The 103,400-nt window shown below is 44.4% G+C and carries 79 protein-coding genes (1 of these 79 cut by a window edge); 51 read left to right on the forward strand and 28 right to left on the reverse strand.

Annotation, left to right across the window (positions count from 1 at the left end; all coding sequences use genetic code 11):
• On the reverse strand, window positions 1-46 hold the start of the coding sequence (locus CGZ90_RS13545) for a nucleotidyltransferase domain-containing protein (protein WP_094253031.1). It extends 650 nt beyond the left edge of the window; the window shows 46 of its 696 coding nt (coding positions 1-46); it begins with the start codon at window positions 44-46; its stop codon lies beyond the left edge, outside the window.
• Window positions 47-206: 160 nt separating this feature from the next.
• Here CGZ90_RS13545 and CGZ90_RS13550 point away from each other — a divergent pair, with 160 nt between their 5' ends.
• Window positions 207-626, forward strand: a complete 420-nt coding sequence (locus CGZ90_RS13550) for a DUF3805 domain-containing protein (RefSeq protein WP_133063592.1) — start codon at window positions 207-209, stop codon at window positions 624-626.
• Between the two features lie 66 nt (window positions 627-692).
• Here the strand turns inward: CGZ90_RS13550 and CGZ90_RS13555 are convergent, their stop codons facing one another.
• Complete coding sequence (locus CGZ90_RS13555; protein ID WP_094253033.1) at window positions 693-2,369, reverse strand: M14 family metallopeptidase; 1,677 nt, start codon at window positions 2,367-2,369, stop codon at window positions 693-695.
• A 292-nt stretch (window positions 2,370-2,661) separates the two neighbouring features.
• Here CGZ90_RS13555 and CGZ90_RS13560 point away from each other — a divergent pair, with 292 nt between their 5' ends.
• From CGZ90_RS13560 to CGZ90_RS13585, 6 genes are all read left to right on the forward strand, one after another.
• Complete coding sequence (locus CGZ90_RS13560; protein WP_094253034.1) at window positions 2,662-4,431, forward strand: sigma-54-dependent Fis family transcriptional regulator; 1,770 nt, start codon at window positions 2,662-2,664, stop codon at window positions 4,429-4,431.
• A gap of 254 nt (window positions 4,432-4,685) precedes the next feature.
• Window positions 4,686-5,072, forward strand: coding sequence for a Rid family detoxifying hydrolase (locus tag CGZ90_RS13565; RefSeq protein ID WP_094253035.1), 387 nt, complete (start codon window positions 4,686-4,688; stop codon window positions 5,070-5,072).
• Between the two features lie 33 nt (window positions 5,073-5,105).
• The gene (gene dpaL / locus CGZ90_RS13570; RefSeq protein ID WP_094253144.1) at window positions 5,106-6,311 is read left to right on the forward strand and encodes a diaminopropionate ammonia-lyase; all 1,206 of its coding nucleotides are present in this window, start codon (window positions 5,106-5,108) and stop codon (window positions 6,309-6,311) included.
• A 31-nt stretch (window positions 6,312-6,342) separates the two neighbouring features.
• Complete coding sequence (locus CGZ90_RS13575; RefSeq protein ID WP_094253036.1) at window positions 6,343-7,566, forward strand: YgeY family selenium metabolism-linked hydrolase; 1,224 nt, start codon at window positions 6,343-6,345, stop codon at window positions 7,564-7,566.
• Entirely contained in the window at window positions 7,559-9,175 is a 1,617-nt protein-coding gene (locus CGZ90_RS13580) for an N-acyl-D-amino-acid deacylase family protein (protein ID WP_094253037.1), read from the forward strand. Before CGZ90_RS13575 ends, CGZ90_RS13580 begins: the two co-directional genes overlap by 8 nt.
• 87 nt (window positions 9,176-9,262) lie before the next feature.
• On the forward strand, window positions 9,263-10,675 hold the full coding sequence (locus tag CGZ90_RS13585; RefSeq protein WP_094253038.1) for a sodium:solute symporter family protein: 1,413 nt from the start codon (window positions 9,263-9,265) through the stop codon (window positions 10,673-10,675).
• Between the two features lie 81 nt (window positions 10,676-10,756).
• Here CGZ90_RS13585 and CGZ90_RS13590 read toward each other — a convergent pair whose 3' ends face one another.
• The 5 genes from CGZ90_RS13590 to CGZ90_RS13610 all read right to left on the reverse strand — a co-directional run bounded on the left by CGZ90_RS13590 (window position 10,757) and on the right by CGZ90_RS13610 (window position 15,948).
• Window positions 10,757-12,850, reverse strand: a complete 2,094-nt coding sequence (locus tag CGZ90_RS13590) for an SA1320 family protein (protein WP_094253039.1) — start codon at window positions 12,848-12,850, stop codon at window positions 10,757-10,759.
• A gap of 12 nt (window positions 12,851-12,862) precedes the next feature.
• Window positions 12,863-13,750, reverse strand: a complete 888-nt coding sequence (locus CGZ90_RS13595) for a DUF1672 family protein (RefSeq protein ID WP_094253040.1) — start codon at window positions 13,748-13,750, stop codon at window positions 12,863-12,865.
• 231 nt (window positions 13,751-13,981) lie between these two features.
• Window positions 13,982-14,245, reverse strand: coding sequence for a hypothetical protein (locus CGZ90_RS13600; RefSeq protein ID WP_094253041.1), 264 nt, complete (start codon window positions 14,243-14,245; stop codon window positions 13,982-13,984).
• Window positions 14,246-14,392: 147 nt separating this feature from the next.
• Window positions 14,393-15,439, reverse strand: a complete 1,047-nt coding sequence (locus CGZ90_RS13605; RefSeq protein ID WP_094253042.1) for a DUF4030 domain-containing protein — start codon at window positions 15,437-15,439, stop codon at window positions 14,393-14,395.
• Window positions 15,436-15,948 (reverse strand): sigma-70 family RNA polymerase sigma factor, encoded by a 513-nt coding sequence (locus tag CGZ90_RS13610; protein WP_094253043.1) that lies wholly within the window; start codon window positions 15,946-15,948, stop codon window positions 15,436-15,438. Before CGZ90_RS13610 ends, CGZ90_RS13605 begins: the two co-directional genes overlap by 4 nt.
• Window positions 15,949-16,175: 227 nt before the next feature.
• Here CGZ90_RS13610 and CGZ90_RS13615 point away from each other — a divergent pair, with 227 nt between their 5' ends.
• The gene (locus tag CGZ90_RS13615; RefSeq protein ID WP_094253044.1) at window positions 16,176-17,342 is read left to right on the forward strand and encodes a lysozyme inhibitor LprI family protein; all 1,167 of its coding nucleotides are present in this window, start codon (window positions 16,176-16,178) and stop codon (window positions 17,340-17,342) included.
• Between the two features lie 47 nt (window positions 17,343-17,389).
• Here the strand turns inward: CGZ90_RS13615 and CGZ90_RS13620 are convergent, their stop codons facing one another.
• From CGZ90_RS13620 to CGZ90_RS13645, 6 genes are read right to left on the reverse strand one after another with little or no spacing between them, the layout of a single operon-like run.
• Window positions 17,390-18,169, reverse strand: a complete 780-nt coding sequence (locus CGZ90_RS13620; protein ID WP_094253045.1) for an SH3 domain-containing protein — start codon at window positions 18,167-18,169, stop codon at window positions 17,390-17,392.
• A gap of 4 nt (window positions 18,170-18,173) precedes the next feature.
• Entirely contained in the window at window positions 18,174-19,079 is a 906-nt protein-coding gene (locus CGZ90_RS13625; protein ID WP_094253046.1) for a hypothetical protein, read from the reverse strand.
• Window positions 19,080-19,081: 2 nt separating this feature from the next.
• Window positions 19,082-21,370, reverse strand: a complete 2,289-nt coding sequence (locus tag CGZ90_RS13630; protein ID WP_094253047.1) for a toll/interleukin-1 receptor domain-containing protein — start codon at window positions 21,368-21,370, stop codon at window positions 19,082-19,084.
• Window position 21,371: 1 nt separating this feature from the next.
• Window positions 21,372-21,965 (reverse strand): hypothetical protein, encoded by a 594-nt coding sequence (locus CGZ90_RS13635; RefSeq protein ID WP_133063593.1) that lies wholly within the window; start codon window positions 21,963-21,965, stop codon window positions 21,372-21,374.
• Complete coding sequence (locus CGZ90_RS13640) at window positions 21,962-23,857, reverse strand: toprim domain-containing protein (protein ID WP_094253049.1); 1,896 nt, start codon at window positions 23,855-23,857, stop codon at window positions 21,962-21,964. Before CGZ90_RS13640 ends, CGZ90_RS13635 begins: the two co-directional genes overlap by 4 nt.
• Window positions 23,850-24,602: a CBS domain-containing protein gene (locus CGZ90_RS13645; RefSeq protein WP_094253050.1), complete on the reverse strand. Its 753-nt coding sequence runs from the start codon at window positions 24,600-24,602 to the stop codon at window positions 23,850-23,852. Before CGZ90_RS13645 ends, CGZ90_RS13640 begins: the two co-directional genes overlap by 8 nt.
• Before the next feature lie 237 nt (window positions 24,603-24,839).
• Here CGZ90_RS13645 and CGZ90_RS13650 point away from each other — a divergent pair, with 237 nt between their 5' ends.
• The 10 genes from CGZ90_RS13650 (at window position 24,840) to CGZ90_RS13695 (ending at window position 34,241) form a co-directional block, all read left to right on the forward strand.
• Window positions 24,840-25,223 carry a hypothetical protein gene (locus tag CGZ90_RS13650; protein ID WP_205727400.1) on the forward strand — a complete coding sequence of 128 codons (384 nt, stop codon included), beginning with the start codon at window positions 24,840-24,842 and terminating at the stop codon, window positions 25,221-25,223.
• Window positions 25,224-25,246: 23 nt separating this feature from the next.
• On the forward strand, window positions 25,247-26,056 hold the full coding sequence (locus tag CGZ90_RS13655; RefSeq protein WP_094253052.1) for a PIN domain-containing protein: 810 nt from the start codon (window positions 25,247-25,249) through the stop codon (window positions 26,054-26,056).
• A 116-nt stretch (window positions 26,057-26,172) separates the two neighbouring features.
• Window positions 26,173-27,303, forward strand: coding sequence for a hypothetical protein (locus tag CGZ90_RS13660; protein WP_094253053.1), 1,131 nt, complete (start codon window positions 26,173-26,175; stop codon window positions 27,301-27,303).
• 272 nt (window positions 27,304-27,575) lie between these two features.
• A complete protein-coding gene (locus tag CGZ90_RS13665) occupies window positions 27,576-27,974 on the forward strand; it encodes a hypothetical protein (protein ID WP_094253054.1) in 399 nt (132 codons plus the stop codon).
• A 129-nt stretch (window positions 27,975-28,103) separates the two neighbouring features.
• The gene (locus tag CGZ90_RS13670; protein WP_094253055.1) at window positions 28,104-29,156 is read left to right on the forward strand and encodes an OmpL47-type beta-barrel domain-containing protein; all 1,053 of its coding nucleotides are present in this window, start codon (window positions 28,104-28,106) and stop codon (window positions 29,154-29,156) included.
• 197 nt (window positions 29,157-29,353) lie between these two features.
• Window positions 29,354-29,968, forward strand: coding sequence for a nicotinamide riboside transporter PnuC (pnuC, locus tag CGZ90_RS13675; RefSeq protein WP_094253056.1), 615 nt, complete (start codon window positions 29,354-29,356; stop codon window positions 29,966-29,968).
• 15 nt (window positions 29,969-29,983) lie between these two features.
• The gene (locus CGZ90_RS13680) at window positions 29,984-30,994 is read left to right on the forward strand and encodes an AAA family ATPase (protein WP_094253057.1); all 1,011 of its coding nucleotides are present in this window, start codon (window positions 29,984-29,986) and stop codon (window positions 30,992-30,994) included.
• A gap of 273 nt (window positions 30,995-31,267) precedes the next feature.
• Window positions 31,268-32,509, forward strand: a complete 1,242-nt coding sequence (locus CGZ90_RS13685; RefSeq protein ID WP_094253058.1) for an ABC transporter substrate-binding protein — start codon at window positions 31,268-31,270, stop codon at window positions 32,507-32,509.
• A 50-nt stretch (window positions 32,510-32,559) separates the two neighbouring features.
• On the forward strand, window positions 32,560-33,423 hold the full coding sequence (locus CGZ90_RS13690; protein WP_094253059.1) for a carbohydrate ABC transporter permease: 864 nt from the start codon (window positions 32,560-32,562) through the stop codon (window positions 33,421-33,423).
• Window positions 33,423-34,241, forward strand: a complete 819-nt coding sequence (locus CGZ90_RS13695) for a carbohydrate ABC transporter permease (protein WP_094253060.1) — start codon at window positions 33,423-33,425, stop codon at window positions 34,239-34,241. Before CGZ90_RS13690 ends, CGZ90_RS13695 begins: the two co-directional genes overlap by 1 nt.
• Window positions 34,242-34,294: 53 nt before the next feature.
• Here CGZ90_RS13695 and CGZ90_RS13700 read toward each other — a convergent pair whose 3' ends face one another.
• On the reverse strand, window positions 34,295-34,783 hold the full coding sequence (locus CGZ90_RS13700) for a hypothetical protein (RefSeq protein WP_094253061.1): 489 nt from the start codon (window positions 34,781-34,783) through the stop codon (window positions 34,295-34,297).
• Between the two features lie 139 nt (window positions 34,784-34,922).
• Between CGZ90_RS13700 and CGZ90_RS13705 the strand changes: the two genes are divergently transcribed.
• The 15 genes from CGZ90_RS13705 (at window position 34,923) to galE (ending at window position 50,500) form a co-directional block, all read left to right on the forward strand.
• The gene (locus CGZ90_RS13705) at window positions 34,923-35,447 is read left to right on the forward strand and encodes a type 1 glutamine amidotransferase domain-containing protein (RefSeq protein ID WP_094253062.1); all 525 of its coding nucleotides are present in this window, start codon (window positions 34,923-34,925) and stop codon (window positions 35,445-35,447) included.
• Window positions 35,448-35,620: 173 nt separating this feature from the next.
• Complete coding sequence (locus CGZ90_RS13710; protein WP_094253063.1) at window positions 35,621-35,863, forward strand: DUF2584 family protein; 243 nt, start codon at window positions 35,621-35,623, stop codon at window positions 35,861-35,863.
• A 209-nt stretch (window positions 35,864-36,072) separates the two neighbouring features.
• Window positions 36,073-37,308 carry an aminopeptidase gene (locus CGZ90_RS13715; protein ID WP_094253064.1) on the forward strand — a complete coding sequence of 412 codons (1,236 nt, stop codon included), beginning with the start codon at window positions 36,073-36,075 and terminating at the stop codon, window positions 37,306-37,308.
• A gap of 311 nt (window positions 37,309-37,619) precedes the next feature.
• A complete protein-coding gene (locus CGZ90_RS13720) occupies window positions 37,620-38,549 on the forward strand; it encodes a Tle-like phospholipase domain-containing protein (protein ID WP_094253065.1) in 930 nt (309 codons plus the stop codon).
• Window positions 38,550-38,951: 402 nt separating this feature from the next.
• The gene (locus CGZ90_RS13725) at window positions 38,952-40,139 is read left to right on the forward strand and encodes a glycosyltransferase (RefSeq protein ID WP_094253066.1); all 1,188 of its coding nucleotides are present in this window, start codon (window positions 38,952-38,954) and stop codon (window positions 40,137-40,139) included.
• The gene (locus tag CGZ90_RS13730; RefSeq protein ID WP_094253067.1) at window positions 40,136-41,521 is read left to right on the forward strand and encodes a sugar phosphate nucleotidyltransferase; all 1,386 of its coding nucleotides are present in this window, start codon (window positions 40,136-40,138) and stop codon (window positions 41,519-41,521) included. The genes CGZ90_RS13725 and CGZ90_RS13730 overlap by 4 nt, the downstream gene beginning before the upstream one ends.
• Before the next feature lie 25 nt (window positions 41,522-41,546).
• Window positions 41,547-42,269: a YveK family protein gene (locus CGZ90_RS13735; RefSeq protein WP_094253068.1), complete on the forward strand. Its 723-nt coding sequence runs from the start codon at window positions 41,547-41,549 to the stop codon at window positions 42,267-42,269.
• On the forward strand, window positions 42,262-42,876 hold the full coding sequence (locus CGZ90_RS13740) for a CpsD/CapB family tyrosine-protein kinase (protein WP_094253069.1): 615 nt from the start codon (window positions 42,262-42,264) through the stop codon (window positions 42,874-42,876). The genes CGZ90_RS13735 and CGZ90_RS13740 overlap by 8 nt, the downstream gene beginning before the upstream one ends.
• Window positions 42,877-42,885: 9 nt before the next feature.
• Window positions 42,886-44,310, forward strand: a complete 1,425-nt coding sequence (locus tag CGZ90_RS13745; RefSeq protein ID WP_094253070.1) for an oligosaccharide flippase family protein — start codon at window positions 42,886-42,888, stop codon at window positions 44,308-44,310.
• Window positions 44,300-45,541 carry an O-antigen ligase family protein gene (locus CGZ90_RS13750; RefSeq protein WP_094253071.1) on the forward strand — a complete coding sequence of 414 codons (1,242 nt, stop codon included), beginning with the start codon at window positions 44,300-44,302 and terminating at the stop codon, window positions 45,539-45,541. The genes CGZ90_RS13745 and CGZ90_RS13750 overlap by 11 nt, the downstream gene beginning before the upstream one ends.
• Window positions 45,516-46,568, forward strand: a complete 1,053-nt coding sequence (locus CGZ90_RS13755) for a glycosyltransferase family 4 protein (RefSeq protein WP_094253072.1) — start codon at window positions 45,516-45,518, stop codon at window positions 46,566-46,568. Before CGZ90_RS13750 ends, CGZ90_RS13755 begins: the two co-directional genes overlap by 26 nt.
• 61 nt (window positions 46,569-46,629) lie before the next feature.
• The gene (locus CGZ90_RS13760; RefSeq protein WP_094253073.1) at window positions 46,630-48,027 is read left to right on the forward strand and encodes a sugar transferase; all 1,398 of its coding nucleotides are present in this window, start codon (window positions 46,630-46,632) and stop codon (window positions 48,025-48,027) included.
• Window positions 48,027-49,103: an acyltransferase family protein gene (locus CGZ90_RS13765; RefSeq protein WP_094253074.1), complete on the forward strand. Its 1,077-nt coding sequence runs from the start codon at window positions 48,027-48,029 to the stop codon at window positions 49,101-49,103. Before CGZ90_RS13760 ends, CGZ90_RS13765 begins: the two co-directional genes overlap by 1 nt.
• Window positions 49,104-49,141: 38 nt before the next feature.
• Entirely contained in the window at window positions 49,142-49,468 is a 327-nt protein-coding gene (locus CGZ90_RS13770; RefSeq protein ID WP_276206768.1) for a helix-turn-helix domain-containing protein, read from the forward strand.
• Between the two features lie 18 nt (window positions 49,469-49,486).
• Window positions 49,487-50,500: a UDP-glucose 4-epimerase GalE gene (gene galE / locus CGZ90_RS13775; RefSeq protein WP_094253075.1), complete on the forward strand. Its 1,014-nt coding sequence runs from the start codon at window positions 49,487-49,489 to the stop codon at window positions 50,498-50,500.
• 90 nt (window positions 50,501-50,590) lie between these two features.
• Here galE and CGZ90_RS13780 read toward each other — a convergent pair whose 3' ends face one another.
• Window positions 50,591-54,112, reverse strand: coding sequence for a S8 family peptidase (locus CGZ90_RS13780; protein WP_165766857.1), 3,522 nt, complete (start codon window positions 54,110-54,112; stop codon window positions 50,591-50,593).
• Window positions 54,113-54,342: 230 nt separating this feature from the next.
• Here CGZ90_RS13780 and CGZ90_RS13785 point away from each other — a divergent pair, with 230 nt between their 5' ends.
• The 5 genes from CGZ90_RS13785 to CGZ90_RS13815 all read left to right on the forward strand — a co-directional run bounded on the left by CGZ90_RS13785 (window position 54,343) and on the right by CGZ90_RS13815 (window position 65,592).
• A complete protein-coding gene (locus CGZ90_RS13785) occupies window positions 54,343-55,305 on the forward strand; it encodes an NAD(P)H-dependent flavin oxidoreductase (RefSeq protein WP_094253077.1) in 963 nt (320 codons plus the stop codon).
• Between the two features lie 315 nt (window positions 55,306-55,620).
• Complete coding sequence (locus CGZ90_RS21085; RefSeq protein WP_240515437.1) at window positions 55,621-59,682, forward strand: bifunctional 2',3'-cyclic-nucleotide 2'-phosphodiesterase/3'-nucleotidase; 4,062 nt, start codon at window positions 55,621-55,623, stop codon at window positions 59,680-59,682.
• Window positions 59,683-60,043: 361 nt separating this feature from the next.
• Window positions 60,044-60,787 (forward strand): C40 family peptidase, encoded by a 744-nt coding sequence (locus CGZ90_RS13805; protein ID WP_094253078.1) that lies wholly within the window; start codon window positions 60,044-60,046, stop codon window positions 60,785-60,787.
• A gap of 201 nt (window positions 60,788-60,988) precedes the next feature.
• A complete protein-coding gene (locus CGZ90_RS13810; protein ID WP_094253079.1) occupies window positions 60,989-64,150 on the forward strand; it encodes a S8 family serine peptidase in 3,162 nt (1,053 codons plus the stop codon).
• A gap of 317 nt (window positions 64,151-64,467) precedes the next feature.
• Window positions 64,468-65,592: a polysaccharide deacetylase family protein gene (locus CGZ90_RS13815; RefSeq protein ID WP_094253080.1), complete on the forward strand. Its 1,125-nt coding sequence runs from the start codon at window positions 64,468-64,470 to the stop codon at window positions 65,590-65,592.
• A gap of 3 nt (window positions 65,593-65,595) precedes the next feature.
• On the opposite strand, the gene CGZ90_RS13820 is transcribed toward CGZ90_RS13815, so the two are convergent.
• The gene (locus CGZ90_RS13820; protein WP_094253081.1) at window positions 65,596-66,309 is read right to left on the reverse strand and encodes a L,D-transpeptidase family protein; all 714 of its coding nucleotides are present in this window, start codon (window positions 66,307-66,309) and stop codon (window positions 65,596-65,598) included.
• Window positions 66,310-66,384: 75 nt separating this feature from the next.
• Between CGZ90_RS13820 and CGZ90_RS13825 the strand changes: the two genes are divergently transcribed.
• On the forward strand, window positions 66,385-67,962 hold the full coding sequence (locus tag CGZ90_RS13825) for a M14 family zinc carboxypeptidase (protein WP_133063594.1): 1,578 nt from the start codon (window positions 66,385-66,387) through the stop codon (window positions 67,960-67,962).
• A 26-nt stretch (window positions 67,963-67,988) separates the two neighbouring features.
• Here CGZ90_RS13825 and CGZ90_RS13830 read toward each other — a convergent pair whose 3' ends face one another.
• The 4 genes from CGZ90_RS13830 to CGZ90_RS13845 form a co-directional block, all read right to left on the reverse strand.
• Window positions 67,989-68,360, reverse strand: coding sequence for a hypothetical protein (locus CGZ90_RS13830; RefSeq protein WP_094253083.1), 372 nt, complete (start codon window positions 68,358-68,360; stop codon window positions 67,989-67,991).
• A gap of 111 nt (window positions 68,361-68,471) precedes the next feature.
• Complete coding sequence (locus CGZ90_RS13835; RefSeq protein WP_094253084.1) at window positions 68,472-69,521, reverse strand: hypothetical protein; 1,050 nt, start codon at window positions 69,519-69,521, stop codon at window positions 68,472-68,474.
• Window positions 69,522-69,532: 11 nt separating this feature from the next.
• The gene (locus CGZ90_RS13840; RefSeq protein WP_094253085.1) at window positions 69,533-70,993 is read right to left on the reverse strand and encodes an MBOAT family O-acyltransferase; all 1,461 of its coding nucleotides are present in this window, start codon (window positions 70,991-70,993) and stop codon (window positions 69,533-69,535) included.
• A gap of 137 nt (window positions 70,994-71,130) precedes the next feature.
• Window positions 71,131-72,054: a C39 family peptidase gene (locus CGZ90_RS13845; RefSeq protein ID WP_240515438.1), complete on the reverse strand. Its 924-nt coding sequence runs from the start codon at window positions 72,052-72,054 to the stop codon at window positions 71,131-71,133.
• A 272-nt stretch (window positions 72,055-72,326) separates the two neighbouring features.
• Between CGZ90_RS13845 and CGZ90_RS13850 the strand changes: the two genes are divergently transcribed.
• From CGZ90_RS13850 to CGZ90_RS13865, 3 genes are all read left to right on the forward strand, one after another.
• A complete protein-coding gene (locus tag CGZ90_RS13850) occupies window positions 72,327-80,597 on the forward strand; it encodes an Ig-like domain-containing protein (RefSeq protein WP_165766858.1) in 8,271 nt (2,756 codons plus the stop codon).
• A 951-nt stretch (window positions 80,598-81,548) separates the two neighbouring features.
• A complete protein-coding gene (locus CGZ90_RS13860; RefSeq protein ID WP_094253088.1) occupies window positions 81,549-82,577 on the forward strand; it encodes a processed acidic surface protein in 1,029 nt (342 codons plus the stop codon).
• Between the two features lies 1 nt (window position 82,578).
• The gene (locus tag CGZ90_RS13865; RefSeq protein WP_094253089.1) at window positions 82,579-83,226 is read left to right on the forward strand and encodes a class D sortase; all 648 of its coding nucleotides are present in this window, start codon (window positions 82,579-82,581) and stop codon (window positions 83,224-83,226) included.
• Between the two features lie 34 nt (window positions 83,227-83,260).
• Here the strand turns inward: CGZ90_RS13865 and CGZ90_RS13870 are convergent, their stop codons facing one another.
• Window positions 83,261-83,995 carry an SGNH/GDSL hydrolase family protein gene (locus tag CGZ90_RS13870; protein ID WP_133063595.1) on the reverse strand — a complete coding sequence of 245 codons (735 nt, stop codon included), beginning with the start codon at window positions 83,993-83,995 and terminating at the stop codon, window positions 83,261-83,263.
• 78 nt (window positions 83,996-84,073) lie between these two features.
• The gene (locus CGZ90_RS13875) at window positions 84,074-84,781 is read right to left on the reverse strand and encodes a hypothetical protein (RefSeq protein WP_094253091.1); all 708 of its coding nucleotides are present in this window, start codon (window positions 84,779-84,781) and stop codon (window positions 84,074-84,076) included.
• Window positions 84,782-84,960: 179 nt separating this feature from the next.
• On the opposite strand from CGZ90_RS13875, the gene wecB reads away from it, so the two are divergent.
• The 4 genes from wecB to CGZ90_RS13895 all read left to right on the forward strand — a co-directional run bounded on the left by wecB (window position 84,961) and on the right by CGZ90_RS13895 (window position 90,291).
• Window positions 84,961-86,106, forward strand: coding sequence for a non-hydrolyzing UDP-N-acetylglucosamine 2-epimerase (gene wecB / locus CGZ90_RS13880; protein WP_094253092.1), 1,146 nt, complete (start codon window positions 84,961-84,963; stop codon window positions 86,104-86,106).
• A gap of 253 nt (window positions 86,107-86,359) precedes the next feature.
• The gene (locus CGZ90_RS13885; protein ID WP_165766859.1) at window positions 86,360-86,857 is read left to right on the forward strand and encodes a VanZ family protein; all 498 of its coding nucleotides are present in this window, start codon (window positions 86,360-86,362) and stop codon (window positions 86,855-86,857) included.
• Window positions 86,858-86,990: 133 nt separating this feature from the next.
• On the forward strand, window positions 86,991-89,153 hold the full coding sequence (locus tag CGZ90_RS13890) for an S-layer homology domain-containing protein (protein ID WP_094253094.1): 2,163 nt from the start codon (window positions 86,991-86,993) through the stop codon (window positions 89,151-89,153).
• Window positions 89,154-89,250: 97 nt separating this feature from the next.
• Window positions 89,251-90,291, forward strand: a complete 1,041-nt coding sequence (locus CGZ90_RS13895; RefSeq protein ID WP_094253095.1) for an S-layer homology domain-containing protein — start codon at window positions 89,251-89,253, stop codon at window positions 90,289-90,291.
• A 44-nt stretch (window positions 90,292-90,335) separates the two neighbouring features.
• Here the strand turns inward: CGZ90_RS13895 and CGZ90_RS13900 are convergent, their stop codons facing one another.
• From CGZ90_RS13900 to CGZ90_RS13915, 4 genes are read right to left on the reverse strand one after another with little or no spacing between them, the layout of a single operon-like run.
• Window positions 90,336-91,514, reverse strand: a complete 1,179-nt coding sequence (locus tag CGZ90_RS13900) for a glycosyltransferase family 39 protein (protein WP_094253096.1) — start codon at window positions 91,512-91,514, stop codon at window positions 90,336-90,338.
• 15 nt (window positions 91,515-91,529) lie between these two features.
• Window positions 91,530-91,892, reverse strand: coding sequence for an EamA family transporter (locus CGZ90_RS13905; RefSeq protein WP_094253097.1), 363 nt, complete (start codon window positions 91,890-91,892; stop codon window positions 91,530-91,532).
• The gene (locus CGZ90_RS13910; RefSeq protein WP_094253098.1) at window positions 91,889-92,251 is read right to left on the reverse strand and encodes a DUF2304 domain-containing protein; all 363 of its coding nucleotides are present in this window, start codon (window positions 92,249-92,251) and stop codon (window positions 91,889-91,891) included. Before CGZ90_RS13910 ends, CGZ90_RS13905 begins: the two co-directional genes overlap by 4 nt.
• Before the next feature lie 10 nt (window positions 92,252-92,261).
• Window positions 92,262-92,951 (reverse strand): glycosyltransferase family 2 protein, encoded by a 690-nt coding sequence (locus CGZ90_RS13915; protein ID WP_094253099.1) that lies wholly within the window; start codon window positions 92,949-92,951, stop codon window positions 92,262-92,264.
• A gap of 194 nt (window positions 92,952-93,145) precedes the next feature.
• Between CGZ90_RS13915 and CGZ90_RS13920 the strand changes: the two genes are divergently transcribed.
• Window positions 93,146-94,537, forward strand: coding sequence for an N-acetylmuramoyl-L-alanine amidase (locus CGZ90_RS13920; protein WP_165766860.1), 1,392 nt, complete (start codon window positions 93,146-93,148; stop codon window positions 94,535-94,537).
• 97 nt (window positions 94,538-94,634) lie between these two features.
• Complete coding sequence (locus CGZ90_RS13925) at window positions 94,635-96,557, forward strand: S8 family peptidase (RefSeq protein ID WP_094253101.1); 1,923 nt, start codon at window positions 94,635-94,637, stop codon at window positions 96,555-96,557.
• A 69-nt stretch (window positions 96,558-96,626) separates the two neighbouring features.
• Here the strand turns inward: CGZ90_RS13925 and CGZ90_RS13930 are convergent, their stop codons facing one another.
• Both CGZ90_RS13930 and CGZ90_RS13935 read right to left on the reverse strand, forming a co-directional pair.
• The gene (locus tag CGZ90_RS13930; RefSeq protein ID WP_133063596.1) at window positions 96,627-97,748 is read right to left on the reverse strand and encodes a hypothetical protein; all 1,122 of its coding nucleotides are present in this window, start codon (window positions 97,746-97,748) and stop codon (window positions 96,627-96,629) included.
• A 9-nt stretch (window positions 97,749-97,757) separates the two neighbouring features.
• Complete coding sequence (locus tag CGZ90_RS13935) at window positions 97,758-99,203, reverse strand: MBOAT family O-acyltransferase (protein WP_094253103.1); 1,446 nt, start codon at window positions 99,201-99,203, stop codon at window positions 97,758-97,760.
• A gap of 189 nt (window positions 99,204-99,392) precedes the next feature.
• Between CGZ90_RS13935 and CGZ90_RS13940 the strand changes: the two genes are divergently transcribed.
• The 3 genes from CGZ90_RS13940 (at window position 99,393) to CGZ90_RS13950 (ending at window position 103,224) form a co-directional block, all read left to right on the forward strand.
• Entirely contained in the window at window positions 99,393-101,378 is a 1,986-nt protein-coding gene (locus CGZ90_RS13940; protein ID WP_094253104.1) for an S-layer homology domain-containing protein, read from the forward strand.
• Window positions 101,379-101,547: 169 nt separating this feature from the next.
• Window positions 101,548-102,564, forward strand: coding sequence for a C40 family peptidase (locus CGZ90_RS13945; RefSeq protein WP_133063597.1), 1,017 nt, complete (start codon window positions 101,548-101,550; stop codon window positions 102,562-102,564).
• 111 nt (window positions 102,565-102,675) lie between these two features.
• Window positions 102,676-103,224 (forward strand): acyltransferase, encoded by a 549-nt coding sequence (locus tag CGZ90_RS13950; protein ID WP_094253106.1) that lies wholly within the window; start codon window positions 102,676-102,678, stop codon window positions 103,222-103,224.
• Window positions 103,225-103,400: the final 176 nt, after the last annotated feature.

Here is a 103,400-nt window from a genome sequence, read left to right on the forward strand (position 1 = left end):
ACTCTTCGATAAAACGCTTTGCTGCAAGAATAGGATTTAACTTCATACTTTTGTCCTCCGTAGTACTTAAACTGTTAAGATAGGAATTTCGACAAATTCTTGGCGTTGCCTTGTTTACAACTCGCTGTTTAAGAAAGAGGATAATCTAATAGCTTAACGGAATATTGAATAATGTAGTAACTGGACAGGATCGGGGTAATGATGAAATGAAATTTAACACCATTGTTTTTGAAGACTGGTTTGAGATAGATTTACCTGAAAAATGGGAGTTGGAAGAAGAAGAAGACCTCCTTACATTCTACGATACGGTTGATGGAAGAGGAGCGCTTCAAATTTCTTGTTTTAATATAGTAGAACAAAGAGCAGCCGATGAAATTGCAATGGAACACTTGAACGATGTTATTGAGCAATTTGAGATCAATATTAATCGTAATACGAAGAAGATTATTGAGACACCTTACAGCACTATTGCTTTAACGGCAGGAACTTCTCCTGAAAAGGATTTTGTGAAGATTTGGATTATTGTTCTTAAAAATAGAATGCTGTTATGTACTTACATTAGCGACCAAAAATCAAGGGAATTATCCACTGCTGAGGATATTATTTATAGTATCCAGCCAGCCTAATCGAATTTAGACGATAAAACTAACCGGGGTCCGGTACCATTTTGGTACCGGACCCCGGTTAGTTCTTTATTTTGTCCTCAATCTTTTTCCTTCCATATAACGATAAACCGGTATTTCATCTCCTTGTTTAACAGGAATATAATTGAACGTTACATAGCTGTCGACAGATTCTGGTTCAAGTGCCAGCGCGATGAAGTTGGCGTTCGGCTGTGCCATGTGAAATACATAGCTGCCAGCCGGGAAGGCTTGTTTCTTTTTCGTTACGTCTGTTGTGACCTTGTTAGTATAGTGCCCGCTTTCAGGCGTTTTGGAAATCGTGCTGCTTGTGACGTTATAGCTTTCCACTGGCAGAACGGCTGCGCGTGATAGTTTCTCAACACGCACACCGAGAATCTGAAGCTTACGGGCGACATCATCGTGACCTGGCGGCAAGATATATGCTGTCGGACGTTCGCGTTCCAGTGTCGGGTATGCCTCAGTTGAATCTTCCCAAACAATTGGAATGTCCACTTTCTCAGCTTTCGCGAGATCCACGACCTCAAGCTTCTGATCCGGAACACGCTTGTTTTCGCTCGTCACGACGATCTTGTCATGATCGTTGGCTTTCAGTCCTTTTAAGATCACTTCTTTGCGGGCTTTTTGAACGGCTTTGGTCACTTTATCTGCGTGTGCGGCTGTATTTTTAATAAAAGATGCCTGAGCGACAACCTGTGCATAGACTCGACGTTCAAAATCAGCTCGGCCAATGTTGATGCCGCGCGTCTCAATCAGGTAAGTGAGCGTATTCTTCAGACCGAGCGCATTGCGGCCAATGCGTGTTTCTGTGCTGCCTTCTGTCGCGACAAGTTGTCCGTCTTCCAGCGCAAGAGTGTAGTAATCGTGATGGCTGAGCTTCGCTTTATCTAGCGTTTTGTGTACATTCGGAAGCAGCAGGTTGTCCGATGTCTTGCGCAGTTGTGCCGGAATGTTCAAGTTTTTAGCCGAAGAAATGAGCAGGTCGTATGACTGCAGCGAGCCTTTTTCCCCGAACTGCTTCAGCTGAGACGAATTGACCGTGTATTCATGAGAATCGAGCACAACATCCGGCTGGTAGGCGTTGATCGCTTTATGAACGGTCTGCACCTCAACATATTCGGCCTTCATATAATCACGGTTGGCGTCCATGTCGTTCGCAACGAAACGCTTAAAATAGTAGGAACCGTCCGGATTGACCCTTGGGACGATGGCGATATCGACTTTATCGAGCACGTTGCCGAGACGGCCTTCTGCTAACAATTTAGCGAGAACAAGCGTCGATTCTCCTGATGCAGGCTCGTTGCCGTGAATCTGGCTTTGCACCCAGACGAGCGGCTTTTTCTTGTGCGCTTTGCTTTTATGATGGTGAGAATTTTTGCTGAAATACAATAACGGGATGTCGCGCCCTTCAGCCGATTTTCCGAGAATCTTCAGTTTTGCATGACGGTTTTTGTGCGCGATCTGTTTGAGCACGTCCATCATTTCTTCCTGGCTCGTAAAGGCGACCTTCCCTTCTTGAAAACCAGGGGTATCAAACTTCACATCCGGCTTAGGGAAAAGGTGAGCGATATTCTCGGGTTGTATGTAGCTTGGTCCCGTGCCGTAATAAGGAACGAATTCTTGTTCAGCAGCATGAACAGATTGAGCTAGACCTCCAGCTGGAGCGAACAATCCAGCAGTTAGAGCGAGTGACAAGGCGATAGAAGTCGAACGAAATACTTTTTTCATAAACTCCCTCCTCGGATTAATTGTTGTATTATTCACTAAATTAGCACAATGAACATTATATTGGGATTATTTGTGTGCTGTTGTCGAAGGAATGGGGCAAAGGGTTGCGATTGTAATCTAGAGGTTGTCGAATAGGTAGGCAATAGGAAACGGTACTTACATTAAAAACTGTGATGAATGAACTAATAAAAAAACTAAACGCTTTCATTTCCATTTATTGTTTCAAGGGAAATCCATACGCCTGTCAAACTATATTAAATAGGTTATTGTTTTTTTGATTGGGGGAGATACGTTGAACTTATTGGACATACAGCCAGCTGTTCAGCAGATTGCTGATGCGATTGCTGCGGTACTGAAGATTGAGGTAGAGATAGCGGACCATAATTTAATGCGTGTCGCGGGAACGGGAAAGACGAAGGCTGGAGTCCTTCACAAAATGGAGGGAGATCTTGTCTATCAGTCTGCCATTCGCACAGGACGGACGATTGTAATAGAAAACCCCGGCTTTCATGAAGTATGTACGCATTGCTCGTACTACCAAAATTGTTCAGAAACGGGGGAAATATGTGCTCCCATCCGAATGGGTGATAGAGTCATTGGTGTGATCGGCTTGTTAGCTTTTAATGAAAAACAAAGAAAGCGGCTTTTTTCAAATAAGGAAGATAACGAGCAATTTTTATATAAAATGGCAGGTTTAATCGCTAGCAAACTAAAAGAATATGAATTGATGGTAGAACTTAAAGGACATTCTGAAAAGCTTTATAAAATGATGAATATGGTGGATCAGGGAATCCTGATGCTGGATTGCAATGGGGAAATCAAACAGTTGAATGCCAAAGCTATGAAACTTCTAGGTTGTGTAAAGGGAGCGGAAGAACTTCCAGAGGAAACCTTAGAGAAGCTAAGTGGATTGGTTCATACGGCTAACGAGGACAAACACCGAATAACGCTGAAAATTAAGGAGTCATATAAAGATTTCTTAGTATACGGCCAAGACTTTGTCGTTTCCAAATCAAATCCTGAAAAAATGGTCGTCATTCAAGACATACAGGATATCCAGCAAACAGCAGCTTTTACCGATAAAGAGAGCCGGAAAGCATTCGACTCGGTCATAGGTGAAAGCGCCCAGATCAAGGAATTAAAAGAGTATGCCTATAAGGTTTCCAAATCAAGTTCTACTGTTTTCTTGCAAGGAGAGAGCGGTACGGGCAAGGAAGTTTTTGCCCGCGCAATCCATCAGGCGAGTGATCGGAATAAAGAGCCGTTTATTACGGTCAATTGCGGGGCCATTCCAGAAAATTTACTGGAGAGTGAACTGTTTGGGTATGAGTCGGGAGCATTTACCGGGGCAGTAAAGGGCGGGAAGAAGGGCAAGTTTGAACTCGCTAATAAAGGGACGATTTTTTTAGATGAAATTGGGGAAATGCCAGCACTGCTTCAGGTAAAACTTTTGCGTGTGCTGCAGCAGCGTGAGATTGAGAGAGTAGGCGGAAATCGTCTCATACCGGTGGACGTTCGGATTATTGCGGCCACCAACCGCAATGTGCACAGAATGGTGAATAAAGGAGAGTTTCGCGAAGATTTGTTTTACCGCCTGAATGTAATACCGATTCTATTGCCTCCATTAAGAAGCAGAAAAGAAGATATTATCGCGCTCACGGACTATTTTATTCAGCTTTTTAATCAACAGTTTCACTCTAATGTAAAAGGTGTTGGCGATGATTTGAGAGCCATATTGCAGGACTATCAGTGGCCCGGCAATGCGAGAGAGCTGAAGAACTTTATTGAATATATCCTTAACTTTGTGAGCGAAGGCATTATTACGATGGAAAACGCCGGAGATTATGTGAAGAAGAAGCTTTCCCTGCAAGCAATGGCCATCCCGGCAGAAGTGCCTTTAAAGCAATTTGCATCCTTTTCAATAGAACAAATGGAAAAGGAACTGATAAAAAGTGCTCTCGACCATGTAAAGAAAAAGGGTGAAAAGGTAGATGAAGCAAGTAAATTGCTTGGAATTGGAAGAGCTACTCTATTCCGGAAGATAAAATACTATGAGTTATAGGTTGAAAAGTATCACAATGAGACCTTCTATATAAAGTATCAATTTGAGACAATCCTTATTGTATGGTTAATTATCAGAAAATAAAGTTAATTCTAGTCTCGTTTTGATACTATTTTTATCTATTAATAGTAGATAAAAAGCCTGTTAAGGGCTTTTTTGCTTTTAAGAGGAGTAACTTTCCCTGTAGAACAGCGTTATTAAAAGTTGGCATGCTTCTTGCTATAAATATAGGTATCAAACGACAGGAGGAAATTATGACGAAAACATTAGTTGTATCGAAAGCTGCGCCTCAAGCAATTGGACCTTATTCGCAAGCTGTTATTCATGGTGATCTTGCCTTCTTATCGGGGATGCTGCCAATCGTTCCTGTCAATGGAGAGATGGCAGAGGAAGAGATCTCTGTTCAAACAAAACAGGTGCTTGAAAATATTAAAAGCTTATTAGCTGATATTTCATCTTCATTAGACCAAGTGCTGAAAACAACGATTTTCTTAAAAGACCTGAAAGACTTTCAGACAGTGAATGAGATTTATGGAACGTATTTCGGAGATTCGTTGCCGGCTCGCAGCTGTGTTGAGGTCGCGCGAATTCCTAAAGATGCCTTGATTGAAATTGAAGTGATTGCCAGCATGAAGGGATAAGGAGGAAGGACATTGCAGCAAACAAGCAGAGAGATGGTTCAGTGGCAGATTAATCGCTTTAAGAAATCCCCATCTAAAGACGTTTTAGCTGGATTTTTCGAACAAGACATTCAAGATGTCCATCAATTTCAAAGCACGCATTCTCTTTATGCAAAAACCCCGCTTGTCCGTTTATCAAATCTTGCGGCATCACTAGGTTTTCAGGACGTTTTTGTTAAAGATGAATCTCATCGGTTTGGATTGAACGCGTTTAAAGTGCTCGGTGGTATTTATGCGGTTGGCCGGTATTTGGCTGAAAAGCTGGGACGGGATATTGAAACTCTTTCTTTCGGCGAGTTGCGATCTCCAGAAGCAAGAGAACTGACTGGAGAAATCACGTTCATCTCAGCCACAGACGGTAATCATGGCAGAGGCGTGGCATGGGCGGCAAGGGAACTCGGGCATAAATCGGTCATTTACATGCCTAAGGGATCTTCTGTCAGAAGGCTTCAAGCCATCCGTGATGAAGGGGCAGAAGCTGATATTACAGAGTATAACTATGATGATTCTGTTCGGATTGCAGCCAGCCATGCACAGGCTAACGGCTGGATTATCATCCAAGATACGTCTTGGGAAGGATATGAAAAAGTGCCGCTATGGATTATGCAAGGCTATGCAACATTGGCTAAGGAAGCGGCGGAACAAATGCTGGAACATACAGCTGAACCGCCGACACATGTTTTTTTGCAGGCTGGTGTCGGATCGTTTGCAGCATCAGTAGCGGCGTATCTTGTTCAGCATTATAAAGAAAACACTCCAAAGGTAGTTTTGGCTGAGCCGCACCAGGCGGATTGTTTTTATCGATCTTTCACAAGTGATGGCGATGGTTTTCAGGTGGTGACCGGAGATATGAACACCATCATGGCAGGTCTCGCTTGCGGGGAGCCTAACCCGAGAGCATGGGAAATTTTGCGGCATTGCTGTGAAGCATCCTTTTCATGTGATGATCGGATTTCAGCCCTTGGAATGAGGATTCTAGGAAATCCGCTTAAGGAAGACACGCGGATTATATCTGGTGAATCAGGATCGGTAACGACTGGTTTGCTTTATCAATTGGCTAAGAACAAAAGTTTAATCGAGATTAAAACTGAACTTGAATTAAACGAAAACTCACGCATCTTGGTGATTAATACGGAAGGAGACACCGATCCAGAGCACTACCGAAATGTCGTATGGGAAGGTACATATCCTCTGCGTTAAAACCTGTTAAAGAGATGAAAGGGGAAAAATCATGCTGAATGAACAGCGAAAAGAAGAGATTACGAGTCTTTGTCAGCGTTTGGTACAAGAGAAAAGCTACTCGGGTGAGGAGCAGTTCGTCGCTTCTATTATAAAAGAGTTTGGTGAATCGAAGCCCTTTGATTCTGTTTTTACAGATAAGTTCGGCAACCTCATTCTTGAAATAAAAGGGACAGAAAAAGGATCGAGCGTTTTGTTCGACGGGCATATCGATACGGTGCCTGTAAATGAAGCAAAATGGCAGACAGGTCCGTTTTCTGGTGACATAAAAGATGGAAGGATTTATGGCAGAGGCACCTCTGATATGAAAGGGGCAGTAAGTGCCATGCTTGCAGCGGCTGTCTATTTTGCCGAAGACACCAATAAGAACTTTCCTGGCACAATTTATGTTTCATGCAGTGTTCATGAGGAATGTTTTGAAGGTGTCGCGACAAGAGAGGTAAGTGAAAAGGTCAATCCAGATTACGTTGTGATCGGTGAGGCAACGAATTTGAATTTGAACCGGGGACAAAGAGGCCGCGCAGAGATTGTTCTTGAGACTTTCGGGAAATCAGCACACTCCTCAAATCCTGACAAAGGAATTAATGCCGTATATAAAATGAATCAGCTGCTGCAGCGAATTCAGCAGCTGGAGATTGCGGAGCATCCCGTTTTAGGTAAAGGGATTTTGGAGCTGACTGATATTAAATCAGCGCCATATCCAGGGGCCTCTGTTGTCCCTTCTCATTGTAAAGTTACGTTTGACCGCCGTCTTTTAGTTGAGGAAACGAAAAATTCGGTGCTGGCTCCGATTCAAAAGATTATCCATGAAATGAAAAAGGAAGACCCGGAATTGCAGGCGTCTGTTTCTTATGCGTACGGCGAAGAGAAATGCTATACGGGTGAGAAAATCGGGGATGAGAGATACTTTCCTGCTTGGCTTTTTGATGAAAATGAAGAATTCGTGCAGGCAGGGCTGGAATCGCTGAAAGAGCAAGGGTTTAATCCGAAGGTCTCTCATTATTCTTTTTGCACAAATGGCAGCCACTTTGCCGGCGAAAAAGGGATAAAAACAGTAGGCTTTGGGCCGTCCCAGGAACATATGGCACACATTGATGATGAATACATCGAGATCGATCAGCTTCATCAGGCTGTTGTTGGCTATTATGCGCTTATGAAGGCATTCACGTCTATCACAGCAATCTCTCAAACGGAAGGGAGTCAGGAGTATGTTTGATGTGTTAATCCTTAATGCAAAGGTGGTCGATGGCACAGGATCTCCTTGGTATTACGCGGATATCGGAATAACTGACGGTGTGATTTCAAAGATCGGACACCTTAAATCAGAGAGTGCAAAAGAAGTGATTGATGCAGAACGGCAAATCATTTCGCCTGGCTTTATTGATATGCATACTCACTCCGACCTTGTCATCTTGGATCAGCCGCTGATTAAAGCGAAGGTCATGCAGGGGATTACTACTGATTTGCTTGGACAGGACGGAATTGCTGCCGCTCCTCTTCCTCCTCAATTTATTGAAGCATGGAAAAAGAATCTTGCTGGGCTTGATGGTACGCCTCCAATCAATTGGGATTGGAACGATGTTGACTCTTATTTGACGAAGATCGAAAAAAATCAGCCGTCGTATAATCTGGCGTTTCTTGTTCCTCATGGAAACATTCGCATGACCGTTATGGGGCTCGATAACCGGCCGGCAACAGATAAGGAAATCGCACAGATGAAGGAAGTTCTCCGAGAATCGCTAGAGCAAGGAGCGGTTGGGCTGTCGACGGGACTAATTTATCCTCCTTGCTGTTTTGCTGAGATGAAGGAGCTTGAAGCATTGTGCGAGGTGATTGCCGAATACGGTGTTCCGCTCGTTATACACCAGAGAAGTGAGGGTGATGAAATCCTTGAATCTATGGAAGAGCTCGTGGACATCATGAGACGGACAGGAGCACATCTGCACTTCTCTCATCTAAAAAATTGCGGCAAGGACAACTGGTACAAGACGGATGATGTTTTGCGGATTATTGATGAAGCGCGTCAAGCTGGTATTGAAGTCACGTTCGATCAATATCCGTATACGGCTGGAAGCACGATGCTTAGTGCCATTCTGCCGCCATGGATGCATGATGGCGGAACGGAAGCGATGCTGAAACGGCTGGAAGATTCCGAGGTCCGCGCACGTGTCACCCAAGAAATGAGCACGGGTTTAAAAGGGTGGGACAGCATTTCAAAGTGGGCAGGCTGGACAGGGATTTTTATTACATCAGTAGATTCAAGTGCGAATCAGCATCTTGTCGGCAAGCATCTTGAAGATATTGCAAAGCTTCGCGATACGGAAGATGTAGCATCTGTCGCACTGGATTTGATTTTAGAAGAGAAGAACGCCGTTGGGATGATTGACTTTGTAATGGATGAGGATTCTGTTAAAAAGATCATGGCACATCCCGCTGGCGCGATTGGAAGTGATGGGCTGCTTGGCGGAGAACCTCATCCGCGTGCGTATGGTTCATTTCCAAGAGTGCTAGGCAAATATGTAAGGGAAGAGGGCGTGCTGCCGCTAGAAGAAATGATTCGCCGGATGACATCGCAGCCAGCTAGAATTATCGGACTTCAGGATAGAGGGATTATTAGGGAAGGCCTTGCTGCTGATTTGGTTATTTTCAATCCGGATCGTGTCATCGATAAAGCGACATATGAATACTCGCGACAGGCTTCTGAAGGAATCCTTTATGTGCTGGTCAATGGCAGTGTGGTCATGGATCTTCAAGGAACGTATGAAAAACCTGCCGGCAAGGTTATCAGAAGACAGTACAGCAGCATGGCGGTTAAACAAAAATAATAGTTCAGTATGAGCACCTAGTATTTTCATTAAAGCTTCAACAGTTTTTGCTGTTTGGATAGAATATGAAATTCGAGGGGGATCTGCATGGGGACGATATGGGCGATTATTATTGTGTATATGGCAGTTATGATTGGAATCGGTATTTATTCTAAAACAAAAATTAAAGACAGTTCAGATTATCATCTGGCTGGCAGAAGGCTAGGACCTATCATGCTTGCCGGTACGCTTGCTGCAACAGAAATCGGGGGAGGCAGTTCGGTTGGTGTTGCTTCCAAAGCTTATGGCGAATGGGGGCTGTCTGCTGGCTGGTATGTTGTATCAGCGGGAATTGGTATTTTCCTCGTATCGTTTGTAGCACCATATATGCGAAGGGCGATGGCGACAACCGTGCCTGAAATTATCGGCAGGCGTTACGGCAAAGGAAGCCATGTTATGACAAGTGTGCTTTCCATCGTGTCACTGACCGTTCTGACTGCTGTTCAGATTACTGCAACAGCAACAATCATCAACGTTTTGACAGGTTTCAGTATGGTCGGCGCAATCCTCATTGCCGGGATCGGAGTTATTATTTACACATATCTTGGCGGCATGTGGAGTGTAACTTTAACGGACTTTGTTCAATTCTTTCTAATCGTTTTCGGGTTTGCTATCGCTATTCCATTTGCCTTATCGGCTGCAGGCGGCTGGGACCACGTTGTGTCAAATCTTCCACCTGAACAGATGGGCTTTACTAAAATTGGCTGGAAAACAATACTCGGACTTATCGTTCTCTATTTCATGACATTTTCTACTGGACAAGAAGCAGTACAACGTTATTATTCTGCTAGGAATGAAAAAATTGCGGTATGGGGATCCGTTTTGTGCGCAGCATTGATGTGTGTTTATGCGTTTATTCCAGCCATAATCGGATTAATCGCACGCGCCAGCTTCCCAGGTATTGATCCTAACAGCGCTCTGGCAACTGTTTCAACTGAATTATTGCCTCCAGTTATAGCGGGGCTGTTGTTATCAGGTGTCATCTCCGCAACCCTTTCAAGTGCATCGGGAGATATGCTCGGAGTAGCGAGTGTATACGTAAAGGACATTCACGGACAATTCTTTAATAAAAAAATTGAAGATCATCAAGAACTAAAGATCAGCAAAATGGCGGTTGTAGCTACAGGTGTGATTGCAGTAGGGATCTCATTGTTCAGCCAGCAAATCATTCCATTGCTCGTCTTTGCCTTTACCATTCGATCAACTGGTCCATTCGCAGCATTCATACTAGGACTGATGTGGAAAAAAGCCACGCCAAACGCAGGTTTCTGGTCAATCATTGTAGGAAGCATCGTAGGCTTTTACTGGCAGTTTGCTAAAGAGCCATTTGGCATCATGGCAGTCGTTGCAGGCGGATTAGCAAGTCTAATAACTTTCTTGATTGTAGTATGGATTGATCATTTACGAGGAGTGCCGAATGCTCCTTCTGTTTATAGCTCAAATGAGAACATCTCATCATAAATGGCTTCAGGAAAGAGGAACAAAAAACTAGTGGAGTCCGGTACCTTTGGTACCGGACCCCACTAGTTTTTATTTTTTATGCTATAACGTCCCGCGATCGACCTGCTCATGAAGTACGGCCATGTTTTCTTTTACTTTTGCTGATACTTGGTGAAGGGCATCGATTGCGTTTGCTTTATGTCCGGATAGCTGGTGTACGATGTCTTTAAACAGCATATCCATTTCCTCAAGTATGTTCATCGCGGCGAGGTTATACAAGTGGACGCTGTAGTAGTTTGATTTGCTGAATAGGGCAGTTTCTATATATGGCTTGAAATTGTTCAACAGAGTTGGATAAAACACAATCAGGTTGCCTAAGCCGCGGCGCAATCCTTCTACCGTATTTGCCAGCTCATCAAGCGGCTCGAGGGCGTCGTTAACAAGTGCCTGGATTTTTTCGTCAAAATCGGTGAGCATGCCTGCGAGTTTCATTGGCAGACTTCCGTTTAAGATGAAGGAAACGGCTCCTTTTATGGCAGCAGAAATTCCTTCTAAAACGCTTTCTAGCACAACTGCTGCTCCTTCAAGTACTCCGAGCAAAGGGAGGAGGCGGCTGTGGCTGAATTGGGTGAATGCTAAAAACGCGATATCCAGCTGCACTTCTAAAAACTTCATTCCTACTTTTAAATAAGGTGAGTCTTGCAATGAAAAGTCTCCGATTGGACCGACAATCGGCACACTCAAGCCTGGAGGAACGCCGGTAGAAATCCCGCCGGCAACTAGCTTATCTCGCTCTGCAAAAGCTCCTGCTGTCAAAGAAGCGCGGTTTTCATATGATTTTAAATGTTGTTTGACTGTGACGTTATTTTTGCCGACGATTTCGTAGTGTGCCATGATCTCACCGACAACGGCGTCTGAAAAATGGTTAGTCCCGCCCTCGAAAAACTCTGGAAACTTTTTTGCCACAAAGTGAGGGATCAGGTCTGTCAGCTCCTCAACACCAGATCTCACTTTAAACAAGTAGTTGCGTGCGTCACCAAACAAGGTGTCGACGTTCAAATCCTTTTGGAAAACAAACTCCACCAGCTCAGCAGGAGGGGAGTTTAGGACATAGTTCAGCGACTGCGCCTTGGACTCAGCAGTATCCAACAGGGTGATAAGGTGATAGATTTCGTTCTTTATAATATTGCCTGTTCTCGTAATGCCAGAAAACAGCGGGCTTCCCGCAGCATCCTCAAACATTTCGCGAAAGTTTTCCTGAAGAGTATGAAGGCGCTCATAATACCGGCTGCCTTCATGCTCGACGACATCACCAGAAAGGCTTAAGTAGCTTTTCACGAGAGACATGCGGTCATTCACATGGCCTCCGAGCGAGTCGGCAAGCTGCTGCATGTTTTCTGTGTTGATGTCAATGCGGTCAGTCTGGCCATAATGAAGCGACTGTCCGGTCCAGATGCTCGAGACGACACCAGCATCGGCATCGATATAGATCGCACCGTACCCTGGCTGGCCAGGTTGACCGATCATATAGATCTGTTCTCCAGTTTCATTTTTGCCGATGTAGCCGGTATGGTTGGTTGCAAGGTAAGAAAAATCAGGGATTCCGTGGTTGATTTCAATTTGTTTACCTGGAATTCGATGGCCGAGAAACAGACCGGTCTCGACTTTTGTTAAAACATCGTAGCCGCCGAAGTAGTTGGTGATGTTCGTGTACTCTTTGTCATAATCCACCACGCCTTCTGGGAGCAGGGCAGGATTGAGCGTGACGGTCTTAACGTGAGGATTAGCGACGCCTACCGCATTTGCATTGCCGCCGCCAAGGGAGTTGCCGCAAACGTAGGAAACGGGGCCGAATTTTTGTTCCATCTTGTTAAAATAATCATTAGCCGCCTGTACTTGATCAGGAACCATGTCACTCAAAAGCTGTGCATCAGTGATGATATCTTTTTTGTCTTTTGTATCGGTACCCGTATAGGCAATAAGCATTTCTTTCGTTTCCAGAGATTGAAAGGTAATGGCGTTCAGACCATTCGAAGTGTCTTCATGAATATCCTTCACCCTGTAATTGTTTCCGTTAACCTGTACAATCTGCTTTTCAGTGTAATCCATATAAGCGTGGTAGCCGGAAATCTCCACTAAGTCCTGATCGCTTACTTGATGATGTGGAGCTTCAATATTCTTTTTCACATTAATCATCTGCGACCTCCATTAGTATTTTTGGATTTCTCGTTCAAGAGAGTTATCCTTTGATTCATTAGGGCTGTCGATGTCTATGGAATTTTCGTGAAGAGACACAGTGTGCAGACCTGGAGGCAGGTTCATTTTTTCAAGATCCGCAACGATCTGGTCAAAGAGCGTTTGATCAGGCTTTTGGTTTTTATCCTTCATATATAGATTAATAATGATGTTATAAAGTTCAGGATCAGGTGTAATGGTTTTAACAGCAGCCTGATACTCAGCTTTCGTTGTTTCCGGTTTTTCCAAGTAGGTTTTGTATAGTGGATCAAAACTGTCACTTGGAACAGTTATAAAATAGTAGGGAGTCGTATAGCCGGTTGATTTCGTGTTTTGTATAGCTTCAGCCTGAACCCCTATGACTGGTTGTTCTTTTGTCAGCTTTTCGAGGTACATATCAAGTGTTTTAAGCTGTTCTTCGTAAATCATGGCATAAAGTCCGCTTTTTATAGAAAACTCAACCTGTCCTTCTTCTGTCCAGATTCCGTCTGGTCGTACGTTTTCTTTATTATCAATTGGGATGATGGCAAATGTGTTGAAGTGAGGCTCGCCTTTGGACTCTACAAACACAGTTGCACCATGTTTATTACCTACGATGTTATGTACTTCCACATTTGTTTTGTATTTGTCTAAGAAAAACTTTTCCATCGCGGGAAGGATCTTATCTCGATTTGCTTCCGCGATCTTATCGTTTTTATCGCCATTAGGCAGTTTATATCCTTGACCCGTGTATTCCTGCACACTCACTAGTGGATTTGCTTCCTTTTTCACCGTTTCTGTTTCTCCTTTCATACAGCCTCCGAGCAGCATGATGCCAAGAAGAGGTGCTGTAATCATTCCTAACTTGTTTGTGTTTAACATATGTATGAACCCTCCCTGGGTGGTGAGAAATACGATATCAATTATACGTCCTATATTATTGTAAAGTTACACATTATTGCCTGCCACCTAATATATACCCATAATAAGTAAAAAAACAACATCATATGAACGATGTCGCTGTGAGGTTTTTACTATTTTTTTATAAAAAAAGAACTAACCGGGGTCCGGTACCTGTAGTACCGGACCCCGGTTAGTCCAATAACTGCAAAATCATCCGCCCATCCCTTTGTATAGCATATAAAATATTCCAAACAATAAAAGTGCTCCTAAAATCATCCCTATGATACAGATAATAAGGATGGCCCATCCAAGTCCTTTTCTCCCTGTAGCAATAAAGAAAAAGCCGAGAGTGAAGAAGCTGAACACAAGCCCGAATATGCTCCATAGCCATTTGTTTCTTCCATACTGTGGAGCTTTTATAAACAAATAAATGGCCACGAAAATGTTAATTAAAAAACCAAATGAAAGTTCCATTCTCAATCTCCTCATTCATCTTTTATTCCATCATTATTGTAAAGTTCTATTTAATAAGCCGCCACCTGATATATACCCAAATTTAGCAAGAGAGCAAACTATCTAGTAATAGAAAAAGCTGCCCCCATCCAGAGACAGCTTCGTGTATTAATTCAATTTCTTCTTATCCTTACTTAATATCTGTATCTCATAAGAAATGCCTTTTACATAGTCTTTCATTTCAGGGGAGGAAAGGAACTCATCTATAGCATTTTGGATGTTTGCAGAGACCTTTTGTGCATTTTCATCTTTACTGTGTACGGAAGTCTTAATGATGAGCGTGAACGGATTCATTTTGTGGCTGATACTGTTCACTTTGTATTCGGACTTGCCCATGAGACCTTCGCTGAGGGCAGAGACAATGTTGCTCTTTCTGCCCTCAGTCTCCAGATCCTCAATATTCAGCGTCACGATTCGAACCTTCTCACTCCTGCTAGCGTCCGCCACGATTTGCTCCGCTGTTTTCAGCATCTCAGCCGTGCGTTTTTCGTTTCGAGGCACTTCGATCGTATATTCCATCAATTTTCCGGACTTATCTATTCCGAGTCCTACCGTTTGGAAGGAGTATCCCTGTTTTCTCAGTGTTTCATGGATGTTCATATGAATTTGATCAAGTATTTTTTCCTCGGCAGTAAATACGTATTCGCCCTTTGTTGTAAATTCGATGTATTTTTCCACTTTAACGGTATACGCGTCAATGCCTTGGCTTGCTAGAATTCCATTTGCTATTTTCTTAACATCAGCTTCTGATGATTGTATTTCCTTATCCGGTGCATCAATGTAGATGGATATTATCTTTTCGCTGCCAGCAGGCTGCGCAATAGACATCACATTGTAGCCTTTATAGCGAAGTTCATCATGAATCAAACCGATTACAGGACCAGATTTAAATAGAGAGCTGAAAAACGGGAAATTAGCTAAAGCGTTCTGAACTGTTGGCGATACAAAAGCGGAACCGATGAGCAAGCCGGCTGCAGCTGCTGCCGTACAAATCGTGTAAGCTGCTTTTTTGTGCCATGACATTTTGGATGGAAGAGGAGCGGGCACAGGGCTCACAAGCTCTGCTTTTGCCTCAGAAACTCCTAATTTCACACGCTGCGTGAGCTCTTCTGGAATCTCAATCTCGTTAAACGTTTGTTTAAATGCACTGCTCATAAATCAGCCCTCCTCACTTGTTTTCGCAGCTTGCCTAATGCCCGGTAGAGCACCGATTTGACGGTCCCGAGCGGAATTTCTACAGTGTCGGCGATTTCTTGGATCGTGCAGTCATCGTAATATTTAAGAAAAACAATGGATTTTTCTTCTTCTGTCAATGTGTTGAGCATTTCCTTCAGCGACAGTGAAAGTGCGATGTCGTGATCGGAAGTGGGAAGGCTTTCCGCATACTCCGGCTTCAGCACCGTTATTTTCTTTTTCTTTCTCAGCAGGTCAATCGCCGTGCTCATCGTAATTTTAATAAGCCATGTTTTAAAATAATGCGGGCTTTTCAGTGTGCTCAGATTCTTAAAAGATTTATATGCCGTTTCCTGCACTACATCAAGCGCGTCGTCCTTATTCTTTACGTGCAGGAATGCCATCCGGTACAGCAAGTCCTGATACTCGTTAAAAAGCTCAAGGAACGCTGCATCATCTCCGCGTTTCGCTTTCTCTATTAGCTGCTGCAAGCCCTCACCCCCTAATGTGTTTGTTGCGTCAACATCTATTAGACGAATACTTCCTGTATTTGGCTTAAAGTATTTTTCATATGGGGTACGGTACCAGTTTCAGTGAAATGGTACCGTACCCCATATCTCTTTTTATTTTACAATATTGACACTTCCTTACATGGTGGTAAGATTAATTTTGTGTCAAGAAATGACAGCTTGGAAATAACAGAACAGGACGTGAAGAAATGCATCACAGAATTGGATTTATGCTTATAATGTCACTGTTTCTTCTGACCGCATGCGGCGAGAAAGAGCAGACTGCTAAGACGAAGGAAACGGTGAAAACAGAAGAGGTAAGTGTGGAAAAGCTGGAACAAGACGAGGTAAGTGATATCCTGCGTACGAACCTTGAGTCAGTGAAGACGATTTTTACAAAAGCCGGGGAAGAGAACGGCTGGGGCACGCAGAATCCTGCTGATTTCAGCATGATGAGATCCGATCTGCTGCCTTATGCGACAGAAGGTTTCACAGATAATGATTTAAAAAAGATGGCAGAAGAATATTATTGTGAGTGTGATCAATCATTCATGCCTCATATCAGCTATACTGTCGGATTAACATTCGAGCAGAAAAAAGAGGACGTGCTGGATATTACGGCATTGGAACCGGCAACCGAGATTAACAATACAGGGTCACTCTGGAAGTTCACGCTGACGAAGGAAGATGACACTTGGAAGTTGGACCGGTGGAGTGCCAGCACGATTGAGAATCAAGACCTGAAGCTTACGAAAGAAGATGCGGTTAAGTTATTCTCTGAAGATGGAACGGAAGCGGAATTTGTCCGTGAATACGATTCTGCAGAAGCTGGGGCAAAGGCTTATGTGATCAAAGTAATGTCGTCCATGGAAGGCAATGAATATGAGTACACGATGGGTGTCAGTTCGAAGGATACGATGATCGTTCACGATTTTGAGCAAGAGGAAGAGGCTGCTGAGGCACCAGAGGCCTCGGAGGCTACTGAACCATCAACTCCAGCAGAGGAAGAAACGGTCAGTATCACCTCAAACAGCAAGAGTGAAAACCTAAATAAGTTAGATCTAATCGCTGCACAAGAGTGGCAAAGGATGTATGAATCTGATTACCAGCTGCTTGAGGATGCAGGGCATAACTATCAGTTGTGGGATAAAGCGTTGAACGAAATATACAGCATTTTGAAGGATAACATGGCAGATTCAGAGTTTCAGGTTTTAAAAACAGAGCAGATTCAGTGGATCAAGACACGTGATGAAGTCGCACAGACTGAGTTTGATCGCGAAGGCGGCGGTTCACTTTCTAGAGTCGTGCAGGTTGAATCATTGGCTGACTCTACGAAAGAACGCTGCTATGAGCTTGTTAATCTATATATGAAGTAAAACATAGTCGGGGTCCGGTACCATTGGTACCGGACCCCGACTATGTTTTACGCTCTTTTCATAATTTTCGATGACACCCATCCAATGATGCCTTCTTTAGTTCGTACTTTCAGCCATGTGCGGCCTTCGCTGTCTTCGGATTTTTCATCGAGGTAAGCGACTTCTTCTCCCCAGACAAGGTCATCTACGGCTTTTGAACTGAGAGAAGGGCCGCTGCGGACGTTGCCTCCGCTTTTATACGTTTCATTTAATGTCAGTCGGATGCCGCTCGTTGAAGCTTCTTCGGCCTCCGTTTCAAATGAAGCAGTGGTTTCAGCTGCACTGAAGCCAAGCTCTCTGTACAGTTTATCAACGGTCATATAGTAATCGAATTCTTTCCATTTCATCGAGTAGCTTTCGGTCGGACCGTTTGTAATCGCTAATGAAAATAAGATCGCTGCTAGTATCGCGATGTTGCGTGTCCACTTTTTAATACGCATAGGGTTTTTCGGTTTTTTCAATGCAAGCAGCTCAATCTTTTTGAAAATGAACATAAAAAAGGAAAAGAAACCTTCAATCCAGTCGACCCAGAACGGGTTGTAGATGTTTCCTGCAGCTCTTCTTTTTTTCTGAACATTATTGATGATCATCATAAAAGGAGACGAGATCAGTTCGACGACTTTGCTTAATATGATCGCGGCAATTTTCAATAGCTTAGGCAGCCACGAGAGGAGAAGCGGCCTAATTAAAAGAATTGAAATAAACGTCACGATGGCAATTCGTGCCCACTCAGGCAAGAAAGTGAGCGGTGCATAGAGCCAAAATAATTGATTCAGCAGATTTTCCATAGTATTAACCTTTTATCCTATTAGACTCATAAATATCATCAAGAATGTCAGAGGATGAAGCGGGTTTTCTCATTTGCGCCTGCTGTGATCCTGCTTTCAATGACGGGAACAGGATTTGAAGCTTTTCCATCTGTTCGCGCGCTTCAATCTGGTCCACGTTCGAATCTGTAGCCAAACGGTGCAGGTGAGCATTCATTTCAAGCTGCAGTGATTCTTCTTTCTGAATCTGTGCTTCTACCATTTTGACAGCTGGAGGATTTGATTCAGCTAGCATAATAGCTGTTAATAGATCGCCATGTTCAATGAAATGACGAATTCGGTTGGCATGAGCAATTAGTTGATCATAGCCGCGATCTTTACCATAATCATCTTTGTCCAAGGCCCGTTCGTGCTGGCTTTGCCTAATCATCACTCGTGGACTTCGGACAGACACCCCAACACCATCAAGAGCGGAAATGAGCGGTGAAACAGTAAAGAAATCCTCAATGAACTGGTGAAACAAGTTCGCTTCTTCGATGTGGTACCGCAGTGCGTTCGTTTCCACCCAGTGTGGCAGATAGTTTTCTACAAGCCGGCCGATCTCAAACGCTTTCTGTTCAACGAGCTGACGGGGATCATGAACATAAAGATCAACACCGAGGTCTACATTGAAATCCCGCCCTTTAGAAGCTGACTGAACTTCACGCGAATAGTGATACGTCTTGCTCTGCATGTTGATCTTGTATACAGTGCGGTACTTGCCGATACGATATTCACTCTTTGTAAGGCGTTCGCCATTTTTTATTACCATATGCTCGTTCGCCGCATTCACATAAATGAACGCTTCTGTCATAGACGAAGCAGGCGGCTTTTCTAAAAAGCTGAATTTAACTTCCTGGCCAGTATTATTAAAAAAGTTGATGTTGTTCACGTTTAATTCCTCCCAGCATATTCTTTGATTTCTTTGTAAAAAGCCATATATATTGATGCTTCTCGCTGTGACTGCATGCCACTTTTCAGCCAATTAACGGTGCGCTCCTGGATGGCTGAGTGCTGGTGGTGCCTGAGCTTATATACTAATAACGCAAATTTTTCAGGATGTTTTTCAATGTTATCTTCTATTAAATGCAGGACTAGTTTTTTTGTCATGCTCGATAATAGAGCTTCTTCAGCAAAAGAGTAGAGCATCCTGCAAACTTCCTGCGCGTTAAATGGCGTAAATGCGGAACCCCTTTGGCTCACAATCGAAAAGAAGAAGTGGACGAGTGCTTTCGTGTCAGGCGATCCCCACTTTTCTTCGTCTAGCCAGTCATTAAAGAAAGAAAAGAACGCCTCATCATATTCCCGGCTGACTGTTCCTAATTGATAGAGACTTGTAAAACTTTGCCTTACCGCATGCTCCAGTGGCTTTTGATTATTCATGTACACGTGCTTCAGCATGGAAAGACTGCGAGGATATAAATAAAATCCGAGCTCTGTTCCGAGAGCAGCAGCACCTGTCCATTGCAGACGCGTGTTATTGTTTTGCGAGGTCCAGCTGTTCAGCAGGTAGCTCACTTCTCTCAAGCGGCTGTGCTGATCGGCTAGCAGAACTAAAATTTTTACTGTGCTCAATCGAAGCGCGAAGTCTTCATGCTTAGCCCATTTCTGCAGCAGCTCCTGCCTGACGAGCAGCATGTCGCGGTTTGCGAGTTCAGCTACTGCTAATTCAGCAGATTCTTTTTCCTTGTTTTTTGTTAAAAGCATGATGTTTTCAAGCCATTGTAAAAGCTGTGGCCGGACAGACCGGAACATATCCCAGAAGGTGAGCAGGATAACTTTGCTTTCCTCAGGACGCTGCAAGCGGACCGCGTCCTCTTGGATGTAGCTTAAGTCGGTGTTTGTCATGACTGTAAATCGTTCGGCGTTTAGGAGCTGAAGCCTTTCACGATCATTCATAAGTGTCATTTTTTCAGCCGGCCAGCTTGCTTCGAGTGTCTTTTTAAGTGAGTTAACGGCTGTTATGTAAAAACGCTCTGTCGTTTCAGTCAGTACGGCTAGTGATAGATATTGAGCCACAAGGTCAAGTGAAGTTCCGTTTTCCTTAAACCAGGCAGAAACTCGTTCCTGAACCTTTGATTCAAAAACGTGCTGTACATCAGCGAACGTTTTCTCTCCGTTAAATACAGGGAGAAGGTGCTTAGTGATTTCTGCAATTTCATGCGGCAGGCGGTCTTTTATATAAGAAAGCACTTGTTCTGGAATATCTGTTGTAGAGTCTCCGTTATATTCTTGTATATGGCGTTCAAGTACAAGATATGAATCAGGAATGCTGACTTGATGTAATCCAATCCAAGGAGGTGCAGCACCGAGCGAAGTGGTGAGGACGAGATAGCTTTCAGTCTGCTCCAGCTTGCTTTTCAGTTCCTCCCAAACAGCAGGTGTCATCCGCTCGAAAAAGCCTGGATCGATGTTCTTGATAATATAGCCGGTATGATGCTTGAGCGAGTTCTTAACGAGATCAGCCAGGGTAGCAGTCGGCAAAATCTCAACCACGTGCTTGACTCCTGTTTCCTGCAGCAGGGCTAATCCTGTTGTATATTTTCCTGTACGCTGTTCGTTGTGCAGGATCAGTGCGCGTTCTTCATTCAATGCGCCTGACAGTGAGTGATATTCTGGTACAGTAATGTATGTCTTTGTAAGCTGTTCAAGCCTTTTCGGAAGCAGCTGAAAAGCAGTGAGAGAGCCGAGCAAGACCGTGTTCGTATGTGCAGTTTTCTTATGTATACGGTTCAGCCAGCCTGTGGTATGGACGCCGTCTTGACTTGCGATCCGGTAATCTTCCATCCGTTCATGAAGCTCATCAACTGCTGTCTCTAATGAAGGAAACGAGTGGAGAAAGAGCATCTGCATCGTGCTGACAATGAGTTCAAGCTGTCTGGCGAGAGGGGCATCATCGATCATCAACGGGAGGATCAGCTTGTTTTTGTTGTATGAATACTCTATTTCTTTATCGACCCATTTGGAGTCCTGTACATGCTTGGAGTGCAGCAACAGGACGATATCGACCTGATCAATGCCCTCAACGATCTCTACGTAATATTTCTCACCGATTGGGATTGCCTGGCGGTCTTGGGCATACCAGCAAAGATAGCCCTTGGATTCAAGCATTGCGGCGATCTCTCGCATTGTTTCTTCATCTTTAGTGGCATGGCTTAAAAAAATCTTTAACGGTTCTTCCACTTTATCCTTCCTTTCTGTCGGGAATGTCGCTGTATGATGTTATATGCTGAAGTTTAGGTGACTCTATGAAGCCTGTAGTACGAGCCGTACGGATCCAATACACGTCCCTGTTTTTTCTGCCTGGTGTTTCATCAGGAAAACCATTCATTCGGCACCGGACGATATGCGAGGTTCCGCCTGTGAGTTCGGGTTTCTTTTTTCCATCCCATAATGCGAGCAGGACGTGTGCATTTTGTGCCACATACGTGCCTGCTGCAAGATATGATGAGGGATCATCAGGCTGTGTTGGCAGTTCGATCGTGCAGGCTGCTTTTTCTAGCAAGCGGTAAAAGTCATTCCGTTCTTCATGGCTGAAATCCTTTTCGTAACGTTCAACCGGGAAAGGAAGAGGCACATATAGCTCTATTCCTTTTTCGAGAGCAAGCTCTGCCACGAGCTGGTCGGCGCCAGCCGCCAGTGGAGATAGAAGTTTAAGGTCAGCTCCTTTTGCATTGATCTGTTCATCGAGCCATGTGCTTACTAGCCCGCGGATTTCTTCATACACGCCCGGATGGATGTCACGGTGTCCGGTGATGCCGATCGTATAAGTCATCATTGTTCTGCTTTCTTAATAGCCGTCAGTTCAAAAACCTGTCTCACAGGATTGCGGTCGCTTTCCTGAAAATCGATGCCTCTTCGGCTGCTTACCGGCACAAGCTCATCCCATGTGACGAGGCATGCATGAAGCTTACGGCTGTTGTCTTTATGAATTTTATTCGTAACGTCTTCAAGCGGGAGCGTGTCCCAGCCGTTCATATAGTGAAAAGCGTTCCAGCGCAGATGTTCTGCACGTGCAACATTATTTAGCTTTTGCTGTGTAAGGAACTTGTCAAAATCTTCTTGAGACATTGGTTCATCGTCTTCTTGAGCACGTTCTAAGCCAAGCAGGAATAGCTTCGTATCAAGGTGATCGACCTGCGCACGGTTTGAATTCTTTTGAAAGAAGGAAAGCTTTTCCCAAGGTGTTTTTTGATAATCAAGGGTTTCTTTTGCTGCTTTATCTTCGTAAGCCTCATGAACGCTTTTCGCCAACTCATCCAAATTTTCACGTATGACAATCTCTTCAGTCAGCACGTTTTCCCATGAACCAAAGCGTTTTAGATGTGAAAATTCAGATGTGTTGTGCAGCCAGTCGGTAAAGTGGCCATCTCGCTGGATCTTTATATAAATCGGCAGATTCTTAAATTGCTGATGCAATCGGAGAGCCTGCAGGACATCTTCTTCGTCATTGTCGAGAGAGATGTAGATGTGCGTAATCTGCGGGACTGCCTCCCGGATTTGATGTATGATGTTTGCTGATTTAATATCATGCTGGATAAAATGAAGCATTGCAGCGTCATCCAATCGTGGAAATGCATCGCGCCACTCTCGCTCCAGCCGTTCTGCCTGCTGATCGATGACGGTAAGATGCAGCTTTTGCTGACGAAAAAAATGGGAACGCTGAATAGCTTCAATAGCAATTTGCTGTCCTGTGTGTCCGAATCCTATTAAAAGAAGATGAAATGGTTTTCCGTTGTAATCTCTGGCCTCAGATTCATAGTGTTCGTAGACTGGGTGTTCGTTCAACAGCTGACGCGCAACGAGACTTTGGAGTGAAACGGCATGAATCTCAAGCGCTGACACTTTAATTTTGTCATACAAATGTTGGGTAATCGTATGGTTTTGCTGGATGTATACAGGAATCTTTCTTTCCCCATGTGACTCTGTCTTTTTTACATATTCATCGATTGCTTTTACCAAGTCGAGGTTGTAGCCATCCTGATCATGGAAGGCGATGATGTATTTGCTTTTATGTATGGCAGACTTTTTAAACGCTGACTCACTCAACAGCTTCATACGGAGAATGACAGCTCCCGATTTAACGAGTTCTTCTTCATCCGGCATACGTTCGTTTTCCTCTGAAACGATGAGAACTTTTCGCTGATTTACAAGCAAGTTCTTTGCAAGTGTTGCACTCTTGTCGTTCAAACCTAAGATGACAACATGACTCCCAAACCATCTCATCTTCTGAAGCTGAAAGGAATGGCCAAATGCTTTCATGAGCAATTGCGAGATCGTGGCGGATACATAAATGACTGCACACCATCTGGCCAGTTCGATAGAAGGAGGGTAGTCAATGAACTTCGTGGCTTCCTTCGTGAACACTTGGTCTGTGTCAAAAACAAACAGCCTGACCGTAGAATACAGGGCATTCGGAAACGGATAGTCCAAATAAGGCGCTGTAAGAAATCCGTATAAGCCAGACATAATAGCGAGCGAAAACGTATAGACCTGAACCGCATGACGGTAGAGCTTAGAATGAAAAAACGCCATCACGATGGTTAAGCCTGAAATGATAAAAAATAATGGCTTATTAAAATATGAGAAATAAAAAGTAAGGACAGCAGCTGCTGCCAAAAGGATCAGGTAAATACTAGAAGCGAATCGTTCGATTTTCAATTTAGGCATGTGCGATCTGTTCTCCATGATGTAGTAGGTCAATTTCTATTAAATCCCAAGGTGTGATGATGCCGAGCGGCTTTTCAAGAGGTGAGCCGTGATTCGTAACGATAGCAGCCTCAAGCTTCTGCTTGTTTTGGAAGCATTCTTCGTATATATCCTCCAGCTCAAAAATATCCATGCTGCGGTTGACGAATACGACATTATGCTCGGACTCAAACGGCTGGATATCACGTGCTTTTTTTCCTGCGAGACTGATATTTTCATTTAAAATAGATGCCCCCATCCAGGAGGTCAGTCCGCTTTCAGTCAAAAGGAATTGAAAGGTGTTGCTCTCGTATACAGGAAACTGATTATACGAGCTTTCGTTCATAATTTGAATGACTTTTTCGATAGGCGTGTCCATCCCGATTGTAACGACAGCCGCGGTAGCGATCTGGGTTACTGACGGAGGTTTATCGAGTACGTGTGCGATGTTTTCTATCTGAAGAACAGCTTCTATGCTTGGTGTTGCGATATATGTATGTTTTCTAAGCTTCTCGTGCACGAGCGCGTTCCGCAGCTTAGCGAATTGCCTCAGATCATAATACACCCGCTGAATCGCACGGTGCTTGCGGCTCGAGTCAGAAAGCAGCTTCACAAACGCATCATTGTATTCATCAGGATTAAGGCGCTTCAATATGTGATGAATCTGGTTAAACGCCACTTCAAAACGCTCTGCTAGGTCATTAGGAGAAATATTAGTATTATTCATTAAGCCACCTCTATACAAATTATTGAGAGAAAATGGAGTTTATGAAAATATTATACTAAAAAGTATGTGGAAATTCCTGCATTGTTTAGTAGAAAAGTCATGAAGCGGAGTAATTATACTAGTTGGGGTCCGGTACCATTGGTACCGGACCCCGTTCTTTCTGTTTTTTATTTTCTATTAAACAAAATAGGTAAAATTACCGATAAAAATAGAAAATAATAGAAAGTTGGGATCTGGTTGAGTGGTACTCTTATCTTCGTCATTATTGCAGCAGGGTTCATATTAAAAAAACCGATTCAATCCTATCAAATGAAGAGAGTGTTAAAAGCGGGGAATAGCTTGCAGTCGAGAGCGGAGCAGGCTGCTGTCGCTTCTCAAATGGGATCATTAGGCAAGGGAGCACTATTGTTAGCAGGAAGCGGAGGTGCTGCATCAGCTGTTCATCATATGGATTTCACAGCTGATGATCACAGCTTTCACGATGACCAGTTTGATCAAATGAATCACATGCATGATCCGTACATCAATCCGGGAGTGGATATAGTTGTTGATGAAAGCTATCACGGCATCGACCATGGAATGGGAATTGCTAATCCAGACACGAATAATCATCATTTTTAAGAGAGAAAGAGGGGCACGAGAAAATGGGGTTTATGATAGCAGCATCTATGTTTGCTGACATAAGTAAGTTTTTGCAGGCAGCCTTAATTATTATTTTGCATTTTGGGTCCTTTTATTATTTATGGAGTGTCCATCCAAAGATATTTAAGTCACAACCCCTCGGTTGGAGAGCGGTATTGCTTTCTGCTGCTGGTTTTGGATTGGGACAAGTATATAATCGTCAGCTAGTTAAGGGAATTATTTTTGTTCTCGCACTACCTGTTATACTCTTAATCATCCGTTCTAAAGAGATGGAAACAAACTTTGTTATGGCATTGTTGCTAATCATGTTATTTGACGCAGGAATAAGCGCAAAAAGTGCACGCTTACGAGTGTTAAAATTAAACCGAAAACAAGAAGTTAAAAAGAAGATGGAAAGAATTCTGAATCACCGGTCAGAAGGTTATGGATTTGGGGTGGATACAAACCTTCTCATGCACGAACCCGACTTGATGGTAGATTTGCTTTATCATCACCAGTTTGAATTGAATGTCAGTATGCAGGTGATCTCCGAACTGGACGGGTTAAAGAAAAGTGATAACCCTGTTACCAGGAAGCAGGCTCAGCTTGCTTTTGACGTGATTGAGGAGTATCAGAAGCAGCAAAAGGTGCACTTGCTTGAGGTTCCTGATTATAAAACGTTAAAGAATTCGGGGTTGGACAGTACTCCAGATGCAAAGATTATTGGATCTTATAAAAAACGAGCAGGCGGACAGTTGAAAATGATGTTTTTGTCTAATGACAAAGGTGCGCGTATCATAGCCCGAAATGCGGGTATGTCTGTTTTTGAATAATAGATTACGAGGAGGAGACGCTCTAAGCAACTCCTCCTTTTTTTATACCGATTATTAATTTCATAGCATTTCTGACGATAATTCCTTCAGTACATATTATTAAAGGAGCGAGAAAGATGCACGATTGGATACAGGAACAGAAGGCTTCAGGACATCATAAAATGGCGCTCGTTTTGTTCCCGCTTGTTATTTTCTTAGGTTACATCCATCCGACGATTGCGGCGATTGGGCTTGGTGTGTTTTTTCTATTCACGTCATTTCGGCTATTAAAAACGATGCTGTTTTACATGATAATACTTGGGGCAATTTCATTGATTTTCCCGCCGCTGGCACCCGTTATTCTAATCGTTATGATCATTCTCTTTATCATGCGGATTGGTTATGTTATTAAAAACTGGCGTCCGTTTCTTGCAGGTTTAGCGGTGTATGGAGCCGCTGGATTTTTAATTATAAGGATGTATGAACTTTATTATGGATACGGTCCTTCAAGCACACTTGAACCGTTTATTATGGCTTGTCTCGCTTTCTTTGCTTTAAAATTTATCTTGATTTGGCTATATGATCATGGCTATTCGAGCTACGCAGCTCTTGGCATCATGGGCAGTGTTCCGCTTATCATCATTTCTTTTATTCTTCCATTTTTAAAAATGCATATAGGTGGAGATTTCTTCATGCCAGAGGCAACAGTTGCGGAAGGGCATGCAACAGCACATGGAGGCAACGCTACAGGGGATACATATGTGAAACATACGGGTGACCCGGTCTTGCAGAAGGTGCAATCACATGTAAGGACAGCACCAGATGGTGTACTTACAAATAATCTCTCGTATAAAGGACCAAGTACGGTACCTGTCCCAACTGATAAAATGGTGCATGTAGATGATTATGTAAGAACAGGAGCAGACGGCGACATTCAGCATGTCAAAGCTCATGTTAGAACGATGCCAGATGGAGATCTCACAAATAACCTTTCATATGACGGGCCAGATAAAAAAACTCCTGAGGTAAAGGATCTTGTACATGTAGATGGATATGTAAGGACAGCACCAGGTGGGATATTGGAAAACAACTTGTCTTATACGGAGAATGAAGTGCAAGCTGCATATAAGGAAGCTTCAGCTGGCCAGCTTGATGCACTGCCGGAGGAACATAAGGAAAAAGTGAAAAACGTGTCAAAGGAATTAGTGACCGGACAAGCATTTATTGACCGGACTGTACGTTCCCTAAAAAGAAATGGGGAAAGCTAAAACCAGGTTTTTGGGGGTACGGTACCATTGGTACCGTACCCCCAAAACCTGGTTTAATTATTTCGCCACCACATCATGCCCGCGAACCACAGGCCCCGTACGACAGACTTCTCAGCTTGTTAAGGATGTGCTTTTCACTCGCAGGTGTTTGGATGAGAACCGATTATGACGTTTGCACCGCTGTTAATCATCGCTTTTGCATAATAATTAAACGAATATTTCTGAGCCCTTTCAATATGTATGTCTGTAGGACTAACTTCTTAGGAGGGCTCATGAATAATAAAAATTGGCTGCAAATGATTGCGGGAGTATTTATGGTTTGGAGTTTTTTTTCAAATTGGATCTATGCAGGCGGGTTTACATATTTTCCGCCAAGTGAGATTATGACGCGCTATAGCGACTCATTGTTTTATAAACTGTTTCTGGTGCTTCCAATTTTAGGTCTCGCGAATATGTATTATGGATATTTAAAACAGTACAATCACAAGGTGAGCATGGCGAGTATCGCTGTCTCTGTTCTTCTTATGCTCAATATAATCAGTCTTGATGGAAAATACCATGATTACTCCGTTCATACGGGTTTTTACATGGCGATGCTTGCAGTCGCTGCTCTTGTTGCCTCGATTGTTGTTCAGAAAAAAGAATTGCAAGCCCAGCAAAAAGAACAATAAACCGTTAACTGCTGAACACGTTATGTTCAGCAGTTTTTTGTGGCATGGCGTTCGTTTTAAAGAAATAAAGGAATGACAAATAGAACGTCTGAATAAGATGAATTTGTATTTAATATAAAAGGAGTTGGTATGGTGAAGGTTAAAAAGCTATTGTTTACAGGGCTGGTTACAGGCTTGCTGCTCGTTCCAACTGCAGCGTTAGCGTCAGAAGATGTACAATATTCAACAGGTTCTTCAGTGGGCTCGGGATTACAGCAAGAACAGCCAGCGGCGGTAACTTCAAAGGCATTACAAGCGGCAAACCTTCAAGCCTCAGGAAACATAGTGCCTATTACAGCCCCAACACCTGAGTATACGGCTAACACAACAAAATTTGATCTATCATCATTATGGCTGTACTCTAAATATCCATCTATTGCAGATGATAAATTAACCGTTACCTTCAGTAGTCAAATGCAAAAACTGAATGTGACAAACGGCTGGTGGGCTGACTGGGGACCGGATGTGGAATCAAGAAATCCTGATGTTCTTTTTTCCGATTATACCGATCAAATGACATGGACGCTTTCAAAACCAGCCACTTCCTTTGGTTTTGAAATGGCGACGAATTCATACGGAACGCATACGTATACGGTCGATTATTATTCGGGTGAAGAGCTCGTTGGTTCCTTGACACAAACGATCACATCAGGCTGGCCGGCTAATTTGAAGGTTTTTGGTGCAAAAGCATCAGAAGGCACATTTGATCGAGTCACGATCCGTAATCACACAAATGGCGGTGGATTCGCCGTAGCGCAAATTCGCTACAGCTTAGATAATACAGCTCCAGAAACGTACGCAACGTTAAAGATGGTCAAGAATAATTTCCATGTAAACCTTGCTGCGACGGACGACATTACGGGTGTGGCGAATACTGAATATCGAGTGGACGGCGGCGATTGGAAGGCATATACTGGGCAGTTTACTGTTGGTACAAAGCAGAAGCTGGAGTATAGAAGTGTTGATAATGCGGGCAATGTGGAAGATGCGCATTATGTTGGAACGGACAGTGAAGGATTCCGTGTGGAAAATGTTTATGTGAAGACTTCAGACGGCCGGCTGCTTGGACCTATCACACAGACATTGAATTCTCAGCAATTCCTTGATCTGTTCTTGCTTGGCAAATGGAGAGTGCTCGAATAAAGACTAATGAGAGATTAAAAGAAAGGCGGACCGTTTTCGGTGCGTCTTTCTTTTGTATTTTTGATGGGATTTAGGGGGTACGGTACCATCGGTACCGTACCCCAGATTATGAAAAGATAGTATAAGAGTAGGTTGTTAATGGAAGGAATTGCATGGAGAATAGGGATGATACTTTTTATTGAAGGGGTTTGGATGGTATGGATTTGTTAACAAACATTGAATTATGGGCAGCGGTTACCGGGCTCGCGTGCGTGTTCTTGGCAGCGCGGGAGAACATCTGGAGCTATCCGATCGGTATTATTAACGTCATTCTGTTCATGGTTATGTTTTATCAGGTGCAGCTTTTTCCTGATGTAACACTGCAGATTATTTTTCTTGTTCTCAGCATTTACGGATGGTATGTGTGGCTGACAGGACCTAAGAATGTGAAGGATGTACGTAAGACACGCGGCATGACAGTGAAAGAAATAGTGGTAACGATTCTTGTTCTGGCGTTGGTAACGCCTGTCACAGGCTGGCTGTATCATGAATATTCAGCAGCTGTGTTCGGCAGCGATGCGGCGCTTCCGTTTGTGGACTCTTTTATTCTAGTAGCCAGCATCCTGGCACAGTGGTTTTTATCTAAAAAGGTAATTCAGACATGGTTTCTGTGGATCGCGGTTGACCTAGTCGCGGTGCCGCTGTATTTTTCTCGCGGACTCACGATTACAGCAGTTCTGTATATCTTTTTCCTTGCTAATGCGGTTTATGGATATTTGGCTTGGCGTAAGGTAATGAAAGAAGAAAGTGCTGGCAGGACGGAAGCAGCTTAGAATGGGGAGCAGGATATGATTCGAGGATTTGTACTTGGGAAATTTATGCCGCTTCATAACGGGCATAAGCATATGCTGGATGTTGCAAGTGCGAATTGTGACATGCTGACGATTTTGGTGTGTTCGATCGCGTCTGAACCGATACCGGGCGCTCTTCGGTATGCCTGGATGAAGCACGAATATCCGCATGCACGTGTGATCTGGTGTGATGAGGAGCTGCCGCAGGAGCCGCAGGATGAGAATGATCATGAGTTCTGGCGTATATGGCGCGGTGTGGTAAAAAAATATCATCCTGAGCGTATTCACCGAGTGTTCGGTTCAGAGGATTATGTCGTGAGGCTTGCGGAAGAAGCGGGCGGTGCGGAGCCATGGATCGTGGATAAGGCGCGTGAGACGGTGCCAGTATCAGGAACGGCAGTGCGCAGCAAGCCGTTTGAAAATTGGAGCTATATTCCGGATGTTGTGAAGCCTTATTTTACGAAACGGGTGTTGATTACGGGTCCGGAATCGTGCGGGAAAACGACGATGGCGAGAGAGTTGGCGCGGGTTTTCGAGACGAACTGGACGCCTGAGTATGCACGTGAGTATATCGAGGACGAGATGGACAACGACATGGAGAACCTGAATGCTCATCATATGAACGTGTTTTGCGAACGGCATTATAATCAGGAAGATTACGCGTGGCGAAACGCGAATAAAGTGACGTTCAGTGACACGTCTGCGGTGGAGACTCACATTTATGCAGGGACGATGCTCAGTGAGGAAGAAGCAACGAAGGTGAACGCTCATGAGTATCTGGATGCTTCACGATATGATCTGGTACTGCTGCTAAAGCCGGATATTCCTTGGGAAGAAGAAGCTCAGCGGACATACCGTGACAGGCGTGATGAGATGTATGAGCTGTTTAAGAACACGCTGGATGAGTTTCGATATTCATATGTAGAGGTAGGCGGAGTGGGGGAAGAGCGAGTGGAGAGATGTGCTGCGCTTGTGAGGGAGCGTTGCAGGAAAATAAATAGCGGATAGAGCTTTGGGGTCCGGTACCTTTGTACCGGACCCCAAAGCTCTATTTTGAAATCAAGAAACTATTAACCTATTTACATTTTAAATACAAAATGAGAGAATATTTAGAAATGTAACCGCTTAAATCGGTATTTTAATTCTAGTAAACGTTTATTCTTTTTATCGGATTACGTAAACGTTTACATTGAATGTGAGCATCATTGAACAGTTTTGATGACTAGCCTACTGCGTGTTGAGTAAACGTTTACCTAAAACAATAAGGGGAGGATTTTACAAATGAACAAGAAAATGAAGGTGTTTTCTGGAGCAATTCTAGCTTCGCTTACGGCGGCTTCTTTGGCAGCCTGCAGCGGCGGGGACAGTGGAAAGACTGAGCTTGAGTTCTTTTCGACGAAGGGTGAGAACAACAAAACGTATCAGAAGCTGATCAGCGAGTTTGAAAAGAAAAACCCTAAGATTGATGTGAAGCTTGTTCAGCCGCCGGATGCTGGTACGGTAATGAAGACGCGTCTTACAAAAAATGATATTCCCGATGTTATGGCGATTGGGGGAGATTCTTTGTATGGTGAGTTGGCGCGCGCCGGTGTACTAAAAGACGTGAAAGGCTCTGATCTCATCAAGGACGTTCAGCCTTCTTACCTAGATATGACAGCTAAGCTTGTGGGAGTAGAGAAGAACGGTGTTTATGGCGTTCCTTATGCAGCTAACGCGAATGCGGTCATTTATAACAAAGACAAGTTTAAAGAGCTTGGCGTCGAGGTGCCGAAAACATGGGATGAGTTTATTGCGATTGCAGAAGAAGCTAAGGCACATGGCGAAACAGGGTTTTATTTCACGTTAAAGGATGCCTGGACAGGCATGGTGTCGTGGAACTCTTTAGGAGCAGCGCTTCAGGGTGAGGATTTTGCGGAAAAACGTTCTAAAGGCAAGGCATCCTTCACTAAGAACTATGATGAAGCAGCAGATAAGTTCCAAACCCTTTTAAAATATGGTCATAAAGATAACTTCGGCAAAACATATAACGATGGAAATACTGCGTTTGCGCAAGGTAAAAGCGTCATGTACCTGCAAGGGGTATGGGCGATTCCAGAAATCGTGAAAGCGAATCCTGATATCAACTTAGGAATCTTCCCGATGCCGGTCACGAACAATCCTGAGGAAAACAAACTGGTCTCTGGTGTGGATGTAATGTTAGCGATTGATGAAGAAAGCGACCATCAAAAGGAAGCGGAAAAGTTCATCCAATTCCTGCTTGAAAAAGAAAACGTGCAAACATATGTCGACGAGCAGTCTGCTTTCTCTGCGATAAAAGATGTGTACCAGGAGGATCCGAAGCTTGAAGGAATTAAAGAGAACTTTGAAAAAGGTACAATCACAAGCTTTCCAGATCACTATTATCCGCAAGGGATGAATGCGGCGAACATCCTTCAGGAATTCCTGATTGGAAAAAAGACGAATAAAGAAGAGTTCCTGAAAAAGATGGACAAAGAGTGGGATAAGGTTGAGGAGCGGAAGTAAGTAATGATTGGGCATCTCGTGATGCCCAATTTTCATGAAGGAGGGGTAAGATGAAGAAACGGGGTTCAGCGTACATTTTAATGACGGTTCCTGCACTGCTGCTGTTCTTTGCTTTTCACACGTTTCCGACCTTGCAGGGGATATTCTATAGCTTCACCAACTGGAAAGGCTACGGTGATTTTGATTTTGTCGGGTTGAAAAATTATATCAACGTTTTTAAGGATGACCGGGTGGTAGATTCCTATCTGTTCACCTTCAAGTTTGCGATTATTTCGACGCTGCTTGTGAATTTGTTCAGTATGCTGATCGCGCTTGGTTTGAACGCCAACATTCGGTTTAAAAACACGCTGCGTGCGGTGTATTTCCTGCCGAACATTCTGAGTGGTTTGATTGTCGCGTTCATTTTTAACTATATTTTCGCGAATTTTTTGCCTGAGATGGCGGAGAAGTTCGGTATCAACAGCCTTGCCACCAACATTCTCGGAAATCCAGATCTCGCTTGGGTCGGTATTGTTATCGTAGCCGTTTGGCAGGCGGTTGCTTTCAATACAATCCTTTATCTGGCTGGACTTCAGACCATTCCAAGCGAGCTGTATGAGGCGTCGAGCCTGGATGGAGCAGGGAAATGGAAGACGTTCTGGCATGTGACTTTCCCGCTGATCGCCCCATTCTTTACGATCAATATGGTGCTCGCGATGAAAGGCTTCCTCATGGTGTTCGACCAGATTGTGGCCATGACTGGCGGCGGACCGGGACAGTCGACTGAATCGATTTCGTTCCTCATTTATAAAGGCGGCTTTGAGGGCGGAGAGTTTGCCTATCAATCTGCCAATGCGGTGGTTTATTTCGTAATTATTGTAGCCATTTCTGTTGTTCAAATCCGTTTCTTGCAGCGACGGGAGGTTGATTTGTAATGAAAAAGAAAACGAACTGGCTGCTTACACTTCTTCTTATTGCAGGTTCCGTACTCGTGCTTTTTCCGTTGTATATGGCGGTCATGATCGCGGTAAAGGATCCGCAACAACTGGCGGAATCGCTGCTCGCTCTGCCTGATAAATGGCATTTTGAAAACTTTACAAACGCTATGGAAATGACGAATTTTTGGAATGCCTTCTCTAACAGTGCTGTCATTACAGTGTTTACCGTGATTTTCACACTGCTGACAAACTCACTCGTTGCGTATGCCATCGCTCGAAACATGCACAAAAAGTTTTATAAATTCCTGTATTACTATTTTGTCAGCGCGATGTTTATCCCGTTTCCGATTATCATGCTTCCGATTGTGAAGGAGATGACCGCTCTTGGGCTGACGAACTTGTACGGGCTAATCTTTCTGTACATTGTTTACGGGCTTTCGTTTAACATCTTCGTCTATGTCGGCTACATCCGTTCTATCCCAAAGGAACTAGAAGAGGCTGCGATCATGGACGGAGCAAGCACGTGGGGCGTGTTCTGGAAAGTGATCTTCCCGCTGCTTATGCCGATTAACGCGACAGTTGGTATTTTGACCGTGCTGTGGGCATGGAATGACTTTATGCTTCCGCTCATCATTCTATCTGACCAAGACATAGCCACCCTGCCGCTTGTACAGTATGTATTCCAAGGGCAGTTCTCGACAGACTATAACTTGGCGTTCGCCTCCTATCTCATGGCGCTGACACCGATTGTCATCGTGTATCTCTTCGCACAGAAGTGGGTGATTTCAGGCGTGACGAAAGGGGCAATAAAATAAAAAATATGATGGGGTACGGTACCATTGGTACCGTACCCCACCATATTTTCATGCTATTTCTTTTCCAGCGTCACATCATGCTCCTTAGCGAGTTTTTTTAATGCTTGTTGATAAGCTCTGATCTTCTCACGGCCTTCATTCAGCTTTTGGTTCGCTTCATCCATCTTTTCAAAGCTTTGCTCTTCAAGTGCGGTTACCGCCAGCATCATACCGCTGTGCTGAAGCTGGACGGCCTCGATATAATCTTCATGAAGTTTTTGCAGCTCCTCCGTTTCAAGCTCCACTTTTTCAAGTTCCGTTATAAACTCGCTGTATTTTGGGATTACTTCTTCCGTCAAGGTAACGTACATGGTTTGATCGTCTGTGTAGTTAGCTCCAGTAACGCTTTCATAAAGAGCGAGTACTTCTGCTTCCTGGTCACCAAGCGGAGGCATCGTATCGTTCACATACGCCAGTATATCTTCCGCCACAGGATCCTCGCTGCAGCCAGCAGCAAAAATCATCATAACCGCAGTAATCATGGCAAAAATAACCCTCTTCATACATCTCCTCCCTTTCTTTTTATGTATATTCCGGCGGTGCCTGTCACCTGCCACAGTGTTTAAAAAGTTCACATCAAGGAAAACCTCATTAAAGCATGTTAGGATAACAGAGAAATAAGTTATTAAAGGAGGAGATCAATTGCGATTACAGGACAAAAAGGTGTTAAGCCTTGTGCATCATGATTTTGAAGACTTGGAGCTGTGGTATCCGATACTTCGTTTAAGAGAAGAAGGAGCAAAGGTCGATCTTGTTGGTGAGAAGGCTGGCGAGACGTACATCGGAAAATATGGAGTGCCGGCTGAGAGCGATTTTGCATTTGGCGATGTAAAAGCTGAGGATTATGACGCCATTCTCGTGCCAGGTGGCTGGGCGCCGGACAAGCTGCGCCGTTTTCCGGAGGTACTTGAGATGGTCCGACACATGGAAGAAAAGCGAAAGCCGATCGGCCAGATCTGTCATGCCGGCTGGGTGCTGATTTCGGCAAAAGTACTGGAAGGGAAGAAGGTCACGAGCACGCCAGGAATCCGGGATGACATGGAGAATGCAGGATGCGAGTGGCTGGACGAGCCGGTTGTCGTCGACGGCCATCTCATCTCAAGCCGCCGTCCGCCTGATCTCCCAGACTACATGAGAGAGTTCGTTGAGGTGCTGGCAGGGAAGTAATGGGGGTACGGTACCCCATATAGACAAAAAGCAGCAAAAGTCCATCTCCGGTGGACTTTCGCTGCTTTTTACAATTTTTTTAGTGTTTATTTTAGTGCACAATTTTTATTACTATTAGATTTTATCCAATGAGTGGTATGCTTTTTGTAAGACTTTATAAAGGAGTGTTTGCCATGCCGATGCCGTTGACATTGCAAGGGACGATTGTGACAAACGGAAAAGAAAAGCGCTTAGCGGGTAATCTGTTTGAACTGGAGTTAGAAGGCTATCATCTGTTTCAGCTCGATGCTCCAGTAAATGTGAGAAAGAGCGAAAAAAGCGGTGAAGCAGGGACTGCGATCGTGCGCGAATTGACTTTCAAGAACAGTAAAACCACATTGGTATATGACCTGGAGAGCCTGCACGGGGTGAACTAAAAAAGGTTACAAGGATGGGGGTACGGTACCTTTGGTACCGTACCCCCATCCTTGTTTTTCACCGTCAGCATAACCTTCAAGTGTGCGAGTACCGTACCCCCAAAGATAACTCAGCACATTTCCTGAACTATGTAGTCTATTTATTTGTTTTTAATTTTCAGATAAAGATGTATAATATGATTCAGATACATATATAGGGGGCCAATTATATGAAAACGTTCAAGGAAAAGCTTGATCAGTATGCTGAACTGGTTGTTAAGGTAGGCTTGAATGTACAGAAAGGACAGCGTTTGCAGATCAATTCTTCGATCGAGTCGGCTGAGTTTACACGCCTTGTTGTAAAGCATGCGTACGAAGCCGGGGCAAAGCAAGTGTTTATTGACTGGAACGACAGTGAGTCGAACCGCTATCATTATACAGGAGCTTCTGAAGAAGTGCTTCAAAATGACCTGCAGCAGTGGGACATCGACAAATATCATAGCCTGGCTGAAAATCATGACTGTTTATTGATGGTAACAGGAAATGACCCGGATGCTTATAAAGGGGTTCCGCCTGAGCGCATGATGATGGTTCAGAAAAACCGCGGTGAAAAGCTTCAGAAGTTTTCCGAGGCACAGCTGCGCGGGGATATTCACTGGGCGATCGCTGGCTCTGTTACTCCAGGCTGGGCGAAATCTGTTTTTCCTGACAAAAATGAAGAAGAAGCGGTCGAGGCACTTTGGGAAGCTGTTTTTAAAACGGTTCGCATGGACGAAGAGAACCCAGTGGCAGCCTGGGAAGAGCATGTTGGCACGCTGACTGATAAAATGAACTATTTGAACGAGCAGAAATTTAAAACACTTCACTATAAATCTGCAACTGCAGACTTAAGTATTGATCTTCATCCGGATCACATCTGGGTTGGCGGAGGACATCACTCTACTTTCGGCACATATTACATACCGAACCTGCCGACAGAAGAAGTATTCACAACTCCGCTTAAAACGGGCGTGAACGGTACGGTCTCGAGCACGAAGCCATTGTCTGTGATGGGTAACATGATCGAAAACTTTACCCTGACGTTTAAAGACGGAAAAGTAGTGGACTATAAAGCGGAAAAAGGCGAAGACACACTGAAGCAGCTGCTTAGCATCGACGAAGGCATGCTCTATCTTGGAGAAGTGGCACTCGTTCCGCATGACTCGCCAATCTCTAATTCTGGTATCGTGTTCAACAACACGCTGTATGATGAGAACGCATCTTGCCACCTCGCAGTCGGCACGGCGATTACGATGACAGTAGATGGCGGAGGAGCTATGAGCAAGGAAGAGCTTGAGGCGAAGGATGTTAACCAAAGCCGCGGGCATACGGACTTCATGATCGGATCAGCTGATCTTCAGATCGAAGCTGAATACAGTGACGGCCGCCGCATCCAGCTGTTCAAAGACGGCAACTGGGCGGTATAACAGTTTTAAATAATTGGGGGTACGGTACCCCGAAAAGACAAAACGCCATAAATGTCCATACGGCATGGACATTTATGGCGTTTTTATGTGGAAAAACATTTTGGGGTACGGTACTCCGGAAAATTCATTTTCGAAAAAACGGGAAATGGTGCGGCTTTTCTATACTGAAAATTGTGGCGGTACCGTACCCCCATCAGTCTAACCCCCATCCCCCCAACCCACCTAGCAATTAAATCCATGTTATAAGAACAATAAACTTTTCTGATATAGAATGTTACAATGAACGAAAAATCAGGAGGTTAAGCGATTGCATGAAAAAACGTTACTTTAATCTTATTAAACTACTTTTAGTGTTGTCCCTAGCTTCAGGAAGTATGTTATTCTCAAAAACTAACCAGGCGCAAGCGTCTGAGCCGCCGAGCACAAAAACTTTTTACAAGTTTTCTAAACTCTCGTATGTGAACGCGCGAAAAGAGAAATCCAGCATCGTGAATCAGCTTCCGAGCGGGTGGAAGTTTGTTGAACAAATCGATGACGTTTACAATCCTTATCATGCGGCGTTCAGACCGAACGGTGCTATTTCTTCAGGTCTTTCGCTGTCTGTTTTTGTGAACAATGATAAAGATCAAGTGGTTATTGCTTACCGTGGAACAAGCGGCGGGTGGGTAGATTGGCATAATAATCTGAGAGCGGCGACGGGCGACGAGAACGTTCAAGTGAAAAACGCTCATTTATACTTAAATTACTTTTACAAAAACAATGAAAAATATAGAGAATATGATTGGTTTTTCACCGGGCACTCGCTTGGTGGATGGCTTTCTCAAAAGCTATTTTTAGATGCGGAAAACAATACGGTTTATAATACGAGCAGCAACAAATATAAATATTATGGAAAGATTAAAAAGAAATCCATATCGAAAGCCGTAACATTCAATCCGATCCCGATGTCCATAAAGCACACTCCGTCAGCAGACTGGGAAGACATGGACAGTGAATCGGATGTGACGAACCATGTAATCCAAAATGAAGTGCTAAATGAATTTATTGTTGTGAAACCAAACGAATTTAAGTATCTTGGCAAAGTAAAATACTATGACAGGAACATCAAGAATCTATATCAGCTTGGCTACAGTAAGAGCCAGCTGCGTGAAATGTCCGATAATCAGCTGATGAAATTTCTATACGATAACAAATCGGGCTTCGGCAAAATGTTTCAAGGACATTCTCTTAAAAGCTTCTAAAATAGTAAAATCCCGAAAGACAGCTAAACAAGCTGTTTTCGGGATTTTTTTAATGAGGGGCGAATACTGATATACAGATTTATTTGCGAATCATGAACTTTTATTTGCAGATTTAACGGGTTTATTTGTAGATATCAATTTTTATTTGCAAAACGTATTTTCTATAAAAATATTAATTGCATATGAACCTGTTTATCAATTTTACACCCGTTTTATTTGCAAGAAACTCCATTTATTTGCACCTCCTGTGACACACTCATCACCTCAGTACACACCACAATAAACTAAAACTTTAGCCTGTATGTTTATTCTTGCCAGCATTTAGGGTATGTACTATACTGTAACAAAACGTTCTATAAAAAGAACGAAAGTGTTCTTTTTATAATCGAAGGGGGTGAGGCTTTGAGAATTTTATATATCACGCCGCGTGTTCCATTTCCTCCTCGGAAGGGAGATCAGCTGCGATCGTATCAGCAGCTGAAGGGCCTGCACAAGCTTGGGCATGACATTCATCTGATCTCATTTGGACAAGGTACCGTACCCCAAGAGCTTGCGAAGATTTGCTCAAAAGTGGATCTTGTTCCCTTCAGCAAAATTACTGCCCTCAAGAATACGGTGATAGGACTGAAAAACAGCTCACCGCTTCAGGTTGCTTTTTACACAAGCGAAAACTTCACCCGCACCATAGACCACGCCATCCGAAATAACTACTACGATATCGTTCACAGCCAGCTCGTCCGGACGTTTCCTTACTTTCATTCTATTAAAGAGCTGCCTAATGTTATTGATTTTGTTGACTGCATCTCACTGAACCTGAACCGGCGCACTGCATTTACACGATCACTTCTCAACCCGGTGTTCTCATTCGAATCCAAACGGATCGCACGTTTAGAAAAAGCAGCGGCTGTCTGTTATGACGGCGGCATCTTCATCTCAAAAGTAGACAAAGCTGCTGTTACATCAGACAGCACTGTGACCACGATCAGCAATGGCGTTGACCTCGATTACTTTTCCTATCAGCACGAATTTACCTCAGAAAACAACGTCGTGTTTGTTGGCAATATGTCTTACGCGCCGAACCGCGAGGGTGTGAAACACTTTATCCAGAACATTTACCCGCACATAAAAATCACCGAATTCAAGCTTTACATCGTCGGACGCGAGCCGACCAAAGACATTATCGCATTGAGCGGAAAATACCCGAATATCGTCGTAACTGGCGAAGTGCCGGATATACGCACATACTTGCGCAGGGCGAAATTGTTCGTCTGCCCGCTGCAGACAGGGGCTGGTGTGCAGAACAAGGTGCTTGAGGCAATGGCTGCAGGCGTTCCGGTCTTGACGACATCGATCGTGAACGACCCGATTGGCGGGCGCGACAACGACACAATTTTCGTTCGCAACTCAGACAAAGATTTCGCTGCTTCCATCACAGAGCTCCTTTCAAAGCCAGCACAGCTTGAGCAGACAAGAGCAGCAGCCCGCCAGTTTGTTGAGCAGCATTACCGATGGGAGCGTTTGAACCGCCAGCTCGAGCAGTTTTACCGAGATGTGATTCAGAAAAAACGTTTAAATGAGGTGACAGGATGAAGCTTGTACTTTTATCAGGAGGTTCTGGCAAAAGGCTTTGGCCGCTGTCTAATGATGCCCGTTCCAAGCAGTTCCTTAAAGTCTTGGAAAACGATTTTGGTGAAAAAGAGTCGATGGTCCAAAGAGTATGGGGACAGCTGAGTGCGGCTGGGCTGACGAGCTCGACGGTCATCGCGACGAGCAAGGCACAGGTGGATATGATTTCAAGCCAGCTTGGAAAGCACAGCGGTGTGGTCGTTGAGCCGGAAAGGCGCGACACGTTTCCAGCCATCGCGCTCGCCGCGTCGTATCTGTATTCCGAAATGATGGCAGATCCGAATGAGGTTATGGCGGTGCTGCCGGTTGATCCTTACGTGGAAACGGCTTTTTTCCATAAAATTAAAGAGCTTGAACAGGTAATTCACGAATCTCATGCAAACATCGCGCTGCTTGGGGTGAAGCCAACTTATCCATCCGAAAAGTACGGCTACATCGTGCCGGATAATGGAGAGCACGAAACGTGGATGAACGTGGCGTCATTTACTGAAAAGCCGAGCACGCAGCAGGCAGAGAAACTGATGAACAATAATGCGCTCTGGAATTGCGGAGTGTTCGCGTTCCGCCTTGGATACATTCTTTCCCTTCTCGCTAAAAAAGGCTTTCCGATGCAATACAGTGAGCTTCTGCCAAGGTACAGCGAGCTGCCGGACATTAGCTTTGATTATGAAGTGGTGGAAAAAGAAGAGCATGTTGTGGCAGTTATGTACAAAGGCTATTGGAAGGACCTCGGGACGTGGAACACGCTTACAGATGAGATGAAAGGGAACAAGCTTGGCGCCGGCATGTTAAGTGATGATTGCGTGAACACGCATCTCATCAATGAGCTCGACATACCGGTGACGGTGATTGGGGCTTCTAATCTCGTTATCGCGGCAAGTCCGGACGGCATCCTTGTGTCCGATAAGGAAAAAAGCCATTATGTTAAAACGCTCGCGAAAGACCTTGGACACCGCCCGATGTACGAAGAGCGCCGGTGGGGCTGGTATAAGGTGCTTGATTTTTTAAAGGTGGAAAAGGATGCAGAGGTGCTGACAAAGCGGATCGGTGTGACAGCTGGGCAGAACTTGAGCTATCAGACGCATGACTATCGCAGCGAGGTGTGGACGATCATTAAAGGAATCGGTGAATTTGCTCTGAACGACGAGATTTTTCAAGTAAAGCCGGGTGATGTGCTGCAAATACCAGCCGGTGCCAAGCATGGGATACGCGCCATAACCGACATGGAAATCATCGAAGTGCAGACGGGCAGCCAGCTGATTGAAGAGGATATCGTCCGCATTTATATGAGCTGGGACGAGGTGGAACGCCATTGCAGAGGCAAAAAGCCTGCTGTTTCGCTATAACATCAACCATCCGGGGGGATTTAAGATGGATGACAGGATTGATTTGCGGAGATTTTTCTCCATTGTGTACAGAAGAGCTTTCCTGATTGTGGCTACGGCCATTTGCTTCGCGTTGCTGACTGCGGTTCTTACAATCTACGTCATAAAGCCTACATTTGAAGCGAGAGAGTACATTATTGTCGGCAAGCAGGTTGAAACGGAAACTCAGGAGTTTTACCGAAAGCTGGCGTCTTCGATGGACTTAATCAAGAGCCCGATCGTGCTCGGCGAGGTGAGCAAAACAGCACCTTTTACAGGCGAAACGCTGAAAACGCTCGAGGATAAAATCGCGGTGCAAAACAACAAGGACTCTCAGATTCTTAACATCATTGTCAGGGACAGTGACAAGGAGTACGCCAGAGAACTGGCGCTGCGTGTGGCTGATGTTTCGGCGGCAAAAATGAATTCACTTCTTGAGGTAAAGGTGAAAAATGAGAGTGGAGGAGCAGATGCATCTATAAAACAGGTTGGCAGCAGCATCTTAAATATTGCGATTGGAACGGCGGCTGGTCTATTTTTCGGGATCCTTCTGGCGATGCTCCGTGAATATTTGGATGACAGTGTGCGCGGAGAAAGCGAAATAGAGGACTATTTTCAGCTGCCTCTTCTTGGTGAGGTGAATTTGAAGAAGAAAGAAAACCGCCGCACTCACTCCGAAAAATACGTATCCAATATCCAAAAGACGAGAGGGGGCGAGGTTGGTGTTTAGTCCGCGAAAAGAAAAATCATCGGTCCAATATCCGTTAACTCGGATGGAACAGATCCGGATGGTACGGACAAACCTTGAAAGCCGTATCGGAAAAGGTAAGGCGGCAATCCTTGTCACATCTCCAGGCGGCGCCGAGCAGCAGGGGCTGATAACGGCAAAGCTTGGTGCAGCGCTCGCTGAACAAGGCAAGAATGTGCTGCTGATTGATGCCAACTTGCGAGAACCCTCGCTGCATGACTATTTTTCCACACGCAACCACAACGGTTTTACCGAATGTATGGAAAGAAAAGAGTTCATCATAGACCATGTTCACGCGACGTTTATCAACCGAGTTGCGCTGCTTACGGCAGGAAACGGGAGTGCGCTGCTGCAGCATGACAGGATCAAGACGATCGTCGATGCGGCGAAGAGCATGTTTGACTGCATTCTGATCGACGCGCCTGGATTTTTGCGCGATGCGGATGCGGGAACATTGATCAGCAGCTGTGATGGCGCCGTGCTTGTCGTCAAAACGAACAAGACAAAAAGGAAAGAACTTTCAGCAGTGAAGCAGCACTTTCTCCGCACCGAACAAACGATTTACGGTGTGATCTGCCAGACAGGTTAGGTGAAGCGAATGGCACGAAATTCGATCGGCCGCAATATTTTTCATCTGTTTTACAGTACGGCGCTGGCGAGCGCGCTTAATGCCGGTGCGCTGATCGTTCTTGCCGGTTATTTGCAAGCTGAGCACTACGGCCAGTTCAGCGTTGCACTCGCATGCGCGATGATTCTTGGATACTTTACCGATTCCGGACTAAGTGAAATGGCGCTAAGAGAAGGATCAAAAAAGAATGCGGACGTCCCGGGTGTTCTCGCTTCTTATATAAAAGTGAGGCTTCTGCTGCTCGCAGCATCGTTTCTCGTCGGCTTCGTCATTATTTGGCTGGTGTATGGCGGCAACTCATCGCTCATGATGACCGCGATGGTGCTGTGTATACCGATGGTCACGGGGCTTGCGCTTCAAAGTATCGCGGCAGCTTACTTTCAGATGACAGAACAGATGCAATATATCGGCCGCGTGCGAATGGCATCTTCATTTGTCCTTGTTTCGCTTCTTTCCGGTGGCATGCTTCTCAAGCTCGGTCCTGTTGCCATCACACTTTTGTATGGCTGTTCTTATTTGGCGGCTGGTATGTTCGGTCTCTGGCTCGTCATGAAAAACGTCCGCATTCCGATGCACGCGCCGTTTCACAAAACGTTGCTTCATGGATTCGGTTATTTCACCTTAGCCGGACTGCTGTTCATTATCCTGCCTCACATTGGTCCGCTCGTTCTAGAACGGACGATGACGTTGGCAGATGTCGCCTTTTTTGCCGTCGCTTATCGCATTCCGCAGGCGCTTCAGCAAATTCCGTTCATCGTCGCTGGAGCCTACCGGCCGGTCATGTTCCGCCTGTATCATGAAAAAAATGATACAGACCACGTGAGAACAAACATCTCACTCGTTAAATGGATGGCGGTTTTCGGGATGGTGCTGACAATTCCATTCTTTTATCTAAGTGACGAGGCAGTGAGTGTGCTGTTTGGGGCAGAATGGAGCGCTTCAGCTGAGCTGCTGCAAATTTTATCGATCATGCTTACTGTGCAGGCGGTTAACATCGCACTAGCAGACGGGCTGACGACAAGAGGGAGGCAGACGTACCGTACCCTGGTGCAGGGGATGTCTGTTGCAATCGGCGTCATCCTGTATATTGTTTGCAGCAAATTATACGGACTGCAAGGAGCCGCATATGCAGGGCTTGCAATCGAAATCATCGCACTTGCAGGATATTGGCTGTTTCTCCCGTCAAAGATGGAGATCGCGAAAAGAGCGGTGCTTCCGTATCTCGCATTTCTTACCGGATCGACAGCTGCTGTCCACGCGATACTCGGCAGCTTTCCATTTGCGGCTGCGGCAATCCATCTAAGTTTGCTAGGTTGCTTTGTGATGCTAGATAAAGAGATTTACGGCCAGATTATCGTCAAGGTGAGAGGAAAGGAGGCGGGTCATGGAGCTTAAGGCGCACAGCACCCAGCAGAGGGCAGGAGCGGTATCTCTGTTTCTATTATTTTTGTTCGTGATGCTCGGTAAATATAACCTATATGTCGGCTTTGCAATCAAGCCGCACATGATCTTTCTAGCACTCTTCTTTCTCATCCATCTGGCATCCTTTTACTTTCACCGCCTGCAGCTGTTCGAGTGCGCGATGCTGCTGTTTTACGGTGTGTACAGCTTTACCGGAGCATTCGCGCTGTATCCAATGTCGAGCATCCGTATCATCATCGGCATCGTCATTTACGTTGGCTGTTACTTTTTCATGAAAGCCCTGATTGGAAATGCAGGACCGAACGCGATCGAGAAGTCGCTATCCACTGTCGGTCTGATCTTTAACGGTGCGAGCCTCGTGCTGTATTTTATCGGGTTGAAAAGTCTTGGCTTCGTCTTTCAAGGTGACATGATCACATCGTTCGGCGTACTCATCGACCGCGATTATCCACGGCTTATCGGGCTGCTGCAGGATCCGAACTATTATGTGTTTTACAACACGATATTCTTCGCGTTTTATCTGTGCAGCTCAGGCTCATGGAAAAACCGGTTCGGCCTTATGCTCTGCCTCGTGACAAACATCCTGACGTTTTCAAGAGGCGGAATTGCGGTTATGCTCCTGATTTTCCTTTTGTACATCATTATCCTTCCTTCACCGAGGAAAAAGCTGAAGCTTGCGGGAGGTGCCATCCTTTCACTCGTGGTTGGAGTGTACGGCGCGGTCAGCTTTCTGAAGTTTGATATATACGGTGTGCTAAAGTCGCGGATCAGCGATTTTTCAAACGATGGCGGCAGCGGACGTTTCGAGCTTTGGGGGCGGGCGTGGGATTATTTTAACGAAAACATCTGGACAGGTGTAGGGGCTTACAATTTTCCAGACTATAACACGTACGAATACGGCGATGCGCTGCGTGTGCATAACACGTTTCTCGATATTTTGTCAGAGTCCGGAATTCTAGGGTTTTCGGCGTTTCTGCTGTTTCTTTTGTTTGTGATGGTGCAGCTGCTGCAAAACCGCGTTCACCGGGAAAAGCCGTATTTGTTTCTCACCTTCATCGGGTTCATGCTTCAGATGGCGTCGCTGTCGATCATCATCAATGACTTGTTTTTTCTGTACCTCGCTATACTCGCTGTGTATTTGAGCGGGGTTCCGAAGAAGAATAAGGGGGTACGGTACGATGAACGTCCTGCTTTTAACCGATAAGCTGGAGATGGGCGGTGCGGAGATTTATTTTTGCAAGCTTGAGAACCGGCTGCATCATGAAAATATGTCATTCTTTACAGCGGCTGGCGGCGGGGAGTTGTACAGAAGCATCGAAAAAAAAGAACGGTTTCAACTGCTGAGCCGGAAAAATCATGCTATGAATTTGATGCGGCTAAGAAACATGATTAAGAAACACAACATCCACCTTGTTCACGCGAACAGCCTGCGAATGGTGCTGTATGCGATTTTACTGAAAAAAACGATGCGCCAATTTTTCCGCATCTATTATACAAAGCACAATGTGACGATCGCCGAAAACCGGTACAGCACCTACTTTGCTAATCTCTTAAACAAGTATGTGAACCGTATCATCACGGTGAGTGAATTTGAAAAAGAGAATCTGCTGACATTTGGACTGAATCCGCGGCGGATCACGACCATCTATAACGGTGTTGACCTGGAGCAGTTCACGTACAGCCAGAAAAGTCATAACGGCAGCACGTTTAAGGTCGGGATTCTGGCGAGGCTTTCGGAGGAGAAGAATCATGCGTTTTTTCTCGAAGTGGCACAGCGGCTGAGGAATGTGCCGGGAATTTCCTTTTATATAGGAGGAGACGGACCGGACTATGATAAGCTCGCTCGGAAAATTACTGAGTTCGATATTGAAAGCACCGTGAAGATGATCGGCGCGGTGAAGGAGCCGCAGCATTTTATCAGGGAGATGGACGTTCTGCTGCTCACCTCTAACCGCGAGGTCTTCCCGATGGTCATTATTGAGGCGATGGCGGTCGGAACACCGGTAATCTCAATTAACAAAGGCGGCATAAAAGAGGCGGTAAACGACAGAGAAACCGGTTACTTGATCTCAAGCCACAGTGCGGAAGAGTTCTGCGAGAAAATCCTGCTGCTGCAGGGAAATGAAGTCATCCGCAGGCGGCTCGTGAATCAAGCCAGGATGAAGGCTGTCACCGAATTTTCTCTAGACAGCATGGTGAAGCGCACGCTGGAGTCATACATGACAATCTAACATATTTTTTTTACACATGTTGTTCTTTATCAAGAACAAAACAATTGTGAGGTGAGGCAAAATGGGCAATAGCTTAGGCGCGCGGATGTACTATGTTTCACTCGCTCTAACAGACATGTTTCTTGTATACGCCGGATTCCTTGCCGCGCACTATGTTCAGCAGAAGCTGGAGCTTTTACCTGATGCGGAAAGCCTTCAGCACTTGCCGCTGCAATGGATCGCCGCTTCATGCATCTTGTTTTTTTATATGTTCGATCTTTATTCCGACTGGCGGAGAAAGAGCGCGTCTCATCTGATCTATCTTGTGACTCTTGCGCTGTTTCTTTATAACATGGCCCTGCTTGCGGCATGCTTTTGGAATGAGTCAGCGCCGCTTTTAACGCAGCAGGCACTAATTATCCAAGCCTTCTTTGTCCAGTCCATGCTCGTTGCGGCAAGCCGGATGAGCATTTGGTACATGACCAAACAGTACTTTGGCGGTAAAAAGGTACTGATCGTAGCGGATGGGAACGCGGACAGCCATATCCTCGCCGAAAAACTGCTGCAGCATCAAAAAGGCTGGTACACGTTGAGCGGATATTTTCATGCCGCAAAAATACGTCAGCTGAAACCAGCTCTTGGTAAAGCTGACACTGTGCTGGTCAGTCCGCATATTGCGGAAAAACGGAAAAATGAAATCATCAGTATTGCCTCAGCATTAGGAAAAGAGGTGCTGATCGTGCCGCAGCAATATGAGCTTTCTATTGCGGACGCAGCACTTCAGCAGATCAGCGACATGCCGGTGCTGTCCATCCAGCCTGCACGTCAGGGAATATCCCGCAAGTCTGCGAAACGATTGTTCGACCTAACCGTGTCTGCCGTTCTTCTGCACTTTTCAAGCCCGATTTTCCTGCTGCTTTTCGTTTTGATACCTGCCACCTCAAAAGGGCCGGCACTATACCGGCAGGAGCGGATCGGTCTTAATGGAGCACCATACATGATCTACAAGTTCCGCAGCATGAGGCATGACGCCGAACAGATGACAGGGCCGGTGCTTGCTTCCGACAATGACCCGCGCATCACAGGAGTCGGCAGATTCATACGTGCAACGCGCCTTGACGAACTGCCTCAGCTGATCAATGTCCTGCTGGGAGATATGAGCATAGTCGGTCCGCGGCCTGAACGGCAGCATTTTATCTCACAGTTTAAAAAACAAGTCCCAAACTACGAATCAAGATTAATGGTAAAGCCAGGAATCACCGGCCTCGCCCAGGTGCTAGGCAACTATTCCACGACAGTCGAGGATAAGCTAAGGTTCGATCTACTGTATGTGCGAAGGTGTTCGCTCGCTTTTGATGTGAAAATCATGCTGCAGACCATCAGGGTCGTACTGCAGCGCGAACAGGCGCAGGGTGTGAAGATGAATCAAGAAACGATAGCAGAAAACTCGATCCAGCCTGTTTTAGAGGCGAAATTATAATGGCACCGGGTGTTTACCGCGATGATGGCAGGATTAAATTTAATCTCATTCAATGCTTTCGTGCCATCGCTATCCTTTTCGTTCTGCTCGGACATGTCAGCGGGCTGTTTCATCGTTATTTTGATTATGACTGGTTTCATATATCTGAGTGGAGAAGGACCGGCGGCGTTGATTTCTTTTTCGTCCTGAGCGGATTTATGATCGCGTATTTGTACAGCCGTTCTGCCGGAGTGCCAGGCAAAGCAATTTCGTTTTTAATCAAACGTTTAAAAAGAATCTATCCACTATACTTTCTTGTTACATTCATGGCGGTCATGCTGCTGTATCTGTTTCCAATGCTAGGGGAAGAACAGGAGCGGCACCCGCTAGTCATCATAAAATCACTTCTGCTCTGGCCATCAGAACCTATATTGTCAGTCACTTGGTCATTGCAGTACATCGCATTCTTTTACATCATGTATGCTCTTTATCTGGCAAAACCAAAGCTGATGAAGATAGCAGCCGCCGTGTGGACGGGACTGGTCCTACTAATGGAAATCGGTGCTGTCCCCGTGCTGAACGACTATTTATTCAGCTTCAGCATGATAGAAATTCTTGCTGGATGCCTCGCTGCTTATCTCTTTCTCCGATTCAAGTGGGAGAGAATATGGCTGCTTATAACTGGCGCGGGAATTCTCGGATATTTCGCTGTCTGGACGAACAACGTTTACAGTATGGTTGAGATTTACGAGCCCTATTTTTATTGTGTGTTTTCGTTCCTGATTATGCTTGGAATTGCGGCGGCTGATCGGAAAAAGGTGAGACGCTCCCCGAAGGTGCTTCTGTATCTTGGCAGCGCGTCGTACTCCATTTATATCGCGCACGGACCGATCGCTCAGCTGTATATTCTTTTATGGCGAAAACTCGGGCTAGATGAAATGTTCGGTCATTTCGTTTCGCTGTGTGCCGTCATCATCCTTACTGTCCTGTCCTCATGCTTGGTTTATGAGCATGTAGAGAAAAGGCTTGCGGCTGCGGTTAGAGAGGGCAGAGGCAGCCGAATACAGCTGTTACGAGTAAAAAAGAAAGTTTCATAGAAAGACACTCATCCAGAATGATAATTATCTGAAAAGGGGTGAGCGAACTGATAGGGAAACGGCTAAAAAAATACCGGCAGGCGAGAGGCCTCTCCATATCCCAGCTGTCAGCGCAGTCAGGAGTGGCCAAATCGTATTTGAGTTTCATAGAGAGAGAGAATACATGCAATCCCACCGTCCATATCCTCGAGGTGCTGGCAAGTGTGCTTGGCATCCCGGTGCATTGGCTGCTCATGGATGACAGCATGGGAAAGCTCGACAGTGAATGGATCGCGCTCGTTAATAAAGCGATCGATATCGGAGTGACAAAGGAGCAATTTAAAGAGTATCTGTTTTTGAAGAATCAATTTAACGAAATCCATTAGGAGATGGAGGATACGGAGATGGCCATTTTGGTGACGGGCGGGACAGGATACATCGGCAGCCATACAGCGGTCGAGCTTTTAGAGGCAGGATACGAAGTCGTGATCGCAGATAACTTATGCAACAGCTCTCGTGATGTGGTGCAGCGTATAACGAAAATCACAGGCAAGGCGCCGGTTTTTTACGAAGCGGATATGACAGACAGAGAAGCGGTCGAAAGAATTTTTGTCAAAAATAATATTGAAGCGGTTATCCATTTTGCCGGATTGAAGGCTGTCGGGGAGTCGGTCCGTGTGCCGCTTCATTATTATCAAACCAACATCATCTCGACCCTTGTACTTTGTGACGTGATGCAGGAATTCGGTGTGAAAAATTTCGTGTTCAGCTCGTCAGCCACTGTGTACGGTGAATCAGAAACCGTGCCTCTGACCGAAAATGCCGTCCTTTGCGCTTCAAACCCATACGGCAGGACGAAACAGATGCTAGAGGAGATGCTGCGTGATCTATGGATGGCTGATAGTGAGTGGAGTGTCGCACTGCTCCGTTACTTTAACCCGGTCGGAGCTCATCCTTCTGGCTTGATTGGCGAAAAGCCAAACGATGTGCCGAACAACCTGACACCGTACATTACTCAAGTAGCCGTCGGAAGGCTGGAGAAGCTGTCGGTGTATGGAGCAGATTATCAAACACCTGACGGAACGGGAATACGCGATTATATTCATGTTGTCGATTTGGCTCGCGGCCATATAAAAGCACTGGAAAATTTGATGGTCGGCAGCGGAGTAGAGGCGTATAACCTTGGTACAGGCAAGGGGTACAGCGTGCTTGAAGTGATTACGGCGTTTGAAGAGGTGTCGGGATTGAAAGTACCGTATGTGGTCACGGACCGCCGGCCAGGTGACATCGCTGTAAGCTATGCCGATCCGTCGAAGGCAGCGAGAGAGCTTGGCTGGACTGCTAGTTTCACGCTGTCAGACATGCTGACCGATGCGTGGCGGTGGGAAGTGATGAGCAGCAGTGTGGAGCATGTGTAAGTTTATTATGCGGGATTGTATGGTTAATAAAAAAGGAGAGTATTATAAAAAAGCTGTTCCGGATACAACCGGAACAGCTTTTCTTCTTCATTACTTGATGCTTAGTTTATATGGAGCTGTGCTCGAACGTCCGTAGCGGTCTTTCACTTCGATGTAATATGTTCCTGGGCGGACTGTGTAGTTCAATACTTCATCATCGCCGTCTACATAATAGTTAGCTGATGCTACTTTTTTACCGTCGCGGTAAAGGTTGATCACACCATCATTATCGCTTGGTGTAGCAAAAGTGATCGTGCTCTTCTTCGTCTTCGTTACTTTGTACTCTAACCAGTCGGAGTCTCCGCCTTTTGTGTTCATGTTCAGATAGCCGTCATACTTGAAGCCGGTAGTTCCTGATTTTTTCAGCTTTAGCGGTTTAGATGGCTTGTTTCCTTTAACAACAGAGCCTGCGTCCTCGTCCTTGCGGTTAGCCGAATCAAGCTTCAGTGTATAAGGGAGTACAGACAAATTAGACTGGCTCATGACAAAACCTAGTGCTATGACAAAATAGCCTTGTCCTTTTTTCGTTTTGAAGGAACCACGTGTTGTTCCGTTATAGCTCGGTTTTCCTACTAATTTTAGTGTGCTGAAATCCTCTTCATCGATGATTTGATTGCCTTCTACATCTTCGAGCATAAAGACAATACCTTCATAATCTGCAAGAAGTTCCTTCGGATACTTCTTCAGCATGCTGGATGTAATCGTGTCTTTCTTTAGTGATGCATTCATGATTCCGTCTTGTTTTGCTCTGAAATAAAACGGATCGATATCACCGGCAAAAGCAAAGTTTCCTTTTACAGACATGCTTGTCGGAAGTGACTTAATTTTCTTCGTCAAGTCATCATTCGGTTCATAAGAATCTCGAACATCACCGAAGCGTTTTTTCGACGTAAACGAGTAGGCATCAAATGGAATAGAGCTTGCCATTTCGTCGTTATTTAGCTGAATCACGTATTCTGTTCCTTTTTCTAATCCTGCGAACATAGATTTGTTAAGAATGACGCCTTCCCAGCCCCAGTCATAGTTAAAAGAAATTGGAATCAAGTCGCGCAAAACTTCGCCTTCTTCTTCGCCTTCTCCTTCTTCTTCATCTACAACTTCGCCTTCTTCTCCAGTATCTTCATCTTCTTCAATAATTTCTTCGTCTTCAACTTCCTCTTCATCAGCAACTTCTTCTCCCATTTCTGTTACCTTAAGGATGGTTGCCATAGGTATTGCTTTTTCGTTAAACATAAACTCGTAAATACCTGATTCAGTTGGCGTGAATTTGAAGTAATCAGCGTCTTCAAAGCTTTGGAAATAGCCTGTTCCTTCACTTCCGATTGAATAAGGAAGCGCAGATTCCAGAATCATATTTGCCTCTTGGCCAAACTCTTCTTCCATTTCTTCCTCTTCACCGCCGCCCATGGACAAACCGTCTTCGTCCGTTGGGAATACCTTGGACTCTAATCTAATACTGTACGGCAGGCTGGACACTTCAGGCGGAGAGAAGCTAAATTCGCCTTCGAAGTAAAATTCTTCTTCCATATACATTTCGTTTGTTGTTGAAACGACATACTCTACGCCTGGCTCAGCCGTGAATGTCATTTTTTCGCCATAGCCTATTCCTTTTGAGTCGGAGGAAGCAATGATTTCAGTGTAGGTTTCTTCTCCTTCGCCGCCTTCTCCTTCTTCACCGTCAAGAGCCTTTTCCTGATCTTCACCTTCTGGAGTTTCGGTAACTTCTATACCTACGTTCAGGCTAGTGTCGACACCCGGAATGCCGCTCGTCGTTACTTTTACAACTTGCTCTTCATTGACTGAGAACTTGTAAAAATCAGAGTCGACTCCTTCTTCATTGAAGATTGTTTCTGTTCCTGTGTAAGGAAGACCGCTGACTAAAGCTGGCTGTTCAGTTGTGTTTTTATCAGTCACCACGCCAGGACGGCTGATTTTCAAGCTGTAGTTCGAGCTCTTACCCGTTGTATCATCATAGTTGCTGTTCGCGTCGCTTACACCAATGATCATGTCGCCAGAGATCGGTGAAGTGTATAGCTTCGCTTCGGTTTCATTATCCTGATGCTTGTTGACACTCATCATATCCATGCCATCTTCACCGATTACAATGATATCGAGCTTGTAATCATAGTTCGCAACACCAGTCAGTTTTGTTTGGATTTTTTCTCCCTCACCGACGGGGAACTTATACCAGTGAACTTGGTTAGGCTTTGTAAAGTAAGCGTTCTTTGTGATCTCGTCATCAAACGAAAGCTCTGCTGCCGCTTCGAAAATTTCTTCCTCTGACATTTCTGACGCCGGATATTTTACCGATGAAGGAATAGATTTAGGATTAAATTTAAGTGCAGCTGCAGGCTGGATCAGACCGTGGGCAAATTTACGGTCATACCCTTTGCTGCCAAGATCCTTTGATGTGTGCTCGATGATATATTCAATCTCTGCAGGCTTTAACGATGGGTACTTTGATAATAAAAGAGAAGCAAGACCTGCTACCATCGGTGACGCCATTGACGTTCCGCTCAAATTGTAAAACATCGATTTCAATTCATAATCATAAAGCGGCGCGTAGATATCTTCGCCTGGTGCAACGACGTCAACGGACGGTCCAAAATTGGAATAGCTGGAAAGCTCGTTTTTCGCGTTGGTAGAGCCAACAGAGATAACACCCTCATATGCAGCAGGGTAGCTAGGAGAGTCTGAACTCTCGTTGCCTGCAGCTGCAACGATTGTTACACCTTTTTCGACAGCCATCTTGACCGCTTCCTCCATGATTGGAGAACTCATGCTGCCGCCAAGACTCATGTTAATTACCTTTGCACCTTGATTGACGGCTTCAAGGATTGCCTCAGCGATTACATAATCGCTTGCGTCGAATCCTCTGTCAAAAACGTCAAGACTGATCAATTCGACATTTTGATTGATGCCGTAACCGCCAATGCCATTATCTTTTTCACCAGCAATAATACCGGCAACATGTGTACCGTGGTAATCAGCAAGCGGCATGTTCATTGGGTCGGCCATGTTTATTGATGTGCTTACACGAGAATCAAGCTCAGGGTGCTTGCGGTCAATACCCTGGTCAATAACAGCAACCTTAACCTTGCGCGTACCCGCCAGCTTTTGCGCTTCGCTAACCTGCAATGTCTTTAGAAAATATTGCTTCGAAACCTTTGGATCAGCATATCCGAGCGGAACAGACAGGGTGCTCGGCGCAACTGTTGCCACTTTAGAAGATTGGCTGAAATAAGCGGCTGCTTTTTGTAACTTTTTCTTGTCTTTTACTTTAACAACTGTGTAACCGAGCTTTGGAATGCTTCTTACGAGTGTCGTTCCGGACTTCTTTAAATCTGTCGAAGTGATCGGCTTTTTCATTTTTAGTACGAGTGTATCTGTACTAAGTTCTTTTGCTTTCTTTTCAGGCATCTGCACGTTATGCCCGAATAAATCAAAATTCTTCAATAGGTTCTTATTTTGCTGCCAAGCTGGTTTTGTAGAAGCTCCAGCTGTTGCAGGACCGCCTAGCAAGCTGACAGACAGCCCAAGAGCCGCCGTCACCTTTAGCCATTTGTTAGACAAATTGTCTCCCCCGTTCATCTCTTTGTGTGTTGGAAAAATTTAGTACGGAATGAGTATTCGACGGCAAAAAACAAATTCCTTTAGTTCGCTGGAAAATTTGTAGTACTTTTGGTTTAGTTCAATTGGTTAATAGGATGGAGGTAAGAAACATAAAGGAATTACGCTGTTTTTGTGGAAGTATGTGACCAGATAATATGCATTGAAAAAAGCGAAAAAAGGTGGCTAAAGATATGATGAATAACATGCAACTGCCTGTGATCAACGCCCCGATGTTTCTAGTATCCAGCCCTGCACTTGTGATCGAAAGCTGCAAGTCGGGTATTATTGGTTCTTTTCCTCTATTAAATGCGCGGACTTCTGAAATTTTGGAAGAATGGATGATGACAATTAAGACAGCGTTATCTGAAGCGAAGGAGCAGGATGTTGACCGTAAAATCGGACCGTGGGCGGTAAACTTGATCGTGCACAAAACGAATAAGCGCTTTGAAGAGGATATGGCGCTCATTAAAAAGCATCAGCCGCCGATCGTTATCACATCTCTTGGCAACCCGAGCGCTGTTGCTGAAGCGGTGCATGAATACGGGGGACTTGTTTATTCGGATGTTATTTCGCTTGATCATGCTAGAAAAGCAGCGAGAACAGGTATCGATGGGCTGATCCTTGTCTGTACCGGGGCGGGCGGACACGGCGGAACGCTTCATCCGATGGCTTTCCTTAAGGCTGTACGTGAATTTTGGGAGGGCACAATCATTCTCGCCGGCTGCATTACGACAGGCTCTGATATCCTCGCAGCACAGGTGATGGGGGCCGACATGGTGTATATGGGGACCCGATTCATTGCCACGTCTGAAAGCTTCGCCAGCACAGAATATCAGCAGCTTCTTATCGATTCAACGCTTGAAGACATCGTCTACACGGATGCTGTGAGCGGAATCAGCGGTAACTACCTGATTCCAAGCCTGCAGCGGGCTGGCTATGATGTTGAAAAGCTGAAACGCAAAGAAACAATCGATCTGTCTTTTTCAGAGACAAAAGCAAAAGCGTGGAAGGATATCTGGTCTGCAGGACAGGGAGTCGGCGGGGTAAAGGATGTAAAACCTGTGGCTGAGGTGGTGCGTGAACTGCAGCTGGAATATACGAAAGCAGCTAGTAAACTACCGCTTTATGATGCAAAAAGCAGTCAGCGTGTTTGATAGAGCAGAGCTGCTGCGGCTATGAAACTATGCTGAACAAAACTGCCCTGTCCTGGCAAATAGCCAGCATACAGGGCAGTTTTTTACTTTTTACGCTGGACTAAAGCCCAAGTGGTTAACAGTACAGCCACCTTACTTTAATTTACTAAGTCTATTTTAGTCTCCATTCTAAGACTTTTAACCTACAAATTTCCTCTTCACACATTATCCGCCAAAATTATCAATAATTTTACAAATTACCTCTTCTTTTTTTCAATTCTAACTATATAATTAAGTTTGGCAATACAAAATTTTCACAATTTTAGGGGGATATGCATGAGCAAAAAGTCTTATTCAAAAGCTGGACGCTCGTTATTGGCAACAATGATGGCGTTTTCAGTGCTTTCTACACCGATTACATGGAAGACGATCAGTGCAGAGGAAGCACCGAGCAGCGACGTAAAGCTTCGTATCATGGGTACAAGTGATATCCACAACAACATTTGGAACTACGATTATTACAAAGATACAACAACAAACGAGTTTGGTCTTGCTAAGACAGCTACGCTGATCAAGCAAGCGCGTGCTGAAGTGCCAGCAGGAAACTCTCTCCTTTTCGACAGCGGTGACTTGATTCAAGGTAACCCGATGGGAGATTACAAGGCAAAGATCGATCCGCTAGAAGAGGGAGAAGAGCATCCTACTGTCAAAGCTTTCGAACTATTAGGCTATGACGGAGCGGCGATCGGAAACCATGAGTTTAACTACGGAATCGACTTCTTAAAAGAAGTAATGGACGATGCGGAGTACCCGATCATCAACGCGAACGTATATAACGATGACCAGGATGACAAAGAAGAAAACGACGAGAACTTCATTAAAAACTACGATATCCTTGAGCGTACAGTAGTAGACGAATCAGGAAACGAACATACGATTAAAGTTGGTATCGTTGGATTTGTTCCGCCGCAAATCATGCAATGGGATCAAGCGCACCTTGATGGGAAAGTTATCGCTAAGGACATTAAGAAAACAGCTGAAGTAATGATCCCTAAGATGAAGGCAGAAGGCGCTGACATTATCGTTGCTCTTTCTCACTCAGGTCTTGGTGATGCAGAATACATCGAAGGTGAAGAAAATGCTGCATATCAGCTGAGCGAGGTTGAGGGCATTGATGCAATCCTGATCGGACACGATCACAAGACATTCCCAAGCTCTGCTTATACAGGCGATGGAATCGATAATGTAAACGGTACCATTAATGGGAAGCCGGCTGTAATGCCTGGAAGCTGGGGAAGCCACCTTGGAATCATGGACCTCACGCTTGAGCAAGTAGACGGCAAGTGGGAAGTGAAAAACGGCGGATCTTCCGTACGTGCTATTTTCAAAAAAGAAACAATTGATGGAAAGAGCGTCATCACTAGCTTGGCAGATGCAGATCAAGATATCCTTGATTCTACAAAGCATGAGCATGAAGGTACATTGGATTATGTCCGTAAGCCTGTTGGAAACACTAGCTCCGACATCCATAGCTTTTTCTCACTTGTAAAGGACGATCCTTCCATTCAGATCGTGACAAACGCACAAAAATGGTACATTGAAAAGAAACTTGAAGGCACGGAAAACGAAGGTCTTCCGATTCTTTCTGCTGGTGCACCGTTTAAAGCCGGCGGCCGCGGCGGATCCAGCTATTATACGAACATTCCAGCAGGAACAATCGCGATCAAGAATGTAAACGACCTTTACCTGTATCCGAACACAGTGGCACACGTTAAGATTACTGGTGCTGACGTGAAAGAATGGCTTGAAATGTCTGCTGGACAGTTCAAGCAGATTGATCCAACTAACAAAAACGAGCAGCCGCTTGTGAATGACGTTTTCCCAACTTACAATTTTGACGTTCTTGATGGCGTAACATATGAAATCGATGTGACACAGCCTGCAAAGTATGACAAAGACGGAAAAGTTGTAAATGCGGACGCAAGCCGTATTAAAAACCTTAAGTATAACGGCAAAGCGATTAATTTAGAACAGGATTTCATCGTTGTAACGAACAACTACCGTGCAGGTTCAACTTCTTTCCCAGGAGTAAAGAACAAGCAAGAAGTCGAGCTTTATCCTGACGAAAACCGCCAAGTAATTGTTGATTACATTGCTGAGAAGAAAACAATTAACCCAAGTGCTGACGGCAACTGGAAGCTTTCTCCTATTAAAGGCGACTTGAACATTACATTTGAATCTTCGCCAGACGCACAGAACTCAATGGATGAAAACATGAAGTTCCAAGGCAACATGGATTCAGGATTCGCTAAGTATTCTATTAACCTAGCACCGCCTCCAATCGTGTTCAGTGATGTTCCGAAAAACTACTGGGCTGCTGAAGCGATCTACGCGCTTGCTGAAGAGGGTATCATTAGCGGTATTGCAAAGGATAAGTTTGGCCCGTCACACAAATTGACTCGTGCACAGTTTACTGCACTTATCAGCCGTGCACTTAAGCTTCCAAAAGCTCAAGAAAATGCACCATTCAAGGATGTACCAGCTTGGGCAGCTGAGGAGATCGCGTCAGCATATGAAGCTGGCCTTGTGAGCGGGATTACAAAAACGAAATTTGATCCAAACCAGAAGATTAACCGTGAACAAATGGTTGTTATGCTTGTTCGTGCATACGAGTATGCAACAGGCGAAAAGGTAACACCAGCTAAAGATGCAACGTTTAAAGACCGAAAGCACATCAGTGACTTCGCTAAGGAATACGTGGACGCTGCTGTTCAGCTTGGGCTTGTAAGCGGACGCACAGCAAACACATTTGCACCTAAAGACAAAACAAACCGTGCAGAAGGTGCAGTCGTTCTTTACAGAATGCTTAATAAATCAAAAGAAATTAACAGCAAGATCGTATCATTGCAGCTTCTTGGCTTGAACGATTTCCACGGACAGCTTAATACGTACAAAACTATCAGCAACAGAAAAGCGGGTGGAGCTGAGTATCTCGGCGGGTATTTAAAGGATCGTGAAAAGCAGAATCCTAACACGCTGACGGTTTACTCTGGAGATATGGTCGGTGCTTCACCACCAGTTTCTGCTCTTTTACAGGACGAACCTACAATTGAAGTTCTAGGAAAAATGGGAGTAGATATCGGCGGACTCGGAAACCACGAGTTTGACGAGGGTGTAGATGAAATGCTTCGTCTTATCAACGGCGGCAAGCACGAAAACACTGGTAACTTTAAAGGTGCTGAATATCCGTTTGTAGCAGCAAACGTTGTGTACAAGGATACGAATAAGCCTGTAATCGACCCGTATATTGTAAAAGAAGTTGAAGGCGTTAAAGTTGGTTTCATCGGAATCGTTACATCTTCTACACCAAATATCGTTATTCCAAGTGCAGTAGAAAAGGTTCTATTCTTAGATGAAGCAGAAACAATCAATAAATATACAAAAGAATTAAAAGAGCAGGGCGTAAAATCTATCGTTGTACTCGCACACGAAGGAGCAAGCTCTGATCTTGATGGAAAGAACGCTAAAGGAGAAATGGTAGAGATCGCCAGCATTATTGATGACGAAGTTGATGTTATCATGGCAGGTCACAACCATGGATTCGCAAATACTGTAGTGGACAACAAGCTTATCGTTGAGTCTTACTCTTACGGAACAGCATTCTCTGATGTTGACCTTGAAATCAGCTACAAAACAAAAGACATCGTGAAGAAGTCTGCAGAAGTTGTAACAACGTTCCATGATGCGATTACACCAGACTTTGAGATTAAGAGCATGGTAGACGCAGCATACGCAAAAGTGAAGCCGATTCTTGAAGAAGTAATCGGAAACACAGATGCACCTATTTTAAAGGCTCAAAATGCTGATGGAGAATCTGCGATGGGTAACATGATCGCTGACTCTATGAGAGCTCACACGGGCACTGATTTTGCGTTTATGAACCCAGGCGGAGTTCGCTCTGATATTAACGCTGGACCAATTACATGGGAAGAAGTATTTACAGTACAGCCTTTCGGTAACGACCTTGTAACAATGGAACTTACTGGACAGCAAATTGCTGATCTTCTTGGACAGCAGTGGATCTCAGGACGCGAGAAGATTCTTCAAATCTCTGGTCTAAAGTTCACGTTTGAATCAACAGAAGATGCACAAGGCAAATTCACTGGAAAAGTACATGACATCACGCTTCCAGACGGAACACCGCTTGATATGAACAAGACATACACGGCAACAGTCAACAACTTCATGGCTGGCGGCGGAGACGGCTACAGCGCCCTTCTAGGCGGAAAGAACCCAACTGTCGACATCACTGACCTTGACGCTCTAATCAAATACGTTAAAGCTAGAGGCACAGTCAACCCAGTCATCGAAGGCCGCACAACAAAAATCAACAAATAATAATTAAAGATGGGGGTCCGGTACTCCAGATGGACAAAACAGCATGTTTTGTCCATCTGGAAAGGACTCATTGTAAAGAAGGATCCGGGTGCATGAGCACACGGATCCTTCTTTTTGTCTATTAACATGTAACTAGCTAACTGTAATTTTGCAAAATATGTACTAAAATCTAGTGAATTCGAACCACTAAAATACTCAACAATTAACTTTTATTCCCCAATTTACAGCTTTTTATGTCAATTTTCTGAATTTGTTACGTAACTGTAATATAAAAAGACTAGAACTGTAACACAATATTCCATAAACTACTATTAGATGTAAAAAGAAGTAGAAATTTAGGGGAATAGGGGATTAAAGACATATGAACTTAAGACTACTATCTAGTAAACTACAGAAGAAAACAATCGGAGCAATCGTTCTAGCAGCAGCTATTATCATAGGAAATCCAATCAATGCAGACGCAAAACTAGGTGACCGCACACTTAAGCCAGGCATGAAGCATGGTGAAGTAAAGGAACTGCAAGCCGCTTTAAAGAAAACAGGACATTTTACATATCCTAAGCTTACGAATCATTATGGTACATATACGCAAGCAGCGGTAAAGAAGTTTCAGAGACACACAAAATTAAAGCAGACTGGAATCGCTGATCAGAAGACAATCAACCTGATTAAGCAAAAAGCAGCAAAAGCAAAGCCGAAGAAAGCTGCACCGAAGCCAGCTGCTAAAGTTGCACCTGGGAAATTCAATCCTGATGTTGCGAAGAAGCTTCTTGGCATCCGTTACAGAACGGGTGGAGCAAGCCCGAGCACTGGGTTTGACTGCAGCGGCTACACAACGTACGTCATGAAGAAGCACAACAAGAGCCTTCCGCGCACATCATCATCACAGTACGGTGTAGGAAAAGCTGTAGGCTTCAAAAACCTTATGCCTGGCGATCTCTTATTCTATGACACGAACAGCAACGGCCGCCGCGACATATCACACGTTGCTATCTACATTGGAAACAACACGATGATCCACAGCGCATCTGTAAAGGTAGAGTACGATTCACTGAGCAACTCTTGGTGGAGCAAGCGCTATGTTGGTGCAAAAAGAATCTTCTAATAACTGAACACACATAAACCACCTTACTTCTCGTAAGGTGGTTTTTATTTTTTTCTAACAAATCGTTTTGATAGGTCGATATATCTATTACGTCTGATCCGTACATTCATGTCGATATATAGGATCATATAATTAGAAGTATTTTACAAGTTTGTAGTATAATTGCACGGAGATTAATTAAACAAAGAGAAGGGGTCTGAAATGAAAGGATTGAAACTGCATTTCGCCGCTATTGCAGCAATGTTCATGCTGACTACAGCTGTTCATGTTCATGCCGAAGAAAATAAATTTCAAGAGAAGAAAGTATTTTCAGCAGCAGCAGCAAAAAATGGCTTTGGCATTGCGAGTGCTGGAGATTATATCAGCAACCAAATGATTGTCCAATTTAAAAGAAAATTAGATTCAAAGGAGTTATCCTCTTTAAAGGGTAAGTATGGAATAGATGAAGTAGAAGAGCTTACAGTAAATCAATCTGTACTTCTGAAATTTCCGATTGGAACTGATGTGAAAGCAGCTGCAAGCAAGCTGCTGGCAGAGCCGGTTGTTAAACACTTGCAGCCAAACTATATATTAAAGCCAGCTTATACGCCATCTGACTCAGGCTACAAATATCAATGGCATCTAAAGAAGATTAACGCGCCAAAGGCATGGGATTCTCAAAAAGGTGCGAGCAGCGTAGTAGTAGGGGTATTGGATGGAGGCGTACAACTTGACCACCCAGACTTCAGCGGACGTATTTATAAGCCGTATGATGTAACGGATGGCACAAGCACTCATTATCCAACAGAACATGGGACACACGTTGCCGGAATTATCGCAGGATCTATTAACAAAAAAGGGATTGTTGGTGTTGCGCCGACAGCTAAAATCATGCCAGTCAACGTGTTCCGCGGACAATCAGCGAGTTCAACAGATGTGGCAGCAGGCATTTATTATGCGGCCGATAAAGGCGCTGACGTAATAAACATGAGCCTTGGCAGCTATTATGCGGATTACTATATTTCATCAGCTGTAGACTATGCGGTATCTAAAGGTGTCATCATGGTTGCAGCAGCTGGAAATGACAATACAAACTCAACGGTTTACCCGGCTGGATATCTTGGCGTAATGGGAATCAGCGCGACAGACTCCAGCGATTATATTACGGACTTTTCCAACTTTGGCGATTATGTTGACTTTGCGGCGCCAGGGGAAAGAATTTACTCAGCAAAGCCGAGAAATTCTTATCAATATATGGATGGCACATCAATGGCATCACCGGTTGTTTCGGGTACGGTTGCCTTAATGCTTTCTAAAAATCCGCTGCTTTCATTTAATGATGCATACAACGTCCTTGCTAATTCATCTAAAGACCTTTATTCCTATGGGTGGGATGCATACTTTGGCTACGGCCGAATCGATGCCTACTCAGCGTTAACAAAGACACCAGGCGCACTCTCAGCTATTAAAGTTTCTACTACAAAATACACAATGACCGGCAGCAACCAGCTTTCTGCTTCATTCAGCGCGTTCGGAAGTGCATCAGTCACAGCCTATATTAAGGACAGTAAAGGTAAAACAGTAAAAGTACTGCTTCAATCTTCGGGCGGAAGCAAACGGGTTGTCTGGGATGGCAAGAGCTCTGCAGGCGGAGTCGTTCCTAGCGGTAAATACGAACTAGTCGTAAGAGTATCAGCGAACAAGCGAACGCTTACTAAATCTGTAAAAATCACTGTTACTGATAAAGTAAAGCCTTTAGCAGTACCTGTATCCTCTTCACACTATTACTCGCCAAAGGTTTCTAAAAGCCTGAGCGTAAAATTCAAGCTTAATAAATCTTCAAAAGTTACAGCCAAGGTTTATGACAGCAAAGGCAAGATCATCCGCACGCTTGCTGATAAGAAAAGCTACAGCGGCGGAAACCAAGTTATCACATGGAACGGTAAAACCGGAACTGGAAAAACAGTCGTTGACGGTGCTTATAAAATCAAGTTCAGCGCAGTCGACAGCAGCAAGAATACGGGAAGAACGACAGAAACAAAGGTTACCGTTGATTCAAAAGCTCCAGCAGCAAAAGGCTATGCAATGAGCCCTGCTATTTTTAAAGTTGGAAAAGAGAGCGGCATTAAAGGCAAGGTTTGGACGAACGAAACGACAAACTTTACTGTGTATATTGCAAATAGCAGCAGCAACAAGTCGCGTACTATCGTCTCGAATAAATCATACAAAGCAGGAACTTACTATTTTACGTGGGATGGTAAATCGGATAAAAAAGCACAGGTAGGCGAGGGCAAGTACAAGTTCGTTTACGAAGCGAAAGATGCTGCAGGAAATAAAGCAACCGTAACAAGCGGGTGGATGACGCTTCAGGACTGGACAGCTCCAGCGGTAACAGGAACTGCAAACTATGATATGTACAACAGCCAAGAGCCGCTGCAAGCATCGTATACGCTGAACAAAGCAGGAAAAGTAACTGTCCAGATTAAAAAGGACGGAACACTTGTCAAAACAGTGGCGGCGAATACGGCTAAAGCAAAAGGAACAAACACCTTTACTTGGGATGGAAAAAACAGCACAGGCGGTATTGTGCCAGATGGAGCGTATCAGTACGTCCTTACATTTACTGATGCATATGGCCAAGTTAAAACGGTAACAGGTACAATTACCGTCGGCTTTACTCAGGTTTATATGGAGAATCCGTCAGTCGTACGCTATTATCCAGAAAATGCGGGAAGCGACTATGCGGCAGCGGAAGTGTATTATAAGCTCTCGCAGCCAGCAAATGTAACCGTTGAAATACTAGACGCATACGGCACCACGATCCGAACGATCGAACAGGATTCCTATAAGCCGGATGGCATTCAATACGTTGGATGGGATGGGTATGACAATGAAGGCTATAACAGCGAATATTGGCATACTGGACCGTTTTCATACAAAATTACAGCGGTTGGAAGCAGCGGTACAGCAAAAACAGCAACAGGAGAAATGATCGAGAACGCAGCCCCTGAATGGGTGACTTCAAAGGAATACCGTTTCCTTTACAACAGCTATGACGAAGTAAAAGGAATTGATCTTGTAACAGGAAGCACCCAAAACGGCACAATGGAACTCTATCTATTCGACACTTATAATTACGAAACGGTAGATTACAAATCTTATGCTATTAAAAAGGGTAGCAGCACCATCTCATATACGAAGCCAGATGCTTATATTGGCTACTATTATGGCCTGGAGTACCACGTCTTTTACATCGACAGCCTAGGAAACTACTACGGCTACAGCATTGACGAATCCAGCAGCCAATACGGTACAGCAGCATCATTGAAGCCAGTAACAAAACAACTTAAAAAAATGGGGTCCGGTACTCCAAAAAGACAATAATGCCATTCTGTCCATCTGGAGTGGACAAGAAAATACGCCTCATCAGCAGCGAGCTGATGAGGCGTATTTTTGTTTTAGAAAGATATTTTTTAAAATACAAGATTCCATAATAATCTGCATATCTAAGCCAAACCAACCTGCTCAACACAGTCGGCTAATCGAGTGAATGACAAGCAAGTCCCCCAACTTTCCGCGAGCCTTGTCGAACAATGTCACTAACCTTGAAATCTATCACATGCAACTTTCGTTTAATGGGTCATAATCCCCAGCTAGCAAAAATAAAATGAACTAGTATAAACATCGATGAGGGGGAAGTAATGGTGAAGAAACTAGGAGCAGTTGTAATGGCTGCGGTGCTGTTATGTATTTTTGGCGGGGTAAAAGCAGACGCAGCAGAATCCAAAACATATATCGGACTCGGCATCAACGATCGATTCATGGAATACACCACACATGCGCCATTTACACAGAACGGTATCTCTTATGCATCATCTTCCTACTTATCATTTATGGGTGTGAAATCAAGCACGTCAGGGAATACGAAGGTCTTTACGAAAGGCACAACCAAACTCACGGTGGATCTTACCACATACAGCATGAAGCTGAATAACAAGGCACTCAGCACAAAGGCTGTTATGCATAACCGCACGCTTTACCTTCCGATCCGGCAATCATCCACTGCCTTCGGATATACTGTTTCGTACATAAAATCCGGACCTGTCGTCAGGGTGAAAAACAGCAGCGCGAAGCTGACTGACACGCAATTTTATACCAAATATAAATCGGCGATCTCTGCTCAAAGGACAAAGTTTACACAGCCTCAGCAGCAGCCGGCCCCAACTAAAATTGCTTACTTAACCTTTGACGATGGCCCGAACGTTTACACGGCCAGCATCTTAAACATGCTGCAAAAGAACGGAGCAAAAGCGACATTTTTTATGATGAAACCAAGCATGGACCGTATGCCGTCCATTGTGAAGCGAATGAAAAATGAAGGACACGGCTTAGCGTGCCACGGTGTTACACATGACAAGTCCAAATTCTACCGCTCGCCATCATCGGCTGAACAGGAAATGACGTCCTGCCTGGCCAGCATCCGCAGCATCACCGGTGTGTCGAGCAAGCTGATCCGCACGCCTTATGGCAGCAAGCCAAATATGACTCAAGCTTATCGGCAGGCGATGTATGATAAAGGCTATAAAATGTGGGACTGGACTGTCGACAGCCTCGACTGGAAATACCGTCATGCCCCTACGACCGCTAACCATACGATCAGTGAGATCAAAAAGATGGAAGGGTCAAAAAAACCGCTCGTCATTCTCATGCACGACCGGGTGGATACAACAGACTATCTGCAGCCTGTCCTGAATTATTTAAAAAAGAGCGGCTATCAAATGAAGCCGCTCGACAATTCTATGAAGCCTTATAACTTCTGGCAGTAAAACTTAGTTAGTAATATATCCCGCTACCTGAGCTTCCGTCCCGACAACAATAATCGGACGCTTTGAGGCGTTCATCCAGCTTAGGAGTTTAACAAGATTGGCCTCCGAAACAGCCGTGCACCCGAGTGTAGGGCTGTATTCGTTTTTCCAAACATGAAGGAAAATGGCGCTGCCCTTTCCTTTGACGATTGGATCGTCATTGTAACGGATAACAGCAGCATATTTATAGAGCGGCTGCAGCAGCTTTTCCGCAGAGTTCCACGTCGCCTTCATCTTGGTCGTGTTAACCCACTTGTTGTAATAAGAAGATTTTGCATCATCCACCCAAAAATCGCTTACTGTCGTCTTTTTGTATGGCCATGTCACAGCAGAAGGCTTAACGGCCGAGCCGAACGCAGTGCCGAAGAGAAACTTGCCTGTCGGGCTTTTCCCATCACCCTCGACTTTACGGCTAGAAACCCCTGTTTTGCCGACAACGGCCTTCATGACTGGAAATGCTGCACGCCATTTGCCATCAGACATTTTTTCATACGTATACAGCTTTGCTTGGTAGCTTCGCGCATTCGGAACCGTAACAACTATAACCTGGCGCTTCGTTTCAAGCTTAGGCAGCTTCGATTCCCACTGTGCTTTGTAAAAAGAAGTAGACGCATCTGCACCGCCAGGAAACGCGCCAAAGCTGAGGATTGCCAAAAGACTAAGAAATATTTTCTTCATCTGGATTTTTTCTCCTTTATTGGTTTCTACTCATAGTATACTAGAATATGAGTTAAATTGAATGGGGGTATCTTTTTGAGGTGGAGAAATTGGGCAGTTATGGCCCTGATCTTGTTTGCTGGTTTGTGTGCAGCCGATTCGGCAAAAGCGGCAAGCTACGTGAACCCGAACCAAGTATATTCGTATGAGCGCATGACTTATGATATGAAGGTGCTGGCTAGAAAGTATCCTTCTATCGTGCAATACCGTTCACTTGGCAAAACGCCATACGGCCGCGAGATATGGGCGATCAAGCTCGGAAAAGGCGACGCCACAGTCTTCTACAATTCTTCTCATCACGCACGCGAATGGCTGACGACTAATCTCGTAATGGAGATGATCGACCAGTACAGCGAGGCGTATATGGCGAAAAGGACGTTTGAAGGCTACAATGTCCAAAGCGTACTGAACAACACGTCAATCTGGTTTGTGCCGATGGTTAACCCGGACGGTGTGACGCTTCAGCAAAAAGGCTTGAACGCTTTTCCGAAATCCATACATAGCAAGCTGATCAAAATGAACAACGGCAGCCGCAACTTCAAACGCTGGAAGGCGAACGCTCAGGGCATCGACCTGAACCGCCAGTATCCAGCGAACTGGGACAGCTTGTCGAGAAACAGCTCAGTTAAATCTCCTTCATTTAAAAATTTCTCCGGCTACCGTCCCCTTCAGGCGGTAGAAGCACAAAAGATTGCACAATTTACTGCGTTTGTTGACCCGGAAATCACCATTTCGTATCATACGTCAGGACGCATTTTATATTGGCATTTTAAAAACAAACCGCAGTTCATCGACCGTGACCGCAGGATTGCAGAAGCGTATGGCCGCATGTCGCGCTATACACTCGTAAAACCATCCAGCAATCCGTCCGGAGGAGGCTACAAGGACTGGTTCATCCAGACATACAACCGTCCAGGACTGACACCGGAATTGAGCTATGGAGTATATGAAACCAATCCGCCAATCTCAGTATTTAACGAAGAGTGGAAGCGAAACCGCAAAGCTGCGCTGTATGTCGCAGCAGAAGGGGACAAGCTTTGGGAAGCGAAGGTAAGTGATGCGAACTATAACATCACAACGTTTGAGAAGGTTCCTCTCTACGACCGTCCGAACACATCGCACAAAACGAAGCTTACGCTCAATCCGGCATATGTTAAAGTTACCGGGACATACAAGGACTACCTCCGTATTGGTACGACTTACGGACCGAAATGGATCAAGAAAGGCTACTATATTAACGGCACGTATAAAAAAATCAGCATGCCAATCCTTCTGACAGAAAAAACGCAGCTTCACAGCATGCCGTTCACGGCAAAAGCGGGTACGTACATTAATCCGCAAACCGTTAAAGCTGTGAAATCCTACAACGGCTGGTACGCGATTCAGACAGTAAACGGCGAGAAATGGATAAAGCCAGTGAACGCCGTGCTGAATTTCAACCCGGTTGAAGCGAACGAGCAGGCTGTGATCACAACCGCAGTCGACTGGTACGACTATCCGCATACTACTAAAAAGCGAGCTGTTCAGCTGCAGCCGCAGACAGTCACTGTCAAGCAAGTTTGGGGAACATGGCGCTATGTCACCGCTGCAGAAGGTGAAGGCTGGATAAAATAAGAAAATGACGTGTGCTGCTGCACACGTCATTTTCTATTAAAGCGGTGATGTTTTCTCGCTTTCTTTAATTGTAAGTTTCCTTTATTAAACATGATCAGGCCGTTTACTCGCTCGTAAAGAGCATACAAAGGGTACAGCAGGCCGACAAACACGATAATCGAAGGAACACTTTTAACAGCGGGAAGAACCCCGGAGAGCAGTGTAATGAGCAATTCTGTTAAATAAATGAATAAAGGAACCATAAAAACTAAACCAATCAGCAGAAAAGGTGTTACTCTCGTTTCTTTTAGTTTAGCTCTGCAATGAGGGCACTTCATCGTAAACGGAGATGTGAAATCCTCAAAGTCCTCCAATGTAATGGACTTTCGGCAGTTTGGACAAGGTACAGAAGTTCTCATAAATATCTCCTTTAATAGAGTTATATCTAAGTATAGTTGGGATTATCTGTATAGTAAATATAAGAAACCAGCAAAAAAGACAGACCGAATTCAAATTTCGGTCTGTCCTTCTTAATTTAAATCACTTTTAATGGAATTCAAGTAAACATCCACATTCTCTTCAGAAACCTTTGTCCCGAAATCTTCAGGAACATCCTTCGTCTTGTTGTCCAGACGGTGTGCCATCCACGTTCCGACCTCAGGCTGATAGTGATAAAGATCAATAAAGTTTTTATGGTTCGTATTCACGCTGTTTTTACCTTGAAACGAACGAATCTCATCAAAGACAGATGTCATGTCCTTATACCAGCGCTCATAAGCTCCCCAGTATACAGGATCGCTGAACATCAGCTCAAACCGGTCCCAGACGATTGGTTCGGTAAAGACGACAAACTTTGTATTCGGATTTTGTTTCTTAAGCTTTTTCAGCATGTTGACATACTCTTCGTTGTAAGGATACGCACCCGTAATTTTTTCTTTATTAAACGATCGTTTAAATCGCTCCATTTTCCCCGGAATATTGGTTTCCTTCAGATCCGTTAACCCAATATTTTCACGATTATAATAACGCGGTTTGCTGTACGCATTTTCCATTGAGATCTTTTTGTTAAAACGTGCACGTTTTAAGGTACTGTAAGAGAAAAGCGTTTTATACTTATATAAAAATTCGTTGCTTGTTTTAAAATAATAATCCGGTTTGTTGGCCTTCAGCTTGATGTTTTTATCAAAGGACGTAAAATACAGCTCCAGGTAAATCACCTCAAAATCTTTGCCATTGCGTTTCTTGGCATACTCGATGTATGAACCATATTCTTTAACGGCCATCGCACTGACAGAATAATTAAAGGTCTTATGTTGCTTGAAATCATTTTGGTTCATATACGTAACACGGCTCGTGCCAATAAGCAGTGCTTCATAATTAAAAGGATTATGAGTGATCTTATTCGTTTTCTGCTGCCTTTCATCAAACCCGTTCTGATAATGATTGTACTCATTGGCATGAGCGAAGTTCCAGAGCGGGTCGATCTTATAATTGTAATAGCCGACGGCAGCGAAAAGGGGAACTACGCCAGCTAGAACGAGCAGCATCGTTATCATTATCCATCTGACATGTTTGTTCATGAAAACACCTTCTAAAAGTTGAAGTATAGAAACTCGCTGTTTTTATTTAATAAAAAGACTGCGCTTAAAACTAAAAATAGCATGGATGAAACCCACACGCTGTATTTAAGGCTTGGCTGGAATGAATCCTTAATTTGAATAGAGTTTTTGAAAAAGAAAACAAGGATTGTAGCTGCCAATAGCCCGGAAAGAATTAGATTGGTTTCAGCAAAATGAAAGGCAAACCGCTCATACGAGAAGCTGAAGCTTAACGCTGTTGAAAACGAAAGAACGGGAGCTGTCAGCTGTTCAAGCTGAAATTGCCCAGCGCTGAACATCGTTTTAATAATGGTGTTCGCCTGATGTACAGTATCTGCCCGGAAATAGACCCAGGCCACGTTGACGAACTGAAAGGTCAAGAACCAGGAAATCACTGCTGGCAGCTTAAACGGCCAGGCGCGGCATAAGACTGAAGCCAAGCCATGCATCAGCCCCCAGATGACGAACGTCCATCCCGCTCCGTGCCAAATTCCGCTGACAGCAAACACAATCAAGATGTTGCGGTACAGCTTGTAGCTGCCTTCCTTACTGCCGCCAAGCGGAATATATAAATAAGAAGTAAGAAAGCGGCCGAGAGTCATGTGCCATCTTTTCCAGAATTCCTGAATGTTTCTTGCCTTGTATGGCGAGAAAAAGTTAACAGGCAGCTTGATGTTAAAGAGAAGACCGATCCCGATCGCCATATCGCAATATCCGCTAAAATCGAAATAAAGCTGATAGGTGTAGGAAAGGGAAGTCACCCAAGCTTCGAGCACCGTTAAGTTCGCATAGTTTGCAAATCCATCATTTGCATAAACAGCCAGCGTGTCAGCGATCGCTACTTTTTTGCACAACCCAATCATAAAGATAAAGATTCCAGCCGCTACATTTTGGGCGTTAATTCTTTTATTCTTAGCGTCATGAAACTGCGGAATCAATTCTTGATGCAGGATAATAGGACCGGCTATTAATCTAGGAAAAAACGTAACGAAAAGTGCATAGTTAAGAAAATCTTTTTCCTTCGTCGATCCGCGGTAAGCATCAACTATGTAAGCGATCTGCTCAAATGTAAAAAAGCTGATAGCGAGCGGCAGGAGCAGGTTGAGCAATGCTGTATTCGTGTCAAAAACCGCATTCATATTCTCAATGAAAAAATCGGTGTATTTGAAGTAGCCTAACAGCCCAACATTGAATACGATACCTGCAGACAGCAGTGTTTTTTTCTTTCCGATAGAATCAGCTTTGGAAATAGCACTGCCGGTAAAGTAATTGATAAACATCGATAGAAGCAATAGCGGCAAGTAGCTGATGTTCCACCAGCTGTAAAAAAACAGCGAAGCCACGACCAGCCACACGCGGGATATGACATTCAGCTTAAAAAAGAGCAGCATATAATAAATTAATACCGTTACCGGCAAAAACATAAGAATAAACTCAAGTGAACTAAACAGCATGCGAGACCACCTTTTCTGACAATAGAGCTTGTTAGCAATTCTTTGTGAGAGTACCATGTAATGCTGCTCATCACAACAAAAAATTTACGAATAATTTACGTTTAGACTGCAGTAAAAAAAGGCCCGGATAAGGCCTTTTACTTTTTATAGGTAATCGCCTGTTTGCCCATCTGGATCCAGGCATTCTTGAAGTCGCTTTTCAGCACACGCTTATTCTTCACCTTTTTCAGCGGATCATTAAAGTAAACATATACATTGTCATAGCCAGTTACGAGAACAGAGTGCTCTTTATACGTGATGCGCACAGGTCCCGTCGGTGTATGATACGTACGGAATGATGAAGACGGCAGCTGCTTGTACGTCGTATTCGCGATCACCCATACGGGCGTACCGTTATTAATGTGATTCAGCACCTTTTCAAAATCCTGGCCGGTCAGGTTCATCACACGGTCTTTTCCTAAATAAGATGCGGCGAGATCTGCGATAGGACCATGGTAAACACCGTAGCCTGGCTTGCTGAATGTATACATGTTGCCAACAAAGCCATTATACGGATTGCCGAAATACACTTTGCCTCCACTGTTTCTGTACGGAGTAGGGTCTTTTTTCACCTGCTTCGCCAGTGTCATTTTATCGGTCTTCTTGCCTGCATAGTTCAGCATCATCGTAAGGCTCGTCACCTCGCAGCCTCTTGGAAGCTCAGGCATCTGCCCGGTCAGCGGGGCAGAAAGGATGCGCCGCTTCAGCTTCTGCACGTTTTTCGACTGTGTCCAGCCCTGCTTGCCGCTTACTGTCTTGACTTTATACCACAGTTCGCCCTTTTGTGTCGTATGCTGCTGGATGCCTTTCAAAACAGCTCCGCGTGATTGCTTTACGACTTGTGTCTTTGAAGTTGTCGGTCCAGTACGGATGACAGTAGATGGAGCTGTTACCATGAAATGCTGATTGATGTTCTTTGTTGCTGCAAACACGGGAATAACTTTCTCCAGCTTTACAAACACAACAGCTGATAAAAGCATGAATATGCAAATAAAGACAATCCCAGTTATCTTCCTTTTCAAAATAATCCACTCCAACTGTGATTTATTAACTACTATTATTACAAAAAGTGACAAATAAAGATACATTATATTGACCTTCAAACTCAAATAACTCATTGGGGGTACGGTACCGATAAGACCTAATTTACGGTTTATCAGCCTTTCTTTAATATCGGTACCGTACCCCAAAATCTAAACTCCTGCAAAATGTGAAAATTTTACTATTAAACTGTAAAAATATGAATTATTATGTAATTGTATGTAAAATCTTGAAGGTAAGGGGAATGATGGGTTTGAGAAGAAAGATTTCTATTTTGCTCGTTTTCTTACTTCTGCTGCAGAACCTCGGGGTATTGCCGAGCATCGTTCGTGCAGCAAGTGATACTTCTTCTCCCGTTTTTGAAAGTCTTGTGGTAACACCAGACAAGCTTCAAAACGGAGAACAAGTATCTTTTTTAGTGAAAGCAAGTGATGACACGAAGGTCGCAGAGGCTGTGCTTTCTTATACAGCTCCTAGCGGACAAATACATAATGTGAAATTAGCAGAGAACGAAGAGAAAACAGGGTGGGCAGGTACACTTGCTGCGCCTGCTGAAAAGGAAAACGGGGTGTGGAAGCTTCAAAACATCACGTTAAAGGACGAAGCTGGTAATGCGTCAATTATTGGCGGACAGACATTGCCTGAAGGGCAGTCTGGAAACTTCGAAGTAACGGAAACAGCACAGCCTGTTGAAAATAAGGAAGATCCAGCTGTGCCTCCAGCAGCTAAAGAAGAAACAGGCGTTCAGACACCGGAAACATCTGCCTCTGAGCAGCCGCAGCCAGATGCAGCAGCCGAAACAGACGATGTGCAAGCACCTGTTCCGGTTAAAGTAGAATTTGATCCAGCTTCTGTTGAGGCAGGGCAGACTGTAACAGCATATGTAACGTTTGAAGATGAGTCTGACATTCAAGAAGCATATCTACAATTATATGATCCGAATTATGATAATCCTGTCTCAAATCAGCTCACTAAAGGTACTGATGGAAGATGGGAATGCAAGCTGAGAATTGCTGAAAACGCGCAGCCTGGAAAGTGGTTTGTCAGCTATATCAGCGCGACAGACATCCACGGCAATTCCGATCATGGCTATTATAATGATGAGTCACCTGAGGGGTTCAGCCAGCTGACCGTTACGAATGGCGATTTGGACGGTGAGGCGCCGGCCCTTGAAAAGGTAGAATTCGAGAAAACCACGGTACGTGCAGGGGAACTGAACACAGTATATGTGACAGCCTCGGACAATTTATCGGAAGTAACATACTCTTATATCTATCTTGAAAGCGTTGATGGATACCACTCTGTTTTAGTAAACACTCTAAAAAAAGCAGAGGATGGCCGCTTTACAAGCAAATTTAGAGTTCCGTACGATGCTGAACCTTCAGAATGGAAGGTTGTACATGTTTATTTGGAAGATTCAGCAGGTAATGCAGATTATGCATATGAAGAAAATTCTGATGGCATTTTCAACACATTTACGGTAGAAGCAGCACTTGAGGATACACAGGCACCAACGGTTTTAAAGCTGGAATTTTCACAGGATACCATGCTGATCGGCCGTGACATTGGTTTTACTCTTACGGCACATGATGATTATTCAGGAGTGAAGGAAGCTCAAGTTACGTTTATAAGTCCTTCAGGCACTTCAGAAACACAGTCGTGGTTGTACGCAGAATCAGATGATTCATTAAATGGCAGCATTTATGTTCCTAACTACTCTGAAACAGGAGAATGGAAGGTAAAGAGCATCACGATCTGGGACAATGCAGGTAACTCGGAAACGTATGATTATACTGAAAATTATCCAGCAGATTTTGAAGTACTGACTGTTTACGAGGATAATAGAGCACCTGTCGTTACCGATCTTTATTTTGAAAAAGAAACGGTGACTGGCGGGGATACAAACACAGTTGTAGTGGCTGCAGAGGATGATTTGTCTGGGGTAGACAGTATGAACCTCAGCTTAGTGAGTCCGAATGGGCAAAGTAATCTAAATGTAGACATGGTTAAGCAGGACAGCGGCAATCTGTGGAAAGGTGAATTCACTATTCCTCAGAATGCGCAGTCTGGAGTGTGGAAAATTAACTATTTAAATGTGAGTGATTCGAGCTGGAATGCTGTAACGTATTACTCAGAAGAGGACTTGTCTTTACTGTCCCGTACTTTTACAGTGGACAACCCGAATGAAGATACAGAACCGCCTGTTTTAACAAAAGTTGATTTTGAAAAAGAATCAGCAGAAGCAGGCGAAACAGTAAATGTTGCGTTTTCGACAGAAGACGCTTCAGAAGTGTTCTATATGGATGTGGAATTAGTGAACGGAGAAAGCAGCCAGTACCGTTATGTATCCGGCATGACCTTGCAGGATGATGGTACGTACAAGGGTGAGTTCAACATTCCGCTGAACGCTAAAGAAGGTACATGGAAGGTTTATTCTGCCAATATTGGCGATATTCATGGCAATGAAAAGACTTATTATTATGACGAACAGTACCCAGAGCAGTTTGAAACTCTTGCTGTGACAAACAGCAACTATGACGGCGATGCGCCAGTTGTGACAGCAGCTGACTTTGTTGAGAGTGCAGTGCAGGCCGGCGGCTCTAACACCCTCTATTTGACAGTTGAAGATGCGAACGCTGTTGATTTTGTAAGCGTAGAGATAGCGAGCCCGAATTATAAACAGACGGAATTTGTGTATGCCTATCAGGATGGAGACCGATGGCGTGCAGACTTTGATGTCTCTGAATTCGGCGAGCCAGGCGAATGGCGAGTATCCAATGTCTATACACGAGACATCATCGATAACGGAGAAAATTATTATTTCAGCGAAGAAGGCTATCCGTCATCGTTTGAGAAGTTTACCGTGTTAAACGATAACCACGACAATGAGGCACCAGTCGTGACTAAAGCAGAATTTGAAAAGTCTTCTATTCAGGCTGGAGAGTCGAATACCGTTTATGTAACGGTGGAAGACAACCTTTCTGGCGTGGATTATGGACAGGTTACTTTGAAAAGTCCGACCGGTAAATTTTACGAAAACACCTATTCCATGAATCAGATGGAAGACGGGCGCTGGTCTGGGACGTTTGATGTAAATGCGTATTCAGAGCCTGGCGTGTGGAAGGTAAGCTCTATTTCTTTTACAGACCGTGCAGGAAACCACAGCTATGAAGATTTTGAAAGGGATTATCCTGATTACATCGGTACGTTCATAGTTGAAAACAGCAATTATGACGACGTCGCTCCTGAGCTTTTAAACGTTGAGTTTGAGCAGGCATCGTCTGAAGCCGGATCGCAGAACTACGTGTACGTAACAGCTGATGACAATTTATCAGGGATCCAATATATGAATATGGAAGTGTCCGGTCCATCCGGAGAACAAAGAGTATATATTTATGACTTGAACTTGCAAGAAGACGGGCGCTGGAAAGGAACAGTCGATGTTCCTCCTTATTCTGAACCTGGAAACTGGTATGTAAGCTCTGTGTATATATCAGATAATGCAGGAAATGAGTTTTCAGAGTACTTTGGCTCGGAAAACACTCCAGCAGGGTTCGAGGTAACGAACAGCAACCCGGATACGACAGCACCGGTTGTTCATACTGCAACATTTGTAAATGATGTCGTACAGGCTGGAGAAAGCAGCGAAATTCTTTTGGATATCTCAGATGACCGTTCAGGCACAAAATATGTTGAAGTTACTCTCCAAGGGCCTGACAGCACTAACAAGATTATTACGACAGCTTATTACAATAAGGAGCGCGGCAAATTTGTCGGAGAGTTCTATATCTCTCAGTACGAAGAGCCTGGCGCATGGCGAGTAGATAGAATATATGTAGAAGACTTCTCAGGCAATGAAAAAGAATATGTCTACAGTGAAGAGCGTTATCCAGAGACGTTCGGTAAGTTCACAGTGGAAAACGGTGACTATGACGGAGAAGCACCAACAGTATCAAACGTTGAATTTGTTCCATCAACAGTCAATGCAGGGGACATGGCAGAAATCGTTCTAACTGGAGAGGACAATCAGTCAGGTATTTCAAACGCATATGTTGAATTAAGAAGTCCGAGCGGCAATCGTTCGATGTACGCGTCTGATTTTATGCAGAAAGAAGACGGCAAATGGCATGCTGATTTATCTGTCTCTCCTTATGAAGAACCAGGAGAGTGGAAGATTTCTTATGTACGCGTTGAAGATCGTGCAGGAAATGACTGGTCAGAAAACGATCCATCACATTATGGAGCATTAACTGTATTAAACGATAATCCAGATGTCACTGCCCCATCTGTTGAAAAAGTAGAATTTGGAGCACCTGTTTACCATGGCGGTGAAACAGGAGAAATCTACGTAACGGCAGCGGATGACATGTCTGGTGTTGAAAATCTTAGTGTCAACTTACGTAATGCAAAAGGAAACATGGATGTTTACACATCAGAATTCTCACTGCAGGAAGACGGCCGCTGGAAAGCAGCTTTTGAGATTCCAACTTATGCAGCAAGCGGAAAATGGTATGTATCTCACGTTAATCTGAATGATAAAGCCGGCAACTTTAACGGCGAAAGCTATGATCTAGTAAACTATCCAGAATCATTCTCAATATTTATCGTTGAAAATGAAAATGAGGACGTTTCAGCTCCTGTCATTCAAAGCGCAGCATTTGAAGCAGGAACACTGGCAGCAGGCGACAGCACAGTGCTGCGAGTGGAAGCAGAAGACAATCAATCAGGAGTCAGCTATGTCGAGGCTGTCGTGATCAGCCCATCCGGGACTCAGACGATTCAGGATATGGCTTGGAACGCGGACGAAGACGGAAAATGGTCGATTCCAATCTACACCTCTCCTTATGCCGAAGATGGCGAATGGAGAATTGCTTCAATTTCAGTAAAAGATAATGCAGGCAACTTCGAACGATATGATTATGAAGAGCATTATCCTGATTCATTTGGAACATTAATGATTGAGAACGAGAACGCTGATACAGAAGCACCAAATGTAACCGAGGTCGCGTTCAACCCTAGCGAAGTGGATGCAGGTGAAACTGCCGAGGTGATCATATCGGCTGAAGACACTGTTTCTGGCGTTCATAGAGCGTTTGTCGAAATGGTCAGCCCAAGCGGAAACCAATACACATCTAACTTTGATACAGATCTTGGAGAAGACGGCAAGCTGAGAGGTTTCATTCCAATCTCGAAGTATGCTGAAAGCGGCGAGTGGAAAATCAGCTATCTGGCTGTTTACGACAAGGCAGGCAACCGCTATGAGTTTTACCTTGAAGAAGAAGTTGAGTATCCGAACCATTTCGGAACATTGCTTGTCAAAAACGAAAATCCAGACGTCACACCGCCAGTGATTGAAAGTGCAGCGTTTGAAAAAGACGTCATGAAAGCTGGCGAGACGAACACCATCACGATTACAGCAAGCGACGACGTATCAGGTGTCCGATACATGGAAGTCGAGCTTATGAACAAAAAGAGCGGTAAGTACCTCTCGATTCATGAAATGGCAGCAGCAGGCGAAGGCATGTATAAAGGAGAGTTCAGCATTTCTCGATTTGCTCAGCCTGGTGAATGGGTTGTCGCAAGCATCTATGTCGGAGATGAAGCGGGCAATCACCGCTATTACAATTACGATGAAAACTACCCTGAAAGCTTTGAAACTTTTATGGTAGAAAACGAGACTCCGGATGTTACTGGACCTCAGATTACAAGCATCGAGTTTGTGGAATCAACACTTGAACCTGGAAGCACAGGCCACGCTATCGTCACGGCAGAAGATGACCTTTCTGGGGTACGGTACCTTGGGTTAAGATTTGTTTCTCCTTCTGGCCAAAAGCATATTCATACAGATGAAGTGGTCAAGCAATTCGATGGGACATGGAAGGTAAGCTTCTATGTACCAGCTTATGCGGAGCCTGGTGAGTGGAAGGTGCACTCTGCATGGATTGAGGATAATGAGGAAAACATTACGGATTATCACGATCTTGATATTCTTTACCCAGAAAACTTCGGGACATTTACGATTGTGAATGAAACACCGGATATGGAAGCTCCTTCTGTTTCAAGCGTATCGTTTGAGCCAGACACACTTAACGCTGGTGACGAAGGATTCCTAATTGTAGGTGCAGATGACGATTTATCTGGCGTTGAGTATGTAAACGTCCTTGTGGAAGGCCCGACTGGAAACCATAGAATGTCTATCGGGGCATGGGATGAAGTTGAAGAAGGAAAGTTCAAAGGAACCTTCTCATTGAATTCTTATGCTGAAGCTGGCGTTTGGAAGGTTACTTCTATTGAAGTGTATGACCGTGCGGGTAATTTCGCTGAATACAGCTATGACACAGAGTACCCTGAGACATTTGGCACGTTAAATGTTATCAGTGAAAACTCCGACATCACAGCTCCGGTCTTTAACGGGATTACGTTTGGGTCGAATGCAGTTAAACCTGGCGAAAGCATGAAGGTAACAGTTGACGCAACAGAAACTGGATCAGGCATCAATGGCATTTATATTGCAGCATTTGGACCAGACGGTAAATCTGAAGCGTATACCGAAATCATGAAAGCTGATGAGAATGGAAAATGGAGCGGAGAGCTTCGTATTCCTGCTGATGCGGCAGAAGGCAAGTGGGAGATCGCGTACATCGGTATTCAAGATAATGCGCATAACTACTGGCACCGTTATGTAGAAGAAGGCAAGTATTATGAAGGTACTCATGCAATTGAAGAGCATGAAGTCGATGCTGAAGGTATTTATTTTACCGTTGGCATTGATGAAACAGCACCAGAAACTCCGGCTGTAAATCCAGTCAGCGACAAAGATACAGTGGTAACCGGACGAGCAGAACCGAAATCAACAGTTTCTGTTTTTGCTGGCGACACGGTTCTTGGAACGGCAACAGCTGATGAGCAAGGACAGTTCACGGTTTCAATTTTGAAACAACAAGCGGGAGCTGTTTTAACAGTTACAGCTGCGGATGAAGCAGGCAACACGAGCGAAGCGGCATCAGTAACAGTTTTGGATAAAACAGCGCCTGACGTTCCAATCGTTAATGAAGTAAGCGACAAGGATACATCTGTGACAGGTAAAACAGAAGCGAAGTCAACCGTTACTGTATATGCAGCTGAGAAGGCTGTAGGAACAGCAACGGCGACTGAGCAAGGTGATTTTACGATCTCAATCCCGGCTCAAAAAGCGGATACTGTTTTATCTGTAACAGCTAAGGACGAAGCAGGCAACACGAGCAAGGCAGCAACGGTGACAGTTCTTGATAAGACAGCACCAAACACGCCGGCAGTGAACCCGGTTTCTGACAAAGACACAACAGTAACAGGAATAACGGAAGCGTTTGCTGATGTGATTGTAAAAGCAGACAGCAAACAATTAGGCACAGCAAAAGCGAACAGCAGCGGACAGTTCAGTGTCGTTATCACACCTCAGGCAGCTAAAACAGTGCTTGAAGTAACAGCAGCAGATGCGAAAGGCAATGTGAGCAGCGCTGCAAAAGTAACGGTAACAGATAAAACCGCGCCAAACGCTCCTGTCGTGAGCAGCGTCTCTGATATGGATGAAAGAGTGACGGGAACAGCTGAAAAGCAAAGCACCGTAACAGTCTATGTTAATGGGTCTGTGATCGGAAGCGCAGCAGCAAGTGAAGATGGAAGCTTTAGCGTGGCGATCGCCAAGCAAAAAGCAGGAACAAAGCTTGTTGTAAAAGCTAAGGATGCTTCTGGCAACGAGAGTGCTTCAGCAGAAGTAACTGTTCTGGACAAAACAGCCCCATCCAAGCCAACTGTTAATGCAGTGGACGACAATGACACTGTTGTTTCAGGCAAGTCAGAGCCAGGTGCAGCGATAACAGTAATGGCTGGAACGACAAAGGTAGGTTCTACAAAGGCAGCCAGCACTGGTGCATTTACGGTGAAACTAACAGTGAAACAAAAAGCAGGCACGAAGCTTTCTGTTACAGCGGCAGACACAGCAGGCAATACGAGTGCAGCAACTGTTGTGACGGTAACAGATAAGACTGCTCCAGCAGTACCAGTTGTGAACGTAGTCGACAACAACGATCTGAAAGTGACTGGAAAAACAGAAGCAGGAGCAAAGGTTATTGTAAAAGCCGGAACGAAGGTAATCGGCAGCGCAACTGCGACAAGCAAAGGAACATTTACAGTAACGATTAAGGTACAGAAAGCAGGCACAGCGCTTTATGTGACAGCGACAGACAAAGCTGGCAACATAAGTACTGCTAAAAAGGTGATCGTGAAAGACGTCATCAAGCCAGCAGCACCAAAGGTAAACAAGGTAGATTCTAATGATAAAACGGTAACAGGAACAGCAGAAGCTGGATCAACAATTACGGTAAAAGTTGGATCTAAGGTGATTGGAACAGCTAAGGCTGGATCAAACGGCAAGTTCACTGTGAAAATCAAGGCACAAAAGGCAAACACTTATCTTTACGTCACAGCGACAGATGCTGCGAAAAACGTAAGTGCTGCTGCAAAAGTGAAAGTTGTAAAAGCTTAATTAATAAGGCTGTTTTCGTAAACTATGTTGCTTCTATAGAATTCAGAGAAGAGGTTGATCTCCGTTTCAGGCGCACGCTTTCCGCGGGGAGTGGCGAAAAGCAGAAACGGCTCGTTCAGCCCCGACAAGCAAAAGGGAAAGGGGCCGGTAAGTCGGTCTTTGACTTATTGGACACTTTCCCTTTTGACCTCGAGGGGCTAGCCGTTTTCTGCTGGACAGGTGAGCCCTTCCGTCGCATGCGCCATTGGAAGGTCTCACCTGTCTCACTCATCCCGCTGGAGTCGGCACCTTACGCTCCGATCAACTTAATCAATGATGGGATCCAGACGATCAAGTCATTTTGATGAAAGAATCAGCCGAAGCATTTGAAGGGAAATAAAGCATTTCTCATGGTTAGGCGTTGAAGCTTAACTTCTTCACAGGCAAAACCGCTGAAAATTCTTCCTAACCAATCTGTTCAAAAGTAACAATCTTTTAGAAAAGAGTTATTAATAAAGACAAGGTGTCCCAAGCAAATGTGGGACACCTTTTTCTTATTTGGGATGCACAAAAGAGCTTCATCACAACAGTTGCGTAGATTCTTCAAGCTATTCAACGAATTTTTTAAACCATTTCAACTATTTTTTAAAGCATTTCAACGATTTTTTAAGCAATTCAAGGATTGTTATATCATTTCAAAAATCGTAGATCTAACAGATGTTTTTTAATTGGGGTACGGTACCATTTCCCATCACCTGCGTTAAATCAACGTAGTTAGGAAATGGTACCGTACCCCTCATAAATATAGTAAAAAATTCCTCTATCCATATTTTGTCGAATCGACTATTATTAAGGAATGATGGGATTAATGTGCATACTTCTACGGCGGCGTACATACAGCATTTTAGAGAAAAAGCGTGGTCAACATGAGTCTGGATCATTAGTCAATAAAAGATAAAAAGGGGATTAAGAATGTTGAAAAAGAGACTTACAGCTATGTTTCTCGCATTCGCACTAGTATTGTCTGCTATGCCAGCTGTTTCATTTGCTGCTATAGCGAACGATGATCCAGAATTAACGGCTTACTTGCAAGAAGCAAGCGAGACTCGCGGTTTTGAGATCACAGTAGAAGATTTTGAAGATTATTTGCTTGAGTATTGGGGAGCTGGCCTTGAAGATTGGACAGACTTCGCAGAGCTTGAAGAGAACCTTGGTGAAGTCATTAAAGCTGACCTCAGCAACCTAAACGATGTTTATGAGTACTATGAAATTGACGAAGCAGGCATGCTTCAGATTCTAGAAGAAAACGGTGACAGCCTCGAACACTACATTTATGTAGATGATCTAGACATGAACCTAGATTTTTATATTAATGGCGACTCTTTTGAAGATGACATGGGCGACATGTTTGCTGAGCTTGGATTGACAGAAGAAGAGCTTGAGAAATTAGCTGCACACTTCGAAAAAATCGCTCCGAAGCTAGAAGACCCAGCTGTTCAGCAGCGTCTTGAAGAGCTTGGACAGCGTATGGAAAACTTCCCAAGCGATTTTGAAAGCATCGACGAACTGACAGACGAGCAAATCACAGAGATCATTTCTATCTATGATGAGCTTCTTAACATCTTTGAACTTTCTCCAAAGTTTTACTTGAAAAAGGGTGATGAGCTAAAGCCAATCACACTTAAAGAATTGTTCCTTATGAAGGATCCTCAAGGCTACAACCTTTGGGTAGAGCTCTACAACCTTCAAGGTGAGTTGATTTTGGATATGGAAATCACTGCTGAAATGATCGGCGGAGAAATTATCGACGAAATCGGTGAAGATATCGTTGAAGTTCCGAAAGTTGTAGATAAGATCAAAGACCAGCCGAAAAAGCCAAAGACAGAAAAAGGCGGAAAGCTTCCAAACACTGCTTCAGACTACGGCACTAACGGCCTTGCAGGACTTGCGATCGCAGCTGCTGGTTTCGTTATCTACCGCCGTGTAAGAAAGACTGCGTAACATGAGAAGAGAAAAGAAGAGAGCCAAAGGCGGCAAGCGCCTGGCTCTTCTTTTCATAAGTGGCGCATTGATTGCTGGCGGGCTGTGGTTCTCGACCACTAACGTTTATAAGTTCGCGAAGGGCTATCTTATGTTTAAGGTTGAAAAATCTCAGCGTGAAGAATTCAAGCCAGCGAGTGCTTATGAAAAGAAGGAAGATTCAAAGCCTAAGGAAAAAGAGCTGTATGCTGTACGCCCCAAAAAGGGCGAAGACATGGGTGAGCTTTATATTCCTAAGCTTAATGCCACATTGCCTATCTACCATGGTACTGATGAAGACGAACTCGAGAAGGGTGTCGGTCATTACGCGAACAGCGTTCTGCCGGGTGAAGAAGATAACTCAGTCTTATCAGGACACCGGGATACGGTTTTTCGCAAGCTTGGTGAAATAGGCAAACGCGATGTGCTGACCGTCCGTACCTCAGCTGGCGAGTTCACTTACAAAGTGAAACGCGTCCGTATTGTAGATGCAGATGACAGAACAGTAATCGTGCCAAAGCCAAAAGCTACTCTGACAGTCACAACATGCTATCCGTTCAACTTCATCGGGGACGCACCTCAGCGCTACATCCTCGAGGCATTTTTGGTTGATCAAAAATTAAATCCGTAACGGCTGCTTTCAAACATTGAAAAGCAGTCTTTTTTTATTCCATTTTCCGCATAACTTCATAAACTTCCTTGGCCGCGGCTTTTGCTCCTTCAGGTGACATGTGTGTTCCTGAAGAATCAAGCAGTCCTGCTGCTTGGAGCGCTTTGTCGCTTGAGCCGCCAGCCACTCTTATAAAAGCTTTATTTAAATCCACAAGCTGAATTTTGTGCTTTATAGCGAGCTGTCTAGTAATTTCGTTGTACTCTTCATTTGCGGCTTTCGGGCTGACAGAAGGGGATAACTCTGGATGGCGCTGATGATAGAGCTTATCCACTATGGGGATTGTCGTCATCAACACCGGCTGCGCGTTGATCTTCTTCAATGAAAGGATAAAATATTCTAAGTTTTCTAGGAATCGCTCTTCAGACACTTGGTGGCGGCCATTAATCAGTCTGGAATCATTCGTGCCGAACATGATTAACACGATATCAGGGTTATATGTCAGCACATCTCTCTTAAAACGCAGCCGGGCGTGCTCGGTCGTGTGGCCTCCGATTCCTTTATTAATTAAAGTGTGCTGAGGAATCTTAGCTGACAGCTGCGAAAACCACTTTGATTCAGAAGGAAACTTTTCAAGGGTCCAGTTGCTTCCAGCGGTATTGCTGTCGCCAAAAGCAACAACCGTCATATGTTCTGGCTCACGTCCGAACAATGTGGAGGATGTTATAGCAAAAGATATTGCAATAACGGCTAATAAACTGATTAAAACAAGATATTTTCGCTTCATCATGTTCAAAGCTTGCCCCGCAGCGAAATTTTCTATGTAAAAAGAAAACAGACACCCTAGAGTGTCTGTCAAATTTCCGCTTTATCGGCCTGTTATCTGTGCGAGCAGCTCGCTCCTGCGGGCGTTTTTTTCATTTTCGTAATGTGTCTTGAACTCTTGTGCTTCGCTCGCACTAAAGCCGTAACGTCTCAGGTCCGCTTGCAATGAGCTGTAAATCGTGTTGAATGCAGAGTTTGTAGCTGATTCAAGGTTCGCTGCAGCACCTTTATATTTTTGTGCAAAATATCCGACTGAAATTGTTTCACCGTTCGCGACCTTTTGGCTGTATTCCGCTTTTGCATGGCCCATGAGTGCGGACAGCTTGCTGTTTGCCTGAGACTGAAGAGATTCAAACGATGGACGGTATTGAGATTTTATGCTTTCCGCTGTTAGTGCGGCTTTAGGTGCTGGCTGGGATGAAGAACCGTTCTTTCCGGTTTGATCGGATTTTGGTTTTGATTCAGAGCCAGATTCAGCAGTTTGAGTTGTTGAAGAAGCAGTCTTTGCCGTGTTTTTGCTGTTATCCTTACTTTTTTCTTCACCTGGTGCTGCAGTTTCGGCCGGATCTTCGCTTGAAAGGTTGCCGTCGAGCTTAGGCAGCTTGATTTCATATGCCGTTTTTACAATCTTGTCTACTTCTTTATCTGCTGTATCGTACGTCTTTATGTTAAAAATGTAATAAGCGTAGCCGCCTGCTGCCACCAAAATAACAGCTAAGGAAATGAGTCCCCATTTAATAAATTTTTTCACCTTGTTCCTCCTATTTTTGAATGACTATGGTAAGACTGTTACATTTTAACAAAGGAGGTAGGTTTTTTCTATAGTAAACAAGGACTAATGCATGTTGTTGACGAACAATGGCAATAAAGGTAGCATGAACATGAACATAGCAATCAGATAGGTATCTAAATGCTAGGAGGATGTAATAAATTATGGATCGCATTAAAGTGATGACAATTTTCGGGACAAGACCTGAAGCCATTAAGATGGCGCCGCTTGTTCTTGAGATGGAAAAGTACGAAGAAATTGAATCAATCGTAACGGTTACTGCACAGCACCGCGAAATGCTGGATCAGGTTCTTGAAATCTTTAAAGTTACACCTGATCATGACCTTAATATAATGAAAGACCGTCAGACGCTTATCGGTGTGACAACTCGAGCGCTCGAAGGTCTTGATAATGTAATGAAAGAAGTAAAACCGGATATCGTACTCGTACACGGTGATACAACAACAACGTTTGTAGCGAGCCTTGCTGCATTCTACAACCAGATCGCTGTCGGCCACGTAGAAGCAGGTCTCCGTACGTGGAACAAGTACTCTCCTTATCCGGAAGAAATGAACAGACAGCTGACAGGTGTAATGGCTGATCTGCATTTCGCTCCGACTCATGCATCAGCACAGAACCTGCTTGATGAAAATAAAAACGGCGACGCTATCTTTGTTACAGGAAACACAGCGATCGACGCGTTGAACACGACTGTTCAAGACGATTACGAGCTCGAGATCCTGAACAAGCTTGGCAGCGACCGCCTTATTCTTGTAACAGCCCACCGCCGTGAGAATCTTGGTGAGCCGATGCGTAACATGTTCCGCGCGATCAAGCGCCTTGTTTCTGAGCATGATGATGTACAGGTTGTTTATCCTGTCCACTTGAACCCTGCTGTACGCGAAGTGGCAGACGAGATTCTTGGAGAAGATCCAAAGATTCACCTGATCGAGCCGCTTGGCGTGCTTGATTTCCATAACCTTGCATCACGCGCGCACATCATCTTAACTGACAGCGGCGGCGTGCAGGAGGAAGCACCTTCACTAGGCGTGCCGGTACTCGTACTTCGTGACACGACTGAGCGACCAGAAGGAATTAAAGCAGGAACACTCAAGCTTGCTGGAACGAATGAAGAAGACATCTATTCAATGGCAAAAGAGCTTCTTACAAGCAAGGAAGCGTTTGAAGCAATGTCAAAAGCGTCCAATCCTTATGGCGATGGAGAAGCATCACGCCGCATCGTAGAAGCGATACTTTACCACTTCGGCAAACGCGGCGAGCGTCCGGATACATTCCGAGTGGTTTAATAAACCTATATTTGAAAGCCCCGTTCTGTAATGGAACGGGGCTTTGTTTATGTTTTGCGGGGTTTGCGGGGTACGGTACCATTTCCTCCAAGAGGGCATTATTGCTGCGGTGAATGGAAATGGTACCGTACCCCCAGCTCCTTCTGTCGAATCCTGCAGGACGAATGCTCGTTCTAATGCCACGGTGTAGTGATATAATGACTCTCATTGTGGATAGACTGAGGATATGTCTACCAAAGGGAGTGCTTTTGTGATGAAAAAATGGATCTGGATATGGCTTCCGGTCATCGTGATAGCTGGCTTAATCTTTTATTCCTCTTCACAGCCGTATGAAAAGCAGAATGTTCAGCCTGAGATTGAGAAATACGTCAATCTAAATAAAGTAGAAAAATCGTTTGAAGATGTCAAAACAAATTATGCTGGCAGCGAAATTAGCATGGAGAGACTTGGACCCGCCAGCTTTATAGAATTTTATCTTCGCAAGACCGCGCATTTCACTGTCTTTTTCGTTCTCTCATTTTTTCTTGTAAGGGCATTTAAGTGGACAGGGCTGTCAGCATTCCGCTCGTTTACTCGTGCTTTGCTGCTTGCTTCGATTTACGCAGCTTTAGATGAAACACATCAGATGTTCACCTCCAACCGCAGTCCTCATTTTGAAGATGTCATACTCGATATCATCGGTGCTATTGCTGGTGCAGCAGTAGGCTCAATAATCTTTCAAAAACGTCAAACTAGTCATAAAGAACTATAAACATAACATGTAATAATTTCACAGTTGAATTTTTTTCTGGTTTTTTTGGTAAATTATTGATTTGCCTCTCCACTTTGATTATTATGGAAAATAGGAAACTATTTGTATTAAATTTGAAGTGGAGAGTGAGAAAGTGGGAATTAGCAAGTTTAATAGAAAGCTGATACATACGACTATTGTACTATCACTTGCAGGCGTACCAGCAGTATCGGGAATTACCTTAAATGCACCTGCAGTTTATGCGGAGACACAAACAACATCTGTAGATGCTCTTATTAATGAGATGGCGGTTTATTACTCCTTCTTAAATGATACAGAAAAAGCTGAACTTAAAGCTGTTCAAGCAAATATTGCTAATCTGACAGCTCAAGATATCGAGACAATCCTTACACCTGCTGTGATGGCAAAAGTAGATTCTAAAGCAGGCGCTGGCACTGCTGCTAATGCAGCAAAGGACGCAGTGGCGATTTTTGCATCGACTACTAGTGCCCAATTTAAAAAAGCAGTTATTGCTTACCGTGCAAAATACTCGAAAGCATTCGACCAAGTTTTTGGAGAAGAAGTAACAGTAGATTACATGATTGAGTTTTTGGCAGAGTACCGATCTCAGCTGAAAGACATCGTACTTAAAGATGCTACTGCTGCAAAAACAAAAACACTGGAAGAAGTTTCGGTACAAGCACTAAACAACACACTTGCTGTTGACCGTTTTAAAACTCTTGATGGAAAGCTGACTTCTGGTCTTGGCATCGGAATAACTGAGCTTTTTAATAAGAAAAAGCAATTAGAAGCTAAAGTTGATCCTGAAATGAATGTTCAAAAAGTGTTGATTTCAGGAGTAGTACGCGCTAAAGAAGCAAAGATTTACGGATCTGGAACAGCGGAACTTAACGCAGAAGCACCTTCATACATGTTTAAACTAATGTTGGATGGAAAAGAAGAGGAACTTACTGAGTTTGTAAAGTGGACAACTGATAATAGTGAGATTGCTAATATGGTTGGAACAAAGCTAAATGTAAAGAAACCAGGTAACGTTAATGTTCAAGCCAAAATGTTCGGTATCGTTGTTCTTGAAAAGTACGTTACGATTACTGCTCCAGTTGTTGATACTGATACTGTAGTGGTTCCAATTCAGCCGCCAGTTATTGAACCTATCCCAGGCGGTGGATCAAACATCAACATAACGTTGGATACAGAAGGCATTCAAGAAGCATTAACTAATGATCCGAATGCAGAAATACTCACAATTAGCTACGAACCAACAGACAATGCTAAAGACGCATTACTAGTTGATCTTTCACCTGAAGTTCTTGCTCTAGTAGAAGACAAAACAATCAAAGTCGACTTCGGACAAGTTTCTTACTCCATCCCTGTCAACGAGCTTGGCTTGGACAAGCTTGGTGAAGGTGTTACGATCTCTATCAACATCGCACCTGGTAAGGATGCAGACAAGATTATCGAAAAGAACAAGTTTAAGCAGTTAACGAAAATCTATGACTTCAGCCTTGTTGCAACAGATAAAGACGGCAAGACAACTGAAATTAAAAACTTCAACAGCTATGTTGAGCGTGAGATTGAAGGCGATGCTGGCTTCAAAATCAACAACACAGCAGCTGTCCGCTTAAATGCAGATGGAACGTTCTCTCCGATTCCTGCTTTGCTGCACGGTGACGAAGCGACTCTGAAGAGCCGTACGAACAGCTTGTACACTATGGTTTACAACAACAAATCATTTACAGACCTTAAGACACTTACTGCTCCACATGCAGCTGAAGTAAGGAAGCTCGCTAACAAACTGATCCTTATGGGTAACAACGGAAAATTCATGCCGCAAACAGGCACGACTCGAAGCGACCTGGTTGTGTTCATCGTACGCGGACTTGGTCTTGATACGTCTAAGAAATATGACGGCCGTTTTGTCGATGTAAAAGGACAGCCGCACTTTGCTGAAGAGATGATGGCTGCTATCGATGCTGGTATCGTTTATGGTACAGCTGATAAAAAGTTCAATCCGAAAAAGTTTGTAACACGCCAGGAAGCTGCTGCGATGATCGCGCGTGCTATGGCATTCACAACGTACGATGCTTCTAAGTTAGACAAAAAGAAAACACTAAAAATTTACAAAGACCGCGGTCATATCGGTAACTGGGCAAAGAAAGATGTTGAGCTTCTTCTTCAATCAGGCATCATGCTTGGCGACAGAAAAGGAAACTTTAACCCAGCTGCAGTAAATACACGTGCACAGATGGCATCAATGATGCATCGCTTCATGAAATTCGTTGACCTTATGAACTAAAAGTACTCTGAAGAGCCTATTCGCAACGAATAGGTTCTTCTTAAAAAGCGGTATTTCAACACTTTATTTTTCTACCATACAAAAAGGGGAATGACATATGAAGAAAATATTGAGTTTTGCACTTGCCGCGTCGGTTGCGGCGTCGTCATTATTCACTCCATCTGCTAAAGCAGCTGAAAGAGCACCGATCGAGTATTATCTGCCAGTCGATATTGAAAATCACTTTGCTGTAGATCAGCTGAACGATTTTATCGATGCAGATATCATGAAAGGTATGTTCAACTCACAGGGCTTCTTGGAAGCGAAGCCTAAACAGCAGATTACTCGCGTTCAGTTTGTTGCTTTGATGGTCCGTGCGATGAACCTTAATAGCACGAAGGCAGCAAAAGACTTCAAGGATGTACCGAAAACCCACTGGGCTTATAATGAAGTGCGAGTGGCGAGCTCGCTTGGTATCGTTTCTGGGATTAGTGATACAAGGTTTGCTCCTAACGCAGTGATTTACCGTGACCAGATGGCAAAGATGATTTACAACGCATTCAAAAGCACGGTTTCCTTTAACGGAACACCGGTAAAATTCAGTGATGTTCCGTCTTCTTATTGGGCGTCCGATGCTATCGCAAAAACAAGCGGCGTCGGCATCATTAAAGGTGTGGGCAATACATTTAAGCCTAAAGCAATGGCAACCAGGGGTGAGGCAGCAGCAATCCTTCACCGTGCCATGTTCAAGCAGACACTTTCTGTTCCTGCTGATGCAACACTGACTGACGTAGTAATGAACAACGAAACAGAAGGCTACAACGCTATTAAAGCGAAGAAATACGACAGCCTTGATGACATTACAAACAAGTACCAGATGGGCCTTCAGCGTGCGTTTACGATCATGAACAATGATGACCTGATGGCTGAAGTTGAAGAAGGCAATACAGTAGATATCGAACTTAAAGGCACTCTTTCTGTAAAAGTAGTTAAGAAAACAACTAACTTTGCTGTTGTTGATTTGCAAGGTGCGGTTTATGAGATTAAAGTTGGGAATAAAACAGTTCAAGATGATGTCAGCGGCCACGTATACTTGAAAAAAGTTAATAACACTTGGAAAATCTTCAGCTCTGACTATGTTTACATGTGGCTGATGTAATCAAACATACAAAAACGGGACTTTAGTGTCCCGTTTTTTTCATTTTATCTGAATCGCCTTATTCCATTTCGTAACAAGCGCCATCCGAACCAGAGAATATAGCTGCTGAACACAATATATACTGGTATGATTGGCAGCCTGTACCGCTGTGTCGACACGAGCAGACCGACCGATGACAGGACAGCAAAGTATAAAACATAGAGACCGATGACAACAAGTGCTGGCCGAACATATTTAAGCCTAATGCATGCCACCGCATAACCCGCCAAAAACAGCAGCGTCAACCCCGTGTCAAAGCGACTTATCCCCTGAAAGAACAGATTCATTTTTTGGATCGTCCTCACAAAAAAGTCACCAGGTTCTTCAAGGATATAATCCACCGCTTTTTCCTTCAGTACCGCACTCTTTTTCGTCAGCTCCGTATTTTTATACTTGAAAAACTCATCTCCAACAAACTGGTCCACTGTAGAAGAAGAATAAAACTGCACCTTTGTCTCTGGGTTATTTGCGATGTACAGGTTCATGCCGCTGTAGTTCTCAAACATGACCGGCTTGTTGTGCACCTTCACGTTATACATGTAATTGCTGGCGATCATAACAGCCGGCAGAACGACAGCGAGCAAAGGCAACTGCCATTTCATCCTCTTTTTATAAGCTTCGAAAATTAAATACCCTATCACAAGCGGTAATAAGAACAACAGATGAGGGCGCATCATCAGGCTTAAAGAGAAGAGAAGGATAAACAAAGCTGCCGATACCACTATGTTTCTTTTCATCAAAACGCGTACTCCCAAATAAGCAATTACAGCAACAAAAAAAGTATAGGCAGTTTCGGTAAGAAGCTTCCCGGGACCATTGTTGAGCATGACGGGATGAAGACTGAACAGTACAACAGCCAGCGTGCCAGCCATTCGGCTCCCAAACAGCAAGACACACACTCGGTAAATCACCACGCCTGTGAGCCCAAGCAGGATGAACTGCAGCAGAAACACATATGAAATATCTCGGAACACATACAGAATCAGTCCAATTACAAGCGGGAACAGCGGCGGGACAATCACGTTTTCCTGCCGTATCGTATTTTTCAGTCCGGTTCCGTTCAGCCAATTTTCGGCCAGATTTTTATATAACTCTCCATCCGGTGTGATGGTCATGAGCGGCACACCTTTTATGAGCGAAAACAGAACATACGCCAAAATCGGGATTAGGAAGGCCAGTTTCATCTAAGTTCAGCTCCATTATTGCGAAATCGTTATTATTGAGACACCTGCCATAATCAGCATGCAGCCTCCGACCTTGTAGATGGTAAGCGGTTCGTTAAACAAATAGTAAGATCCGATAACAGCGATTATGTATGCTGTGCTTTGCAGCGGATAAGCAACACTCAGCTGAACACGCGACAGGATGAGAAGCCAAAGAACCGTTGCAAGTCCATAAGCCACAATACCTGTGAAAATCCAAGGCGACAGCAGCAGACGGATGATTCCCATAAGTGAGCTGAAATCAGGCTGTCTGCTTTCAAGTCCCATCTTCCACAAAAACTGTCCGCTTACGAGGATCAAGGTGTTTAGCAAAATTAAACACATGTTTAAAAAACTCAAGGCGAATCACCCTTCTCTCTTTTTAAATCCTCAAGCTCTTTATGCTGTATCGCCGTTTTTTGGATAAGCAGGTTCAAACGTTTTTCATTCCGCGATATGACTGTTGTCTGGTAGATGAGAAGGTTCAGAATGACAAAGAATGCGAGCATGAAGATAAATGCCGGCAGATACGCGATCCCGAGGCTGGATGCCAGCCTGTTAAGCTGAGGAAGCAATATTGCGACGATAAGACTGGCGACCGCAAAAAGCAGCCAAAGAAAAGCCTGCTTGTCATGAAGCTTGTTTCGGCTTGTGAACAGAACAACCTGAAGCAAAAAGAGAGCAGCGGTGAGCAACGCGATCAATTGGACAGAATTCATAAACGGCACCTCACAAGATAGAGCGGATAACGGAAATAAAGGTTACCTTCAGCATGTAATACGCTGACTTAATGGGCGTGATGGAGGACTTACCGCCCATTCGCGCATTCATGTTTACTTTTATTTCTTTAATGGTGTAGTTCTTCTGAGCAAGCCTGACGAGGACCTCGACCTCAGGATAATCAACAGGATAAGAATGGGCGAATTCAGCAATAACCTTTCGATTGACAATACGGTAGCCGGAAGTAGGATCCGTGACTTTAATACGAGCCAGAAACTTAATAACCCACTGAAAATAGTAAATTCCTATGCGCCGCATGCTGCTGCCTTTATACCCTGTCTGCTCGACGAACCTAGAGCCGATGACCATATCCGCATCGCCTTTTCGTATTTCTTCATATAAAAGAGTCAATTCATCTGAATTGTGCTGGCCGTCGGCATCCAGCTGAATTGCATACTCGTAGCCTTTTTCGAGAGCGTATTGATACCCGGTCTGCATGGCACCGCCAATTCCCATGTTCACAGGAAGATTGATGTGAGGAAAGTGATTTTCAGATAGTATAGTCCGCGTGCGGTCCGTTGATCCGTCGTTGATCACAATGTAATCAAACGGCGAGGAGCATTGCAGCTTGCTAAGCGTCTCGAAAATAACATCCTCTTCGTTATAAGCTGGAATAATGACTAGAACGTTTGATTTCATATGATGTTCCTTCTCCTCAAACCCTTTTTGATAGTATGCCTCTTTTTTCCAAAATCCTTCATGTGATGTTTGCTATGTTTCTTGCGATTTTTTCAAAAATCGATAAATTTCTGCTAAATTTTCAAAAAATGCGGGCGATATATAGGGCAAGGGGAAATTATTTTAAGATAAAAACATCATCAGGGGGATTTGTCGTGAATAAGTACATCAAGGGGTTAGTGGCACCGCTTGCGGCCGCCATTGCTATTGCAGCTCCAGGACCATCGGCTTCAGCAGCTTCATTTACAGACATCAGTTCAACATTCCGCGCAAAAGAAGAGATCGATTATTTATCTTTGAAAGATGTAATAACGGGCTATGCAGATGGCACGTTCAAACCGGGACAAAGCGTGAACCGTGCGGAAACAGCGGTTATGATAGGGAGAGCTCTTAAACTGGACGGCACGAAACGCAGTTCATCCTTTTCGGATGTCAGTTCAGCAAGCTTTGCTTCCGGATACATAAAGTCCGCTGTTGAAAAGGGTATTATTACAGGGTATGCAGACGGCACGTTCCGTCCAGGCAAAACCGTAAACCGAAGCGAGATGGCAATCCTGATCGCGAGGGCTTTCAAGCTCGCTGAAACAAATTCTTTAATGCTGTTTGGTGACGTGCCAAAAAGCAGTGCTGCATACGGATCTATCAATAAAATAGCTTCTGCAGGCATTGCAGCAGGATTCAGTGACAATACGTTCAGACCTAACCAATCAATCAACAGAGCTGACTTTTCTGTATTCATGGCTAGGAGTATGAATACAAGCTTCCGCATTGAAGATGCAGATGATACAGCAACCATTATTGGAACGGAAATTGTTAATACGAATGACTTAAATGTAAGGAAGGGACCTTCCACTGACTTCTCTTCCATAGGAAAGCTGAACATGGGAGACCGTGTATCGGTTTATCAGCGATTAGGGGACTGGGCACTTGTAGAAGCCAAGGGTCTTAAAGGCTATGTCCATCAAGCATATATCGCACCGCCAGTGGCTGATCTTGATTTAAAACGCATTGTGGTCGATGCTGGACATGGCGGTTCGGATTCTGGGGCAGTCGGTAATGGACTCACAGAAGAGTATATTAATCTGGACACATCACTTCGTCTTGAAAAAAGGCTGAAGCTTGCTGGAGTAAATGTCATCATGACTCGCAGAACAGATGCTTATCCGACATTGTCAGAACGTGTGCAGATTGCCAAAGACGGCAAAGGTGAGATGTTCATCAGCATCCATACCAATTCAGGCGGGGGAACAGGTGCTGAGACGTATTATTACGGGGCATCTGAACCAGCATCGCCTTACAGTGCCAAGAGCAAAAAGCTGGCAGAGCTGATTCAGAAGCGTATGGTCAGCATTCTTGGCGTGAAGGATCGCGGCTATAAACATGGAGATTTCCATGTTATACGTGAAAATCCGATGGTCGGCAACCTTGTTGAACTCGGATTTATCGATAGTGCTACGGATGCAAAGAACTTAGGGTCCGCAACATGGCGTGATAAAGCTTCTTACGCGATCTACCTAGGGATCCTTGATTATTACAAAATATACTAAAATATTTTTTGAAGAAAATTCCTCTTATTAACTTTAAGAGGAATTTTTTCGATATAATGGTTACAGAGAGTATTTTTATAAAAAGGGGATAGGCAGTGTGTTTAAAAAGACAGCTTTCGCACTGAGTGTGATTATCGCAGGAAATCTATTTTTGCCTTCAAATGAAGGATATAGCAGCGAGCAGAAAACGAGAGTCCTGATCACGTTTGAAAAGAAAATAGATCAAAAAATTGCACAAAAGTTTCACGGCAAGATACATCATCAGCTTCCTGAGCTGTCTATAATTTCAGCCACTGTTCCAAAAGCAGCGGTAAAGCTTATCGATGCAGTGCCTGGAGTTGTTTCAGTAAAAGAAGAAATAAAATATAAAATGACGGAAACGGCTGCCGGGCAGACTGTCCGATGGCCGGTTCAGAAGGTGAACGGCGTTCAGACGATAAATAAAGGATTTACGGGTAAAGGTGTGAAGGTTGCTGTACTCGATACAGGGATCTCACTCAATCACCCTGATCTCAAGGTATCGGGAGGAGTGTCGACAGTTGAAGGACGTGCCTCCTATGCCGATGATAACGGCCATGGCACACACGTTGCCGGCATCATCAGTGCGGAAAATAACGAGATTGGCGCTGTAGGTGTTGCGCCTGACGCGGATGTTTATGCAGTTAAGGTGCTCGATGAAAACGGATTTGGCTATGAATCTGAAATTATCGGCGGATTAACGTGGGCGATCGAGAACAAGATGGACGTAATTAACATGAGCTTATCTAGTCCGCTAAAATCAGACGCCATTAACGCAAAGGTCAACGAAGCTGTAAGTAAAGGCATCATGGTCGTTGCCGCGGCAGGCAACAACGGAACTGCTGATGGTATCGAGAACACGATTGAATGGCCGGCTAAGAACGAAAACACAATCGCTGTTGGCGCCATCGACAAGTTTACGAAACGAGGCTATTTTTCTGGGACGGGTAAGGAGCTTGATGTTGTAGCACCAGGTGTGGATGTTTACAGCACGTACTGGTCAGAAGGTCAGAACAGCTATATGGTAGCGAGCGGAACATCCATGGCGGCTCCTTATACTGCTGGGACTCTGGCTGTTTATAAACAGAAAAATCCTACAGGCGACTTGCGCAAGATGCTGCTGCAGAACACGATTGATTTAGGCACAGCTGGACGAGATAACCTGTATGGAAACGGACTGATCCAGACAGAGAGAGACACAACAGCTCCGACGCTGCCGGCAAGCTTTTCTGCGGTTCATGCGGGCAAAGGTGATGTTTCTCTGAAATGGAACGCCACGACAGAAACGGTCGCATTAAAAGGATACGAGCTGTACCGCAATGGAAAACTTATTAAATTGATTGAAAGCGGCACATCATATCATGATTATTTAGCTAACGGAAAATATGAGTATAAAATGAGAGCAGTAGACTGGGCTGGAAATGCTTCAGCGATGACGAACATGGCAGCCGCTTCAGTTTCTGGCGCTGGTTTCCAGGATGTTACGAATGAAGACTGGTATGCACCGCATGTGATCTACCTTTCTGGGAAATCTATTGTATCTGGTTATGCAGACATCGGGTACAGTGCTGGCCGCAGCGTAACACGTGCAGAGGCGATTGCGATGATCGGGCGGGCTAAAGGTCTGGATGGCACGAAACGGAAGACAGAGTTTAAAGATGTATACGCGAGCAGCTTTGCTTCAGGTTACATTCAGTCAGCGCTCAATGCCGGCATCATCAGCGAGAGCACAACAGGCTATTTTTATCCGAATCGGACGATTACACGCGGTGAGATGGCGATCATGCTTTCTCGTGCGTACAATTTAAAGACAACGGGAACGGTCAGCTTTTCGGATGTTACTGAAAGCATGGCGGCATACAAAGCAATTAATCTCGTGGAGACAAGCGGTATTGCTTCAGGGTATGCGGATGGGACGTTCAGACCGAATGCACCTGTCACACGGGGACAATTTGGTGTATTTACAGCTAGAGCAGATAATAAGCAGTTTAGGCTGCAATAATAGTGTTTAAAAAACCAACTGGGGGTACGGTACTCATTTTGAGTACCGTACCCCCGGCTGGTTCTTTTTTTATTTTAAAGATAAAGATGCAGTCTGTTCTGCACGCGGCTTGTAACTTTCTGTGAGCTGATCAAATTCAAACTTCTCGACCTGATCCTCTAACGAATCAATTTTTTTCTCATATTCATCTTTAGACTGGATGGCAGGCTTCTTTGCCATATAATCCAGCATCCATTCATTGATGTACGTAAAGTAGTGGGAGCGGTCCATATAGTTTCCAAGATTAAAGGTAATGGACGCTTCGTCTTGAAAATCATACAAATCTGCATTTTCCAGCTCAGACAGCTGATTATATACATCGCGTTTAAACTGCAGTCTGCCTTCCATCATCTCCGGTGTGCTGTTGTAAACCGCAACATGGCGGGTGACAGGATATGGTGTATATAAGAATGTAAACCGTACATCTTCATGTTCTTCGACTACTGGCAGGACATTTTCTTTAAAGCTATCCATATAGGTTTCATATGTGTGGCCTGCAGGTACGGGAAGCGGATTGTCCCGCTTTTCTATATTCACCCCGATGTTATCAAGCGTGACCGGTTTTCTGTCTTCGCCAAACTTATAATATTGAAGAGGATCAGCAGCCATGTTGATCTTGTCCTTCAGCTTCCACTGGCTGTCGATGCGCTGGAGCGAGCTGTAGCTGACGAGGTATGGCAGGTCATTGAAATAGTTCGTATCGTAAAAATAAGCTGGAAAGCTAGGATCCATACGGTCTTTGCCACCGCCAAGCGAGTCATAGTTCAGCTCCCAGTATACGTGTTTCACGTTTTTAGAAGCGAGTGCGAGCTCGACTACCTTGCGCTGCTCTTTTGCCGACGAACCGGAAAGAGAGGCATTAAAGGATGCGGCCTTCAGCTTTTTATTCATGCTGTCTTCCTTAAAGTTATGAACCATCGATGTTCCGGCAATCAGTGTGTCGTATTCGAAATGCTTGACCATGCTCGCCATCTGATAGCGGGCGTTCAAATTTTTCATGTACGTCCGGTTGTAAACTCCGGATGTATGATAGTACAAATACGGATCACAAATATACACAAATACTGCAATGGATGCTAGAAGAACGGAAATGCTGATGAAGAACCGTCTAACGAACTTTCCATACTGTCTATTTTCATTTGGACTCATCATGTCATCTCCTTAAAAATTAAAGTACAGAAACTCGGTCACTTTTCCGAGCTGAAGAACAGATACGAAAAAGAGAACGAGAATAAACATAAGCCGGAATCCATCAGGCTTAAATCTTTCCATCATCTGAAACGAGTTGGGGCGCCAGATGACTGCGGCAAGCGCTATTACAATCAGCCCGACGCTCATTGAAGTGTAGAAGGAGGCGCGTTCCGGAAACAGTAATACTCCTGAAAACTGCTCAACCACTGCAGCAACCCTTGCCGGAAGAATGAAGTTTTCAAACCCAAACATGATTTTCAGCATGGTCAGTGCCTGCCCAACTGACTCAGCACGGAAAAACACCCATGCCATGTTCACGAACTGGAACGTGATGAACCAACCAAGAATTTTCGGCATCGAATACCCGCGCCTGCTCCACCACCTGTAGATGACAGAAGCGACTCCATGCAGTGCTCCCCAAATAATGAATGTCCACCCGGCACCATGCCAGAACCCGCTGATCATAAAGATGATAAAGATGTTGATATATGTACGTGATGGACTTATTCGGTTTCCACCAAGAGGTTTGTAGATATATTCCGTTAAGAAGCGGCTCAGTGTAATGTGCCACCTTCTCCAGAAATCCTGAATATTCAGTGCCTTATATGGCGAGTTAAAGTTTAATGGCAGTCTGATGTTAAAAAGAAGCGCTGCTCCCATCGCCATGTCGCAATAGCCGCTGAAATCAAAATACAGCTGGAATGTGTACGACAGCGAAGCAATCCATGATTCTACAAAATAAAGATCTGCTGCACGCGCGTAGCCGTCGTTCGCCCACACTGCGAACGTGTCAGCGATCATGACCTTTTTAAACAGACCCACTCCAAAAATAAACAGTCCGAGAGAGATGTGCTTCATGCTAATTCTGCGGTTATCGCTGTCTTGAAACTGTGACATCACTTCACGGTGATGAACGATCGGCCCTGCTATAAGCTGCGGGAAGAAAATGACGAACAGCATATAATCGTGAATTTTGTATCCTTTTGTCTCCATGCGGTAGCTGTCCACAAGGTACGCGATTTGCTGAAAGGTAAAGAAGCTGATCGCGAGCGGAAGCATGAGACCGAGGAGAGAATAGTCGTTTTCGACGAACCCGTTGATTGTCTCTAGAAAGAAATCGGTGTACTTGTAATAGCCAAGAAGCAGGACGTTAAGAACGATCCCGACAGTCAAGACCGGCTTTTTAACACGCAAATTGCTGGCGTTAGAAAGGTAGGTCCCAATTGCATAGTTTACTAGTATAGAAGCTAAGATCAAATACAAGTAATTGAAGTTCCAGAAACTATAGAAATAAAGAGACGCAGCAACAAGCCATATTTTCGCTGCTGTGTCTTGTTTTGCATAATTAAGCAAAAAATAACCGATAAGAACGGCGGGTAAAAAGTAGAAGATAAATTCATAGGAATTAAAAAGCAAGACATGACCCCCTGCGTATTTTTGCAAACGACTAGATTATTATACAAAAAAATACAGGATTAGTCAGTACAAGGCAAAAAGCACCAATAAATATGAAAAAAAAGCAAATATAGTCGTAATTTACCTATATTAACCTTCTATTTTATGATAATTTTAATTATAAATAGAAATTAAGGGGGATTTTGGCTAATGTATGGTAGATTAGCAGTGCGATTTACGTGGGCATTTATGTTTGCTCTTTTATTTGTGGGGGTGACTTCGGGCTCTAATGCTCATGCGGTTGAAAATACGGCAGTGCAGACAATCAATTTTGATAGCATCGGAAGTAGGGTAATTGAACTGCAGGGCGGAGCTCAGCTGTCTGTTCAAAACGGTGAGCCAGAATCTGAGATTGCTATTTTAAGAAAAGATTTAAGAGTTTATGAGAACAATATTCCGCTAGGATATGCAGAAAAGGTTCATATATGGAACGCTGTCGGAAATCAATACGCTGCGATTGAGTACCGTCTGTCAGGTACCGGCTCTGTTTTGCTGTTTGATCTTTTTGTTATCAACGATGAGGAAGTAAAGCAAATCTTTGCTTCTCATGAATATACGCATGGTAAGCTGACAATGCTCGGTGCAGACAGCCTTAAGGTAACGTTCCCAACATATGAAAAAGGGGACGTAAACGTTGATCCGTCTAACCTGGCATCAGAAAGTTATCTTATTAATACCGATAACACTGTATCGCTTAAAAGTGAAACAGAGAACGACTATAACCCTTTAACTGCAAAGGCAGCAGGACCTTACAGCAACCCAGCGCCTGAAGTGATTAATAAAATGCTGACAAAAGCGGCAATTGATAACAACATTCCGCCAGAAGTTTTCAAAGCAATTGTTTGGCAGGAAAGCCGCTGGAGACAGTTCACATCAGACGGGTACCCGCTGATTGGCTATGATGGAAGAGGACTTGGAATTACACAGGTTACTTACTCTCAATCTCATTTAGATAAAAATCCTGGTTTAGAGGAAAGACTTAAGACAGATATTGAGTTTAATATTAATGAAGGTATTAAAATATTGAAGGAAAAATGGAACTCTACTTATGTTCCTTGGATCAATGATCATTCTCCCGAAGAGATTGATCACTGGTATTTTGCTATCCTTGCATATAACGGCTACTCAAAAAAGAACGATCCGCGCCTGACGGCAGAACAGCGTACACTGCTGAAATATCCGAAAGAAGCCTATCAAGATACGATTTACTATCACATGACATATGATGAAGGACCAGGGCAGCTATATGTTAAGCCATTTCCAGTCAGCGAGCTTGTGATAAATTATGCTTCTTCTACTGCAACACTTATGGATTTCAGTGCGAAAAAGCAATACACCATTCCAGGACCGTTCACTACGTCTAAGCACTTTTTTGTTCCTGGCAATACGGTGGCGACAACAGCTGAAGTATCGCTTCGTTCTTCGGCAACAAAGGATTCGACTAGAAAAAGATTCATGCTGAGAGGCGAGTCAGTCCAGATTACAGGCGGTATCCGCTACGCTGCTGACAATACTCAGCATTTCGGCTGGTACCCTGTTAAGACGATGGACGGCAGCGTCGGATACATCGCATCAAGCTACTTAACAGAACGCGCAAGCATTTTGTCTGTGTTCCCGGATCTTATCATGAGTGTCCGCGGTTATCCGGAAGTCGCAACGTTAGTAGAGAACAAGGTTATCAGCGGGTATCCTGATGGTACGTTCAGACCTGATGTTCCTTTAAACCGTCTTCAAGCTGCTATCATGTTTGCGAATGAGCTCGAATTGGATTTAACAAATGTAACAGACCCAGGATTCAATGACGTCGATCCTGCATACCGTTTTTATCCACAAATTGCAGCCGTTCAGAATGCAGGGATATTCCTTGGAGATGGACAAGGCAACTTTAACGGAACCCAGGAATTGACGAGAGGCCAGATGGCAGCTGCATTAGTACGAGCGTACAAGCTGACCGAGCGAACGGAAACACCGTTTACTGATGTCGCTGGAGTATTCAAGTCTTCAATCGAAACGATTTACAGCTATAACATCACGAGCGGAGTTTCTGATACGTTATATGGTACGAACGATAAGCTTTCACGAAGAGATTTTTCAATCTTCCTTTATAGAACGATTGTTAAAGCGCCACAGAACTAAAGTTTGAAGCCAGCTGAAATTGCTGGCTTTTCTTTTTGGAATTTTTTAAACCTCGCTCAGCACCTTTGTAACAAAACTGTAATCTAAGTGATAGTTCGATAATGCTACACTTATAAAAGTAATATACATACCAAATTTCGACTTTAATGGGGAAAGGGGCCAGAATTTGGTGAAGCGTATCATATCTTTACTTGTTATGGCATGTGTTGTTTTGGCGTTTTATGTGCCGCAGACTAAGGCGGCAACAAAGAGAGAAGAGATTGTTTCTATCGCAAAGAAATACACAGGTGTGAAATATACGTGGGGCGGCGAAACGCCATCAGAGGGCTTTGATTGTTCAGGCTACATCCAGTATGTTTTTGCACAAGCTGGCATTGGAATGCCGCGTACGGCGAACGATCAGTTTAAGTTAGGAACAGCGGTTGAGGTGAAAGACCTGCAGCCAGGAGACCTTGTTTTTTACAAAAATACATACCCGTCCGACGGCATCACGCATGCCGGGATCTACATAGGAGACAACAATTTTATCAGCGCGACGAGCAGTTCCGGCATCAAGGTCAATCCGCTCGACAACGTTTATTGGTCTAAATACTATCACGCATCAAAAAGCGTGCTTCCAGATGAAACGGCACAGCAAGTGAAGCCTGCGCTTCCGGCTGGTGAATTCTATGATGTTTCTAAAAGTCACTTTGCCTATACAGCGATTTATGAGCTGAGCAGGCAGGGAGTTATTTCAGGTTTTGAAGGATCGTTGTTTAAACCAACGGTTGCAATCACGAGAGGGCAAGCTGCGATCTTACTTAATAAACAGTTAAAGCTGCCTGCTTCTACAGAAATGAGTTTCAGCGACGTGAGCTCTAGTTCAGCTGCTGCACAGCACATTGCTGCGGTTGCTGAGGCCAAGATCGTGTCCGGATATCCAGACGGAACATTCCGTCCGAACGAGCCGATCACACGCGGGCAGATGGCGATTATCCTGACGCGCGCTTATGACATGCTGAACTACGATGAGCAGTCGGTTAAGCCTTTCAGCGATATCGTATCGACTCATCCAATCTACAAAAATGTACATGCTATGAGAGCCTACAATGTTACGCAAGGCTACGCAGATAATACATACAGGCCGAACGGACAGACGACACGTGCTGAATTCTCAGCCTTCCTGTACCGTACCCTGACTAGGTAATGCTTAAAAACCCGCTAAAACAGCGGGTTTTCTTCTTTTTTAAACACCTGTTTAACTTTTGGCGCGATTATGGCTATAATCTAGGGTAGTAACTTAAAAAGGTGGACTGTCATGCTTAACGTTATTAGAAGACAAATTAAATCGTATAAGATGAATAAACTAAGAGCGCGTTTTGGAAAGCTTGGCGAGAACGTTGTTTTTCATACGGATTCGAAGTTCGGCAATCCTGAGAAAATCACAGTCGGTTCTCATGTATACATCGGACCGGAAGCGTACATTTCCGCACGCGGCGGAGTGACGATTCAAGACGGGGTCATCATCGGACCGAGGCTTTCTGTTCTTACTTCTAATCATCGCTATGATGGTGCGGAGATGCTTCCTTATGATGGAGGCGTGTATTTAAAGCCTGTCACTATTGAAAAAAATGTGTGGATCGGTGCTCATGTACTGCTCTGCCCAGGAGTTACAGTAGGTGAAGGTTCTGTTGTAGCGATGGGTTCGGTTGTGACGAAGGATGTTCCGCCGTACTCGATTATTGGGGGCAACCCGGCTAAGGTTATTAAAACCCGGGATATTGAAAAGTATAAAGAGCTTGATGCAAACGGGCAGCTTTACATGAAGCTGAAGCAAGAAAATAAAGTAGAGATCAATTATCTTTAAATGAGAAAACGGCAGGTGCCCCTCTGGGAGGCACCTGCCGTTTTTTAAGGAAAGGAATCAAAGAAGCCGGTGATTTCCGTTTCAGGCGCACGCTTTCCGCGGGGCGTGGCGAAAAGCAGAGACGGCTCGTTCAGCCCCGACAAGCAAAAGGGAAAGGGGCCGGTAAGTCGATCTTT

Source organism: Fictibacillus aquaticus, from assembly GCF_002245695.1.
Taxonomy (GTDB): Bacteria; Bacillota; Bacilli; order Bacillales; family Fictibacillaceae; genus Fictibacillus; species Fictibacillus aquaticus.

What these genes read in the sequence shown, in the direction of transcription:
- CGZ90_RS13550 (WP_133063592.1), top strand. Translation starts at nt 207, where the DNA reads ATGAAATTTAACACCATTGTTTTTGAAGACTGGTTTGAGATAGATTTA.
- CGZ90_RS13555 (WP_094253033.1), bottom strand. Translation starts at nt 2,369, where the DNA reads ATGAAAAAAGTATTTCGTTCGACTTCTATCGCCTTGTCACTCGCTCTA.
- CGZ90_RS13565 (WP_094253035.1), top strand. Translation starts at nt 4,686, where the DNA reads ATGACGAAAACATTAGTTGTATCGAAAGCTGCGCCTCAAGCAATTGGA.
- dpaL (WP_094253144.1), top strand. Translation starts at nt 5,106, where the DNA reads ATGGTTCAGTGGCAGATTAATCGCTTTAAGAAATCCCCATCTAAAGAC.
- CGZ90_RS13575 (WP_094253036.1), top strand. Translation starts at nt 6,343, where the DNA reads ATGCTGAATGAACAGCGAAAAGAAGAGATTACGAGTCTTTGTCAGCGT.
- CGZ90_RS13580 (WP_094253037.1), top strand. Translation starts at nt 7,559, where the DNA reads ATGTTTGATGTGTTAATCCTTAATGCAAAGGTGGTCGATGGCACAGGA.
- CGZ90_RS13585 (WP_094253038.1), top strand. Translation starts at nt 9,263, where the DNA reads ATGGGGACGATATGGGCGATTATTATTGTGTATATGGCAGTTATGATT.
- CGZ90_RS13590 (WP_094253039.1), bottom strand. Translation starts at nt 12,850, where the DNA reads ATGATTAATGTGAAAAAGAATATTGAAGCTCCACATCATCAAGTAAGC.
- CGZ90_RS13595 (WP_094253040.1), bottom strand. Translation starts at nt 13,750, where the DNA reads ATGTTAAACACAAACAAGTTAGGAATGATTACAGCACCTCTTCTTGGC.
- CGZ90_RS13600 (WP_094253041.1), bottom strand. Translation starts at nt 14,245, where the DNA reads ATGGAACTTTCATTTGGTTTTTTAATTAACATTTTCGTGGCCATTTAT.
- CGZ90_RS13605 (WP_094253042.1), bottom strand. Translation starts at nt 15,439, where the DNA reads ATGAGCAGTGCATTTAAACAAACGTTTAACGAGATTGAGATTCCAGAA.
- CGZ90_RS13615 (WP_094253044.1), top strand. Translation starts at nt 16,176, where the DNA reads ATGCATCACAGAATTGGATTTATGCTTATAATGTCACTGTTTCTTCTG.
- CGZ90_RS13620 (WP_094253045.1), bottom strand. Translation starts at nt 18,169, where the DNA reads ATGGAAAATCTGCTGAATCAATTATTTTGGCTCTATGCACCGCTCACT.
- CGZ90_RS13635 (WP_133063593.1), bottom strand. Translation starts at nt 21,965, where the DNA reads ATGATGACTTATACGATCGGCATCACCGGACACCGTGACATCCATCCG.
- CGZ90_RS13640 (WP_094253049.1), bottom strand. Translation starts at nt 23,857, where the DNA reads ATGCCTAAATTGAAAATCGAACGATTCGCTTCTAGTATTTACCTGATC.
- CGZ90_RS13645 (WP_094253050.1), bottom strand. Translation starts at nt 24,602, where the DNA reads ATGAATAATACTAATATTTCTCCTAATGACCTAGCAGAGCGTTTTGAA.
- CGZ90_RS13655 (WP_094253052.1), top strand. Translation starts at nt 25,247, where the DNA reads ATGGGGTTTATGATAGCAGCATCTATGTTTGCTGACATAAGTAAGTTT.
- CGZ90_RS13660 (WP_094253053.1), top strand. Translation starts at nt 26,173, where the DNA reads ATGCACGATTGGATACAGGAACAGAAGGCTTCAGGACATCATAAAATG.
- CGZ90_RS13665 (WP_094253054.1), top strand. Translation starts at nt 27,576, where the DNA reads ATGAATAATAAAAATTGGCTGCAAATGATTGCGGGAGTATTTATGGTT.
- CGZ90_RS13670 (WP_094253055.1), top strand. Translation starts at nt 28,104, where the DNA reads ATGGTGAAGGTTAAAAAGCTATTGTTTACAGGGCTGGTTACAGGCTTG.
- pnuC (WP_094253056.1), top strand. Translation starts at nt 29,354, where the DNA reads ATGGATTTGTTAACAAACATTGAATTATGGGCAGCGGTTACCGGGCTC.
- CGZ90_RS13680 (WP_094253057.1), top strand. Translation starts at nt 29,984, where the DNA reads ATGATTCGAGGATTTGTACTTGGGAAATTTATGCCGCTTCATAACGGG.
- CGZ90_RS13685 (WP_094253058.1), top strand. Translation starts at nt 31,268, where the DNA reads ATGAACAAGAAAATGAAGGTGTTTTCTGGAGCAATTCTAGCTTCGCTT.
- CGZ90_RS13690 (WP_094253059.1), top strand. Translation starts at nt 32,560, where the DNA reads ATGAAGAAACGGGGTTCAGCGTACATTTTAATGACGGTTCCTGCACTG.
- CGZ90_RS13695 (WP_094253060.1), top strand. Translation starts at nt 33,423, where the DNA reads ATGAAAAAGAAAACGAACTGGCTGCTTACACTTCTTCTTATTGCAGGT.
- CGZ90_RS13700 (WP_094253061.1), bottom strand. Translation starts at nt 34,783, where the DNA reads ATGAAGAGGGTTATTTTTGCCATGATTACTGCGGTTATGATGATTTTT.
- CGZ90_RS13710 (WP_094253063.1), top strand. Translation starts at nt 35,621, where the DNA reads ATGCCGATGCCGTTGACATTGCAAGGGACGATTGTGACAAACGGAAAA.
- CGZ90_RS13715 (WP_094253064.1), top strand. Translation starts at nt 36,073, where the DNA reads ATGAAAACGTTCAAGGAAAAGCTTGATCAGTATGCTGAACTGGTTGTT.
- CGZ90_RS13720 (WP_094253065.1), top strand. Translation starts at nt 37,620, where the DNA reads ATGAAAAAACGTTACTTTAATCTTATTAAACTACTTTTAGTGTTGTCC.
- CGZ90_RS13730 (WP_094253067.1), top strand. Translation starts at nt 40,136, where the DNA reads ATGAAGCTTGTACTTTTATCAGGAGGTTCTGGCAAAAGGCTTTGGCCG.
- CGZ90_RS13735 (WP_094253068.1), top strand. Translation starts at nt 41,547, where the DNA reads ATGGATGACAGGATTGATTTGCGGAGATTTTTCTCCATTGTGTACAGA.
- CGZ90_RS13745 (WP_094253070.1), top strand. Translation starts at nt 42,886, where the DNA reads ATGGCACGAAATTCGATCGGCCGCAATATTTTTCATCTGTTTTACAGT.
- CGZ90_RS13750 (WP_094253071.1), top strand. Translation starts at nt 44,300, where the DNA reads ATGGAGCTTAAGGCGCACAGCACCCAGCAGAGGGCAGGAGCGGTATCT.
- CGZ90_RS13755 (WP_094253072.1), top strand. Translation starts at nt 45,516, where the DNA reads ATGAACGTCCTGCTTTTAACCGATAAGCTGGAGATGGGCGGTGCGGAG.
- CGZ90_RS13760 (WP_094253073.1), top strand. Translation starts at nt 46,630, where the DNA reads ATGGGCAATAGCTTAGGCGCGCGGATGTACTATGTTTCACTCGCTCTA.
- CGZ90_RS13765 (WP_094253074.1), top strand. Translation starts at nt 48,027, where the DNA reads ATGGCACCGGGTGTTTACCGCGATGATGGCAGGATTAAATTTAATCTC.
- galE (WP_094253075.1), top strand. Translation starts at nt 49,487, where the DNA reads ATGGCCATTTTGGTGACGGGCGGGACAGGATACATCGGCAGCCATACA.
- CGZ90_RS13785 (WP_094253077.1), top strand. Translation starts at nt 54,343, where the DNA reads ATGATGAATAACATGCAACTGCCTGTGATCAACGCCCCGATGTTTCTA.
- CGZ90_RS21085 (WP_240515437.1), top strand. Translation starts at nt 55,621, where the DNA reads ATGAGCAAAAAGTCTTATTCAAAAGCTGGACGCTCGTTATTGGCAACA.
- CGZ90_RS13805 (WP_094253078.1), top strand. Translation starts at nt 60,044, where the DNA reads ATGAACTTAAGACTACTATCTAGTAAACTACAGAAGAAAACAATCGGA.
- CGZ90_RS13810 (WP_094253079.1), top strand. Translation starts at nt 60,989, where the DNA reads ATGAAAGGATTGAAACTGCATTTCGCCGCTATTGCAGCAATGTTCATG.
- CGZ90_RS13815 (WP_094253080.1), top strand. Translation starts at nt 64,468, where the DNA reads ATGGTGAAGAAACTAGGAGCAGTTGTAATGGCTGCGGTGCTGTTATGT.
- CGZ90_RS13820 (WP_094253081.1), bottom strand. Translation starts at nt 66,309, where the DNA reads ATGAAGAAAATATTTCTTAGTCTTTTGGCAATCCTCAGCTTTGGCGCG.
- CGZ90_RS13830 (WP_094253083.1), bottom strand. Translation starts at nt 68,360, where the DNA reads ATGAGAACTTCTGTACCTTGTCCAAACTGCCGAAAGTCCATTACATTG.
- CGZ90_RS13835 (WP_094253084.1), bottom strand. Translation starts at nt 69,521, where the DNA reads ATGAACAAACATGTCAGATGGATAATGATAACGATGCTGCTCGTTCTA.
- CGZ90_RS13840 (WP_094253085.1), bottom strand. Translation starts at nt 70,993, where the DNA reads ATGCTGTTTAGTTCACTTGAGTTTATTCTTATGTTTTTGCCGGTAACG.
- CGZ90_RS13860 (WP_094253088.1), top strand. Translation starts at nt 81,549, where the DNA reads ATGTTGAAAAAGAGACTTACAGCTATGTTTCTCGCATTCGCACTAGTA.
- CGZ90_RS13865 (WP_094253089.1), top strand. Translation starts at nt 82,579, where the DNA reads ATGAGAAGAGAAAAGAAGAGAGCCAAAGGCGGCAAGCGCCTGGCTCTT.
- CGZ90_RS13870 (WP_133063595.1), bottom strand. Translation starts at nt 83,995, where the DNA reads ATGATGAAGCGAAAATATCTTGTTTTAATCAGTTTATTAGCCGTTATT.
- CGZ90_RS13885 (WP_165766859.1), top strand. Translation starts at nt 86,360, where the DNA reads ATGAAAAAATGGATCTGGATATGGCTTCCGGTCATCGTGATAGCTGGC.
- CGZ90_RS13895 (WP_094253095.1), top strand. Translation starts at nt 89,251, where the DNA reads ATGAAGAAAATATTGAGTTTTGCACTTGCCGCGTCGGTTGCGGCGTCG.
- CGZ90_RS13900 (WP_094253096.1), bottom strand. Translation starts at nt 91,514, where the DNA reads ATGAAACTGGCCTTCCTAATCCCGATTTTGGCGTATGTTCTGTTTTCG.
- CGZ90_RS13910 (WP_094253098.1), bottom strand. Translation starts at nt 92,251, where the DNA reads ATGAATTCTGTCCAATTGATCGCGTTGCTCACCGCTGCTCTCTTTTTG.
- CGZ90_RS13915 (WP_094253099.1), bottom strand. Translation starts at nt 92,951, where the DNA reads ATGAAATCAAACGTTCTAGTCATTATTCCAGCTTATAACGAAGAGGAT.
- CGZ90_RS13930 (WP_133063596.1), bottom strand. Translation starts at nt 97,748, where the DNA reads ATGATGAGTCCAAATGAAAATAGACAGTATGGAAAGTTCGTTAGACGG.
- CGZ90_RS13940 (WP_094253104.1), top strand. Translation starts at nt 99,393, where the DNA reads ATGTATGGTAGATTAGCAGTGCGATTTACGTGGGCATTTATGTTTGCT.
- CGZ90_RS13950 (WP_094253106.1), top strand. Translation starts at nt 102,676, where the DNA reads ATGCTTAACGTTATTAGAAGACAAATTAAATCGTATAAGATGAATAAA.